98 protein-coding genes and 3 pseudogenes (2 of these 101 only partly in view) are annotated in these 115343 nt (G+C 66.8%); 43 read left to right on the top strand and 58 right to left on the bottom strand.

Going from position 1 to position 115343, the window contains the following annotated elements; translation table 11 throughout:
• From LQF09_RS07260 to LQF09_RS07225, 8 genes are all read left to right on the top strand, one after another.
• Positions 1-241, top strand: partial view of an HAD family hydrolase gene (locus tag LQF09_RS07260; protein ID WP_270069575.1) — the end only. The gene continues 422 nt to the left of window position 1, outside the view; the window shows 241 of its 663 coding nt (coding positions 423-663); its start codon lies off the left edge, out of view; the stop codon is at positions 239-241.
• Positions 242-324: 83 nt separating this feature from the next.
• Positions 325-1683 (top strand): polynucleotide adenylyltransferase PcnB, encoded by a 1359-nt coding sequence (gene pcnB, locus LQF09_RS07255; RefSeq protein ID WP_002935853.1) that lies wholly within the window; start codon positions 325-327, stop codon positions 1681-1683.
• A gap of 7 nt (positions 1684-1690) precedes the next feature.
• A complete protein-coding gene (gene folK, locus LQF09_RS07250) occupies positions 1691-2176 on the top strand; it encodes a 2-amino-4-hydroxy-6-hydroxymethyldihydropteridine diphosphokinase (protein ID WP_270069574.1) in 486 nt (161 codons plus the stop codon).
• Positions 2177-2256: 80 nt separating this feature from the next.
• The gene (locus tag LQF09_RS07245; RefSeq protein ID WP_037983894.1) at positions 2257-2640 is read left to right on the top strand and encodes a DMT family protein; all 384 of its coding nucleotides are present in this window, start codon (positions 2257-2259) and stop codon (positions 2638-2640) included.
• A 14-nt stretch (positions 2641-2654) separates the two neighbouring features.
• Entirely contained in the window at positions 2655-3293 is a 639-nt protein-coding gene (locus tag LQF09_RS07240) for a deoxynucleoside kinase (protein WP_002923651.1), read from the top strand.
• Positions 3294-3402: 109 nt separating this feature from the next.
• Positions 3403-4218 carry a 3-methyl-2-oxobutanoate hydroxymethyltransferase gene (panB, locus tag LQF09_RS07235; protein WP_002923649.1) on the top strand — a complete coding sequence of 272 codons (816 nt, stop codon included), beginning with the start codon at positions 3403-3405 and terminating at the stop codon, positions 4216-4218.
• A gap of 60 nt (positions 4219-4278) precedes the next feature.
• Positions 4279-5106 (top strand): pantoate--beta-alanine ligase, encoded by an 828-nt coding sequence (gene panC, locus LQF09_RS07230; RefSeq protein WP_002923645.1) that lies wholly within the window; start codon positions 4279-4281, stop codon positions 5104-5106.
• Between the two features lie 114 nt (positions 5107-5220).
• A complete protein-coding gene (locus LQF09_RS07225) occupies positions 5221-5667 on the top strand; it encodes a CBS domain-containing protein (RefSeq protein ID WP_002923644.1) in 447 nt (148 codons plus the stop codon).
• Between the two features lie 97 nt (positions 5668-5764).
• Here the strand turns inward: LQF09_RS07225 and pepN are convergent, their stop codons facing one another.
• Both pepN and LQF09_RS07215 read right to left on the bottom strand, forming a co-directional pair.
• On the bottom strand, positions 5765-8440 hold the full coding sequence (gene pepN / locus LQF09_RS07220) for an aminopeptidase N (protein WP_270069573.1): 2676 nt from the start codon (positions 8438-8440) through the stop codon (positions 5765-5767).
• 135 nt (positions 8441-8575) lie between these two features.
• The gene (locus LQF09_RS07215; protein ID WP_232433184.1) at positions 8576-9097 is read right to left on the bottom strand and encodes an RDD family protein; all 522 of its coding nucleotides are present in this window, start codon (positions 9095-9097) and stop codon (positions 8576-8578) included.
• 248 nt (positions 9098-9345) lie between these two features.
• On the opposite strand from LQF09_RS07215, the gene LQF09_RS07210 reads away from it, so the two are divergent.
• The 5 genes from LQF09_RS07210 to LQF09_RS07190 all read left to right on the top strand — a co-directional run bounded on the left by LQF09_RS07210 (position 9346) and on the right by LQF09_RS07190 (position 15221).
• Positions 9346-11058 carry an acetolactate synthase 3 catalytic subunit gene (locus LQF09_RS07210; protein WP_270069572.1) on the top strand — a complete coding sequence of 571 codons (1713 nt, stop codon included), beginning with the start codon at positions 9346-9348 and terminating at the stop codon, positions 11056-11058.
• Positions 11059-11092: 34 nt separating this feature from the next.
• Entirely contained in the window at positions 11093-11584 is a 492-nt protein-coding gene (gene ilvN, locus LQF09_RS07205; RefSeq protein WP_002923638.1) for an acetolactate synthase small subunit, read from the top strand.
• A 74-nt stretch (positions 11585-11658) separates the two neighbouring features.
• The gene (gene ilvC, locus LQF09_RS07200; protein WP_002923637.1) at positions 11659-12675 is read left to right on the top strand and encodes a ketol-acid reductoisomerase; all 1017 of its coding nucleotides are present in this window, start codon (positions 11659-11661) and stop codon (positions 12673-12675) included.
• A 189-nt stretch (positions 12676-12864) separates the two neighbouring features.
• The gene (gene pssA, locus LQF09_RS07195) at positions 12865-13683 is read left to right on the top strand and encodes a CDP-diacylglycerol--serine O-phosphatidyltransferase (RefSeq protein WP_002923634.1); all 819 of its coding nucleotides are present in this window, start codon (positions 12865-12867) and stop codon (positions 13681-13683) included.
• Positions 13680-15221 carry a 2-isopropylmalate synthase gene (locus LQF09_RS07190; protein WP_002923631.1) on the top strand — a complete coding sequence of 514 codons (1542 nt, stop codon included), beginning with the start codon at positions 13680-13682 and terminating at the stop codon, positions 15219-15221. The genes pssA and LQF09_RS07190 overlap by 4 nt, the downstream gene beginning before the upstream one ends.
• 114 nt (positions 15222-15335) lie before the next feature.
• Here the strand turns inward: LQF09_RS07190 and LQF09_RS07185 are convergent, their stop codons facing one another.
• The 3 genes from LQF09_RS07185 to LQF09_RS07175 form a co-directional block, all read right to left on the bottom strand.
• Positions 15336-15713 (bottom strand): DUF2069 domain-containing protein, encoded by a 378-nt coding sequence (locus LQF09_RS07185; RefSeq protein WP_270069571.1) that lies wholly within the window; start codon positions 15711-15713, stop codon positions 15336-15338.
• Entirely contained in the window at positions 15710-16309 is a 600-nt protein-coding gene (gene wrbA, locus LQF09_RS07180) for an NAD(P)H:quinone oxidoreductase (RefSeq protein WP_002923628.1), read from the bottom strand. Before wrbA ends, LQF09_RS07185 begins: the two co-directional genes overlap by 4 nt.
• Before the next feature lie 81 nt (positions 16310-16390).
• Positions 16391-17905, bottom strand: a complete 1515-nt coding sequence (locus tag LQF09_RS07175; protein WP_270069570.1) for a hypothetical protein — start codon at positions 17903-17905, stop codon at positions 16391-16393.
• A 191-nt stretch (positions 17906-18096) separates the two neighbouring features.
• Between LQF09_RS07175 and rpsP the strand changes: the two genes are divergently transcribed.
• The 4 genes from rpsP (at position 18097) to rplS (ending at position 20231) form a co-directional block, all read left to right on the top strand.
• Positions 18097-18348 carry a 30S ribosomal protein S16 gene (gene rpsP, locus LQF09_RS07170; RefSeq protein ID WP_270069569.1) on the top strand — a complete coding sequence of 84 codons (252 nt, stop codon included), beginning with the start codon at positions 18097-18099 and terminating at the stop codon, positions 18346-18348.
• 31 nt (positions 18349-18379) lie between these two features.
• Entirely contained in the window at positions 18380-18898 is a 519-nt protein-coding gene (rimM, locus tag LQF09_RS07165; RefSeq protein ID WP_270069568.1) for a ribosome maturation factor RimM, read from the top strand.
• 83 nt (positions 18899-18981) lie between these two features.
• Positions 18982-19731 carry a tRNA (guanosine(37)-N1)-methyltransferase TrmD gene (gene trmD, locus LQF09_RS07160; protein ID WP_232433196.1) on the top strand — a complete coding sequence of 250 codons (750 nt, stop codon included), beginning with the start codon at positions 18982-18984 and terminating at the stop codon, positions 19729-19731.
• Positions 19732-19829: 98 nt separating this feature from the next.
• Positions 19830-20231: a 50S ribosomal protein L19 gene (gene rplS / locus LQF09_RS07155; protein ID WP_002923618.1), complete on the top strand. Its 402-nt coding sequence runs from the start codon at positions 19830-19832 to the stop codon at positions 20229-20231.
• A 124-nt stretch (positions 20232-20355) separates the two neighbouring features.
• Here rplS and lptG read toward each other — a convergent pair whose 3' ends face one another.
• Complete coding sequence (gene lptG / locus LQF09_RS07150) at positions 20356-21432, bottom strand: LPS export ABC transporter permease LptG (protein ID WP_002923616.1); 1077 nt, start codon at positions 21430-21432, stop codon at positions 20356-20358.
• A complete protein-coding gene (lptF, locus tag LQF09_RS07145) occupies positions 21429-22511 on the bottom strand; it encodes an LPS export ABC transporter permease LptF (protein WP_002923610.1) in 1083 nt (360 codons plus the stop codon). The genes lptG and lptF overlap by 4 nt, the downstream gene beginning before the upstream one ends.
• A 182-nt stretch (positions 22512-22693) precedes the next feature.
• On the opposite strand from lptF, the gene LQF09_RS07140 reads away from it, so the two are divergent.
• From LQF09_RS07140 to LQF09_RS07125, 4 genes are all read left to right on the top strand, one after another.
• The gene (locus LQF09_RS07140) at positions 22694-24199 is read left to right on the top strand and encodes a leucyl aminopeptidase (protein WP_270069567.1); all 1506 of its coding nucleotides are present in this window, start codon (positions 22694-22696) and stop codon (positions 24197-24199) included.
• Positions 24200-24222: 23 nt separating this feature from the next.
• Positions 24223-24663 (top strand): DNA polymerase III subunit chi, encoded by a 441-nt coding sequence (locus LQF09_RS07135; RefSeq protein ID WP_002935891.1) that lies wholly within the window; start codon positions 24223-24225, stop codon positions 24661-24663.
• Positions 24660-25244: a hypothetical protein gene (locus LQF09_RS07130; protein ID WP_270069566.1), complete on the top strand. Its 585-nt coding sequence runs from the start codon at positions 24660-24662 to the stop codon at positions 25242-25244. The genes LQF09_RS07135 and LQF09_RS07130 overlap by 4 nt, the downstream gene beginning before the upstream one ends.
• Before the next feature lie 121 nt (positions 25245-25365).
• The gene (locus tag LQF09_RS07125) at positions 25366-28350 is read left to right on the top strand and encodes a valine--tRNA ligase (protein WP_270069565.1); all 2985 of its coding nucleotides are present in this window, start codon (positions 25366-25368) and stop codon (positions 28348-28350) included.
• A gap of 97 nt (positions 28351-28447) precedes the next feature.
• Here the strand turns inward: LQF09_RS07125 and LQF09_RS07120 are convergent, their stop codons facing one another.
• Both LQF09_RS07120 and LQF09_RS07115 read right to left on the bottom strand, forming a co-directional pair.
• On the bottom strand, positions 28448-28678 hold the full coding sequence (locus tag LQF09_RS07120; RefSeq protein ID WP_002923597.1) for a sulfurtransferase TusA family protein: 231 nt from the start codon (positions 28676-28678) through the stop codon (positions 28448-28450).
• Between the two features lie 93 nt (positions 28679-28771).
• Positions 28772-30211 carry a M48 family metalloprotease gene (locus LQF09_RS07115; protein WP_270069564.1) on the bottom strand — a complete coding sequence of 480 codons (1440 nt, stop codon included), beginning with the start codon at positions 30209-30211 and terminating at the stop codon, positions 28772-28774.
• A 167-nt stretch (positions 30212-30378) separates the two neighbouring features.
• Here LQF09_RS07115 and moaC point away from each other — a divergent pair, with 167 nt between their 5' ends.
• A complete protein-coding gene (gene moaC, locus LQF09_RS07110) occupies positions 30379-30876 on the top strand; it encodes a cyclic pyranopterin monophosphate synthase MoaC (RefSeq protein WP_002923592.1) in 498 nt (165 codons plus the stop codon).
• An 18-nt stretch (positions 30877-30894) separates the two neighbouring features.
• On the opposite strand, the gene LQF09_RS07105 is transcribed toward moaC, so the two are convergent.
• From LQF09_RS07105 to LQF09_RS07030, 16 genes are all read right to left on the bottom strand, one after another.
• Positions 30895-31431, bottom strand: a complete 537-nt coding sequence (locus LQF09_RS07105; protein WP_002923590.1) for a response regulator — start codon at positions 31429-31431, stop codon at positions 30895-30897.
• A complete protein-coding gene (locus tag LQF09_RS07100; protein WP_270069563.1) occupies positions 31428-32750 on the bottom strand; it encodes an HD domain-containing phosphohydrolase in 1323 nt (440 codons plus the stop codon). The genes LQF09_RS07105 and LQF09_RS07100 overlap by 4 nt, the downstream gene beginning before the upstream one ends.
• Complete coding sequence (locus tag LQF09_RS07095) at positions 32747-34480, bottom strand: ATP-binding protein (protein ID WP_270069562.1); 1734 nt, start codon at positions 34478-34480, stop codon at positions 32747-32749. Before LQF09_RS07095 ends, LQF09_RS07100 begins: the two co-directional genes overlap by 4 nt.
• A 14-nt stretch (positions 34481-34494) precedes the next feature.
• Positions 34495-35346 (bottom strand): HDOD domain-containing protein, encoded by an 852-nt coding sequence (locus LQF09_RS07090; RefSeq protein ID WP_270069561.1) that lies wholly within the window; start codon positions 35344-35346, stop codon positions 34495-34497.
• Positions 35336-35662, bottom strand: a complete 327-nt coding sequence (locus tag LQF09_RS07085; RefSeq protein ID WP_002935913.1) for a hypothetical protein — start codon at positions 35660-35662, stop codon at positions 35336-35338. Before LQF09_RS07085 ends, LQF09_RS07090 begins: the two co-directional genes overlap by 11 nt.
• Positions 35649-36470, bottom strand: a complete 822-nt coding sequence (locus tag LQF09_RS07080; protein WP_232431433.1) for a response regulator — start codon at positions 36468-36470, stop codon at positions 35649-35651. Before LQF09_RS07080 ends, LQF09_RS07085 begins: the two co-directional genes overlap by 14 nt.
• Positions 36471-36624: 154 nt before the next feature.
• A complete protein-coding gene (locus LQF09_RS07075; protein WP_270069560.1) occupies positions 36625-36861 on the bottom strand; it encodes a hypothetical protein in 237 nt (78 codons plus the stop codon).
• Positions 36858-37031 carry a hypothetical protein gene (locus tag LQF09_RS07070; protein WP_270069559.1) on the bottom strand — a complete coding sequence of 58 codons (174 nt, stop codon included), beginning with the start codon at positions 37029-37031 and terminating at the stop codon, positions 36858-36860. Before LQF09_RS07070 ends, LQF09_RS07075 begins: the two co-directional genes overlap by 4 nt.
• Positions 37028-37762 (bottom strand): ABC transporter ATP-binding protein, encoded by a 735-nt coding sequence (locus LQF09_RS07065; protein WP_002923569.1) that lies wholly within the window; start codon positions 37760-37762, stop codon positions 37028-37030. Before LQF09_RS07065 ends, LQF09_RS07070 begins: the two co-directional genes overlap by 4 nt.
• Before the next feature lie 8 nt (positions 37763-37770).
• A complete protein-coding gene (locus tag LQF09_RS07060; protein WP_270069558.1) occupies positions 37771-38475 on the bottom strand; it encodes an ABC transporter permease in 705 nt (234 codons plus the stop codon).
• Between the two features lie 69 nt (positions 38476-38544).
• Positions 38545-38853 (bottom strand): hypothetical protein, encoded by a 309-nt coding sequence (locus tag LQF09_RS07055; protein ID WP_002923565.1) that lies wholly within the window; start codon positions 38851-38853, stop codon positions 38545-38547.
• A gap of 3 nt (positions 38854-38856) precedes the next feature.
• Positions 38857-39126, bottom strand: coding sequence for a sulfur carrier protein ThiS (thiS, locus tag LQF09_RS07050; RefSeq protein WP_270069557.1), 270 nt, complete (start codon positions 39124-39126; stop codon positions 38857-38859).
• Positions 39127-39136: 10 nt separating this feature from the next.
• Positions 39137-40429, bottom strand: coding sequence for an NAD(P)/FAD-dependent oxidoreductase (locus LQF09_RS07045; protein WP_270069556.1), 1293 nt, complete (start codon positions 40427-40429; stop codon positions 39137-39139).
• 59 nt (positions 40430-40488) lie between these two features.
• Complete coding sequence (locus tag LQF09_RS07040; protein WP_002935928.1) at positions 40489-42336, bottom strand: aldehyde ferredoxin oxidoreductase family protein; 1848 nt, start codon at positions 42334-42336, stop codon at positions 40489-40491.
• A gap of 12 nt (positions 42337-42348) precedes the next feature.
• Positions 42349-42828, bottom strand: coding sequence for a 4Fe-4S dicluster domain-containing protein (locus tag LQF09_RS07035; protein WP_002935931.1), 480 nt, complete (start codon positions 42826-42828; stop codon positions 42349-42351).
• Positions 42829-42961: 133 nt separating this feature from the next.
• Positions 42962-45034, bottom strand: a complete 2073-nt coding sequence (locus LQF09_RS07030; RefSeq protein ID WP_270069555.1) for a sigma-54-dependent Fis family transcriptional regulator — start codon at positions 45032-45034, stop codon at positions 42962-42964.
• A gap of 293 nt (positions 45035-45327) precedes the next feature.
• Here LQF09_RS07030 and pedF point away from each other — a divergent pair, with 293 nt between their 5' ends.
• Positions 45328-45777 (top strand): cytochrome c-550 PedF, encoded by a 450-nt coding sequence (gene pedF / locus LQF09_RS07025; protein WP_002923553.1) that lies wholly within the window; start codon positions 45328-45330, stop codon positions 45775-45777.
• The gene (locus tag LQF09_RS07020) at positions 45764-46615 is read left to right on the top strand and encodes a substrate-binding periplasmic protein (protein ID WP_270069554.1); all 852 of its coding nucleotides are present in this window, start codon (positions 45764-45766) and stop codon (positions 46613-46615) included. The genes pedF and LQF09_RS07020 overlap by 14 nt, the downstream gene beginning before the upstream one ends.
• A gap of 74 nt (positions 46616-46689) precedes the next feature.
• Here LQF09_RS07020 and LQF09_RS07015 read toward each other — a convergent pair whose 3' ends face one another.
• The 3 genes from LQF09_RS07015 to LQF09_RS07005 form a co-directional block, all read right to left on the bottom strand.
• Complete coding sequence (locus LQF09_RS07015; protein ID WP_002935937.1) at positions 46690-47520, bottom strand: cache domain-containing protein; 831 nt, start codon at positions 47518-47520, stop codon at positions 46690-46692.
• A gap of 189 nt (positions 47521-47709) precedes the next feature.
• Positions 47710-48357 (bottom strand): response regulator, encoded by a 648-nt coding sequence (locus tag LQF09_RS07010; RefSeq protein ID WP_232431436.1) that lies wholly within the window; start codon positions 48355-48357, stop codon positions 47710-47712.
• On the bottom strand, positions 48332-49663 hold the full coding sequence (locus tag LQF09_RS07005) for a sensor histidine kinase (protein ID WP_270069552.1): 1332 nt from the start codon (positions 49661-49663) through the stop codon (positions 48332-48334). The genes LQF09_RS07010 and LQF09_RS07005 overlap by 26 nt, the downstream gene beginning before the upstream one ends.
• A gap of 182 nt (positions 49664-49845) precedes the next feature.
• On the opposite strand from LQF09_RS07005, the gene LQF09_RS07000 reads away from it, so the two are divergent.
• From LQF09_RS07000 to LQF09_RS06990, 3 genes are all read left to right on the top strand, one after another.
• Entirely contained in the window at positions 49846-51741 is a 1896-nt protein-coding gene (locus LQF09_RS07000; protein ID WP_270069551.1) for a methanol/ethanol family PQQ-dependent dehydrogenase, read from the top strand.
• A 72-nt stretch (positions 51742-51813) separates the two neighbouring features.
• Entirely contained in the window at positions 51814-52419 is a 606-nt protein-coding gene (locus tag LQF09_RS06995; RefSeq protein WP_002923542.1) for a pentapeptide repeat-containing protein, read from the top strand.
• Positions 52401-52856, top strand: coding sequence for a c-type cytochrome (locus LQF09_RS06990; RefSeq protein ID WP_270069550.1), 456 nt, complete (start codon positions 52401-52403; stop codon positions 52854-52856). The genes LQF09_RS06995 and LQF09_RS06990 overlap by 19 nt, the downstream gene beginning before the upstream one ends.
• Before the next feature lie 122 nt (positions 52857-52978).
• On the opposite strand, the gene LQF09_RS06985 is transcribed toward LQF09_RS06990, so the two are convergent.
• On the bottom strand, positions 52979-54772 hold the full coding sequence (locus LQF09_RS06985; protein WP_443081775.1) for a methanol/ethanol family PQQ-dependent dehydrogenase: 1794 nt from the start codon (positions 54770-54772) through the stop codon (positions 52979-52981).
• 373 nt (positions 54773-55145) lie between these two features.
• Between LQF09_RS06985 and LQF09_RS06980 the strand changes: the two genes are divergently transcribed.
• Positions 55146-55943 carry a quinoprotein dehydrogenase-associated SoxYZ-like carrier gene (locus LQF09_RS06980; protein WP_002935951.1) on the top strand — a complete coding sequence of 266 codons (798 nt, stop codon included), beginning with the start codon at positions 55146-55148 and terminating at the stop codon, positions 55941-55943.
• Positions 55940-56893, top strand: a complete 954-nt coding sequence (locus LQF09_RS06975) for a quinoprotein relay system zinc metallohydrolase 1 (RefSeq protein ID WP_270069548.1) — start codon at positions 55940-55942, stop codon at positions 56891-56893. Before LQF09_RS06980 ends, LQF09_RS06975 begins: the two co-directional genes overlap by 4 nt.
• Positions 56894-56903: 10 nt before the next feature.
• On the opposite strand, the gene LQF09_RS06970 is transcribed toward LQF09_RS06975, so the two are convergent.
• Positions 56904-57362, bottom strand: coding sequence for a tetratricopeptide repeat protein (locus LQF09_RS06970; protein WP_002923529.1), 459 nt, complete (start codon positions 57360-57362; stop codon positions 56904-56906).
• Between the two features lie 66 nt (positions 57363-57428).
• On the opposite strand from LQF09_RS06970, the gene LQF09_RS06965 reads away from it, so the two are divergent.
• Both LQF09_RS06965 and LQF09_RS06960 read left to right on the top strand, forming a co-directional pair.
• A complete protein-coding gene (locus LQF09_RS06965; RefSeq protein WP_270069547.1) occupies positions 57429-57956 on the top strand; it encodes a DUF302 domain-containing protein in 528 nt (175 codons plus the stop codon).
• A 58-nt stretch (positions 57957-58014) separates the two neighbouring features.
• Entirely contained in the window at positions 58015-58584 is a 570-nt protein-coding gene (locus LQF09_RS06960; RefSeq protein WP_270069546.1) for a cytochrome b/b6 domain-containing protein, read from the top strand.
• Positions 58585-58617: 33 nt separating this feature from the next.
• On the opposite strand, the gene LQF09_RS06955 is transcribed toward LQF09_RS06960, so the two are convergent.
• On the bottom strand, positions 58618-60666 hold the full coding sequence (locus LQF09_RS06955) for a sigma-54-dependent Fis family transcriptional regulator (protein WP_270069545.1): 2049 nt from the start codon (positions 60664-60666) through the stop codon (positions 58618-58620).
• A 284-nt stretch (positions 60667-60950) separates the two neighbouring features.
• On the opposite strand from LQF09_RS06955, the gene LQF09_RS06950 reads away from it, so the two are divergent.
• The 5 genes from LQF09_RS06950 (at position 60951) to LQF09_RS06930 (ending at position 83888) form a co-directional block, all read left to right on the top strand.
• Positions 60951-61283, top strand: coding sequence for a hypothetical protein (locus LQF09_RS06950; protein ID WP_270069544.1), 333 nt, complete (start codon positions 60951-60953; stop codon positions 61281-61283).
• Between the two features lie 40 nt (positions 61284-61323).
• A complete protein-coding gene (locus tag LQF09_RS06945) occupies positions 61324-63081 on the top strand; it encodes an NADH-ubiquinone oxidoreductase-F iron-sulfur binding region domain-containing protein (RefSeq protein WP_270069543.1) in 1758 nt (585 codons plus the stop codon).
• Positions 63078-65927, top strand: a complete 2850-nt coding sequence (gene fdhF / locus LQF09_RS06940) for a formate dehydrogenase subunit alpha (RefSeq protein WP_270069542.1) — start codon at positions 63078-63080, stop codon at positions 65925-65927. Before LQF09_RS06945 ends, fdhF begins: the two co-directional genes overlap by 4 nt.
• 217 nt (positions 65928-66144) lie before the next feature.
• Entirely contained in the window at positions 66145-82191 is a 16047-nt protein-coding gene (locus tag LQF09_RS06935) for a leukotoxin LktA family filamentous adhesin (protein WP_270069541.1), read from the top strand.
• A gap of 41 nt (positions 82192-82232) precedes the next feature.
• Complete coding sequence (locus tag LQF09_RS06930; RefSeq protein WP_270069540.1) at positions 82233-83888, top strand: ShlB/FhaC/HecB family hemolysin secretion/activation protein; 1656 nt, start codon at positions 82233-82235, stop codon at positions 83886-83888.
• Positions 83889-83897: 9 nt separating this feature from the next.
• Here the strand turns inward: LQF09_RS06930 and LQF09_RS06925 are convergent, their stop codons facing one another.
• The 9 genes and pseudogenes from LQF09_RS06925 to LQF09_RS06885 all read right to left on the bottom strand — a co-directional run.
• On the bottom strand, positions 83898-84644 hold the full coding sequence (locus tag LQF09_RS06925) for an HAD family hydrolase (protein ID WP_232433181.1): 747 nt from the start codon (positions 84642-84644) through the stop codon (positions 83898-83900).
• Complete coding sequence (gene pabB / locus LQF09_RS06920; RefSeq protein WP_270069539.1) at positions 84637-86604, bottom strand: aminodeoxychorismate synthase component I; 1968 nt, start codon at positions 86602-86604, stop codon at positions 84637-84639. The genes LQF09_RS06925 and pabB overlap by 8 nt, the downstream gene beginning before the upstream one ends.
• A 10-nt stretch (positions 86605-86614) precedes the next feature.
• Entirely contained in the window at positions 86615-87148 is a 534-nt protein-coding gene (gene fae / locus LQF09_RS06915; RefSeq protein ID WP_002923488.1) for a formaldehyde-activating enzyme, read from the bottom strand.
• Positions 87149-87193: 45 nt separating this feature from the next.
• Positions 87194-88057: a formylmethanofuran dehydrogenase subunit C gene (locus tag LQF09_RS06910; RefSeq protein WP_270069538.1), complete on the bottom strand. Its 864-nt coding sequence runs from the start codon at positions 88055-88057 to the stop codon at positions 87194-87196.
• On the bottom strand, positions 88054-89031 hold the full coding sequence (gene fhcD / locus LQF09_RS06905; RefSeq protein ID WP_270069537.1) for a formylmethanofuran--tetrahydromethanopterin N-formyltransferase: 978 nt from the start codon (positions 89029-89031) through the stop codon (positions 88054-88056). The genes LQF09_RS06910 and fhcD overlap by 4 nt, the downstream gene beginning before the upstream one ends.
• Positions 89028-90704: a formylmethanofuran dehydrogenase subunit A gene (locus LQF09_RS06900; RefSeq protein WP_270069536.1), complete on the bottom strand. Its 1677-nt coding sequence runs from the start codon at positions 90702-90704 to the stop codon at positions 89028-89030. Before LQF09_RS06900 ends, fhcD begins: the two co-directional genes overlap by 4 nt.
• A complete protein-coding gene (locus LQF09_RS06895) occupies positions 90701-92011 on the bottom strand; it encodes a formylmethanofuran dehydrogenase (protein WP_270069535.1) in 1311 nt (436 codons plus the stop codon). Before LQF09_RS06895 ends, LQF09_RS06900 begins: the two co-directional genes overlap by 4 nt.
• Positions 92012-92159: 148 nt before the next feature.
• Complete coding sequence (locus LQF09_RS06890; protein WP_270069534.1) at positions 92160-92678, bottom strand: CIA30 family protein; 519 nt, start codon at positions 92676-92678, stop codon at positions 92160-92162.
• 637 nt (positions 92679-93315) lie between these two features.
• Positions 93316-93942: pseudogene (locus LQF09_RS06885) on the bottom strand (IS5 family transposase); the annotation flags it as partial.
• A gap of 120 nt (positions 93943-94062) precedes the next feature.
• On the opposite strand from LQF09_RS06885, the gene LQF09_RS06880 reads away from it, so the two are divergent.
• The gene (locus LQF09_RS06880; protein WP_270068686.1) at positions 94063-95193 is read left to right on the top strand and encodes an ISAs1 family transposase; all 1131 of its coding nucleotides are present in this window, start codon (positions 94063-94065) and stop codon (positions 95191-95193) included.
• On the opposite strand, the pseudogene LQF09_RS06875 reads toward LQF09_RS06880, so the two are convergent.
• The 6 genes and pseudogenes from LQF09_RS06875 to LQF09_RS06850 all read right to left on the bottom strand — a co-directional run.
• Positions 95157-95630: pseudogene (locus LQF09_RS06875) on the bottom strand (transposase); the annotation flags it as partial. The gene LQF09_RS06880 and the pseudogene LQF09_RS06875 overlap by 37 nt on opposite strands.
• Positions 95631-95674: 44 nt before the next feature.
• Positions 95675-96019: a class I SAM-dependent methyltransferase gene (locus LQF09_RS06870; protein ID WP_270069533.1), complete on the bottom strand. Its 345-nt coding sequence runs from the start codon at positions 96017-96019 to the stop codon at positions 95675-95677.
• A gap of 588 nt (positions 96020-96607) precedes the next feature.
• A complete protein-coding gene (locus tag LQF09_RS06865; protein WP_270067868.1) occupies positions 96608-97645 on the bottom strand; it encodes an IS5 family transposase in 1038 nt (345 codons plus the stop codon).
• Between the two features lie 37 nt (positions 97646-97682).
• Positions 97683-97985, bottom strand: coding sequence for a hypothetical protein (locus tag LQF09_RS06860; RefSeq protein ID WP_270069532.1), 303 nt, complete (start codon positions 97983-97985; stop codon positions 97683-97685).
• Positions 97986-98154: 169 nt separating this feature from the next.
• Positions 98155-99192 carry an IS5 family transposase gene (locus LQF09_RS06855; RefSeq protein WP_270067868.1) on the bottom strand — a complete coding sequence of 346 codons (1038 nt, stop codon included), beginning with the start codon at positions 99190-99192 and terminating at the stop codon, positions 98155-98157.
• A gap of 44 nt (positions 99193-99236) precedes the next feature.
• Positions 99237-99716, bottom strand: coding sequence for a hypothetical protein (locus LQF09_RS06850; RefSeq protein WP_270069531.1), 480 nt, complete (start codon positions 99714-99716; stop codon positions 99237-99239).
• Between the two features lie 388 nt (positions 99717-100104).
• Here LQF09_RS06850 and LQF09_RS06845 point away from each other — a divergent pair, with 388 nt between their 5' ends.
• Positions 100105-101235 carry an ISAs1 family transposase gene (locus LQF09_RS06845; protein ID WP_270068686.1) on the top strand — a complete coding sequence of 377 codons (1131 nt, stop codon included), beginning with the start codon at positions 100105-100107 and terminating at the stop codon, positions 101233-101235.
• A gap of 231 nt (positions 101236-101466) precedes the next feature.
• On the opposite strand, the gene LQF09_RS06840 is transcribed toward LQF09_RS06845, so the two are convergent.
• Positions 101467-102069: a hypothetical protein gene (locus LQF09_RS06840; RefSeq protein ID WP_270069530.1), complete on the bottom strand. Its 603-nt coding sequence runs from the start codon at positions 102067-102069 to the stop codon at positions 101467-101469.
• Positions 102070-102169: 100 nt separating this feature from the next.
• Positions 102170-102727, bottom strand: coding sequence for a hypothetical protein (locus tag LQF09_RS06835; RefSeq protein WP_270069529.1), 558 nt, complete (start codon positions 102725-102727; stop codon positions 102170-102172).
• On the opposite strand from LQF09_RS06835, the gene LQF09_RS06830 reads away from it, so the two are divergent.
• Positions 102708-103745 (top strand): IS5 family transposase, encoded by a 1038-nt coding sequence (locus LQF09_RS06830; RefSeq protein ID WP_270068863.1) that lies wholly within the window; start codon positions 102708-102710, stop codon positions 103743-103745. The genes LQF09_RS06835 and LQF09_RS06830 overlap by 20 nt on opposite strands.
• Before the next feature lie 323 nt (positions 103746-104068).
• Here the strand turns inward: LQF09_RS06830 and LQF09_RS06825 are convergent.
• Positions 104069-104236: pseudogene (locus tag LQF09_RS06825) on the bottom strand (IS91 family transposase); the annotation flags it as partial.
• Positions 104237-104250: 14 nt separating this feature from the next.
• Positions 104251-104961 carry a HisA/HisF-related TIM barrel protein gene (locus tag LQF09_RS06820; protein WP_270069528.1) on the bottom strand — a complete coding sequence of 237 codons (711 nt, stop codon included), beginning with the start codon at positions 104959-104961 and terminating at the stop codon, positions 104251-104253.
• On the opposite strand from LQF09_RS06820, the gene LQF09_RS06815 reads away from it, so the two are divergent.
• The 3 genes from LQF09_RS06815 to LQF09_RS06805 are packed head-to-tail and all read left to right on the top strand — an operon-like array spanning position 104960 to position 107785.
• Positions 104960-106066: an ATP-grasp domain-containing protein gene (locus LQF09_RS06815; RefSeq protein ID WP_270069527.1), complete on the top strand. Its 1107-nt coding sequence runs from the start codon at positions 104960-104962 to the stop codon at positions 106064-106066. The genes LQF09_RS06820 and LQF09_RS06815 overlap by 2 nt on opposite strands.
• Positions 106044-107228, top strand: a complete 1185-nt coding sequence (locus LQF09_RS06810) for a hydantoinase/oxoprolinase family protein (RefSeq protein ID WP_270069526.1) — start codon at positions 106044-106046, stop codon at positions 107226-107228. The genes LQF09_RS06815 and LQF09_RS06810 overlap by 23 nt, the downstream gene beginning before the upstream one ends.
• A complete protein-coding gene (locus LQF09_RS06805) occupies positions 107216-107785 on the top strand; it encodes an amino acid kinase family protein (RefSeq protein ID WP_270069525.1) in 570 nt (189 codons plus the stop codon). Before LQF09_RS06810 ends, LQF09_RS06805 begins: the two co-directional genes overlap by 13 nt.
• Before the next feature lie 41 nt (positions 107786-107826).
• On the opposite strand, the gene LQF09_RS06800 is transcribed toward LQF09_RS06805, so the two are convergent.
• The 5 genes from LQF09_RS06800 to LQF09_RS06780 are packed head-to-tail and all read right to left on the bottom strand — an operon-like array spanning position 107827 to position 112104.
• Positions 107827-108702 carry a trypsin-like serine peptidase gene (locus LQF09_RS06800; RefSeq protein ID WP_270069524.1) on the bottom strand — a complete coding sequence of 292 codons (876 nt, stop codon included), beginning with the start codon at positions 108700-108702 and terminating at the stop codon, positions 107827-107829.
• 7 nt (positions 108703-108709) lie between these two features.
• Positions 108710-109462, bottom strand: coding sequence for a (5-formylfuran-3-yl)methyl phosphate synthase (locus LQF09_RS06795; RefSeq protein ID WP_270069523.1), 753 nt, complete (start codon positions 109460-109462; stop codon positions 108710-108712).
• 1 nt (position 109463) lies between these two features.
• Positions 109464-110045, bottom strand: a complete 582-nt coding sequence (locus LQF09_RS06790) for a DUF447 domain-containing protein (protein WP_002923432.1) — start codon at positions 110043-110045, stop codon at positions 109464-109466.
• A complete protein-coding gene (locus LQF09_RS06785; protein ID WP_270069522.1) occupies positions 110042-111469 on the bottom strand; it encodes a DUF6513 domain-containing protein in 1428 nt (475 codons plus the stop codon). The genes LQF09_RS06790 and LQF09_RS06785 overlap by 4 nt, the downstream gene beginning before the upstream one ends.
• Positions 111448-112104, bottom strand: a complete 657-nt coding sequence (locus LQF09_RS06780) for a flavoprotein (protein WP_002923430.1) — start codon at positions 112102-112104, stop codon at positions 111448-111450. The genes LQF09_RS06785 and LQF09_RS06780 overlap by 22 nt, the downstream gene beginning before the upstream one ends.
• Before the next feature lie 267 nt (positions 112105-112371).
• Here LQF09_RS06780 and LQF09_RS06775 point away from each other — a divergent pair, with 267 nt between their 5' ends.
• A complete protein-coding gene (locus LQF09_RS06775) occupies positions 112372-112893 on the top strand; it encodes a dihydroneopterin aldolase (protein WP_270069521.1) in 522 nt (173 codons plus the stop codon).
• Positions 112894-112981: 88 nt separating this feature from the next.
• Here the strand turns inward: LQF09_RS06775 and fae (LQF09_RS06770) are convergent, their stop codons facing one another.
• The 3 genes from fae (LQF09_RS06770) to mch form a co-directional block, all read right to left on the bottom strand.
• Positions 112982-113491 carry a formaldehyde-activating enzyme gene (fae, locus tag LQF09_RS06770; protein ID WP_002923426.1) on the bottom strand — a complete coding sequence of 170 codons (510 nt, stop codon included), beginning with the start codon at positions 113489-113491 and terminating at the stop codon, positions 112982-112984.
• 197 nt (positions 113492-113688) lie between these two features.
• Positions 113689-114648, bottom strand: a complete 960-nt coding sequence (locus LQF09_RS06765) for an ATP-grasp domain-containing protein (protein ID WP_270069520.1) — start codon at positions 114646-114648, stop codon at positions 113689-113691.
• Between the two features lies 1 nt (position 114649).
• A protein-coding gene (mch, locus tag LQF09_RS06760; RefSeq protein ID WP_270069519.1) for a methenyltetrahydromethanopterin cyclohydrolase crosses the window boundary here: on the bottom strand, positions 114650-115343 show its 3' portion. Its footprint extends 311 nt past the window's final position; only the last 694 of its 1005 coding nucleotides appear in the window; its start codon lies off the right edge, out of view; the stop codon is at positions 114650-114652.

Here is a 115343-nt window from a genome sequence, read left to right as displayed (position 1 = left end):
CTTCACCGGCAGGCCCCGCGGCACGCCGGCCTTCAAGGCCGGCAAGATCGAACGTGTCGAAGCCTGGCTGGAATCGCTCGGCCTGCACATGGGCAGCTTCGAGCACAGCTGGTTCTACAGCGACTCGCACAACGACCTGCCGCTGATGGGCCGCGTGTCCAACCCGGTCGCGGTCGATCCGGATGACACCTTGCGCGCCCATGCCACCGCGCAGGGCTGGCCAGTGATCTCGCTGCGCTGAATGCGCGGGCGGGGGAAGGCGCACCGCCGCAACGGGGCGATCGGTTATCATTGCCGGCTTATGCAAGTACGACGCCTTCCCCAATGATCCGCAAGCTGCTGCGCAAGGTCTTCAAGCGCCCGGCGCCCACCGTCCGCCACCAACCCGCCCGCATCCCGCTCGAACGCCACGGCATCCGGCGCGAGCAGCTGTCGCCTGCCGCGCGCAAGGTGTGCATGACGCTGCAGGAGCAAGGCTACACGGCCTTCGTCGTCGGCGGCGCGGTACGCGACCTGCTCATCGGCCAACCGCCGAAGGATTTCGATGTCGCCACCAGCGCCACCCCCGAACAGGTGCGCGCGGCTTTCCGGCGTTCGCGCATCATCGGCCGCCGCTTCAAGATCGTGCATGTGATGAGTGGGCCGGAGACCATCGAGGTCTCCACCTTTCGCGCCAGCCAGGACGCCGAATCGGCCGAAACCGACGAACACGGCCGCGTGCTGCGCGACAACGTCTTCGGCAACCAGGAAGAAGACGCCACCCGCCGCGACTTCACGGTCAACGCCCTGTACTACGACCCGGGCACCGAGACCATCATCGACTACCACCACGGCGTTGCCGACATCGAACAGCGCACCCTGCGCATGATCGGCGACCCGCGCACACGCTACCGCGAAGACCCGGTTCGCATGCTGCGCGCCGTGCGCCTGGCCGCCAAGCTCGGTCTGACGATCGACCCTGCCGCGCGCCACCCCATCCGCGAGATGGGTGTGCTGCTCGAGAACGTCCCGGCGGCGCGGCTCTTCGACGAAATGCTCAAGCTGCTGTTCTCGGGCCACGCCGTCAAATGCCTCCAGCAGTTGCGCGAAGAAGGCCTGCACCACGGCCTGCTGCCCCTGCTCGACGTCATCCTCGAGCAGCCTATGGGCGAACGCTTCGTTTGGCTGTCGCTGCAGAACACCGACGAGCGCGTCCGCCAGGACAAGTCGGTGTCGCCCGGCTTCCTGTTCGCCACCCTGCTCTGGCATGAGGTCCTCGCCGCCTGGGAGCGCAGGAAGGTGGCAGGCGAGGCCGGCCAACCTGCACTGTTCGAGGCCATGGACGAAGTCCTCGACGCTCAAGCCGGCAAGCTGGCGATCACGCGCCGCATCGCGGGCGACATCAAGGACATCTGGGCGCTGCAGCCGCGCTTCGACAAGCGCAGCGGCAAGACGCCCTACCGCCTCATCGAGCAGCCGCGCTACCGCGCCGGATGGGACTTCCTGCGCCTGCGCGCGCAGGCGGGTGAGATCCCGATGGAGATCGTCGACTGGTGGAACGACTTCGCCCATGCCGGTCATGACGAGCGTGAGGCATTGCTGCGCCAGGCGCCTGCCGAAACCAGTCCGGCGAAGAAGAAGCGCCGCCGTCGGCGCAAGCCCGCAGGGGGCGGCGAGGCCGGCACGGCGCCGGAAGGCGCCTGAACGCCTCATGAGCCCCCCGGTACGCGCGTTCGTCGCCTTCGGCGCAAACCTCGGCGACCCTGTCGCCGCTTTTGCACTTGCCCTACAGCGCCTGGACGCGTTGCCATCAACGCGGGTCCTGGCCCGCTCCGCGCTGTACCGCAGCGCACCGGTCGGGGTGGTAGGCCAGCCCGACTACATCAACGCGGTCATCGAACTGTCCACCAGCCTCGACGCACGCGTCCTGCTCGAGGCCTTGCTGATGATCGAGCGCGAGGGCGGACGCACGCGCGATTTTCACATGGCACCGCGAACGATGGATCTCGACCTGCTGCTGCATGGCGAGGCAATCATCGACGAACCCGACCTGCAAGTCCCGCATCCGCGCATGCATCTGCGCGCGTTCACGCTCGTGCCGCTCGCCGAGATTGCGCCGGGCTTGCACATTCCGCGCCGCGGCGCCGTCAGCGACCTGCTCGCGGGCGTTGCCGACCAGGCCATCAGTCGCCACTGAACAGCCGCCGCCACCGCAGCAGCACGCCCCCCACCCCGCCCAAGAAATACCGACGCACCACTGCGCCTTCCGAGGTTCCCATGCCTGTCTGGCTCCAGTCCGCTACATCGGCCGCAACCGCTAGCCCGGTATGGTTGCAGACCGCCCTGCTGCTCACCGCCTCCAACGTGTTCATGACCTTCGCCTGGTACGGACACCTCAAGAACATGCAGAGCAAGGCGTGGTACGTGGCCGCTCTCGTGAGCTGGGGCATCGCACTGTTCGAGTACCTGCTGCAGGTGCCGGCAAACAGGATCGGTGCAACCACCTTGAGCCTCGCGCAGCTCAAGATCATGCAGGAGGTGATCACGCTGCTCGTGTTCATCCCCTTCGTCGTGCTGTACATGAAACAGCCGCTCAAGCTTGACTATCTATGGGCGGCGCTGTGTATGCTCGGTGCCGTCTATTTCATCTTTCGCAGCTGACGAAGGCGCCCCGCATGCTCGACAAAGCCCGCTACATCGTCGTCGAAGGCCCTATCGGCGCCGGCAAGACCTCTCTCGCCCGTCGTCTGGCCGAACGCCTTCAGGCCGAGACCCTGCTCGAGCAGGCCGAACACAACCCCTTCCTCGGGCGCTTCTACCAGAACGCGGAGCGCTGGGCACTGGCGACGCAGGTGTCCTTCCTGTTCCAGCGCCTGGACCAGCTCGCCGCACTCGGCCCGGTCGACGGCGACCGCCGCGTGGTGTCGGACTTCCTGCTCGACAAGGACCGCCTGTTTGCAGAGCAGAACCTGGGGGCGGACGAACTCGCGCTCTACCAGCGCGTGCACGACAGCGTGCAGCGGGTCGAACCGCCCCGGCCCGACCTCGTGATCTATCTGCAGGCGCGCCCGGACACCCTGATGGAGCGCGTCCGCAAGCGCGGACTGGACGCCGAGCGTCGCATCACCGAGCTCTACCTTGAGCAGGTCGCCAACCGCTACACGCGCTACTTCTACCAGTACGACGCAGCACCGCTGTTCATCGTCGACGCTGGCGTCCTCAACCCGGTCGACAAGGATGAGGATTTCGAGCTCCTGCTCGAACGCCTGCGCGAGATGCGGGGCTATCGCGAGTTCTTCGGCTACGCGGGCTGAGCCCCTTGCCCGGGCCCGGATTCGCCACCGGACACCCAGCCGGCGCAGCGTCACACTTGTGCAATGCACCACTTTGGTGAAAACTCCGGGCTCCCTTCAGGAGTGACCCATGAGCTACCTCCAGGACCAGAAACCCGTCAGTCTGTTCGAACTTGGCAAGATGCGCGCCGAAGGCCGCAAGATCGCCATGCTCACCTGTTATGACGCAAGCTTTGCCGCTCTGCTCGGCCGCGCCGGCGTCGACAGCATCCTCATCGGCGACTCGCTCGGCAACGTGCTGCAAGGCCAGAAATCCACGCTGCCGGTCACACTCGAGCAGATGGCCTACCACACCGAGTGCGTGGCGCGTGCCAATGCCCGCCCGTTCATCGTCACAGACATGCCCTTCGGCAGCTATCACGAGAACCGCGAGCAGGCCATGCGCAACGCCGCACGCCTGATGGCGGCCGGTGCCCAGATGGTGAAACTCGAGGGTGGCGAGTTCATGGCCGACACGATCCGCTTCCTGGTCGAGCGCGGCGTACCCGTCTGCGCCCACATCGGCCTCACCCCGCAGGCAGTACATCAGCTTGGCGGCTATCGCGTACAGGGTCGCAGCGAGGAAGGAGCGGCGCGGCTCAAGGCCGACGCCCTCGCCCTCGAGCAGGCCGGCGCGGCGCTGATGGTGATGGAGATGGTGCCCGCCGAGCTTGCCAGCACGATCACGCGCAGTCTGAGCAGTATGGCCACCATCGGCATCGGCGCGGGGGCAGGCTGCGATGGCCAGGTGCTGGTGCTGCACGACATGCTCGGCGTATTCCACGGCAAGACCGCACGCTTTGTGCGCAACTTCATGGACGGCGCGACCAGCATCGAGGACGCCGTGGCGCGCTACGCCGCCGCCGTCAAGGACGGCAGCTTCCCGGCCGCCGAACACTGCTACTGAACGGCCCGTTCGCCGACCTCGCCCCCCTTTCCAGCACACCCTACGCAAGACCAGGACGCAATGCAGATCCACCACACCATCGAGAGCCTGCGCAGCGCGCGCGCGCAGGCAGGCCGAGTGGCCTTCGTGCCGACCATGGGCAACCTGCACGAGGGCCATATTGCGCTGATGCGACAGGCCCGCGCGCACGCCGACTGTGTGATTGCGAGCATCTTCGTCAACCGCCTGCAGTTCGGCGCCGGCGAGGACTTCGACCACTACCCGCGCACCTTTGCCGCCGACTGCGAGAAGCTCGAAGCGGCCGGCGTGGCGCACCTGTTTGCGCCCGACGAGCAGGTCATGTACCCGCAGCCGCAGCGCTACCATGTGGAACCCGCGCCGGCACAGGTCTCCATCCTGGAGGGCGAATTCCGCCCGGGCCATTTCCGTGGCGTGGCGACCGTGGTGATGAAGCTGCTCAACATCGTGCAGCCCGACGTCGCCCTGTTCGGCAAGAAGGACTACCAGCAACTGATGGTGTTGAGCAACATGGTGCGCGAGATGGCGATGCCGGTCGAGGTGTTGCCGGGAGACACGGTGCGCGCCGACGACGGCCTTGCGCTGTCCTCGCGCAATGGCTACCTGAGCGCCGAAGAACGCCGCCGCGCGCCCCTGCTCCACCGCCTGCTGTGCCGCATCCGCGACGCGGTGCGCAGCGGCGACCATGACCTGCTCAAGCTCGAGACCGAGGCCATGGCAGAACTCGAGGCCGCTGGCTGGCAACCGGACTACATCGCGGTGCGCCGGCGTGCCGACCTGCAACCGCCGGTGCACCTGGACGATGCACTCGTCGTCCTCGCAGCCGCGCGCCTGGGCAAGACACGGCTGATCGACAACCTGGAGATCTGACGCCCGTCAGGGTTCCTCCGGCCTTGCGTCCATGCCCAGTTATGGTTAAAAACGGGGTACAAGAACACCGCGTATCTGCGGCCTGCACATAAACAAGGATGGGGGATTGAAAAGATGGCGACGAGCGTAAGACAGATCCTGGAACAAAAGGGCGCAACCTTTCATGCGGTGCGGCCCACCGATTCGGTCTTCGATGCCCTCTCCCTGATGGCGCAATTCGACGTTGGCTCGGTGCTGGTCATCGACAACGATCGCCTGGTCGGAATCTTCACCGAGCGTGACTACGCCCGCAAGGTCGTGCTCAAGGGCCTGATGTCGCGCGACGTGAAGGTGGGCGACCTGATGACGGCAAACCCGCACACCGTCTCGCTCAGTCACCAGGTGGACGAGGTGATGTCGATCATGACCGAACGCCGCTTCCGTCACCTCCCCGTGGTCGAGGAAGGCAAGGTGCTCGGCATCGTGACGATCGGCGACATGGTCAAGTCCATCGTCAGTCACCAGAAAGAGACGATCAAGCATCTCGAGAGCTACATCGCCGGCGACCTCGCCGCCGAGTGAGAGCGCTCGAGCGGGTTTGATACCCCGCTGAACGCAACCAGCAAGACGCCGGACACCGTCCGGCGTCTTGCTTTGCACCCTGGTGTTGCAAGCAGGCCTATTGCTGCAGCGCCTTGCCGACGATCTCCGCCACGTCAGGCGACAGCCCCGGGCTTGCAAGCACACGCTCGAGCTGAGGCCGGATACGCGCCTGCAGCGCAGGCACATAATGGCGCCAGTTCTCGAGCGCACGCGCCATTCGCGCGGCGACCTGCGGATTGCGCGCATCGAGCGCGATCACCTGGTCGGCCCAGAAGGCATAACCGCTACCGTCGGCGAGGTGGAATTCACCTGGGTTTGCACGGAAATAGGTGCCGAGCAGGGCATAGACCTTGTTCGGATTGGCGAGACTGAACGCAGGATCGCTCAGCAGTACCCTGACCCGGTCCAGCGCCGGCTCCCCGCCCTCTTCCCAACGCCATGCGCCGGCCTGCAGTGCGAACCACTTGTCGAGCACCAGCGCGTCATTGCGATAGCGCGCATGGAAGGCAAGCAGCGCTGCGCCGCGTGCCGGGTTGCTGCTCTGCACCAGCGCCGCGAGCGCGCCAAAGCGCTCGGTCATGTTGGTCGCCGCCGCGAAGCGCGCCTCGGCGAGCGCCAGGCCACTCGCCTGCCCACCCGCGCACAGGTAGCGCAAGGCCAGGTTGACCAGCGCACGCTTGCCAGCGTCACCGGGGTGGTAACGATAAGGGCCGCTCACCTGCATGCCATCGACCACTCTCAGCCAGTCGCCGGCGAGCTCGCGGCCAAGTGCTCCCATCACGGCGATCAGCGCCGTGCGCAGCGCCCCCGGATCAGCCGGGGACATGCGCTCGAGCAGATAGGGCTCGGCCGGCAGGGCGAGCGCCTGGGCGCGGAAGGCCGGATCGAGGCGCGTATCGGCAAGCAGCGCCCGGAAGGCATTGACGAAGGCCTGCGGCAGGCCGGCACGGGCGCCGCCTGCCATCGCCAGGACGACGCGCTCGGCATAACGCTGGGCGGCATCCCAGCGGTTGAAGGGGTCGGCATCGTGCGCCATGCGGAAGGCCAGGCGGGCGTCGTCCTCATCGAGCTCGAGGATGACCGGCGCCGAGAAGCCGCGCAACAGCGAGGGTACCGGCTCGGCGGCGAGGCCGATGAAGCGGAACACTTGCACTTCCTCGGTCAGCTTGAGCACCCGCGTCGTGGCGCCCGCCTGGGTCTCGCCTTCGAGTCGCAGCGGCAGGTCACGGCCGTCCGGACCGATCAACCCGACCGCGACCGGGATCACCAGCGGCAGCTTGTCAGGCTGGCCAGGCGTCGCCGGGGTGTGCTGCGACAGAGTCAGGGCGTAGCAGCCATCGGCCGCGTTCCATGTCCCGCTTGCCTTCACCCGCGGTGTGCCGGCCTGGCTGTACCAGCGCATGAACTGATCGAGATCGAAGCCGTTGTTGGCCTCGGACATCACCTCCACGAAGTCGTCGCAGGTCACCGCCTGGCCGTCGAAATAGCTGAAGTAGAGATCCATGCCATTGCGAAAACCTTCCTGCCCGAGCAGGGTGTGCAGCATGCGGATGACCTCGGCACCCTTTTCGTACACGGTGGCGGTGTAGAAGTTGTTGATCTCCTGGTAGCTGTCGGGGCGGATCGGATGCGCCATCGGGCCTCCGTCCTCGGGGAACTGCGCCGCGCGCAGCACACGCACGTCGTCGATGCGCTTGACCGCGCGCGCCGAGGCCGCGCCCTCCGGCCCGGCAGCGCGCGCCAGCATGTCGGCAGAAAACTGCTGGTCGCGGAAGACGGTGAGACCTTCCTTGAGGGTGAGCTGGAACCAGTCGCGGCAGGTGACGCGGTTGCCCGTCCAGTTGTGGAAGTACTCGTGCGCAACGACGCTCTCGACGTTCTCGTAATCGACGTCGGTGGCGGTGTCCGGTTTGGCGAGGACGAACTTGGTATTGAAGATGTTCAGCCCCTTGTTCTCCATCGCCCCCATGTTGAAGTCGGCCACGGCCACGATCATGAAGCGGTCGAGATCGAGTTCCAGGCCGAAGGTCTCCTCGTCCCAGCGCATCGAGTTCACCAGCGCCTCCATCGCATGCTCGCAACGGTCGAGGTTGCCCTCCTCCACCCACACCTGCAGCAGCACCTCACGGCCGGACAGCGTGCGCACCTTGCGCTCGAGCGCGACCAGCCTGGCCGCCACCAGCGCAAACAGGTAGGACGGCTTTGGAAAGGGGTCTTCCCACTTTGCGTAGTGACGCCCGTTGGGCAGCTCGCCCTGCCCCACCAGGTTGCCGTTCGACAGCAGCACCGGGCAGGCCTCGCGGTCGGCCTCCAGCGTCACCGTGTAGCGCGCCATCACATCCGGCCGGTCCGGGAACCAGGTGATGCGGCGAAAGCCCTCGGCCTCGCACTGGGTGAAGAAGCCGCCTGACGACAGATACAGGCCGGACAGCGTTGTATTGGCGCGCGGATCGACTCGCGTGCGCACTTCGACCATGACGGACTCGCCGGCGGCATCGATCTCGAGCAGCGCCCCCGTCTCGCGCAACGCCACCGGCTGCGCGCCATCGACGGTCAGCTCGAGGCGCTCCATGGCCTCGCCCCAGAGGCGGATCGGCCCCGGCGCGGCATCAGGATTGCGAACGCAGCGCATGCGGTTGGTCACCACTGTCGCACCGGCATCGAGGGCGAAATGGAGGTCAACGGTGTCTACCGTCCACGAAAGCGGCTGGTAGTCGGCTCGCTGGATGGTCTGGGGCTGCTCGTTCTGCATATTGTTCTCCGTGCAGCCAGGACTGCGGTCCGCAGGCTGGCGTTGGGGTCGGTTCCGGGGCGCTTGCCTGGCGCCGGACACCAGCGTCGAGCGGACCGACTGGTTGCGCCAGGGGAGGCCCCGAAGATCACTGCATCAGGTTTTGGGCGAAGACGGCAGGAGCACGATACAAGTCCCGGCCAGGCGGTCATGCAGGAACTGACGGTCACGATCGATCAGCGCCCACACCAGGCCACCACCGAACAGCATCAGCGACGGCCACGCAAGCGCATAGCGCAGCCAGGCCTGCCCACGGCCCACCGCACGGCCATCGTCGGCGCGCACGAGCTTGAGCCGCCACGTCTGCATCGACAGGGTCTGGCCGTTACGGCGCCAGTACCAGACGAAATAGGCGCCGAGTACGGCGAAGATGTGTACCCAGGCAAACCAGCCCGGTGGCGCGAACTCGAACACCACGCCAAGAACCAGATAGGGGATCAGGAAAGTCAGCGCAAGCACGCCGAGCAGCAGCAAGGACTCATAAAGCATTGCCGCCAGCCGTCGGCGCAACCCGGCAAGCTCGACCACCGGCCTTCCGGCCCGTGCCGAGCCCTCTGCCACCCCACCCTGGACGGGTTCAGGGCGGACAACGGCAGCCTTGCTCTTCCTACGTGTCATGAGGTCATCCGCAAAGCGCGCCCGGCCGATGGCACGGCAAGGCTGAAACAGAAAGGTGGAGCTCAGGACGGACCCGAGGCGGCCCGCCGACAGCGTGCCGGCCGCCCTGAGACGAGGTCGGACGCGCCCCGCCCATCGGAAAACCCGGATTTACAGGCACACGCACCAGGGACGCAGCCTTGACCAAACCGCGGACGGCCGGTAACGTTCTGCGTTTATTCAAACCCCAACAAACAAGCGAGCTTTCGATGGTGCTGTCCGGAGCCGAAATTGTAATCAGGTGCCTGCAGGAAGAAAAGGTCGAGTATGTCTTCGGCTATCCGGGCGGTGCGGTGCTGTTCCTTTACGACGCGCTGTTCCAGCAGGATCAGGTGCGCCACGTGCTGGTGCGCCACGAGCAGGCCGCGGTGCACGCTGCCGACGGCTTCGCGCGCAGCACCGAAAAGGTCGGCGTCGCACTGGTGACCTCCGGCCCTGGCGCCACCAACGCAGTCACCGGCATCGCCACTGCCTACTGTGATTCGATCCCGATGGTGATCATCTCCGGCCAGGTGCCCACGGCGGCGATCGGCCAGGACGCCTTCCAGGAAGTCGACACCGTCGGCATCACCCGTCCCTGCGTGAAACACAACTTCCTCGTCAAGGACGTGCGCGACATCGCGGCAACGATGAAGAAGGCCTTCTACCTGGCGCGCACCGGGCGCCCCGGGCCCGTGCTGGTCGACATTCCCAAGGACGTGTCGATGCACAAGTGCGAGTTCGAGTATCCGCGCGAGATCTCGATGCGCTCGTACAACCCGGTGGTCAAGGGCCACTCCGGCCAGATCAAGAAGGCCGTGCAGCTGCTGCTCGAAGCCAAGCGCCCGATGATCTACACCGGCGGCGGCGTGGTGCTGTCCAACGCCGCCGAACAGATCACCCGCCTCACCCGCCTGCTCGGCTACCCGATCACCAACACCCTGATGGGCCTGGGCGGCTACCCCGCCAGCGATCGTCAGTACCTGGGCATGCCGGGCATGCACGGCACTTTCGAAGCCAACATGGCGATGCACTACTCCGACGTGCTGCTCGCCGTCGGCGCCCGCTTCGACGACCGCGTCATTGGCAACCCGGCGCACTTTGCCGAAGAGCCGCGCAAGATCATCCACGTCGACATCGACCCCTCCTCCATCTCCAAGCGCGTCAAGGTTGACGTCCCCATCGTCGGCGACGTCAAGGAATTGCTCGAGGAGATGATCCGCCAGCTCGAGGCAGGCGAGGCCCGCCCCAACCCCGATGCGCTCGCCGCATGGTGGAAGCAGGTCGACGAGTGGCGCAGCCGCAAGTGCATGGTGTACAAGAACTCGGACGAGATCATCAAGCCGCAGTTCGTCATCCAGAAGCTCTGGGAAGTAACCGGCGGCGAGGCCATCGTCACCTCCGACGTCGGCCAGCACCAGATGTGGGCCGCGCAGTACTACGCCTTCGACAAGCCGCGGCGCTGGCTCAACTCTGGCGGCCTCGGCACCATGGGCGTGGGCATGCCCTACGCCATGGGCGCCAAGCTCGCCAACCCGGACCGCCAGGTGGCCTGCGTGACCGGCGAGGCCTCGATCCAGATGAACATCCAGGAACTGTCGACCTGCAAGCAGTTCCGCCTGCCGATCAAGATCTGCAACCTCAACAACCGCTACCTGGGCATGGTGCGCCAGTGGCAGGAACTGTTCCACGGCGGGCGCTACTCCGAGTCCTACATGGATTCGCTGCCCGACTTCGCCAAGCTGGCCGAGTCCTACGGCCACGTCGGCATCCGCGTGGACCGCCCGGCCGACGTCGAAGGCGCGCTGCGCGAGGCCTTCACCACGCACAAGGACGAACTCGTCTTCCTCGACTTCCAGGTCGACCAGACCGAGAACGTGTACCCGATGGTGCAAGGCGGCAAGGGTCTCACCGAGATGATCCTGTCGGCCGAAGACCTCTGAACGCCCTCCCGCTGAACCCGGACCCGAACACACCATGCGTCACGTCATCTCCCTCCTGATCGAAAACGAAGCCGGTGCGCTGTCGCGCGTGTCCGGCCTGTTCTCGGCGCGCGGCTACAACATCGAATCGCTCACGGTGGCCCCCACCGAGGACGCCTCGATGTCCCGCATGTCGATCGTCACCACCGGCTCGGACGACATCATCGAGCAGATCACCAAGCAGCTGAACAAGCTGATCGAGGTGGTCAAGGTGGTCGACATCTCCGAAGCGGCCCACATCGAGCGCGAGCTGATGCTCATCAAGGTGCGCGCCACCGGCAAGGACCGCGAGGAGATCAAGCGCACCACCGACATCTTCCGCGCCCGCATCATCGACGTCACCGACACGTCCTACGTCGTCGAACTGACTGGCAACCAGGGCAAGCTCGACGCCTTCATCGGCGCGATCGACCCCTCGCTGATCCTCGAGACGGTGCGCTCGGGCGTGTGCGGCATCGGCCGCGGCGACCGCGTACTCAAGCTCTGAGGCTGCGCGCGCTCGCATCCACACTCGCAGAACCCCGCACCACCTCCAGACCCGCTAAGCAAGAAAGGAAAGACATGAAGGTTTATTACGACAAGGACGCCGACCTCTCCCTCATCAAGGGCAAGAAGGTCACCATCGTCGGCTACGGCTCGCAGGGCCATGCCCACGCCCAGAACCTGTCCGACTCCGGCGTCAAGGTCACCGTCGGCCTGCGCAAGGACGGCTCGTCGTGGGACAAGGCCAAGGCTGCCGGCCTCAAGGTCGAAGAGATCGCCAAGGCCGTCAAGGGCGCCGACGTCGTCATGATCCTGCTGCCGGACGAGAACATCCCGCAGGTCTACAAGGACGAAGTCGAACCGAACATCAAGAAGGGCGGCGTGCTCGCCTTCGCCCACGGTTTCAACGTGCACTACAACCAGGTCGTGCCGCGCGAGGACCTGGACGTGATCATGGTCGCCCCGAAGGGCCCCGGCCACACCGTGCGTTCCGAGTACCTGCGCGGGGGCGGCGTGCCGTCGCTGATCGCCGTGTACCAGGACAAGTCCGGCAAGGCGCGTGACATCGCCCTTTCCTACGCCGCAGCCAACGGCGGCACCAAGGGCGGCGTGATCGAGACCAACTTCCGCGAAGAGACCGAGACCGACCTCTTCGGCGAGCAGGCCGTGCTGTGCGGCGGCGCCGTCGAGCTGGTGAAGATGGGTTTCGAGACCCTGACCGAAGCCGGCTACGCGCCCGAGATGGCCTACTTCGAGTGCCTGCACGAACTCAAGCTGATCGTCGACCTGATGTACGAAGGCGGCATCGCGACGATGAACTACTCGATCTCGAACAACGCCGAGTACGGCGAGTACGTGACCGGCCCCGAGGTCATCAACGAGCAGTCGCGCGAAGCCATGCGCAACGCGCTCAAGCGCATCCAGACCGGCGAGTACGCCAAGATGTTCATCCTCGAGGGCCGCACCAACTACCCGAGCATGACCGCCCGACGCCGCCTGAACGCCGCCCACCCGATCGAGCAGGTCGGCGCCCAGCTGCGCGAGATGATGCCCTGGATCAAGGCCAAGGCCCTGGTCGACAAGTCGAAGAACTGATCTTCGCCTTCGGCTGACAGAGGCCGGTGCCGCGCAAGCGGCACCGGCCTTTTTCATTGCATCGGACCGTGGCCCCACACAGAAGCAGCGGACGCGCCCGGCCCCTTGTCCGCATGCGCTAGAATCCAGGCTTCGGAACTCCACGAAGCGACGCCGAACGTGTCCTACCCAGATCAAGAGCCGCTGCCGATGCTAGACAAGCGCCGCCGCGGCATCTACATCCTGCCCAACCTGTTTACAACCGCAGCGCTGTTCGCCGGCTTCTATGCGATCGTGCAGGCCATGAACGACCGCTTCGAGTATGCCGCGGTGGCGATCTTCGTCGCCATGGTGCTCGACGGACTGGACGGCCGCATCGCCCGCCTCACCAACACCCAGAGCGAGTTCGGCGCCGAGTACGACTCGCTGTCGGACATGGTGTCCTTCGGTGCCGCACCGGCCCTGGTCATGTACGAATGGGCCCTGCAGGACCTGGGCAAGCTGGGCTGGATCGCCGCCTTCATCTATTGCGCCGGCGCCGCGCTGCGCCTGGCGCGCTTCAACACCAACATCGACGTCGTCGACAAGCGCTTCTTCCAGGGTCTGCCCAGCCCGGCTGCCGCAGCGCTGATCGCAGGTATGGTCTGGGTCGGCCTGGACAACGGCTTCGCCGGCCCCGAACTGCAGTGGTACGCCTGCGGTCTCACCATCTTCGCGGGCGTTTCCATGGTCAGCAACGTGCTGTTCTGGAGCGGCAAGGACATCAACCTGCGCAAGAGCGTGCCCTTCATCGTGTTGATCGCGCTGGTGCTCGCCTTCGCGCTCATCTCCAGCTATCCGCCAGGCATCCTGTTCGCACTCTTCCTCGCCTACGCAGCGTCCGGCTACGTCTTCGCACTGGTGCGCTGGCGCCGACGCCGTCAGAATCGGCTGGAGGCGACGACGACAAGCACCACGCAGGCGGTCGAGACCGCCACGCCTGCAGCGCCCGAGCAGGGCGATTCCTCCGACCCCGGGAGCAAATCATGAAAGACAAGCTGATCATCTTCGACACCACCTTGCGCGACGGCGAGCAAAGCCCGGGCGCGTCGATGACGCGCGACGAGAAGCTGCGCATCGCCCGCCAACTCGAGCGCATGCGGGTCGACGTCATCGAGGCCGGCTTCGCCGCCGCCTCGAATGGCGACTTCGAGTCGGTGCGCGCGATCGCCGAAGCGATCAAGGAGTCCACCGTCTGTTCGCTGGCGCGCGCCAGCGAAGCCGATATCCGGCGCTCGGGTGAAGCGATCGCCCCCGCAGCACGCGGCCGCATCCACACCTTCATCGCCACCAGCCCGATCCATATGGAGAAAAAGCTGCGCATGACGCCCGACCAGGTGGTCGAGCAGGCAGTCAAGGCGATCGGCTGGGCGCGCCAGTTCACCGACGACGTCGAATTCTCGGCCGAGGACGCCGGACGCTCGGAACTCGACTTCCTCGCGCGCATCTTCGAAGCCGTGATCGCGGCCGGCGCCAGGACCATCAACGTGCCGGATACGGTCGGCTACAACGTACCCGACCAGTTCGCCGCGACCCTTCGCAGCCTGATCGAACGCGTACCCAATGCGGACAAGGTCGTATGGTCGGTGCACTGTCACAACGACCTCGGCCTCGCGGTGGCGAACTCGCTCGCCGCCGTGCGCGTCGGCGCACGCCAGGTCGAATGCACGATCAACGGGCTCGGCGAACGCGCCGGCAATGCCTCGCTCGAGGAAATCGTCATGGCGGTACGCACGCGCGCCGACATCTTCCCGGTCGAAACCGGGATCGACACCACCCAGATCGTACCCGCCTCCAAGCTGGTGTCTCAGATCACCGGCTACCCAGTGCAGCCCAACAAGGCCATCGTCGGCGCCAACGCCTTCGCTCACGAGTCGGGCATCCACCAGGACGGCGTGCTCAAACATCGCGAAACCTACGAGATCATGCGTGCCGAGGACGTCGGCTGGGGTGCCAACAAGCTGGTGCTCGGCAAGCTGTCCGGGCGCAACGCCTTCCGCGCCCGCCTGATCGAGCTCGGCATCGAGATCGAGAGCGAGGAGCACCTCAACCACGCCTTCGCGCGCTTCAAAGAACTCGCCGACAAGAAGCACGAGATCTTCGACGAGGACCTGACCGCGCTGATGCGCGACGAAGCCGTCACCCCAGAACTCGAGCACTACCGCCTGCTGTCGAGCCGTTTCCACTCCGAAACCGGAGAGACCCCGCTGGCGGCAATCACGCTGGCCGTCGGCGGCGCCGAGAAGCACGCCGAAGCCGAAGGCTCGGGACCGGTGGACGCGGCTTTCAAGGCCATCGAGTCGGTGGTGTCGAGCGGCAGCGAGCTGCTGCTCTACTCGGTCAATGCCATCACCACCGGCACCGACGCCCAGGGCGAAGTCACCGTACGCCTGTCAAGGAGCGGACGCGTCATGGACGGCCAGGGCGCCGACACCGACATCATCGTCGCCTCGGCCAAGGCCTACCTGAACGCGCTCAACAAGCTGCACGCCGGCACTGCACGCCTGAACCCCCAGGTCGGCCCCTGAACACCGCCCTCCCCTGGTCGACGGACCTGCCAAGATGAACAAGGCCCGCAGCAAGTGCGGGCCTTGTTCATTCAAGCGCGGCGGAAGTTGCCACCCGCTGCGAGCGAGGCGCCCTCAGTCCGGCCTGGCCGAGTCCGCCTCCTGCGCCCGCAGACGGGACGGCGCGGTATAGCGCGCATGGAAGGTCGTGCTGACGAACAGCGCTGTGGCCAGCGTAGCCTCGATGATCGCGAACACCCCCATCAGGCCTGGATCAGTGGCGCGCAACACACCCTCGGTGAAGTACAGCAGCGACAACATCGACACCCACTGCGAGGTGTAGCGCTTGCCGCGCAGGATACCGAACACCGCGGGCAGCAAGGGCACCGCCTTGAGAATCATCCACGAGCCGCCGGGGCGCAGCGGCGCAAGCCAGCCCTCCCACACCACGCTCAGCACGATCAGGCCGAGCAGTGCGAAGCTGGAAACACGTACGAAGATCTGTGGGTTCATGCGTTCCTCCCCAGCCGAAGCGCCACTTCAGCGAGCCGGCGCCCCTGGGCCCTGGCCAGCGTGATCTCCTCAGTGCTCAGCAGCGGCGCGCCATCGATGCCGGCCACGTGGGTCGCCCCATAGGGCGTCCCGCCACTTCGCGTATGCGCGAGCGCGGGCTCGGTGTACGGCAGGCCCATGAGCAACATGCCGTGGTGCAGCAGGGGCACCATCATCGTCAGCAAGGTACTCTCCTGTCCACCATGCAGCCCGCCGCTCGAAGTGAACACACAGGCCGGCTTGCCTGCGAGGACGCCGCCGACCCAGGCGCCGGCAAGGCCGTCGAGGAAGTACTTCATCGGTGCAGCCATGTTGCCGAAACGGGTCGGACTGCCCAACGCCAGGCCAGCGCACTGCTCGAGGTCAGCCGCTTCGACGTAGGGCGGACCGTCGGCCGGGATGTCGTCCTCGACCGCCTCGCATACCGTAGACACCCGTGGCACCGTCCTGACCCTGGCGCCAGCGCCGGGAACCTGATGGATACCGAGCGCGATCTGCTCGGCGAGCGCACGCACGGAGCCACGATGGCTGTAATAAAGAACAAGGATCTCTTGCATCGGCATCTGCATTCCAGGGCGGGGGGCCGAATTATACCCCTCACGCGCGTGCGCCTCCGGCGTTCCAGACCGCTCGTCGGTTCAGATCGGATAGGGGTCGATCTCGTACTGGAACAGTTCGACGCTGGGCGTCTGCATGTCCAGGCCCAGCGCGCGCGCCTGTGCCACATAGACATGCCCCAGATCGCGTACGAACACAAAGCGCCGCGATGCGTAGGTACCAGCCAGCGCCAGCATCGCCGGATGCCGCCGCACCGGCTCCATGACCGGCAGAGAAAGCGCTGGTGAAGGATGGAGCGCCGCCGTGCCGCGGAAACCAACCTTCACGGACTGGAATGAAGGGCCGATGAGTTGCAGACCGAGTTCAAGCTGTCCGGGATGCTCGCTGCGCACCCAACGCACGACGCATACCGACCACGGCTGCCCGTGCTCGCGCCGCAGCGCCACCGCACTGCCCGCCTCGACCTCGCAATCGACACCCGCAGCGCTCATGATCGCGTAACCACCGGGGCTCTCGTTCAGCACCACCCACTCGTGCACCCGCCCCTGCTCGCGCAACCCACATCCGAGCTCCCACACGGTCTTGAGGCCAACGCTGACCTGGATGACGTACTGCTGCGCCCGCCGCGGCTGCTCGCGCACCGGTGTTGCCATCCAGTGCATGCGCAGGCGACGCAGCAAGGCAAGCATCTCCAGCGGCGCAAGCCCGGCAGGAAATCCCCCCTCCTCCGCTGCGAGCGGCTCGATATCGCAACTGCTGCCTGCCAACTCAGCCGCAGTCATGTGTGCTGTTACCCAGTCGATGCACTCGCTGAGCTTCTGTGCCATCGCCCTCGGGTTGAACGCCCACGCCCGCCCTTCGGCCAGCAGTTCCGCGGGTACTGCGCGACGGGCAAGCGCCACCGGCGGCGCGTCGGCGCCGGGATCGATCCACCACACGGCACCGCCTTCGGTCGCTGCATCGGGCGCCAGCAAGGCGACCGCGAGGACGCGCTCATCGAGAAAATCGAACAACCAGGCAAGCTCGCGCGCAGTAAGCCCCTCGGGCTGCGAAACCGCGACCGCAAGAAGGCGGAGATAGGCAGTGCGTGCTGCGCTGGCCTCGCCTGCCGCAAGATCGACCGCGCTCGCCAGTCGGTGCGCCAGACGCCAGCAACCTGCGGGCGTCTGCATGGCTGCGAGTCCCGACAGCACACAGGCCTCGGTGACGAGCCCGAGCGCACTGGCAGCCAGCGTCTGGCGCGCAGCGCTGGCCCTCAGCAGCGAGCGCCGGCCGGCATCGACCAGCTCTGCGTAGGCCCCCGCAACATCGAGCAGGGCGACACAGACCTGCTCGGTAAGCTCGAACACCGTGGCGGCGAGCGGCAGGTGGGCCGCAAGCAACTGCGGACGCAAGCGCTCTGCCAGGTCCATCACTCGCTCGGACACCTCATCGACCAGCACCTGCTTGCGCTCGGCCGCGATGCCCGGCGCAGCCAGGATCGGCATATGGCGCTTGAGCGCAACGAGATCCGCCGCAGGATCGTCAGCCGGCTCGCCACCCAGCCAGTCGCTCAGCGCCTGCAAGGCATCGGAAAGTGCTCGAGGGTCGTCCATCATCCTGCTCAATCAACGGGCTCGACCTGCATTCTAGCCGCTTGTGGGATGGCCGCGCGCACGCTGAGCACGACCATCGAGCATGCGGCCAGACCATGAACGGCAGAAGGAAAGACGCGCAAGTCCTTGCTCTTGCGGGAACGTTCCCATATAATCCGACGTTTTTCGCATCTACCGATCAGGAAAATCAGATGGTCGTCATTCGCCTTGCCCGTGGTGGCGCCAAAAAGCGCCCGTTCTTCAACATGGTTGTTGCCGATTCGCGCAACCGCCGCGACGGTCGCTTCATCGAGCGCGTTGGCTACTACAACCCGATCGCCTCGGGCGCCGAAAAGGGCCTCGTGGTCAACAGCGAGCGCCTGGCCTACTGGGAGCAGAACGGCGCCCAGCTGTCGCCGACGGTCGCCCGTCTGGTCAAGCAGGCCGCCAAGGCCGCAGCCTGATCAGCGCCAGTCTGCTACGGCGGAATACGGCATGATCGTACTGGGGCGCATCGTCGCCCCTTTTGGCGTTCAGGGCTGGATCAAGATCCATCCCTTCGGCGACGACCCCGCTGCCTGGCGCAAGATGTCGCACTGGTGGCTGAGTCGTGACGACAATGCGCCTGCAGCGCAGTGGAAGCAATACACGCTGAGCGCCTGCCGCACGCACGGCAAGGGACTGGTTGCCACGCTGGCCGAAGTCCCCGACCGTAATGCGGCCGAGGCGATCAACGGCTTCTACATCGCCGCTCCACGCGAAGCCCTGCCCGCAACCGAAGACGGCGAGTACTACTGGGGCGACCTTGTCGGGCTCACCGTCGATAACGAGGCAGGCGAGGCCCTTGGCGTCGTCGGTGGACTGTTGTCGACCGGTGCCCACGACGTGTTGCAGGTGCGCGAAGGCGCGGGCGAAGATGCCGTCGAACGGCTGATTCCCTTCGTCGCCGCCTACGTGCTCGACGTTGACCTCGCTGCCCGGCATATCCGGGTGAGCTGGGAGAAAGATTGGTAGACGTCAGCCAGGAGGATGCGGGGCGGTCTGCCGGCATAGAAAGTGGCCAGCGTCGCTACGACGTGATCACGCTCTTCCCCGAGATGTTCTCTGCCCTCACGGCAAGCGGCATCACGCGGCGAGCGAAGGACAAGGGGCTGTACGAACTCGGGTTCCACAACCCGCGCGACTACACCCACGACCCGCACCGCACGGTCGATGACCGCCCCTACGGTGGCGGGCCGGGCATGGTGATGCTTGCCGAGCCGCTGGCACAGTCGATCGCCGCTGCGCGCGCGGCACAGCACGCAGCCACGGGCAAGCAGGCCCGGGTGATCTACCTGTCGCCTCAGGGGCGCAGGCTGGATCAGGCGGTAGTGATGGAGTTGGCGGCAGAGGCGGGCCTGGTGCTGCTGTGCGGCCGCTACGAAGGCGTTGACCAGCGCCTGATCGATCGCGAGGTCGACGAAGAACTCTCGCTCGGCGACTTCGTGCTGTCGGGTGGGGAACTGCCGGCGATGGTGCTGCTCGATGCAATCGTGCGCCAGTTGCCCGGCGCACTGAATACCGCCGGATCGGCACAGGAGGACTCCTTCGCCGACGGCCTGCTGGACTGTCCGCATTACACGCGGCCAGAGCTGTACGAGAACGAACGCGTGCCCGACGTGCTGCTGTCGGGCAACCATGCGGCGATCCGCCGCTGGCGGCTGAAGCAGTCCCTGGGCCGCACCTGGCTGCGCCGGCCCGAATTGCTGGCTGCGCGGCCACTGAGCAAGACCGAATTGAAACTGCTTGACGAGTTCAGGCAGGAGCAAGCCGGGGCAAAAGGCGACCTGCATGCGCAGGGTGTCTGAAAGCCCGATCACAAACGGCAGGCATCAGGTTTCGACCTGCTCTGCTGCCAGGCCGATGCAACAAGGCAGAGGCCGATAACATAGATGGAGTTAGTCCAATGAACCTGCTTCAGCAACTCGAACAAGAAGAGATCGCCCGCGTTTCCGAAGGCAAGACCATCCCCGAGTTCGGTCCCGGCGACACCGTGATCGTCCAGGTGAAGGTCAAGGAAGGCAACCGCGAGCGTCTGCAGGCCTATGAAGGCGTCGTCATCGCCAAGCGCAACCGTGGCCTGAACTCGTCCTTCATCGTCCGCAAGATCTCCTCGGGCGAAGGCGTCGAGCGTACGTTCCAGACCTACTCGCCGCTGGTCGCCGGCGTTGAAGTGAAGCGCCGCGGCGACGTCCGCCGCGCCAAGCTCTACTACCTGCGCCAGCGTTCGGGCAAGTCGGCTCGTATCAAGGAAAAGCTGGACTACAAGGCGGTCGCTGCACGGCGCGCTGCCCAGCAGCAAGGCTGATTGCCGGTTATCCGGCAAGACGACAAAAAACGGGCTTCGGCCCGTTTTTTGTTTTTGCGCATCCCGTTTTCGCGCGCCATCATCTCCAGCAGCCCGGCGCCCGGTCCGCGACGCAAACCCTCGCTCAGCGCCGCTCGACGCGATGCAGCATGTAGCCTGCCGCAGCCAGGAAGATCAGGCTGGGCGTAAGCGCCGCAAGCAGGGGCGGCCAAGCGTTGATCATGCCAAGATTCGAGAACAGGCCGTTGAGCAGATGGAAGGCAACGCCGAGCATCACGCCGACGAAGATGCGCGCACTCGCGCCGCCCATGCGATCGTGAATGAAGCCGAAGGGCATCGCCAGTGCCATCATCACCAGCACCGCGAACGGATACACCACCTTCTTCCACAGCGCGATCTCGAAACGATCGGCACTCTGGTTGTTGTCACGCAGGTGGCTGATGTAGGCCCACAGCTTGTCGAAGGGCATGTGCTCCGGCGACACCATCAGTACGCCGAGCACCTCCGGCGTCAGATCCGATCGCCAGCCGATCTCGGGCAGCACCTCGACCTCGGTACGATCGCCCAGGAAGCGGGTGCGTGACACCTCGAGCAGCTTCCATTCGCCTGAACCGTCATACACGCCGCGCTTGGCCTCGGCAATCGATACCAGCTCGTAGTTGTCGTTGAAGGTGTAGACCCGGGCATTGCGCATGCTGCGATCGGGCATCAGCGTGCGCACGTTGATCACCAGGCGCCCATCCTTGACCCACAGCCCGGAGCGCAACTGCTGCGACACGGTGGCATTGGTTGCGTTGAGCTTCCACTCCTGCGCCGCGGTCGCAGCGGGCGGCGCGAGATACTCGCCGACGAGGAAGGTGAACGCCACGAACACCCCGCCAATCAGGCCCAGCGTACGCATCAGCACCAGATTGGACATGCCCGAGGCACGCATCACCGTGATCTCGGAGTGCCGCGCCAGGGTTGCGAGCGCATACAGGCTACCGATCAGCACCGCGATCGGCATCAACTCGTAGACCAGCGCGGGCAGGCTCAGCAGCACATAGACAAAGGCCTGGTAGAGCGTGTAGCCCCCCTTGCCCACATCCTCGAGCTCGTTGATGAAGTCGAAGAAGGCGAACAGGCCGACGAAGGCGAGCAGGACAAGTGCCGTTGCCGACAGGATCTCGCGCGCCAGGTAGCGCAGCAGCACGCCGCTCATGACCGCCTCCGCCAGAACGGTGAGATTGCCAGCCGCTTGTAGAACAACAGCCCGAGCACACCGGCCACAACCAGGTGCGGCAGCACGAGTCCGAGCGTAAAGCCGATTCGACCCTGCGCGACCCAGGACTGGAATACGGAGATGGCGTTGCTGTAGAGAAGGTACACGAGCAGGGCCACCAGCATGTTGTTGGCACGACCGGCCCGCGGATTGACGAAGGACAGCGGAATCGCCATCAAGGCAAGCAGCAGCGCGGTGAGCGGCGCGCTGAAACGCGCCAGCAACTCACCCAGGGCGCTCGAGCTGTCCAGGGCAAGCAGCACTGCCGTTGGCAAGGCGCGCGTACGCGACGGCTGCCCCGCCATCTGGCGTTGTTCGACCAGGACCTCGTAGCGCTCGAACTCCATCACCCTGTACTGGGGTGTGCCGGGCCGACCGTCGTAGCGCCTGCCCTTCTCGAGCACGACATAGCGACGCCCCTCCTCGTCGCTGCGCAGGAAACCCTCGGCCGATACGATGACGACAAGCCCGCCATCGCGCGCCTGCTCGCTGACGAACACATTGCGCACGCGACCATCCTCGCCTGCCCCCACCTCGACGAAGAACACGCGCTGAGCGCTCGACGACTCGCGAAACACGCCGGGAGCGACCCGGTGGGTATCGTCGCGACTCTCCAGCAACTGGCGATACTCGGCGCTCTTGAGCTGCGACCAGGGCGTCAGGTACAGCGCCCCCGCCCCGATCACGATCACCATCGGCAGCGCGAACATCAGCACCGGCCGGATCCAGGCCGTGAGCGGCACGCCGGCCGCGAACCAGACCACCATCTCGGAATCGCGGTAGCTGCGCGACAACGACACCAGGATGGCGATGAACAAGGTCAGCGTCAGCACCGTCGGCAACTGTGCGAGCGCACCGAAGCCGATCAATGCCATGACCGCGTCGGCCGGAACACGGCCGCCTGCCGCCTGCCCGAGCAAGCGGATGAGGACGGTGGAGATCAGGATCGCGAACAGCGCCACGAACACCGCGGCTGCCGTTTGGGCGAATTCCCGTTGCAGGGCGCGCCGGAAGATCATCGGGCGAAGGTCAGGAACCGAGTTGCAAGACAGCGTTGTGGTCTGGATCTCGCCAGCGTTGACGGAACCGCCGCTGGGGCGGCCACGACGGCGGTGGCGGGGAGGCGGTTTTGACGCCCTGCTCGGGTACGGGCCATAATCGGCGACGATCCGAAGCAAGCGTTCATCAAAGGAAAAAGCGGATGGAATTTACCATAAAGACCGGCAGCCCGGCGAAGCTCAAGACCGGCCTCCTGGTGCTGGGCGCCTTCGCTGGCGGCAAGCTGAGCGTACTCACGGCGGCCGTGGATGGCGCGACCGAAGGCCGCATCGCGGCGCTGATCAAGCGTGGCGATCTCGACGACAAGGCCGGCTCGACCCTGCTCATCCCCGACCTCGCGGGCACCCAAGCCGAGCGCGTGCTGCTGGTCAGCCTCGGCAAGGCCGAGGACTTCGGCGACAAGGCCTACCGCGACGCCCTCGGCGCAGCGGCCAAGGTCATCAGCAGCAGCGCAGCCAAGGATGCTGTGCTGGCGCTGGCCGACATCGAGCTCGAGGGCCGCAGCCTGTCGTGGCGGTTGCAGCAGGCGGCCCGCATCGTCGCCGACGGCGCCTACGGCTTCGATGCGCTCAAATCCGACCAGGGCAAGAAGACGCGCAAGGAGCGCGGTGCGCGCAAGCTTACCCTGCTCGTCAGCAGCGAGCTTTCGGCCGAACTCGACACTGCCGTACTGCAAGGGCACGCAATCGCCACCGGCATGGCGCTGGCCAAGGACCTCGGCAACCTCCCCGGCAACATCTGCACCCCCACCCACCTCGCCGAGACGGCCCAGGCACTGGGCAAGCAGTACAAGTTCGGCGTCGAGGTGCTCGAACGGGCCGACATGGAGAAGCTCGGCATGGGCTCCTTCCTGTCGGTGGCCCGCGGCTCGCACCAGCCGCCCAAGTTCATCGTCATGGAATACAAGGGCGGCAAGGCGAAGGCCAAGCCGATCGTACTGGTCGGCAAGGGCATCACCTTCGACACCGGCGGTATCTCGCTCAAGCCCGCAGCCGAGATGGACGAGATGAAGTACGACATGTGCGGCGCGGCCAGCGTGCTCGGCACCTTCAAGGCGGTTGCACAGATGGGTCTGCCGATCAATCTCGTCGGCCTCATCCCCACCACCGAAAACATGCCCGGCGGCGGAGCGACCAAGCCTGGCGACGTCGTCACCTCGATGTCGGGCCAGACCATCGAGGTACTCAACACCGACGCCGAGGGGCGCCTCATCCTGTGCGACGCGCTGACCTACGCCGAGCGCTTCAAGCCCGAGTGCGTGATCGACATCGCCACCCTCACCGGCGCCTGCGTGGTCGCGCTGGGCAAGATCCCCAGCGGCCTGCTGGCCAACGACGACGACCTTGCCGCTGAGCTCCTCAAGCGCGGCACGGAGTCTGGCGATCGTGCCTGGCAGCTGCCACTGTGGGACGAGTACCAGGAGCTGCTCAAGAGCAACTTTGCGGACATGGGCAACATCGGCGGCCGCTACGCCGGCACCATTACCGCAGCCTGCTTCCTCGCGCGCTTCACCAAGGCGTACAAGTGGGCGCATCTGGACATCGCCGGCACCGCCTGGGTGTCGGGCGAGGCCAAGGGTGCAACCGGCCGCCCGGTACCGCTGCTGTCCGGCTTCCTGATCGGCCGCGCTCAGGCAGCAGCGCGCTGAGCAGCCGCCAGGCCACAGCCGGCATGGGCACGCGCATCCACTTCTACCACAACACCCCCGACCGCCTCGCCCTCGTAGGCGAGCTGGTCGGGAGGGCGCTCGAGCGCGGGCGCAAGGCAGCGGTGCGTTTTCCCGATGGCACGATGCTCAAGCGCTTCGACCAGTTGCTGTGGACCCGGGAACCTCAGTCCTTCACGCCCCATGTCGCGGTCGACTCGCCACTCGCTGGCGAAACCCCCATCGTGCTGGCGGAGGCTGGTACCGCTACCCCCTGGCCGCACACCGACATGCTGCTCAACCTGGCCGACGACATCCCCCCCGGCTTCGAGCACTTCCGCCTGCTGATCGAAATCGTCGGCCAGACGGAGGCCGACAAGGCACCTGCGCGCGCGCGCTGGGGCCACTACCGGCAGCGCGGCCTGGAGTTGAAGGCTTTCGACTCGGTAATGAGGGCGCCCTTGTGAACCAGGATTGGCAGGGACTTTCCCCTGAAGACGAGCTCGAGCGTGCCGACGATCTGCTCAACCAGGCCGACGCCCTGCTCAAGCGCCACCAGGCAAAGGACGACGCCGGCGGCATGGACTGGTATCCAACCCCTGAGCTGGACGAGGACGACCTGCCCATCCTCACCGAGGTCGTCGAGGATTTTGCGCTGCCGCCAGACTGGCCCGCGACGTCGGCACCCCATGCAACCGGCTTCGAGCGCCCGCCGACACCCCCTCCGAAGGCCCACGCTTCCTCGGTGCAGGCGCCCCCCAGTGCCGGCGCCGACCACAGTGCAGCGCTGCAGGCGGCGCTGTCATCCCGGCTGGCGGAAAAGCTGGTCGAACTCGACACCGAGATCGCGCGCGAGATCGGCCTCTGGGTTTCCACCGAGATGCCTCAGATCCTCTCCCGCGAGCTCGATGGCCTGGCCAGCCGCCTGCAGGCCGAGATGCAGGCGCACCTGCGCGCCACGCTTCTGCCCGAGCTCTCCGCCCGCGTCGGCCGCCTGCTCGACGACGCCGGCGCGCCCCAGGCCGTCCAACCGCCCTCACGCACCTGAGGCGCTGCCGACGCAACGATAGCGGCGCAGGCACGCGCCCCGGCCGCGTCACGCCAACAGGCCGGGCGGCAGCCGCGCATCCGCTATAATCCGCGCTTTGCCTTCAAGCGCGTAGAACACCATGGAACTGGCCAAGAGCTTCGAGCCCGCCGACATCGAACGTCGCTGGTACCCGGAATGGGAATCCCGCGGCTATTTCGACGCCGGACTCGACAAGTCGAACCCCAACGCCTTCTGCATCCTGCTGCCGCCGCCCAACGTCACCGGCACGCTGCACATGGGGCACGGCTTCAACCAGACCATCATGGACGCGCTGACGCGCTACCACCGCATGCGCGGCGACAACACGCTCTGGCAGCCGGGCACCGACCATGCCGGCATCGCCACCCAGATCGTCGTCGAACGCCAGCTCGACGCCCAGGGCATCTCGCGCCACGACCTTGGCCGCGAGAAATTCCTGGAAAAGGTGTGGGAGTGGAAGGAGTACTCCGGCGGCACCATCACGCGCCAGATGCGCCGCCTCGGCACCAGCCCGGACTGGAAGCGCGAACGCTTCACCATGGACGAAGGCCTGTCGAAGACGGTCACCGAGACCTTCGTGCGCCTCTACAACGAGGGCCTGATCTACCGCGGCAAGCGCCTGGTGAACTGGGACCCCAAGCTCGGCACTGCGGTGTCCGACCTCGAAGTGGTGTCCGAGGAAGAGGACGGCAAGCTCTATCACATCCTCTACCCCTTCACCGATGGCCCGATCGGTGAATTGCGCGGCCTGACCGTCGCCACCACCCGCCCCGAAACCCTGCTCGGCGACGTCGCGGTGATGGTGCATCCCGAGGATGAGCGCTATGCCCACCTCATCGGCAAGACGGTCGCGCTGCCGCTCACCGGCCGCCAAATCCCGATCATCGCCGACGACTACGTCGACCGCGAGTTCGGCACCGGCTGCGTCAAGGTCACCCCGGCGCACGACTTCAACGACTACGCGGTCGGCCAGCGCCACAAGCTCGACATGATCGTCGTGCTCAAGCTCGACGGCAGCGTGCCCGCAGTCGCCGAACGCTACACCAGCGACGGCATCACTCTGGACGGCGTGGCCATGCCGGCCACGGTCGCCGGCCTGGATCGCGTGCCGGCGCGCGATGCGGTGGTCACAGAACTGGAACAGCTCGGCCTGCTGATCGAGGTCAAGGCGCACAAGATGCAGGTGCCGCGCGGCGACCGCACCAGCGTCGTCATCGAACCCATGCTCACCGACCAGTGGTTCGTGGCCATGTCCAAGCCGGGCGCGGATGGCAAGTCGATCACACAGAAGGCGCTCGACGTCGTCGCCTCCGGCGAGATCAAGTTCTACCCCGAGAACTGGGTCAACACCTACAACCAGTGGCTCAACAACATCCAGGACTGGTGCATCTCGCGCCAGCTGTGGTGGGGTCACCGCATCCCGGCGTGGTACGACGAGGAAGGCAAGATCTACGTCGCCAGCTGCGAAGAAGAGGCCATCCACGCCTGGAAGGCCGACCTGCAGGCCGAGATCGACGCGCTCACCGCCGAGGTTCAGGCGCGCCAGAGCCAGGGCCAGACTGCCGCCGACTACCCGGCCATCGCCGAACGCCTGGCCGTGCTGCATGCCCGCCACGACGCCGGCCACCTGCGCCAGGAAGACGACGTGCTCGACACCTGGTACTCGTCCGCACTGTGGCCGTTCTCGACGCTGGACTGGACCCCGGAGTGGCCGGGCAAGAGCAACGACGCGCTCGACCTCTACCTGCCCTCGACCGTGCTCGTCACCGGCTTCGACATCATCTTCTTCTGGGTGGCGCGCATGGTCATGATGACCAAGCACATCACCGGCAAGATCCCGTTCAGGCACGTCTACGTGCACGGCCTCATCCGCGACGCGGAAGGCCAGAAGATGAGCAAGTCCAAGGGCAACGTGCTCGACCCGATCGACCTCATCGACGGCATTGCCCTCGACGAACTGGTCGGCAAGCGCACCTACGGCCTGATGAACCCCAAGCAGGCGCAGAGCATCGAGAAGAAGACACGCAAGGAATTCCCCGAGGGCATCCCCGCCTTCGGCACCGACGCGCTGCGCTTCACCTTCGCCAGCCTGGCCAGCCCGGGCCGCGACATCAAGTTCGACCTCGCGCGCTGCGAGGGCTACCGCAACTTCTGCAACAAGCTGTGGAACGCCACCCGCTTCGTGCTGATGAACTGCGAGGGCCAGGACTGCGGCATCGGCGACAACGTCGCCTGCTCCACCGAGGTGCTCGACTTCTCCTTCGCCGACCGCTGGGTCGTGTCGCGCCTGCAGCGCACCGAGGCCGAAGTCGCAACCCAGTTCGAGGCCTACCGCTTCGACCTCGTCGCGCGTGCGGTCTATGAGTTCGTGTGGGACGAGTACTGCGACTGGTACCTGGAACTCGCCAAGGTGCAGATCCAGACCGGCACCCCGGCCCAGCAGCGCGCCACCCGGCGTACCTTGCTGCGCGTGCTCGAGACGGTGCTGCGCCTGGCCCACCCGCTGATTCCCTTCATCACCGAGGAGCTGTGGCAGACGGTCGCCCCGCTCGCCGGGCGCAAGGATGGCGACAGCATCATGCGCGTACGCTACCCGCAGGCCGACATGAGTCGGATCGACGAGGCCTGCGAGGCCAAGGTCGCCGAGTTGAAGGCGATGGTCTATGCATGCCGCAACCTGCGCGGTGAGATGAACATCTCGCCCGCCCAGCGCCTGCCGCTGGTCGCCGCCGGCGACAAGGCGGCGCTGGCCGTGTATGCCCCCTATCTCGCCGGCCTGGCAAAGCTCTCGGACGTACAGATCGTCGACGAGATCGGCGCCGACGAACTCGCCCCGGTCGCAGTGGCCGGCGCGACCCGCTTGATGCTCAAGGTGGAGATCGACATCGCTGCCGAGCGCGAACGCCTGGGCAAGGAGATCGCCCGCCTCGAGGGCGAGATCGCGAAGGCCGAAGGCAAGCTCGGCAACGCCAGCTTCGTCGATCGCGCCCCGGCCGCGGTGGTGCAGCAGGAACGCGACCGCCTCGCTGGCTTCAAGGTCACGGTGGACAAGCTCAAGCCGCAGCTCGCCAAGCTCGGCGGCTGAGCCGAACAGGGCCGGGCACGGCCGGCCTGAACGGCAAGAAGGGGCTGCCCGGCAACACGGGCAGCCCCTTCCGTTTCCAGCGCCGTACTGGGAAGACTTACTTGCGCTTGAGGAAGAACTCGAAGGCCTTGTCCGCCGTCTCGCCCTGGCCAACCAGCTCATTGCCCGTCTGCCGTGCAAAAGCCTGGAAGTCCTTCACCGCGCCCGGATCGGTGGCAAGCACGCGCACCACCTGCCCGGACTGCATCTCGGCCAACATCTTCTTGGCGCGCAGGATCGGCAACGGGCAGTTCAGTCCACGGGCATCCACTTCCTTGTCGAAATCCATCCCTCGTCCTCTGTCATGGCTAATTGCTTGAATCCAATATTCTAATGGATCGAGGCAGGCGCAGGAAGGCGGACACCGCCGCACACCTTGGTATCAGCGCTCGCGCCGCTCCTCCAGCAGACGCTGCTGCAGCTCGCGCAGGCGCGCATCCACTGCCGACAGCGTGTAGAAATCGCCATCGCCCGCACGGCGCGCAATCTCGAGCTGCTCGATGGCCGCAGGCAGGCTGCCGCGCAACACATAGACCTCGGCCTGCGCCCTGTGCTGCTCGGTGCGCTGGCCAAGCTCGGCTTGCGCACGCGAGAGCAGCTGCCACAGGCGCGGATCGGCACTTCGGGTATCGATCATCCGGCGCACGCCTGCAACGGCCTGCGCAGCCTGGCCGCCACGGATCTGTGCGTCGGCCAGCGCGTAGGCCAGGCTGCGACTCGCCGGAAAACGCTGCTGAGCGGTCTCGAGCGTGCGGATCGCGCTGCTCGGATCTCGCCGTGCAAGGCTGATCTCGGCCGCAAGGGTCTCAATCCAGGGCGACGGCGCTGCACGCGCGCGCAAGCTGCCAAGCCTGTCCGCAGCGTCTGCCGTGCGCCCTGCCCGTAGCAAGGCACGCGCAAGACCGTAAAGCGCTGCATCGTCGCGCCCATCGCGGGCAACACGATCCTCCAGATCGCGCACCGCATCGGCCGGCTGGCCCACACTGGCGCGCAGCTTGGCGCGCGCATAGCGGAAGTCGTCCGAATCGAGCACCTGGCGGAATGGCATCGAGGCCACCCGGTTTTCCATGTCGGCAATCCGCTCGGTGGTGAGCGGGTGGGTGCGCAGGTAGGCCGGCGCGTTGTTCTCGTACATCCGTGTCGAACGCTGCAAGCGCTCGAAGAAGCTCGGCATGCCGCGCACGTCCAGCCCGGCACGATCCAGGGTATCGAGACCGACGCGATCGGCCTCGCGCTCGAAGGCACGCGTGTAGCCGAGCTGCGACTGGATCGCCCCCGCCTGCCCGGCCGCAATCGCCGCCTGGCTGACATCGGAATTGCTGCGCGCAGCCAGCACTGCGACCAGCAGCGACGCCATCATCAGCATCGCCGACTGGCTCTGCTTGCCGACGATCTGGGCGATATGGCGCTGGGTGACGTGCGCGATCTCGTGCCCGAGCACCGAGGCGAACTCCGACTCGGTTTCGGCTGCAAGCAGCAATCCCGTATGCACACCGATATAGCCGCCAGGAAGCGCAAAGGCGTTCAGCGAGGGGTCGCGCACGACAAAGAAGTCGAAATCGAGCGACGCGTTGTTGCCAACCGCAGCCAGGCGATGGCCGAGCCGGTTGACGTACTCCTCGACCTCGGGGTCGTCCAGGTAGGCGGCATCACGCCAGCGGATCTCACGAATGATCTGCTCGCCGATCCGCCTTTCAGCGGCAGGCGAGAGTTCGGAAGCCGCCACATCGCCCAGGTCGGGCAGATCGAAGGCGAGCACGGGAAGCGGCGCGGGCAGGGCCAGCGCCAGGCTGAGCAGGAGGGCAAGGGGTCGGCGCATCATCGGGTGCTATGATACGCGCGACCTTGCGCGCGTTCCCGTCCGAGTGCATCGATCTGTTGCCACTCGTCATCCGTGCCCGCGCAGCCCCGTCACCGTGCGCACTCGAGCGCGCACCGGCGGGCGCTCTAGATCCGCTCTACACCCTTACCCACTGCTCTGCGACTGCCATGACCACGACGTCCTCCGCCAGCCCGACCCCGCTCACCCATTTCGATGCCGACGGCCAGGCTCACATGGTCGACGTCGGCGCCAAGGCGGAAACCCGTCGTGTCGCCGTCGCCACGGGCTGCATCCACATGCAGCCCGAAACTTTCGCGATGGTGAAGGCGGGCAGCGCGAAGAAAGGAGACGTCATCGGCATTGCGCGCATCGCTGCTATCCAGGCCTCGAAGCGCACCAGCGAACTGATCCCGCTCTGCCACCCGATCCCGCTCACCCGCGTCGCAGTCGATTTCGAACTCATCGAGCACGACGCCGCCATCCGCTGCACGGTCACGGCAGAGACGGTAGGCCGCACCGGGGTCGAGATGGAGGCACTGACCGCGGTGAATGTGGGCCTGCTGACGATCTACGACATGTGCAAGGCGGTGGACCGCGGCATGCGCATGGAAGGCATCCAGCTCATGGAAAAGCTGGGGGGCAAGTCGGGGCACTGGAAGGCGTGAGCGCGGGGCCCGGACGGCTCAGTCATCGTCCAGCAGCAACTCGCCTCCCGGGCCCCACTTCACCTTGGTGATGCCGGGGCTCTCCGCCTCCAGCCTCCTGCGCTCCTTGTCCTCGGACGTGATGCTGCCGCGCTCGGCGCGCTTCTCGTCGGCAAGCAGTCGATCCTCGAGCAGACGGTCATAGCGCTCCAGCGCTTCGCGTACGGTGTCGACCAGTTCGTCACGGCTCCACGGCTTGACGAGGTAGCGATGGACCTCGGCCTGATTGACCGCAGCCATCGCCGCATCGAAATCCGTGGTTGCCGACAGCATCAGGCGGATGCTGTCGGGCTGCAGTGCGCGTATGGCCTTGAGCAGCGTCACACCATCCATACCCGGCATCCGATAGTCCGAAATGACCACCTCGTAGCGGATGTACTGGCAACGGCCGAGCGCGGCCAATGGAGAGGCGTGCGACTCGACACTGACATCCTGCCCGCTGAAAGCGCGCTCGAGCACGCGCTGCAGCGCAAACAACACGTTGGGCTCGTCGTCGATGAGCATGATGCGCTTCATACCATCCTCCCCTCGTCGCGCACGTGAATCACCAGCCCCTCCAGGCCCTCCTGGCTCGCATACTCCTGGATCTGGCGGATGATCCCTGCGGTCAGGACAAAGTCGGTCGCCAGGAGCAGGTAGCCCTGTCGAGTGACCAGGTCGCGTGACAGTATCATCCCGGGCATCAGGCGCGCGACGCTCAGCCCGACCTCCTTCAGATCGTCTCGCTCCGACTCGGCGACGACCTCCAGGAACAGATCGAGGACACCCGGATCGTAACTCCGGCCACGGCCGGCTTCGAGCAACTCCAGCGCCTCCCTGGCGGTGCGCTTGCGCGCTGCAAGGGTGCCGATCTGCAGCCCGTCATAGTCGTTCGCAACCGCCACGATACGCGCACCGAGCGGAATCTGCTCGCCCGCCAGGCCATCGGGATAGCCTTTACCATCAAAGCGCTCGTGGTGGCTTCGCACCAGGCGTGCCGCCTGCGCGAGTTCGGAAAGCGCCATCAGGGCGTGCTCGCCGGCCTGCGGGTGCTTGCGGTAGCGCAGCAACTCCGGCCCCGACATCTCCGCGACTGCACGCGACAACAAGGTATCGGGCAGGCCAATCTTGCCGATATCGTGCAGCAGCCCGGCGAGAAACACGTCCTGCACCGCAGCGGCATCCATGCCTGCGCGCTTGGCCAGCTTGCGTGCCAGCTCCGCCACCCGGCGCGAATGGCCTGCAATCGCGCCCTCGCGCAACTCGATGAGGTTGGCAAACACCTTGATCGAGGTGATGAAGCTCGCCTTGATGTGCTCATTGGCCTTGCGCAGCTCGACCGTACGCTCCATCACCTTCAGTTCCAGGCTGGCATTGACGTCCTTGAGCTCTTCGTTCTGCTGCGCAGTCAGCGCCTCGAGCCTCGCCTTGTCGCGCTCGAGCTGCTTGCGTTCGAGCGCATGGCGGACGATGAGCAGGAGTGCCTTGTCATCCCAGGGCTTGCTGACGTAATGAAAGATGCGCCCCTTGTTGACGGCATCGATGGTCGAGTCGATGTCGGCGTAGCCGGTGAGCAGTAACCGCATGGTGTCCGGCCAGCGCATGCTCACTTCTTCAAGGAACTGGGCGCCGGACATCCCGGGCATGCGCATGTCCGAGATGACGAGATCGAACGGCCCCTGTTCGAGTATGGCCAGCCCTTCCTCGCCGCTGGCCGCCACCGTCACCGCGTAGCCGCAAGGCCTGAACAGGCGGCGCAGCGCCGACAGGATGTTGGCTTCGTCATCGACACAGAGCACCCGCCAGGCCGGCACCTCGTCCGCGCCAAGCGATGCGGCCTGGGTGGCATCGCTCATGCTTCGCTCCGCGTCTCGACATGATGCACGGGCAGGACGACGCGGAACAGCGTCCCCGCCCCCGGGGTGCTTTCGAGCTCGATGCGACCGTTGTGATTCTTGACGATGCCATAGGACAAGGACAGCCCGAGCCCGGTCCCCTTGCCCACGGGCTTGGTGGTAAAGAAAGGATCGAAGATCTTCATCTGCAGCTCGGGCGCAATGCCGCAACCGTTGTCGGCAACCTCGACGCACACCTGCCCTGCATCCAGCACCCGGGTGGCCACACGGATGCGGCCGCGTGCCTCGCCGATTGCATGTGCTGCGTTCACCAGCAGGTTCATGAACACCTGGTTGAGCTGCGACGGCAGGCACTCGATCTCGGGCAGCCCGGCGAACTCGCAGACAACGTCAGCCTTGTACTTGATCTCGTTGCTCACGATATTGAGGGTCGACTCCAGGCCTGCCTCGATGTTCGCCCACTGCCACTCCTGCTTCACGTCGACATGCGAGAAGTCCTTCAGGTCCTGGACGATCTTGCGTACGCGGGTGATGCCCTCCTTGGACTCCTGCACGAGCTTGGGAATGTCCTCCCTCAGGAATTCGACGTCGAGCTTCGCCCCCAGTGCCTGCAAGGCTTCGCGCTTGTCCTCGGCCAGGCCGGAAGACATCGCCTTCTCATAGGCGTCGAGCATCTCGAACAAGTCGCCCATGTAGCCTTCCAGCGCGCCGATGTTGGAATGGACGTAGCCGATGGGGTTGTTGATCTCATGCGCGACACCTGCCGCCAACTGCCCGATCGAGGCCATCTTCTCGGACTGCACGAGCTGCGCGCTGGCCGACTCGAGCTGTGCGGTACGCTCCGCCACCAGGCGCTCGAGGCCAGCCTGCTGTTGACGCAGCGCCTCCTCTGCCGTGCGCCGTGCCGTCATGTCCTGCAAGGTCTCGATCGCCCCCACCACCTGGCCCCGGGCGTTGCGCAGCGGCGCCGCCGTGAAGTAGAGCCAGCGCCCCGAGTCGCCAAAATGCGGGAAGAAGGCTTCCGCCTCGTAGGCGCCGTCGATGAGTTCAGAGCGGCGCAGCTTGCCGCGGTACAACTCTTCGAAACCACGCTCGAGATCGCCGCTCAGCACCAGGTCGGCCAGGGTCGGTCGCTCGGTACGATAAAAGGGATACCACTGCCGCGTCGTGCCCACGATCTCGGCCGCTGGGGTGCCCGTAATGGCCGCGCAGGCCTTGTTCCAGTGCGTAACCTGATGCTGGGCATTGAGCACGAAGGTGGGTACGGGGTCGGCATCGATGATCTGCGCGAAGAGACGGAACAGGGACCGCTCACGCGCCTCTCTCCGTTTGTACTCCGAGAGGTCGTAAATGAAACAGACGAGCAGCGGATCGTCATCGATGTCGATTCGGCTCGGCGCGATCTCGACCGTGCGTTGCTCTCCACCACCGGACCGCAAGCTCAACTTGAGCTTTTCCGGTGCGGCCTCGCCAGCAAGGACGGCCGCGGCGAGCGCCTGCCAGCGTTGCCGATCGCCGTCGATCAAGAGCGCATCGAAGGGCATCCCGAGCAAGCTCGCCTGGTCGCGCTGCAGCAGTTGCTGGCAGGCCTCGTTGGCGTAGAGCACCGGCCCATCCCGGTAGGCCAGCATCGGCGCGCCCACCGTATCGAGGAGATTGAGCGCCAGCCGGCTGTCAACCCCGCAGCCGCGCTCGCGTGCGCAAGAGTGAAGGACGATCCGCTTGCCCATTCCGTACTCCTTGCTCAAGGCGCCTGCAACAACCCGGCGGCAGACTCGATCTGCTCGTCGATGTCGTGCAGGAGGTGCAGCAAAACCTCCGGCGATGCGACGAAACGCCGCCACGCCCCCTCATCGATGCACGGCACCATCGCATCGCGCTCGGGCACGACATCGAGCGCGATCACCACGGCATCCGCAACATGTACCAGCGCTGCATATGGATCCTGGGCGATGCGCACAGGATCCTGATGGCCTCCTATTGCCGAAACGAGAGCGGCGGGGAATCGCCAGCGCTCGGCCAGCAGTTGCCCGACCTCCAGATGATCCAGCCCGAGCACGGCGCGCTCAGCCTCATGCTGCATGCAGTCGTGCTCGCGACGCCAATCCTCGACCACCGCACACTGCGCGGGGAATGCCCTCGCCAGCAACAGCCGCCCCAGACCATGCATGAGCCCGGCGGCAAAACACACATCCGGGTTCAGGTGCGCAGCACGGCCCAGTACCTGCGCGACCACACCTGCGGCAAGGCCCTGCCGCCAGAAGCCACCCGGTTGCCCGCCCTCGCCGGGCAAGGCACTCGACAAGCTCGCAGCAATGGCCAGCGAGCGCAGCCCGCGGTAGCCAATCAGCACCAGCGCATCGCGGATCGAATGGATGCGCCCCTGCATCCCGTAGAAGGACGAATTCGCGACCCGCAACAGGCGCGCGGTCAGAATCTGGTCGGTGGCAATCAGCCGCTCCAGCTGTTCGGAATCCGCATCCGCCCCATCCAGTGACTGCAGCAACTGCAACGCCACCTCAGGAAACGGCGGCAGGCGTGCCACAGCCTCCATGACGGCGTCGAGTTCGAGCGGGAAGATCGACTCAGCGCTCATCCGTCCCTCCTGTGCGCAAAGCCAGGACTACCGTCATCAGTTCGCGGGCCGCCTCCCCCGTACCTGCCACCCGGAACAGATGTTCCAGCCGTTCCTGCAGCGCAGCCTCGCGCGCGCCACGTGCTGCCGCAGACTCGGGCACCACCAGTTGCAGCCGCTCCACACCACGAACACGCAAGCGCTCAAGGATCGCCTCATCAAGGGTGCAGCCTGCCGGCAGAAGGATCATGCCACTCGCGTCGCAAAGCTGGACCGCCAGGACTGCGCCGGGCTGCACCTCATCCAGGGCAAGGGTTTCGGTCTCAACGCGCTGCATGGCTCGTCTCCGGCAACAGAACGAGCAGGCGACCGATCGAGCGCGAATCGCGCCCCATCTCGCTTGCCCTGGCAACAAAGCCCTGACCACCGATCCGCACACTGCGGACCTGCGTCCCACCGACACCCAGGAGCGATTGCAACTCCGAGCTCAGGACTTCGTCATACGCCATCCCGAGCAATGGCCCCCCTGCTCCAAGCACACGCTCCGCCTCGGCGTTCGCGAACACGATCAGACGATCCATATCGACCCCGACGACAGGCAGCGGCAGTGCCTCAACCACCTCGCGCGCCACCTCGAGGGCTGCGCCATCGATGAGCAACTCGCGCTCGGTAACGGCCAGGTGCGCCTTGAGACTCTCGTTGGCGCACGCGAGCTGTTCGTTCGACAACGCCAGTTCGTGCGCGAGACGGCGATTCTCATCAGCCAGCGCCTTGTGACGGAAGGCCTCGGCAATGTTCGCCCGCAGGTGGTCGTCGTCCCATGGCTTGGTGAGGAACTTGTAGATGGCGCCCTCATTGATGGCATCGGTAACCGACTTCAACTCGGTGTATCCCGACAGCACCATGCGCACGGTATGCGGATAGGCCTTCTTGACGCTGCGCAGGAAATCAGTGCCGCTCATGCCGGGCATGCGCTGATCCGAAACCACCACATCGACATGCCGCTCGGCAAGAATCCTCAAGCCTTCCGCACCACTGTTCGCGACCAGCACCGTGTAGGGCTCCCGCCTCAGCGTGCGGCGCAACGCAGCGAGAATGTTCTCCTCGTCGTCGACCACCAGGAGACTACCTGTCGTCTCGTCCACTCTCGGCACCTCGCACACCGGCCGCAAATCAATTAAGCCATTAATCGCATATTATTTGATTGTGTCACTTTTTCCCAGATAACGAAGATAGGCCGTGACACGCTGCACACTCAGGCAATACGCATGGAACACTGCCACCATCACGCGAGCAGACTCAGCGCGGCCTCTCGTCACGCGCGGCGAGTCGTGCAAGCACGAGCGGAAACGCGCCGGAACCCGCCAATGCGACTGCCGTAACCAGGAAAGCGAGGCCCGCCATCGGGTCTGACAGCGCAGGATGCAGTTGCGTGCCAAAGCCGGCGAAACACAACAGCGCAGGAATGAGCGCAACTGCAGCGAGCGCGAACAACACGACCGCGCTGACCGGCACCCGCGGCCCGATCGCCATCATCGGGTAACACGCCCCGGCAAAAAGCCTTCTTCCGCAGGCTCGGCGACGGGCGCCAGCGCCTGGCTCGAAACCGGCTGGACATTGGACGCCTCACGCACCACGAAACCACAGTTCGCACCGAAGCTCCCCAGCAGCACCACCGCAGCCGTGGCCAGCAGCGTGCTTCTCAAGCGCCTTGAAACCGCATTTTCCATGGCAACTCTCCCTGGATGAACAGCCGCGCCTCTTCGGAGCGCGGGCGGCTGAAGAACTCGCGGACTGCAGTATGTTCGCACACACGCCCACCGGACACAAAGACGATGTCATCGCCGAGGCGAGTCGCCTGGGCCAGGTTGTGGGTCACCATCAGGATGCGCGTACCATCGGTACGGATCTCACGAATGATGCGCTCGACCTCGGCGCTCGCCGACGGATCGAGACTGGCCGTCGGTTCGTCGAGCAGCAGCAGCCGGGGCTTGGTCAGCCACGCGCGTGCGAGCCCGAGTCGTTGCTGTTCGCCCCCTGACAGGTGACGGGCACTGTCGGCGGCACGATCGGCCAGGCCCACGCGCTCGAGCATCGCCAGTGCCCGCCGCCGCCGCTCATCGGCGCGCAGACCGAGCGGCTTGAGACCCAGCGCCACGTTGTACAGTACCGAAGCACGCAACATCATCGGGCGCTGGAACACCATCATCACCCCCTGCTCCGGCCGGCGTGCGCCCTCGTCGCCCCAGGCCATGCTGCCACCGCTGGCCTCGACCAGACCGCAGATCGCCCGCAGCAATACGCTCTTGCCCGCGCCGTTGGGGCCCAGCACCAGGGTAATGCCCTCGTCGCCGAGTTCCAGGTCGATGCCGGCAAGCACCTCCCTGCCGTTGGGTCGGAAGCGCAGTCCAGAGATTCGCAGCGGAAAGATCGCCATGAGTCCGCCTAGCCGAAGCGGCGCATCGCCCAGTGGCGCAAGGCGAACGCCAGCGCGTTGAGCACGAGAATGATGACGATCAACATCAGGCCAAGCGCGATCGCCAGCGGCAGATCGCCCTTGCTGGTCTCGAGCGCAATTGCAGTGGTCATGACGCGGGTAGCACGATCGATGTTGCCGCCCACGATCATCACTGCCCCAACCTCGCTCATTGCCCGTCCCAGCCCGGCCAGCACCGCCACGACCAACGAATGGCGACAGTCATACAGCAGCGTGGTGACACTGTCCCACCACGAAAAGCGCATCAGCGCCAGCTCCTCGGCGTAGCGCTGCCACACGTCCTCGACGACCTGGCGGGCGATCGCGGCCATGAGCGGGATCACGAGCAAGGTCTGCGCAATGATCATCGCCACCGGGGTGTATAGCAGGCCGAAGCTCCCGAACGGCCCGGAGCGAGACAAAAGCAGGTACACCACCACGCCCACCACCACCGAGGGCAAGCCCATCAGGCCATTGATCAGCACGGACAGCGTACTCTTGCCGGGGAAGCGCCCCACCGCGATACAGGCGCCGAGCGGCAGTCCGATCAGGGTGCCCAGCACGACCGCCCCGCCGCTCACCTGAAGCGAAAGCAGCACGATCTCGGTCACCGCATGGTCGAAGGTGGCCAGCAGTGCCAGGGCATCGGAGAAGGTGGTGGCAAAAACGGACATCGGCAGGGAGCATACCCGAAACGCGGCACAGGCCTGAACGCTGGCGCGGTCGGGCGCGCTGTGTCGCGATCAGCCGCCGCCTTTCTGCATCGCCCGATCAAGACGTTCGAGCAGGGCGCGGCGCGCGGGCTCGGTCCCGGCGCCGAAGCGATAACGCACGATCAGCTGCGGCAGCTCCAGCAGGCCGAGACGGCGCAGGCCAGCGGGCTCGATCTCGATCGCGAGATGCTGCGTCCCATCCTGCAGCCCGAAGGCCGAGGCGTCGGCGCCACCCTGCACCTGCGGCCAGGCCTGGCGCAGGTCGCGCTCGAATTCACGCGGCGTCGCGGTGACCCGGCGCTCGAAGGACTCGGGCACCGGGCCGTTGATGAAAGCCACCGTTCAGCCGCCGGCGATCGGCGGCCAGATCGCGAGTTCGTCACCTTCGGCCAGGCGCCGGCGGGCACGCTCGGCCGGCGGCACGAAGTGGCCGTTGACCAGCACCAGGTGGGCGCTGCGCTCGGGCACGCGGTAGCGGTGGATCATGTCAGCCACCGTTGTGCCCTCGTCCACCTCGAGCTCCAGCCGGTTGCCGCGGTGGCCGTCGGGCAGGTAGTCGGACAAGGACGCAAACAGCTTGAAGGCGATGCGAATCGTCACCCGGGTCTCCATTCGCCCCCCCTCAGCGCGCAAGCGCCATCGGCTGCTGGCTGCACGCCACGTAGGCGTCGACGAAGGCCAGCGGGCTGGCAAGCAGACGGTCCTTCCAGTCTCCGAGCTTCACCTGACCGTGGATCAAGCCACGCAGCGCGCCCACATGCTGGGTGAGACCGATCGAGGTGGCGCCGATCAGCACGTCGTCCTTGAACTGCAGGCTCAGGTAGCGGTAGCGCGCCTCATCGACCAACTCGACACCGCTGCCGCCGGCGTCCGACTTCTCGCCCCACCACTGCCCGAAGGACGAGGAAATCAGGCCCAGCGTGTCAAGCACGTTGATCGCCAGCACACCGTTGAGCTTTGTATCCCTGGCGGCGGCTGCGCGCGCCATGTTCATCGCCGCGATGCGCGCCTGGTCGGCGGCATTGGGCTGGATGGCGGCGACCAGGTGCGCACCGGTGAAGAGATCCGGCGCCTCGGCCACGTCCCCCGCGGCGAAGATGCCGGGCACGCTCGTCTCCATGCGCTCATCGACCAGCACGCCCTTGGCGACATGCACCGGAGTTTCCTCCAGGAAGCCGACATTGGGCGCAACTCCCGCGGCCACGATGACCAGGTCGCAGTCGAGGCGATAGCCCGTCGACAGCGTCACCACGAGCGGCGCATCGCTCGCCACGTCGCCCCCGCGATCGATACGCTGCACGCCCGCAGAGGTGACGACCCGGATGCCCTTCTCCTCGACCCAGCGCTTTATCATGCCGCCGGCCTTGGGTGTCATCATGCGCGGCACCATGCGGTCGCCCATCTCCACCACGGTGAGCTGCACGCCGCGCTTGGCCAGCGCCTCCATGATGATGCAGCCGATGAAGCCAGCGCCGAGCTGCAGCACGCGCGCGCCCGGTTTGGCCAGCGCGGCGATCGCACGGGCGTCGGCCAGCGTCCAGCAGGTCTGCACCTCGGGCAGGTCCACACCGGGGATGGGCGGCCGCACCGGGTGCGAGCCGGTGGCAATGAGCAGGCGGTCGTAGCTTTCGAAGTGGCCGTCGTCGAACAGCACGGTGCGCTTGTCAGTGTTGAGCGCCACCGCACGCCCGCGCAGCTGGCGGATGCGCAGGCGCTCGAAGTGATCCGCACCCTTGCGCAGATACGTGCCCGCCTCGTCGATGTTGCCTTCGAGCAAATAGGGGATGGCCATGCGCGAGTATGGCGGCGCGTCCTCGTGACCGACCATCAGGATGTCGTCGGTGGGCGCGGCCTTGCGCAGGGCTTCGGCGGCAACAACCCCCGCGGGACCATTACCGAGAATCAGGTGTTTCATTTGGGAACCCTCGAACGAAGCACGGGCGCCCTCGAGGGCGCCCGCGTACGCTTACACGATCACAAGCCCAGGCGTGCCCGCGTCTCGGCGGTCGGCTGGCCCTCGGGCGTCCACCCGCGCACCTGATAGTACTCGGGCAGCATCTTCGCCAAGCCGTTGACCAGGCCTTTTGCCGGACCGGTCTTGGCCGGTTCCTGCGTGAGGCGCGGCGGCAGGTTGTCGTCCTTGGCGGTGAAGCCGGCGGCATTGTTGAACATGCGCTCCATGTTCCAGATGCGCTCGCCCACCTCGTTCAGCTTCTCCATGCTCCAGTCGCCCTCGCAGGCGGCAGCGACCTGCGGCTGCACGTCGGCCAGGGTCCACGCGAAGCTGGTGAACACGCAGATGCCGGCCGAATCGAACACCGCCGTGGCGTCCTGGAAGGCCTTCACCAGCTCGGGCTTGCCGTCGGTCGTGAGCGGGTCGGTCTTGACCGGAATGCCGAGCACTTCGGAGGCAACCGTATAGCCGCGCAGGTGGCAGGCGCCACGGTTGGAGGTGGCGTAGGCCAGGCCCATGCCCTGGATGCCGCGCGAATCGTAGGCCGGGAATTCCTGCCCCTTCACGCTCATCGACAGCTCGGGGCGGCCGTACTTCTCGCACAGGCGCTTGCTGCCCAGGCCAAGCTCCTTGCCAAAGCCCTCGCCCACCGCCGTCATCTCCACCATCTTCGCCAGTGCTTCGGCCGAACCGAAGGGCGCCGAGATGCCGATCTTCTCGTCGTTGAGGATGCCCAGCTCGTAGAGCTCCATCGCCGCACCCACGGTGGCGCCGAAGGAGATCGGGTCCATGCCCTGCTCGTTGCAGATCAGGTTGGCATACTGCAGCGCCTCGAGGTCGCCAACGCCATTGGCCGCACCGAGCGCCCACGCGGCTTCGTACTCCAGGCCGCCGGAGGCACCCCAGTACTTCGGGCTGTTCTTGACCGTGAAGTGGCCCTTGTCGATCTCCGAGATGCGACCGCAGGCGATGGTGCAGCCAAAGCATGCAGCATTGGTGACGAGGTGGGTCTTGCCGTCCGATTCGCGCTTCTCGTGCATGGCCTCGGCGGAGATCTTCGAGGCATCCTCGAACTGCACATCGCGGTGGTTGCGGGTGGGCAGCGCACCGATCTCGTTGATGACGTTCATCAGCACCTGCGTGCCGTACTTGGGCAGGCCCTGGCCGGTGACCGCGTTGTCGGCAAGCACCTTCTTGGCGTCATTGGTGGCTTTCAGGAAAGCGCCGAAATCCTTGATCCCCGCCACCCCCTTGGTGCCGCGGATGGCCACCGCCTTGAGGTTCTTCGACCCCATCACCGCACCCACGCCTGAACGGCCGGCTGCGCGATGCAGGTCATTGACCACACAGGCGTAAAGCACCTGGTTCTCGCCCGCCTTGCCGATCGAGGAGATGCGCACCAGCGGATCCTGCAGCGCCTCCTTGATCTGCTCCTCGGTCTCCCAACAGCTCTTGCCCCACAGGCCCGAAGCATCGCGCAGTTCGGCCTTGTCGTTCTCGATGTAGAGCCACACCGGCTTGGCCGAGCGCCCTTCGAAGATCACCATGTCCCAGCCGGCGAACTTCATCTCGGCGCCGAAGAAGCCGCCCGAGTTCGAACAGGCAATGGCGCCCGTGAGCGGGCCCTTGGTGACGACGGTGTAGCGCCCTCCGGTCGAGGCCATGGTGCCGGTGAGCGGCCCGGTGGCCATGATCATCTTGTTGTCCGGCGACAGCGGATCGACCCTGGGATCGATCTCGGACACCAGGTACTTGGTGGCCAGGCCGCGCGAGCCGAGGTACTCGTCGGCCCACTGCATGTTCAGCGCTTCTTCGGTACAGGTCCCTGCGGTGAGGTTCACGCGCAGGACTTTGCGATTCCATCCCATGACGCATCCTCCTCAGGCTGCGGCCGAAGCCGGGGTGTTGGCCTTCGCGGCCCAGGCGCGCATCTTGTCGATACCGGTCCAGTCGGCATCGACATAGGTGATGGCGCCGGTCGGACAGGCGCTGGCACAGGCGGGGTTGCCCTCGCACAGGTCGCACTTCTGTACCTTGCCCGAGTCCTGGTTGTAATTGATGGTGCCGAACGGGCAGGCGATGGTGCATACCTTGCACCCCACACAGGTGTCCTCGAAGACCATCTTGGCGCCGGTTGCCAGGTCGATGCGGATCGCATCGACCGGACAGGCGTTCAGACACCAGGCTTCGGTGCACTGCGTACAGGTGTAGGGCACCTTGCGGCCCTCGTGTTCGAAGTTGAACACCTTGATGCGCGACTTGCTCGGATTGATGACCCCGGTGTGCTCGTACGAACAGGCCATCTCGCATTGCAGACAGCCGGTGCACTTGGCGGGATCAATGTGCAGTGCCTTCCACATCGATCGTCTCCTCATTCGTTGTTGGTCGTGGTCATCGGCCTGGAGGCTGCCGAGCCACCCACAAGCAACTCGGGAACCGAGTCGCCTATGCAACTACGAGCATATGTCGTGCCAGACGAAGGTCAACCCGGGATTACCCTCCTGCCGCCTGCCGCGCCCCCGCGCGTCCGAGCTTGCGGTAAAGGCGGTTGCGACTGACGCCCAAGGTGCGTGCTGCAGCCGACAGGTTCCCGCCCACCTCCCGCATCACTCGCTCGATGAGTTCGACCTCGAGCTGATCGAGCCTGCGCGCGCCGGGTTCGAGCGCGGCCAGGCCACCAGCCGTTGCCGCCACTGCCGGCGGCATGCCGGGGCCAGGCCCCTGCGGCGATGGCTTTGCGTCATCTACCGGGTCGGCCAGGAACAGGTCTTCGGGCAGATGGGAAGGCAGGATTTCGTCCTCGTCGGGGTCGAGCAGCGCAACCGCAACCCGGATCACGTTGTGCAGTTGCCGGACATTGCCCGGCCAGGCATAGCGTTCGATGAAGCGCATGACGTCATCGCCGATACTCAGCTCGCCACGCCCGGCCTCGGCAGCCTCCAGCCGCAGCAGACGGTCCACGATGCAGCGGATGTCGCTGCGCTCGCGCAGCGGCGGCAGCGCCACCGTCAGGCTGTTGACCCGGTAATAGAGATCCTCGCGGAACTCCCCGCGCGCCACGGCATCGCGCAGCACCCGGTGCGTCGCACAGACAAGCGAGATATCGACCGGGATCGACTTCAACGAGCCGACCGGCGTCACGCAGCGTTCCTGCAGCACGCGCAGCAGGCGCGCCTGCATGCCCAGGGGCATGTCGCCGATCTCATCGAGGAAGAGCGTACCGCCGTGGGCCTGCTGGATCTTGCCGATCGAGCCTTCCTTGCGCGCGCCGGTGAAGGCGCCGCCCACATAGCCGAAGAGCTCCGACTCGATCAGGGACTCGGGGACCGCCGCACAGTTGAGGGCGACAAAAGCCCCGCTGGCGCGCGGTCCGCTGTTGTGGAACGCAGTGGCGAACAACTCCTTGCCCACGCCCGACTCGCCCTGGATGAGCAGGGGAATGTCCTTGCCGAGGATGCGCCGCGCCCGGTCGACCGCACGCGCGATCCCGGCGTCGCCGGTGGCCAGCGTCTCGAGCACGATCCTGCCCTTGTCGGCAGGCGCCCGATTGCCCCCCGCCTCCGCAAGCGCAGCCGGGCGGCCCCCATCGGCCGCTGCCGGCGCGTCCATGGCCGACCTGACGTGCGCCCTCATCGAGCGCAGCTGGACATAGAGATCGGAGCCATCGCGCAGATTGAGCCTGACCAGGGCATCGCTCGAACTGCGGACGCGGTCGGCGATCTTGCCCAGCCCCTGGCGGAACAGTTCGGCAAAGGTACCACCGGTCCCGGTTTCCAGCCGCCGGTGGATCCACTCGCGTGCAATCGAGTTCGCACCCACGACCATGCCATCGGCGGTGACCGCGATGAGCCCCTCCTGCAGGCTGCCGACGTACTCCGGACGCTCGTGGAAGGCAACCAGGATCTCGTTGGCGAACTCGGTCTCGAACAGGCGCCGTTCGATCAGTTGCACCGACAGACGCACCAGCCCGAGCGAGTGGCGCTGGTGTGCCCGCTGGTCGCACGAGACATCGAGCACGCCCGCCAAGGTACCGCGCGGATCGAGAATGGGCGCAGCCGTGCACGACAGGAAGGCGTTGTGATCGAGGAAGTGCTCGCCACCGAGCACGACCGTGGGCGCACTGGCAGCAATGGTGGTACCGATCGCATTGGTGCCACGCGCGGCCTCGCTCCAGCATGCCCCGGGCTGCAGCGCGACGCGACTGGCCTTATCCACGAACTCGGCATCGCCCAGGCTATGCACGATCGTTCCGCGCGCATCGGACAGGATCACCAGGCTACCCGAGGCGCGGATCTGTTCGAATACATGCTCCATAACGCCGCTGGCGTGTTCTACCAGGCGGGCGCTGCGGTCGCGCGCCTCGGCGAGACGCAACCGGTCCGCATGGTCCCTCGCCTCACTGGACGCACGATCGAGACCCAAGTCGCGACAACGCACCCAGGAATCCACGATCTGCTCCGGGACACCGTCCTCGGGCAGAACCCCCTCTTCAAAGAACTGGCTGCGCGCCCGCTGCAGGCGATACTCGCGCGCCACCGGCTGCGCCAGCGCATGCTCTGTTGCCATCACGTCTCCTCCGGGCCGCCTTGCCGGAACAACCGACAGGCCGCCATCTTTTCTAGTGCTTCGGTTCGAAACGTAGCATTTGATTCGCTTCGAAACAAATCGACTGCTCCGTTTGCCCGAATGTAAGCACAAAGCCTGCCAGCACCTCGCAGCCGACCTCACTCCACAAGCCGTCCAGACTCCTGGCTCAGACCCCTTCGAGCATTGGGTGGCACGGCGATTGCAGTGCAAGGCTTGTCCGGAGGCACCGGAAACACACACCCAATCGAACCACGCACAAGAGGATACACAAGGTGAAGACACGTACCTTGAAGGAGACACTGATCAACCGTTTCGCACTTGGCGCGGCAAGCCTTGGCATCGTTGCCGCGGCAACGCTGGCACACGCACATGGCGACGTGGTGCCGCAAGCGGTCGATACCAGTTCATTGCCGCAACTGGGCGAACAATGGGTCGAGAAGAACCCCTACCGCGGCAACGCCGACGCGATCCGCATCGGCGACTCGGCCTTCAACCAGAACTGCGCGCGCTGTCACGGCCTGGGCGCGGTATCGGGCGGCATCGCGCCCGACCTGCGCTACCTCGAGCACGACGACTACATGGACGAGTTCTACATCGGCAAGGTCCGCAACGGCGTCACTCGCAACGGTGCGGTATACATGCCGCCGTTCGAAGGTATCCTGTCGCAGGAAGCCATGTGGGCCATCCGTGCCTGGCTGGAGACGGTCTATGAGCAGCAATGAGCGCCGACGCTTTCTGCGCGCCGCGGGGGCCCTGGCCCTCGCGGGCCTGATCCCGCCCGCCACCGCGGCAGCTGCCGAACTCGAACTGCAGCAGCCCGGCACCCTGAGGGTGGCGGTTTACGCAAACTTCCCGCCCTACTCGGCTGCAGGCAAGGGTGTCGACATCGCGCTTGGTCGTGCGCTTGCCGAGCACCTCGGCCTGCAGCCGCAGATCGTCGAGTTCCCGGCCGACGAGGACATGAAGGACGACCTGCGCAACATGGTGTGGCGCGGGCACTATCTCGGCACCAAGCCGGGCGACGTGATGCTGCACGTGCCAGTCGACAACCACTTCGCTGCCGGCAACCCGCAGGTACGCATCTTCGGCCCCTATCACCTCGAGACACTGGCGATGGCGCGCCTGCCCGAGCGCGTACCGCAGCCGTCGAATTCGGTCGCTGAGACTTTCGAAGTCTTCACTACGGAGAAGATCGGCGTCGAACTCGACACCCACTCGAGCGACTTCCTGCTCCACATCCTGGATGGCCGCCTGCAGCCCAACATCGTGCACTTCCCCAGCCTCGCCGCAGCAGTCGAGGCCATGCGCCGCGGCGAGATTGCGGCTGCAATGGGCACGCGCACCGAACTCGAGGGCGCCATCGGCGGCGGCGGCGACATCGCGCTCGACCCCCTCGGGATGCCCGAACTGCGCATCAGGCCATGGCCGCTGGGCATGGCCGTGAAGAAGGACAGCGGCCAGCTTGCCGACGCCCTGTCGAACGCACTGGCCGAACTGCAGCGCTCGGGAACGCTGGCCAGAATCTTCGCCGACCACGGCCTCACCCACCGCCTGCCCTGAACAGCGGGCCTATCGGCCCCTGCTCCATTGCTCCGCTGCGGAACAAATGCTCCGCAGCGGAGCATCTGTTCGACTTACTCGATGTAGTGCCCGACGCCGATCAGCGAACGGCCTTCACGGCGCACATACGAGCGCTTGTTTTCCACCGCATTGGTCACCGGATTGCGCCAGACGTAATCGACCGTCGCCTCTTCGGCATCCTTGAGCTTGGAGATCATCTCCGCCACCAAGGCATTGCCGGCTGCATCATGCAAGCCCAGTGCATCGGTGTCCGACAGGGCCGGATTCATGCCCATGGCCTCGAAGCGACCGCTGTCCATGTTGATCATGAACACGTAGAGATCGTTCTTCACGAACTCGCCACGCCGGTCGTTGAAGGCTGCTGCCGCACGCGCATGGCCTTGTTCCTTGGCCAGCTTGGCCGCACGCTCCAGCATCGCGCGCGCATCGTCTGCACCGGCGCGCGGTGCGGAGTAGCCAACGCCGACGACGTAGTTGCCCACCTTGCGCACGTAGCTCACCTTGGGCTCGACCTTGTTGGTCACCCTGTTCAGCCACATGTAGCGCACCGTCCCTTCCTGGTTCACCCGCGTGGTGTCGATCATCTCGCGGAACAGGGGGTTACCGGCCGCGTCGGTGGTGTTGAGCACGGTCAGCCCCACCAGCGCCTCGGGCGCAGCACCACTGGCGTGATAGACCCCCTTGTCGTCGATCACGAAGACATAGAGATCCTTGCGCACGAACTTGCCCGTGCGGTCATTGAAGGCCGCGAAGGCTGCCTCGGCGCCGTTCTGCTCCATGTAGCCGACCGCCTGCTCGAACATCGCCCGCGCCTCGCGCGGCGTCGCGCGTTCGCCTGCGTGGACGGCCGTTGTGACACCGGCGGCACACAATACCGCCACCATCAACCGAGAGATCCTTGGGTAATTCATCTTCATCATTCCATCCTTGCAAGGTGCGGATATTCAAGGGGCAACAATCCCGATTGCCAAATTGCAAGAAACAGGCCCGCGGGCAGACGCCTCAGCGAGGCTTCACACCGGGCATGTGGAGCATCCGGCATGGAGCATCTGTTGCGGTTCGGCACGTATCGGTCAGGCCCGCAACTGCTCTCCCAGACTCACCAGGCCATGCCTCACGGCAAGGTGGAGCAGCCTGAAGTCGTTCTCGGCGCCAAGTTTCTGGCGGACTGCCGACAGATGGTTGAGCACGGTCTTCTGGCTCAGGTGCATCGACTCGGCAATGCTTGCAACCGGGTCGCCACTGGCTACGAAGCGCAGCACCTCGAACTCCCGCGGCGTGAGGCGCTCGAGCATCACCTCCGAATCGAAGGCTGCGGTCATGGTCGAGTGCGCCAGCCCCTCGGCAAGGACGCGCCGCCCCGAATGCACCGCGCGCACGGCGGCCATCAGCTCATCGGGGGCGCAATTTTTGGTCAGGTAGCCGAGCGCACCGGCACGGATCGCCTGGCGCACGAAGCCGGGCTCGTCGTACATCGACAGCACCAGCACGCGAACACTGCGATCGCGCTGGAGGATGCGCGCAATCGCATCGATACCGCTCGCACCGCGCAGGCTCAGATCGACCAGCGCGACATCGATCTCGTGCGTCCGCAGGCAGGCGCAAGCCTCATCCGCCCCGGATACATCGCAGACCACCTTCATGTCGGGCTCGGCATCGAACATCCGCCGATACCCCGTGCGCACCAGCGCGTGGTCATCCAGCAACATCAATCGGATCATGTCTCCCCTCCTCCAATCCAGCGACAGGCAGCCGCAGACGCAACGCGAGCCCGCCTGCACGCCCCTTCTCGAATACCAGCTCGCCACCGGCGATGCGTGCGCGCTCTCTCATGCCAAGCACTCCACCCGATGACCTCGACAGCTGCTCCTCGGTGCAGCCGCGGCCATCGTCCTCGATGCGCAGCTCCACGAAGGCGCCGGCTACGGCGACGGCAAGCTCGACGTCCACATGCGTCGCTTCTCCATGCCGATGCGCATTGGTCAGCGCCTCCTGCACCGTGCGATAGATGGACAGCGCCGCCGCCTCGGGCAGGGCCGGCAGCGCTGTCGGCAACCGGGCGAAAATCGCCGCAGTACCCTGACGCCCCTGCCAGAAATCGAGCAGGTCGTTGAGCGCTTCCAGCAGGCCAAGCTCATCGAGGCCATGCGGCCGCAGGCGCTTGAGGATGCCCGACACTTGGCCTGAGACCGTCGCCACGCCCTCGCGGATCTCACGCCCGCAGTCGGCGATCGCCTCGCGCTCAGCCGTCCCCGCATGGCGCTCGATGTAGGCCGCTGCAAGACCAAGCGCCGCCAGGGTCTGGCCGATCTCGTCATGCAGCTCGCGCGCCAATGCCCGGCGCTCCGCCTCCTGGACCTGGATCAGCCGTCGCCCCATCTGCCGCTCGGCCTCGCGCGCCAGAGCCAGTTCGTGCGCGATCGACTCCATCGTTCGCGCGATACGGTCGAACTCGCGCAGCTCGAAGGCCGGCAGCGTGCGCGGGGTCTCATCGAGCAGGCCAACCAGCCCTCGCTCCAGTTCCACCCCCGGGCGCAGGGCCACACCGACGGTGCGCCAGGCGGCGAAACCGGCCACGAACACGAACAGCACGAAGAGCCCGAGCATGCGCGCAGACTCTGCAAGGATCTCGCTCGTCTCGCTCGCCGGATCGGGCTTGATGACCACCGTCGCACCGTCGATCCGGATGCGCTGTTCGGCAAGGTCGAACAGCGCGTGCGGAAGGACAGCTGCAAGCCAGCGCGGCACGCCTCCAGCCGCTGCCTCCTGCGCAACAGGCTCTCCGTCGCGCTCGAGCGTGACCGCCAGATGTCTCATACCGCCCTCGGCAATCAGGGACTCCACGCGCGCCAGGCGATGCTCGCCGGCATCGGACATGGCGAGCATCAGGTCGACGAGTCGGGACGAAGCGTCCACCTCCTCGAGGACGTCCTCACGCAATGCGAGCGCGATCAGCACGCAGGCCAGCACGATCAAGAGCACGAAGTACCCGACCAAGCCGCCAACCAGCCTCGCCCGCAGATCCATTCCGCCTTCTCCCATGCTCCTTAGCTGCCTCTGGCTACGCAAGTCACATGCCAGCTCGGGAAAAACTCCCGGCTTCATCGGGAAGACCGCCCGGGCCATCGACGCCCCCGGCCCGCAGACTTGGCTCCGCAATGGCGCAGGCGGTCTGCGCCACATAGCAATAAAACAGGAGACGCCAACAAATGACTCGCACGCATGTTCCAACCCCCGTCCTGCGCCCGCTGCGGATGGCCGCGCTCGCGGCCTCGCTCGCCGTCGCCTTTCCGGCGTCGAGCCTGGCAGCAAGCACCGTCACCTGGGACGACATCGTCCGCGACCACGAGACGACGAGCGACGTGCTCACCTACGGGCTCGGCCTGAAGGCCCAGCGCTATTCGCCGCTGACGCACGTCAACACCAAGAACGTCGCCGGCCTGGTACCGGCGTGGTCGTTCTCATTCGGCGGCGAAAAGCAGCGCGGCCAGGAAGCCCAGGCCCTGGTGCATGACGGCGTGCTCTACGTCACCGCCTCGTATTCCCGCCTGTTCGCGATCGATGCCCGCACCGGCAGGCAACTGTGGAGCTACGAGCACCGCCTGCCCGACGACATCCGCCCCTGCTGCGACGTCGTCAACCGGGGCGCAGTCATCTTCGGCGACAAGATCTTCTTCGGCACCCTCGATGCGGCGATCGTCGCGCTCGACAAGAAGACCGGCAAGGTCGCCTGGCGCAAGAAGTTCGGCGACCACAAGATCGGCTACACGATGACCGGCGCACCCACGATCGCGCGTGACAAGGAGTCCGGTCGCGTCATGCTGATCCACGGCGACTCGGGCGACGAGTTCGGCGTAATCGGCCACGTCTACGCCCGCGACCCGGACACTGGCGAGGAGATCTGGAAGCGCCCGATGGTCGAAGGCCACATGGGCACGCTGAACGGCAAGCCCAGCACGCCGACCGGCGACCCGAAGGCCCCATCCTGGCCCAACGACCCGACGCGCGAGACTGGCAAGGTCGAAGCCTGGAGCCATGGCGGCGGAGCCCCCTGGCAGAGCGCAAGCTTCGATGTCGACACCAACACCATCGTGATCGGCGCCGGCAACCCGGCACCCTGGAACACCTGGGCGCGCACCCCTCCGGGCGACGACCCGCGCAACTGGGACAGCCTGTTTACCTCCGGCCAGGCCTACGTCGATGCGGCCACCGGCGAACTCAAGGGCTTCTATCAGCACACTCCGAACGACGCCTGGGACTTCTCCGGCAACAACGAGATCATCCTTTTCGAATACAAGGACCCGAAGACCGGCAAGCAAGTCAAGGCCGGCGCGCATGCGGACCGCAACGGCTTCTTCTTCGTCACCGACCGCGAGAAACTCGCGGCCCGAGCCGACCACCCGAACAAGCCCACCGCCCTCATCAACGCCTGGCCGTTCGTCGACGGCATCACCTGGGCCTCGGGCTTCGACCTGAGCACCGGCAAGCCGATCGAGAAGGGCAATCGCCCGCCGCCGGTCGCAGAGGGCCAGGAAAAGGGCGAGACCGTATTCGTTTCGCCCCCCTTCCTCGGCGGCAAGAACTGGAACCCCATGGCCTACAGCCCCGACAGCGGCCTGTTCTACATCCCCGGCAACCACTGGGCGATGGACTACTGGACCGAGAAGGTGCACTACAAGGCCGGCTCGGCCTACCTTGGCCAAGGCTTCCGCATCAAGCGCCTGTTCGACGACCACGTCGGCATCCTGCGCGCCATCGACCCGCTGACCGGCAAGATCGCCTGGGAGCATAAGGAAACCTTCCCGCTCTGGGCCGGAACGCTCACCACCGGCGGCGGCCTCCTCTTCACCGGCACCTCCGACGGCTATGTGAAGGCCTTCGACAAGCGTAGCGGCAAGGAGCTGTGGAAGTTCCAGACCGGCTCGGGCATCGTCTCCAGCCCGATCACCTGGGAGATGGACGGCGAGCAGTACATCGCGATCCAGTCCGGCTACGGCGGCGCCGTTCCGCTCTGGGGCGGCGACATGGCCGAGCTCACCAAGCAGGTCACGCAGGGCGGCAGCGTCTGGGTGTTCAAGCTGCCCAAGCAGGTGGCAAGCCGCTGAGGCACTGAAGCGGCAAACCGGTCGCGGGCCAGCCTCCTCCCTGGCCCGCGACACCTCACGGATGAACACACCATGAACACGTTCCACACCTGCTATCGGCACGCCCTGCGCTTGCTTCTCGGCTGTGCGGTGCTGCCGGGCGCCCTCATGTCATCGAGCGCTCAGGCCGAACCGGAACCGGTCCATGAGATCAATGGCTGCGGCATCTGGCCCTACACCCGCTGCCCGGGTGCGGACCTGCGCCATGCCGACCTGGTCGGGCGCAATCTTGCCGGCGCAGACCTGCGCGGAGCCAATCTGGTCCGCGCCGATCTGCGCGGCGCCAACCTCGCGGGCGCGAACCTCGATGGCGCAGATCTCAGCGGCGCCCGCCTCAACAAGGTGAACGCCCCGGTCGCCTCCTTCGTCGGTGCGCGCTTCGTGGGCGCCGATCTCGAAGCGGCACGGCTGATGCGCTCCGACTTCACCAATGCCGACCTGAGCGCCGCGCGGCTCGAGATCGCGCGCGCCAACCACGCACGCTTCCGCGGCGCACGCCTGGTCGGCGCCGATCTTCAGGAGGCCAAGTTCCAGAGCGCCGAACTGGACGACGCCGACCTCGACGGCGCGTTGACACGCTTCACCAATTTCAACGAAACCTACATGAAGGGGTGCAACAAATGCCCGCACGACTGGTGAAGACAGGCGGCTGGGCGCACACGCTCCGATTGATCGCTACCCTCTCGGTCGCGGCCCTGATGGCCTGCGCGACGCCGCCGCAACAGCAGGCCGCGGACGAGCCCAAGGCCGAGCGCATCAACCCCGTGCGCGGTCAGGCAGAGGCAATCGCCAGCGGCGAGAAGCACTACGCTCGGCATTGCGCCAGCTGTCATGGCGAAGGCGCCACCAAGCCCGGGCCGGCCGCCGACCTGCGCAACATCGGCCGTACCTGCCGGCGCTTGACGGACCCCGGGCTCCAGCAGCGCTGCCATCTGGACGCAGACGTCTATTTCCTGAAGACGGTCGAGGAAGGCAAGCTCAGGCTCGGCATCCGTCACATGCCGGCCTGGAAGGACCTGATCTCCACCGAAGAGGCGTGGGCAATCCAGGCCTTCATCGAGACGCGCCCGCGATGACGCCCGCAACCCATTCGACGACTGGGCAACGCTCCCGAGTCCGTCCGCAGCAGCGTTCACGGCAAAAGCCCGGCGGCTTGCGCCGCCGGGCTTCTCACCGGCAATGGGAAACGGCCTGCAGCTCAGTTCTTGTGCAGCTTGAACACCCAGACCATGCCACCCTGTTCGAGGAAGTTCACACGCTTGGCAACGTCACCACCCCACAGCGGCACGGCGCCGCCCCAGCCCGACACCACGGCGACGTATTGCTCGCCGTTGTCGTCCCAGGTGACCGGAGGGGCGATCACGCCAGAGCCCGTCTGGAACTGCCAGACTTCCTCGCCGGTCTTGGCGTTGACCGCCTTCAGGTAGCCCTCGGGCGTGCCGTAGAACACCAGGTTGCCGCCGGTGGTCAGCACACCGCCCCACAGCGGCGCGTTGTTCTTCACTTCCCACACGATCTTGCCGTTCACCGGATCGACCGCGCGCATGGCACCAATGTAGTCCTCGTACAGCGGCTTGATGGTGAAGCCTGCGCCCAGGTAGGCAGCGCCGCGCTTGTAGCTCACCGGCTCGTTCCAGATGTCCATGCCCCACTCGTTGGAGGGCACATAGAACAGGCCGGTGTCCGGGCTGAACGCCATCGGCATCTGGTTCTTGCCACCCAGGAAGGACGGCGCGTTGAACACCACCTCGCCCTTGCCGGCATCCTTCACGCTATCCAGGAAGGGGTTGCCGGGGCGCTTCTCGTCGTTCCAGATCGGGCGACCGGTCTCCATGTCGATGCCCTTGGCCCAGTCGATCTGGGTCACGAAGGGGAAGGCATTGAGCAGCTTGCCGGTGGCGCGGTCATTGACGAAGAAGAAGCCGTTGCGGTCGGCCTTGCCGCCCGCCTTGACCAGCTTGCCAGTCTTCGGGTCGTTGTACTCGAACGAGATGAATTCGTTCACACCGTCATAGTCCCAGCCGTCGTGCGGGGTGCTCTGGTAATGCCAGACGATCTTGCCGGTATCGGGGTTGATGGCCACCGTCGCCGCAGAGTAGAGGTTGTCGCCCGGACGCAGCCACGAGTTCCACGGCGCCGGGTTACCGGTGCCCATGAAGATCAGGTTGACGTCAGGGTCGTAGTAGGCGGCCTGCCAGGTGGCGGCGCCACCGGTCTTCCACAGATCGCCCGGCCAGGTCGCGTTGACCGTGCCCGACACCCCGTTCTCGATCGCCTTGCCATCCTTGTCGTAGGTGTAGCCCATGTGGCCTTCGACCACCGGACGCATCCAGATCATCTTGCCGGTGAGCGGGTCACGGGCCTCGACGCGCCCCATCACGCCGAACTCGCCGCCCGACACGCCGGTGATCAGCTTGCCCTTGACGATCTGCGGCGCCGCGGTCATCGAGTAGCCGGCCTTGTAGTCGTCGATGCGCTCACGCCAGACCACGCGGCCAGTGTCCTTGTTGAGCGCCACGAGCTGGGCGTCGAGCGTGCCGAAGATCACGAGGTCGCCATAGATCGCCGCACCGCGGTTGATCACGTCGCAGCAGGGCATGATGCCTTCGGGCAGACGGTGCTCGTACTTCCACAGCTTCGCGCCGGTCTTGACGTCGAGCGCGTAGATCCGGCTGTACGACCCGGTGACGAACATCTTGCCGTCATGGATCAGCGGCTGCGACTGCTGGCCACGCTGCTTCTCGCCACCGAAGGAGAAAGCCCAGGCCGGCACCAGATCGCGCACCGTCTCGGGATTGATCTGCTTGAGCGGGCTGTAGCGCTGACCCTTGGTACCCAGGCCGTGCGTGACGATCTGGTGGGTCAACTCCGCATCCTTCAGGATGTCCTCGTCGGTCACGCCCTTGGCCTGTGCGCTACCGATGCCCGCCAGCGCCACGGTCAGCGCGGTCAGCATCACGGGTAGGGCACGCTGGCGCTTGATTTTGCTCATCATCGACTCCTCCTTGGTGTCTCTCGGACGTATGGTTTATTGATCCACTTCTTCTCCGGCACGGACCCGGACCGGACACATGGACAACTGCAATCGCCATGCCAGCATCGGGGAGGCTCCAAATCACGCGCTCCGGTGTTCCAGCGCCTGCCCAGGCAGCAACGCCGGATGTAACACTTGGGCACAATCGTTGCGCTTCGGAACAGCCCTGCACGCAGCCGGCTGGAGCAGCGCTGCGGCAAAACGCCAGATCAACCGCCCCCGACGACATGAGCGGAGCTTGGCATGACGTTTGCTGCCCGACAGGCACAGAACACGCAACGGGGCGGCCCGGACACCTTCCGGCGCCGCACCCATGCAACGAGGAGACCGCATGATCCGCCACACCCTTGTTCTTGCCGGCCTGTTGTGGGCAGGTACGTTCGCACTCGGCCTGCCATATGCTGTCGCCGCCCCCGCAGGCGAGCAGACGGCGAATGACCCGCTCAACTCACCACGCTGGGGAGACATGGCAAAGGCCTTCTTCGACGGACAGGAGGTCGTGTTCGACCCGCGCATCAGCGTCAGCGGCCCGCTGGTGGCAGAAGATTCGCTCAATGTGCCGATCACGGTCGACGCCAGCGCGCTGCCCGGCGTGGAAGAGATGATCGTCTTCGCCGACTTCAACCCGATTCTCAAGGCCTTGCGCTTCGAGCCCGGTGCGGCGCAGGCGCGGCTCGGCTTCCGCCTCAAGCTGCAGCAATCCTCCCCGGTGAGGGTCGCCGCACGCACGGTGGACGGCGTCTGGCGGGTGGGCGGCGCCTGGGTCACTGCAACCGGCGGCGGCTGCACCCTGCCCTCGGTCGGCTCCGGCTCGCCGGAATGGCAGGAACGCCTCAACGAGGTCAGCGGCCGGTTGTGGGCGCGCATCGATGGCGGCGAGCGCCTGCGCATGCGCGTCATCCACCCCATGGACACCGGGCTCGCGGCCGGCATTCCGGCCTTCCACATCGAGGACATCGTGATCAGCGACGAAAACGGCCGCATCCTCAGCCGCATACAGCCGCTCGAGCCGGTGTCCGAGAACCCCAGCTTCACCATCGACCTGGCCGAGGCGGCAAGCGGCGGAAGGCTCCACGTGAGCGGCCGCGACAACAACGGCAACCGCATCGATGCATGGGTGACACGATGAGGCGCCCTCTTTCGTTCGCCGGCCTGCTGCTGGCCCTGCTCATCGCGCTGCCGCTCGCTGCCCAGCAGCGCAGCAGCTTCGACTACGGCCTCGTCGCACAGGAGATCGCCCCCGGCGCCTACGTCATCGTCGGCCTGCGCGAGGACTTCTCCTTCGACAACGGCGGCAACATCGTCAACACCGGCTTCATCGTCGGTCGCAGCGGGGTCATCGTCATCGATACCGGCCCGTCGCGGCGCTATGGCGAACAGATGCTGGCTGCCATCCGCGCGGTGACACCGCTACCCGTCGTGCTCACGCTCAACACCCACCACCACCCGGACCACTTCCTCGGCAACCAGGCCTTCCCGCAGGACACGCTCGCTGCACTGCCCGAGACGATCGCCGGCATCCGCAGCGAGGGCGAAGGCTTCAACGACAACATGTATCGTCTCAATGGCGACTGGATGCGCGACACCGAAGTGGTCATCCCCGCCCGCGCCCTGAGCGCGGGCAGGCAAGACATCGGCGGGCGTGATGTCGAGTTCCTCGCCCTCGGCGGGCACACCGCGGCGGACCTCGTCGTGGTCGACCACGACAGCGGCACGGTGTACGCCGCCGACCTGCTGTTCAATGGCCGCGCCCCGACCACGCCACATGCCGACATTCCGCGCTGGATCGACGCGCTAGAGCAGCTTGCGCGCCTGCCAGCCCGCCTTTGGGTGCCCGGCCACGGCGATGTCAGCGCCAGCCTCGCCCCCGTGCACGAGACCCGCGACTACCTCGAATGGCTGGCCGGCACAATGCGCGATGCGGCCGAGGCCGGAATGGACATGACCGAAGTCTTCGCGCTCGACATCCCCGCCCGCTTTGCCCAGCTTGCCCTCGTCGACACCGAGTTCCGCCGCTCCGTGGTGCACCTGTTCCCGGCAGCGGAACAGGCCGCCCTGAGCGGCGGCCGGCGCGACTGAGGCGCCGGCGTCAACGCGCATGCCCGGCGTCGAGCGCTTCGAGCCTGCGCGCAGCCTCGGCGTCTCCCGCGCCTGCCGCAAGGGAAAGCCAATGCCGGGCCTGCTCGAGGTCGGCTGCAACAAGGCGGCCGTCGAGATGCAGCAACCCCAGGCGGTACTGCGCCTTCACCGAACCCGCCTCGGCACCACGCCGATAGCGCTCCAGCGCAAGCGCAGCATCCTTCGGTTCGCCCAGTCCGTCCTCGGCCAGGATACCGAGATTGAACCAGGCCTCGGCCACGCCGCGCTCGGCGAGCGCCTGCCAGATGCGGCGCGCACTGTCGTAGTCGGCCATCTTGAACTCGGCATAGGCCTTGTAGAGGCCGATGCTCGGACGCTCGACGAGTTCGGCAAGCTCTGCCTCCCCGACCGCATGTACGACAGAGGACTGGAGCAGCAGCGCCAGGGCAAGACTGGTTCTTGAACGCATTTACTTCGTCTCCGGGCGAAGAAGGCCACATCCGTCAGAAGCAACAAACGCACCTGGAGCAAGAACTTGCCCGACCTGCACAACTCGCCGCCTGCCAGCGCCACAGCAAGCCTGCTCCGGGTCGCACGCCTTGCCATGGCACTTGCCGTGCTCACCCCGGGCCTGGCCGCATGCGCAGACGGCAATGCGGAGGGTATCGTCACCCGCCATTTCGTTGCTGTCGAGTTCGCCGATGCACGAGAGGCACTCGCCGAAGCCATCGCCAACGAGGGCATTGCACGGCCGGTCGAGAGCCATTTCGCCCGCATGCTCGATCGCACCGCGGCCGACCTCGGCCACGCACACGGACTCTATGCAGAGGCCGAGATCCTCACCTTCTGCAGCGCGCCGGTCGCCGCTGCGCTGGTGACCGAGGCAAGGGAGCACATCGCACTCTGCCCACTGTCGATCGCCGTATACACCTTGCGAGAGGGCGAGGCGGCCGCCGTCCTTGCTTACCGTCCGCCTTCGCTGCACGGCGCAGGCGGAGACGCCGCGCGCGCGCTCATGCAGCGCATCGTCTCACGCACTGCTCGACTGCTAGGGCAGGAGTGAGCCTTCGCAAGCAGCGTCCTTGGCGCCGAACACGCACACCAGAGAGGATCGTCCCGGAATGAACACCATGAACAAGACCTATCCGAATCCCTTCGTGGCATCGCACTGGCTACTCGCCCTTCTCGTCATCGCCGCTGCGGCGCTGGGCTGGTACATGGTCGACATCCCGCAGAGGACACCCGAGCGCGCCTACTTCTTCAACCTTCACAAGTCGTTCGGCCTGCTTGCGCTCATCATGATCCTGTTGCTGACGATGCAGCGCAGGCGGTTCTCGCCACCGCCGCTGCCGGCAACGCTCCCGCCCTGGCAGCACCGCGCGGCTGCCTGGGGCCACCTTGCGATGTACCTGCTGTTGCTGGGCTCGGCGTTGAGCGGATATGTGGGAACGAACTTCTCACGCTGGGGAATAGACTTCTTCGGGCTCTTCTCGCTGCCCTCATGGGGTCCCGAAAATCGCGAAGCCTACCAATTCCTGAAGATCGTCCATATCTGGACCACGAACCTGCTTGCCGCCCTGGTCGCCCTTCATGTGGCAGCCGTCATCAAGCACGCCGTTCACTGCGAGGGTGTATTGAGGCGCATGTGGTTCCGGCATCCCGTCCCCGAGCGCTCGGCCGACGCGGAATGAGATGGCAAAAAGCCGGCTGGCCGACACCGAACTTCAGCTCATGCGCCCGAGCTTGCGATAAAGCGTGTTGCGGCTCACGCCCAGCCGGCGTGCAGCGGCCGAGACATTGCCCTTGACTTCCTGCATGACCTTGGCGATCGCTTCGAGCTCGAGTTCATCCAGGCTGCGCGCAACACCGGGCTCGCTCGGCGGCAACACGCCCTCGCTCGGCGCAGGTGACGCGCCGCCATGCTGGGTGGGAACGAACGGCTCGGGTCCGAACAGCTCCTCGGGCAGATGAACCGACTCGATCTCGTCCTCATCATCCTCCAGCAGCGCCGCCGAGACCCGGATCACGCTGTGCAGCTGCCTGATGTTGCCCGGCCAAGGGTAGGTCTCGAAGAAGCGCCGCACCTCGGCGCTGATCGAGATCGCCTCGCGCCCCGAGTCCTGCGCCTCGGCACGCAGCAAGCGGTCAACCAGCGTGCCGACATCGCTACGCTCGCGCAGCGGCGGCAAGGTCACCGTCAGGCCATTGACGCGGTAGTACAGATCCTCGCGAAACTCACCATTCGCCACCGCATCACGCAGCACGCGGTGAGTCGCGCAAACCAGCGAGATATCGACCGGAATCGCCTTCATGCCCCCGACCGGGGTGACGCTGCGTTCCTGCAGCACGCGCAGCAAACGCGTCTGCATGGCCAGCGGCATGTCACCGATCTCGTCCAGGAACAGCGTCCCCCCATGGGCCTGCTGCACCTTGCCAACCGCGCCCTCGCGCCGCGCGCCGGTGAACGCACCGCCAACGTAGCCGAACAGCTCGGACTCGATCAGGTGCTCGGGAATGGCCGCGCAGTTGAGCGGTACGAAGGGGCCGTCCGCTCTCGCGCTCGAGTTGTGGAAAGCGCGCGCAAACAACTCCTTGCCGACACCGGACTCACCCTGGATCAGCAGCGGAATGTCCTTGCCGCCAATCCGCCGGGCGCGGTCGATCGCCCGCTGCAGGCGCTCGTCGCCGGTCGCCAGCGACTCGAGCGTGGGCCCTGCCGCCTCGCTGCGCTCGGCCGCACGCGCCGCCGGCGCTGCCCCGGCCTGGGCGCGCAAGCGTTGCTCAGTCCTTGGCTGGCCACCATCGGCGGCCACGTCGCCCGCTCCCGCCAGCGCGAGCGGCCTGATGCTGCGCAACTGCACGTACAGCTCGCCGCCATTGCGTGTACCGAGGCGGACCAGGGCATTGCCGCTTGACTGCAAACGATCGATGATCGCACCGAAACCGAGCCGGAAAAGCTCATTGAAGCTGCTGCCCGCAGCATCATGTGACTGCGAGGCAAACCATTCCCGCGCCGCCGGATTGGCCCCCAGGATGGTGCCGTCCGGACTGAGCGCAACAAGGCCCTCCTGCAGGCTGCCCACGTACTCCGGCCGCGGATGGCAGGCAATCAGGATGTCCTTGCCGAACTCGGCCTCGAACAGGCGCTTTTCCAGCAGCTGGACCGACAGGCGGACGAGCCCGAGCGTATGGCGCTGCGGGTTGCGGTAGTCGCCCGAGATGTCGAACACACCGGCCATGCGGCCATGGGCGTCGAACACGGGCGACGCGCAACAGGCCAGGAAGATGTTGCGGTCGAGATAGTGTTCGGAGCCGAGAATCTCGACCGGCGCCTTTTCGAGCAGCGCCGTACCCATGCCGTTGGTACCGAGCCGCGCCTCGCTCCAGCACGCGCCGGGCTGCAAGGCGACGCGCTGCGCGCGATCGACGAAGGCCGCATCGCCCAGGCTGTGGATGATCATGCCATCCAGGTCGGCAAGGATGACCATGCTGCCCGAGGAGCGGATCTGCTCGAACACATGCTCCATGACGCCGCTCGCGAGTTCGAGCATGTGCGCACTCTGGTTGCGCGACTCCTCCAGCTGCGCCCGACCCGCCACTTCGATCGAACCGCCGTCGCGGTGGTCCAGGCCCACGTCGCGACAGCGTTCCCACGAGCGCAGGATCAGCGGCGACAGGTACTTGTCGGGCACCACGCCACGCTCGAAAAAATGCTCACGAGCGACAGCAGCCCGATCCTCGCGCGCCACTTTCGTCCGCGGCATAGCGCTCATCGTGTCTTCCTCCGGATGCCCCGTATCGTTGTTGATCGGGTGCAATGCATTGTTATGTTCAAAAAAGTAGCACCTGCCCAACATTGAAGCAAATGTAGATGAGCGGTCCGACGGATCAAGCGGGGCTATCCCGCATCGGCAGGCCGGGCGGCCGCATGCCAAGGCGATCGGGCGCCTGGCACAGGGCTTGCAAACCCTCGCCTGTGAAACACGTCAGCGCTGCTCGCCGCACGCAGGTTCGGCTCGGACGTGAATGCGACCACCCCACCAGGAGGTATCCGATCATGAGCGCTTGCCCCGCACCAACCGACTCGATCCTGCGCCGCCACCACGACCAGCTTGCCGCCATCGCGGGGCTCAGCACACCACCGCAGGACTCGGTGCAGAGGCGCCACTACCAGCAGTTGCTCGCCGCACGGCTCGCCGTGCGCAGCGCCGGCGGCCCAGCCCCCGCAAGCGGTCGCCCCGAACCTGTCCGCCGCCAGCCAAGTGCTGCAGAATCCACCACAGCGCAGGCGCCCCAGGGCCCAAGCGCCCCACCGCCAGCCCGGGCAAGCGCCAACGTCGAACCCAAGGGCTGGTTCGCCAGCGTGCTCGAGCGCATCCTTGGCCGCTGAACACACCCGGCCAGCGCCCTACCAGGACCGATCCACGACGATGACTCGCCCGCATCCTTCCGGCCCAGCCCCCACACCCTCCGCGGCACCAGGCAAGCGCACCCGCGGCACACAGCGTGGCCGCCAGCTCGCACCTGACGCACTGCACGACATCGAGGCCCTGCTGGGCGCAGGCGGCAGAAGCCGGGACATGCTCATCGAGCACCTGCACGCCATCCAGGACGCGTTCGGACATCTGTCGATGGCTCACCTGCGTGCGCTCAGCCACTGGATGGGGTTGCCGATGGCCGCGGTCTACGAGACCGCCTCGTTCTACGCCCACTTCGACATCGTCCGTGACGAGGCGCTTCCGCCCCCCGCCGTCACGATCCGCGTGTGCGATTCGCTGCCATGCCAGCTTGCCGGTGCGCAGGCGCTGCATGCCGCACTCGCGCGCGACCTCGACCCCACGCAGGTGCGCGTGCTGCGGGCCCCCTGCATGGGCCGCTGCGACAGCGCACCGGTCGTCGAGGTCGGCCATCGCCATCTAGGCAACACGACACCGGGCGCAGTGCTCGCCCAGCTCGCCGGGGGCGAACTTCACCCCGCGCCCATCGCATGGCAGGGGCTCGAGGCCTACCGCCGCGAGGGCGGATACGCACTGCTCGCCAAGGCCAGAGACGGGGCGGTGTCGGTCGATCAGCTCGGCGCCATGCTCGAGCACGCCGGCCTGCGCGGTCTCGGTGGCGCCGGCTTTCCCACCTTCAGGAAATGGGCCTTCGTGCGCGCCGAACCTGCGCCACGCTACATGGTGATCAACGCCGACGAGGGCGAGCCCGGCACCTTCAAGGACCGCCATTACCTGGAACAGGCGCCCCACCGTTTTCTGGAAGGCGCGCTCGTCAGCGCGTGGGCGGTCGATGCCGCTGCGCTCTACATCTACCTGCGCGACGAATACCCCGGCCTGCACGCGGTACTGCGCGCGGCGATCGCCGAGGCCGAGGCCGCCGGCTTCGCCGAACCGGGCTACATCGTGCTGCGCCGCGGCGCCGGCGCCTACATCTGCGGCGAGGAATCCGCACTCATCGAATCACTCGAGGGCAAGCCAGGCAAGCCGCGCCACCGCCCGCCCTTCGTCGCGCAAAAAGGCCTGTTCGACCGTCCGACGCTGGTGAACAACGTCGAGACCGTGTACTGGATCCCGCTGCTGTGGCAGCACGGCGCCGACTGGTTCGCCAGCCAGGGCCGCCACGGCCGCCACGGCCTGCGCAGCTTCTCGGTGTCGGGCCGGGTGATGAAGCCCGGCGTGCATCTGGCGCCGGCGGGAATCACGCTTCAGGAGCTCATCGACGAATACTGCGGCGGCATGCTCGCAGGCCACCGCCTGCTGGCCTACCTGCCCGGCGGGGCCTCCGGCGGCATCCTGCCGGCGAGCAAGGCCGACATCCCGCTCGACTTCGACACCCTGCAGCCACACGGCTGCTTCATCGGCTCGGCCGCCATCGTGGTGATTTCGGACCAGGACGACCTGCGTGCGGTGGCGAAGAACCTGATGGCCTTCTTCGCCGACGAGTCCTGTGGCCAATGCACGCCCTGTCGCGTGGGCACCGAGAAGATGCTCGGCCTGCTCGAACGCGACGATTGGGACACCGAGCAGCTCCAGCGCCTTGCCCAGGTCATGCAGGACGCCTCGATCTGCGGCCTCGGCCAGGCCGCGCCCAACCCGGTCACCAGCCTGCTGCGCTTCTTCCCGGCCGAACTGGCAGAACAGGGCATCCGCCTGCGGCCCGCGGCCGTCAATACGGAATCCGCTTCATGAGCACACTTGCCTCCTCGCCCTCCGGCGCTCCCGTTTCCTCCTTGACTGCCACGCTGGACGCCTTCGAGATCACCCTCGACGGCGTCCGCGTGCAGGCTTTTTCGGGCGAGACGCTGTGGCAGGTCGCCAAGCGCGCGGGCGAACGCGTCCCGCACCTGTGCTTCAAGGACGCACCCGGCTATCGCGCCGACGGCAACTGCCGCGCCTGCATGGTCGAGATCGAGGGCGAGCGCACCCTGGCCGCGAGCTGTATCCGCCAGGCCACGCCTGGCATGGTGGTACGAAGCGCAAGCTCGGAACGGGCACGCACTGCGCGCGAAGGCGTCATGGCGCTGCTGCTCGCCGACCAGCCGCCGCGCGCCGACAGCCCCGACCGCGCCAGCCACTTCTGGGAGATGGTCGACCTGATGGCGCTCGACATCGATGCGCCCGACACGCTGCACAGACAGCTGCCGCAGCGCCGCACGGCGCCCACGCCGCCCGACACCTCGCACACCGCGATGCACGTGAATCTTGACGCCTGCATCGCCTGCAACCTGTGCGTGCGCGCCTGCCGCGAGGTGCAGGTGAATGACGTCATCGGCCTCGCCCACCGTGGCGCAGCCTCGAAGGTCGTGTTCGACTTCGACGACCCGATGGGCGACAGCACCTGCGTGGCCTGTGGCGAATGCGTGCAGGCCTGCCCCACCGGTGCGCTGATGCCCGCCCGCATCGTCGACGCGAACGGCCGCGGCGACTCCGCCTGCGCCGACCGCAAGGTGGATTCGGTCTGCCCTTATTGCGGCGTCGGCTGCCAGCTCACCTACCACGTCAAGCAGGACAGGATCGTCTTCGTCGAAGGCCGCAACGGGCCGTCGAACGAGAACCGTCTGTGCGTAAAGGGCCGCTTCGGCTTCGACTACCCCAACCACCCCTCCCGCCTCACCGTGCCGCTGATCCGCCGCGAAGGCGTACCTAAGGGCCTCGACCCGGACTTCGACCCTGCCAAGCCATTCAGTCACTTCCGCGCCGCGAGCTGGGACGAGGCGCTGGACCTTGCCGCTGCCGGCCTGCGCCGCCTGCGCGACACCCACGGCCCCGACGCGCTCGCCGGCTTCGGTAGCGCCAAGTGCTCGAACGAGGAAGCCTGGCTGTTCCAGAAGCTGGTGCGCACCGGTTTCCGCTCCAATCATGTCGACCACTGCACGCGGCTATGCCACGCCAGCTCGGTCGCCGCGCTGATCGAATGCATCGGCTCTGGCGCGGTCACCGCCTCCTTCATGCAGGCACAGCAGGCCGACGTCGTCATCCTCACCGGCTGCAACCCGACGGTTAACCACCCGGTGGCCGCCACCTATTTCAAGCAGGCGGCCAAGCGCGGCACCAAGCTCATCGTGCTCGACCCGCGCGGCATCACCATGGGCGCCTACGCCCACCGCATGGTTCGCTTCACCCCGGGCAGCGACGTGTCGCTGTTCAACGCCATGCTCAACGTCATCGTCACCGAACAGCTCTACGACGAGGACTACATCGCCGCCCACACCGAAGGCTTCGAGGCGCTCAAGGCCCACGTCGCACCGATGACACCCGAGGCCATGTCGCCCGCCTGCGGCGTCGCTGCCGAAGAGATCCGCGACATCGCCCGCCTGTACGCCAAGGCTGAGCGCGCGATGATCTTCTGGGGCATGGGCATCTCGCAGCACACCCACGGCACCGACAACGCCCGCGGCCTGATCTCGCTCGCGCTTGCCACCGGCCACATCGGCCGCCCCGGCACCGGCCTGCACCCGCTGCGCGGCCAGAACAACGTGCAGGGGGCATCGGACGCCGGCCTCATCCCGATGGTCTTCCCCGACTACCAGCCCGTGGGCAATGCGCAGATCCGCGCCGCCTTCGAGGAGCTGTGGAACACGCCGCTGCATGACAAGCCCGGCCTCACCGTGGTCGAGATCATGCACGCCATCCATGCCGGCACCATCCGCGGCATGTACATCCAGGGCGAGAACCCGGCCATGTCCGACCCCGACCTCTCCCATGCGCGCGGCGCGCTGGCCATGCTCGAGCATCTGGTCGTGCAGGACCTCTTCGTCACCGAAACCGCACAGTTCGCCGACGTCATCCTGCCGGCCTCGGCCTGGGCCGAGAAGGACGGCACCGTCACCAACACCAACCGCCAGGTACAGATGGGCCGTGCCGCCGTGCCCCTGCCCGGAGACGCCCGCCCCGACTGGTGGATCATCCAGGAAATCGCCCGCCGCCTTGGCCTCGACTGGCACTACACCCACCCGCGCGACGTCTTCGCCGAGATGAAACGCGGCATGCACTCGCTCGACCACATCAGCTGGGAGCGGCTGGACGCGGAGCAATCCGTCACCTACCCCTGCCCCGCCGACGACGCCCCCGGCCTGGACGTGGTCTTCGGCGACCGCTTCCCCACCGCCAGCGGCCGCGCCCGCTTCCGCCCCACCGTGCCACTGCCGCCCGACGAGCCGATCGACGACGCCTGGCCCACCGTGCTCATCACCGGCCGCCAGCTCGAACACTGGCACACCGGCTCCATGACCCGACGCGCCGCCGTACTCGACGCACTCGAGCCGGCCGCCGTGGCAACGCTCGCCCCCGGCGAACTCGCCCGCCTCGGCCTCGAACCCGGCGAACCGCTCGCCATCGAGACCCGCCGCGGCAGCATCACGCTCACCGCGCGCACAGACCCGCTGATGCCCGAGGGCATGGTCTTCGTGCCCTTCTGCTACGTGGAAGCGGCGGCCAACATGCTGACCAACCCCGCGCTCGATCCCTACGGGAAAATTCCGGAGTTCAAGTACGCGGCGTGCAGGCTCTCTGCATGCAAGCCCGCACGGGTCTGAGCCGGCACAATGCAAGGGCCGATCGACAGCGGGCAGGCCCCTTCGATCGGCCTTTTCTTCTGGACTCCAGGCTGACAAATTTTGATGCAAATCGTGAAATCGTTCCTATGATTGAAGGGTAATCACGTCCCGCAGGCCTTCGGCCGCCACGCTGCACCTGCGTCGAGACGTGGTCCACCAACACCCGCAACGGAGCGGGGCTGAGGGAGTCACGACGATGCGCAACGGACAGCAGCACATGGGTGCCGCGGATTTGCCGCGCCCGAAGGAAATTGTCTTCCACGTCACCTGCGCACTCATCGTCGCCCATGGGCTATCGCCCTGCATGGCCTGGGCGCAGGCCATCGTCCCCGACGGCCGCACCCTCACCACCGTAACGCCCGACGCGGGCGCCGCAGTGGTCAACATCCACACCGGCACGGTGCTCGGCAACGGCAACGCACTCAACTCCTTCAGCCGGTTCAACGTTGGCGAAGGCCAGGTCGCCAACCTGCACGTGCCCGACACTGCGGCCGCGCTCATCAACCTCGTCCGCGACCAGACGACAACGATCGGCGGCATGCTCAACGCAATCAAGGACGGCAAGATCGGCGGCAAGGTCTACTTCGCCAACCCGCACGGCTTCATCGTCAGCAACACCGGCGTGGTCAATGTGGGCAGCCTGCACGTATCCACGCCCAGCCAGCAGTTCGTGGATGAGTTCTTCAGCGCCACAGGCGGCGCAGAGGCAAGCTCGGCCCAGCTCGTGGCCGGCACCGCGCCGCGCAACCGCGACGCACAGGTGCGCATCGACGGCACGATCAACGCCATCGAGCAGGTCGCCGTGAGCGCGGGCTCGGTGGTCGTGGGCGGCAAGGTGTTCACCGGCGCCCGCTTCAGCGGCACCGACCCCGACTTCAAGGACGTCGTCAATGTTCACGGCCTCGACGCTGCCAGCACCGTGGCCGTCCACGACGGTCGCATCCTGATCCTCGGCGACGACGACATCAGCGTCACCGGCACCCTGTCGACACGCCGGGTCGCCGACGGCAGCGACGCCACCCTGCGCAGCGGCGCCTCGGTGGGTGCGTCGAGCGACATCAGCCTGGAGGCCCGCTCGGTCACGCTCGGCAGCGGCGCCCGCGTGCTTGCCGCAGGCGGCGCCGGCCATGCCGGCGGCGACGTCAACGTGCAGGCCGCCGCCAGCGGCGGGCTGCTCGACGTGGTAAGCGAAACCCGGGCCCGGGTCGGCATCCAGGGTGCCACCGTCACCGGCCGCAACATCACGGCCACGGCGAAGGCCGAGCATGACAGCAGCCTCTCCCCCGTCGTCACCAAGACGGTCGCGGCCGAAGCCGAGCTCAACGACGCCACGCTCGAGGCGAGCGGCATGCTGGCCGTGCGCGCAGAAGCCGTCGCCACGGTGGCGACACCGGACTTCGTTCCCCTCGCGGTGGTCGACGTCGATGTTGCCGCCACCGTGAAGGTGGCCGGCAACAGCCGGCTCAGCGGCACCGCCGGCACCGAGCTGTCCGCCCGTGTCGACGCCGAACTGAGCGCACGGCCGGGCCTGCCCGACTTCGGCGAACTGCCGGGCGACGCAGGCGTCGCCGTGGTGACGAGCAACACCACCGCCACGGTCGATGTACTGGGCGACAGCGAGGTGGGCAGTGCGCTGGGCCGCAGCGATCTCAGCGCCACCAACAACACCCGGGTGGATGCCGCTGTCGACGCCTCCGCCAGCGGCGACACGGCGGTGGGCGGCGCCGTCGCGGTCACCGTCGTGCGCAGCACCACCCGCGCCCGTGCAGCCGACAATGCCAGGCTGTCCGGGAAAACCGGCGTCGGCGTGCGTGCGGCCTCAACCACCCTCGTCACCACCTCGGCCAAGGCCGCGGCAGGCGGCGCCACCGAGAAGGGCGCGGAAGAGAGCAAGACCGAGGAGACGCTGGAAACCTACAAGGACGATGCCGCCACCGCCGATGGCGGCGTCACCGTGGCTGCAGCGGTCGCGGTGAGCGACCTCGAGAGCCACACGCTGGCCGCCGTCGACGCCAGCCGTCCGCTGCAGAGCGACGGCGCACTGACGGTGGCGGGCACGGCGCTGACCCAGGCCGAGGTCGAGGCCGACGGCAGCAGCGCCGGTGGCAGTGTCGGCGTCGGTGTCGGCGTGGCGCTGAACCTCGCCCGCGTCTCCAACGAGGCGCGCGTCGCCCAGCAGGTGGAGGCCGCCGGGATCGAGGCCAGTGCGCGCACGCCGGCAGGCGACGACACCAACCTCTTCACCTCGACGGCCACCTCGGGCGCAGGTGCGAGCGACGTCGGCGTTGCCGGCGCATTGGCCATCAACGTCATCGACAACCTCACCAACGCAACGATCTCCGCGGCGGGCGACGTAGACGCGAAGAACGGCAACGTCGCCATTGACGCCGAAAACCGCAGCACCTCGAACGCCAGCGCCACCCCGGCCGAGGATGCCACCGCGAGCGGTGACACGGTGGGGGTCGGCGCTTCGGTCGCGGTCAACGTCGTCAGCAACGAAAGTCGCGCCCAGCTTGCAGACGGCGCCCGCCTGCGCAATGCCGCCGCCCTCGACGTCAAGGCTGAGGGTGACTACTCGGCCCGTACCGAGGCCGAGGCCGGCGCCGAGGGCGGCATTGCCGCCACCCCGGTCGCTGCGGTCACAGTCGCCGACAACAAGACGCTGGCCGGCATCGGCAGCGGCGAAGCGGTGCATACGAGTGGCGCGGTGAGCGTCGAGGCGCGCCACGCCAGCACCACCGAAACCGTCGCCAAGGGCTCGGCGACCGGCGAGAAGGCGGCGATCGGCATCGGTGTTGCCGTCAACGTGGTCGCGGAGACGGTCAGCGCCAGTGTCGGGCGCGACCTGCACGCGGGCAGCACGATCCGCGTCGCTGCCGAGAGCCGGCATTCGAGCTCGGCCGACGCCACCGCCAGCGCCAAGGGCGGCAAGGAAGAGAAGAAGGACGGCGGCGACGACGACACGCCCGAGGACGGCGTTGACCAGGAGATCGGCCGCCAGGCGGGCTTCGCGCAGGACAAGCAGAAGGACGGCAGCGACAGCAAGACCCAGGCGCCCGACTCGGCCGAGACCAGCGAAGGCAAGATCTCGGTGGCCGCCGCAGTGGCCGTCAATTCAGCGCGGGTCAGCACCTCCGCCACGATCGCTGACGGGGTCGATGTGAGCGCGGCCGGGGCCCTGGAAGTCGAAGCATCCGGCAACACCGACGCCAGCGCGAGCGCCGACGGCAGCGCCGCCGGCAGCACCACGACGGTGGGCATCGGCGCTGCGGTCGCGATCAACAGCGTCACCAGCCACACCGCGGCCTGGATCGGCAACGCCCAGGTCCGCGCAGAGGGCATCGCGGTACGCGCGCTGATGACCGCGGTCGACAGCGACACCGTGAACAGCTTCTCGAGTTCGGCCAAGGCCGGCGCCGGTGCCGGCAAGGTCGGCATTGCCGGCGCCCTCGCCCTCAACCTCATCGACACCCGCAGCACGGCCGAGATCCATGGCGGCGCCGAGCTCGACGCCGACGGCCACGACATCGAGCTGCGCGCCGAGAGCGCGTCCGAGACCAGCGCCACGGCGCTCCCCGACGAGCCCGCCTCGGGCGGCAAGCTCGGCGTCGGCGCCTCGGTCGCACTCAACCTGTTCCGCGAAGACCTGGTGCGCGCACGGGTGCGCAACGGCGCCCAGCTGATCGACCTCGACAAGCTGCAGGTCGTCGCCGACGCGCGCAGCGACAGCAAGGCCGAAGCCGAAGCAGGCGCCGAAGGCAGCGTGGCGCTGGACGCAGTCGTGGCGCTGTCCGACCTCAAGCTCAAGACCGAGGCCATCGTCGAAGCCGGCGCGCAGATCACCGCAACCGGGCCGGTCGAGATCCGCGCCAGCTCGGCAGGCGAGCACGAGGCCACCGCCACCGGTGACGTCAAATCCGACAAGGTCGGCGTCGGCGCCTCGGGCGCGATCATCCTCAGCACCACGCACACGCTCGCCAGCCTGGCGCGCGATCTCGTCACCACAACCAGCGGCGACGACGGCAAGGTGGACATCACCGCCACCAGCACACGCAGCTACGAGGCCATCGCCAAGGCCAGCGCCGCCGGTGGCAAGGCGGAAGACGAGACCACCGCGACCGAGCGCGACAAGGCCGCCACCACCAGCACGCTAAAGGACAACGAAAGCGCCCAGCAAGGCACCGAAACCACAGGCAGCGGCAGCAAGGTCGCCATCGCGGCTGCGGCCGGCGTGCTCGTGCTCGACGACGACGCGCGCGCGACCGTTGCCGCCGGTCGCCGTCTCGAGCTTGGCGGCGACCTCACACTGAGCGCGACCAGCAGCAGCGACTTCAGCGCCCGCGGGCTGGGCAACACGCTCGACGTGACCAAGCTCCAGGACAGCGCCAAGGTCGGCATCGGGGTGGGCGTCGGGCTGGCCATCGCCCGCAACGACACCCAGGCCACGATCGGCGCCGGCAGCCAGATCGTGCGCGCCGGCAACATCGCGGTCAGCGCAACGTCGGCACAGAACACCTCGCCCGGCTTCGCCTACAAGCTCGCCGCCGAGGGCGTGGCAGGCGCAGGCGCGGAGAAGGTCGGCATCGCCGGCGCGCTCGCGGTCGCCAACTCGGAATCGACCACCGAGGCATCGATCGGTGACGAGGTCCGCATCGGCGACATCGACGGCGGCACGCGAGTCGGCAACCTGCGGGTGAGTGCAGACAACACCAGCAAGCTGGCCGCCAAGGCCTGGAGCGCCGCGCTCGCCGGCAAGGTCGGCGTCGGCGCCTCGATCGCGGTCCTGGTGTCGGACAACACCTACCGCGCCTGGATCGGCCGCGAGGCCGAGGTTGCCGCGATGAGCCTGGAGGTGGCAGGACGCAATCACGCCATCACCGGCCCTGCCGCCTTCGACTGGTCGCTCGAGGGCCTCAAGGACCGCTTCACCGACGCCAACCTGCAGTTGCTGCTCGGGCAGAACAACTACTACACCGAAACCATCGCGGGCGCAGGCAGCAACCAGGTCGCCGTCACCGGCGCCTTCTCGGTCAACGTGTTCGAGGACACGACCGAGGCCGGCATCGACGCCGACGCACGCGTATCGACCACTGGCGCGGTCGACCTGATCGCCAGCAACGCCTCGACCGCGAAAGCCTTCGCCGGCGGCATCTCCGCCGCAGGCAAGGTGGGCGTCGGCGTGGCCAGCGCAGACATCGCCAACGAAGGCGTGACGCGCGCCGCACTGGGCGCCGCTGCGCGCATCGAGCAATCGTCGTCGATCGCCATCGACGCCTCCAGCACCATGGACCTCGCGGTCATCGCCGCCAGCGCGGGCGCTGCCGGCACCGCGGGGGTGAGCGGCGTACTCAGCCTGATCCTCTCCGACAACACGGTCGAGGCCACCGCGGGCAACGGCAGCTGGCTGCGCAGCAACGGCGACATCCGGATCGAGGCCGCCAACACTTTCGACGCACTCGGCGTGGCCGGGGTTGCCGGCATCGGCGGCACAGCCGGCGTGGGCGTATCTGCAGGCACCTTCCTCATCGACAATGTCACGCAGGCCTGGGCCGGACAGGACGCCAACCTCGCCGCTGCCGGTCTCATCACGGTGGCCGCAGGCGCCACTCAGGACGTGACTTCGGTGGTGGTCGGCGGCGCCGGCGGCGGCACGGCGGGTGTCGCCGGCTCGGCTGCAGTCAATGTGTACAACCCGGTGACGCAGGCCTGGATCGGCAAGGATGCGCGCATCAACGCAGGCCTGGACGGCGCTGCCCTGGGCACGCGCGCGCTTACGGTCGGCGCGAGCGCACACACCGAACTGCTGTCCATCGTCGGCACCGTCGGCATTGGTGGCACGGCAGGCGTCGGCGGTGCCGCCGACGTCGTGGTCATCGACAAGGAAACCGCAGCCTGGCTGGGTGAAGGCGTGATCGCACGTACCGGCGCCGCGCTCGACATCACCGCCGTCAGCACGGAGAAGATCCGCTCCATCGGCGTCGGCGTCAGCGCCGGCGGTACCGCCGGGGTGCAGGGCTCAGCCTCGGTGTTGGTGCTCGATGTCGCCACCCTGGCCTCGGCCGGAGCCGGCAGCGCGTTGCACTCCGAAGGCAACCTCGTCATCGCCGCCGAATCGGACAGCGACCTCGACCTGCTCGCCGGCGCCATCGGTGCAGCCGGCACCGCCGCAGTCGGTGCCGGGGCGGCGGTGGCCGTGGTGGACAAGACCACCCATGCCTGGATCGACGACGGCGCATCGGCCACCGCGCTCGGCAAGGCAGCCGCCACGCAGGTGGCGAGCGGCAACTTCGGTGTCTCATACGCCGCCACCAGCGCCGGCGCGGGCGAAGTCGCCGCGCCCGGGATCACACCCAGCAACGGCAAGGACAGCCTGGCGGGCGGCAGTGCTGCGCTCGGCAGCACCCGCAGCAGCGCCTCGCAGCTACGCGACCACCGCGGCCTGGCGGTCACCGCGGTCAACCGAGACGACATCAAGGGCTTCGCCGTCACTGGCGCCGCAGCAGGCACCGGGGCGGTGACGCTGTCGGGCGAGGTCTCGGTGCACAGTACCGACACCCGCGCCTCCATCGGCAGCATCGACGTCGCCGCGGGCACGCCCCGCAGCGGCGTCAGCATCAATGCGGACAACAGCGGCGCCGACAGCGCGCAATCGGTGCTGGTCGCCGCCGGCAACGACAGCTTCCACCTTGGCATTGCCGGCGCCCTGGCCGCCTCGGGCACGGTGGGTGTGGGGGTGGGTGCCGACGTGGCGGTGATGAAGCACGCCACCCACGCCACCATCACCGACCACAGTACCGTCAAGGCCGCGCGCGACGTCGAGGTCGCAGCCAACTCGGTGCAGGAGGTCGTCTCGGTGAGCGCCAGCCTGGGCGCATCGGGCACCGTCGGCGTTGCCGGCAGCGTGTCGGTGCTGAGCTTCGACAACCAGACCTGGGCCTCGATCGGCGATGATGCCGTCGTGGATGCTGGCGGCAACGTCGTGGTCAAGGCCGATGACGACACCGCGACCACCCTGGTCGCCGGCACCGTCGCGCTCGGCATCGGTGGCGGCGGCATCGGCGCCGGCGTCGGCATCACCCTGATCGACAAGGACACACGCGCCTGGATCGGCAACCGCGCTGTCGTCGATGGCCGCGGCCAGGGCAGCACAGCCCTCACCGCCTACTCGGGCGACGGGGTCGATCTCACCACCGCGATGCGCGGCGTACAGGTCCAGGCGCGCTCGCACGAGAACCTGTTCACCGTCTCCGCGGCAGGTGCAGGCGGGCTGTATTTGGGCTTCGCCGGCGCCGCCTCGGTGGCGACGGTCGATTCGGACACCCTGGCCTACATCGGCAACGGCGCACAGATCAACACCCAGGCTGGCGCAGCGCACGACGACCAGGACGTCAACGTCAGCGCGCGCAACGATCTGCGCCTCTTCAACGTGTCGGGCGCCCTCGGCGTCGGTGCGGTGGGGATCGCCGGCGCCGTGGATGTCGGCATCATCCGCAACGACACCACGGCCTTCATCGGCGACGATGCCACGGTCAAGGCCCGCCGCGACATCGACGTCAACGCGCTCGCAAAGACCGACATCGACACCTACGTGGTGAGCGCCGCCGGCGGGCTCGGCGCGCTCGCCGGGGCAGTCGGCGTGTATTCGGTGGGCAGCGGGCTGGACGAGGACGCCCAGCGCCGCCTGCAGACCGACGATGGCAACGCCGGCAGCTACGTCGACGGCCAGGCCACCAACGGCAGCATCAGCAGCGTGCTCAACGGCTACAGCGACAGCCGCATCCGCAACGCATCGACGCGGGTCGCCACCGAACGCGCCGACACGGCGGCCAGCGCAAGCTTCACCGCCACCGAGACCCGGCTGCTGCCCGCGGGCACCGCAGCCTTCGTCGGCAAGCGCAGCACGCTGGAGGCCGGCCGCAATATCGATGTCGATGCGCGCCAGCATGTGCGCTTCGACATGCTCAACGGCGGTCTGGCAATAGGCGCCATCGGCCTGGGCGCAGGGGTTGGCGTGACCAGCTTCCGCAGCCACACCACGGCCTTCGTCGACACCGGCACCACGCTCAATGCAGGGGATGCCGGCACGGTGTCGGTATCCGCCGCGCTCGACGAGGATCTGGATTCGCTCGCCTTTGCCGGCACCGGCGGCATCCTGGCAGTGGACGCTGCCGTCGCCGTGCTCAAGTCCGGTGCGCATGTCGAGGCCCGCTTCGAGCAAGGCGTGATCGTGGAGCAGGCTGGCAGCGTGCGCGTCGATGCCGACGATACGCGCAAGCTGAGCGCCGAGACCGCAGGTGCAAGCGTCGGCCTGATCGCGGCCGGCGCCTCGGTGACCACCGCCGAGATCACCGGCCGCACGCAAGCCAAGGTCGGCAACGAGGCCCGCGTCGGCCAGACCGCGGGGCGCAGCGTCGGCCGCCTGGAAGCCACTGCGGACGCCCACCACGAGGTGTCCGCCGAGGCCCTCGCGGCCAAGGGTGGGCTTGGACTGGCGGCGAGCGGCACGGTCGCCACCGCCACCATCGAGACGGCAGTGGGCGCCAGCACCGGCACCGACGCCCGCATCAAGGTGAGTGACGATGTGCTCATCGACGCGGACGCTGCCACCGCGGCCCATGCCAGCGCAACCGGGATCAACGTCAGCCTCGGTGGCGCCGTCGGCGCCTCGATCGCACGCGCACGCGTGTCGCCGCAGGTCGATGCCACGGTGGGTAGCGGCAGCCGCATCGAGTCCGCCAGCCTCAGCCTGATGGCGCGCCAGCGCCTGCCCGGCGGCATCGCGCGCTCGGCCTATTCCAGCGCCTCGGGTGCGGCGGGCGGCCTGCTGGTCGGCGCCAACGCCTCGCAGTCCTTCGCCAGCAACACCGGCCAGGTGCGCGCTGGCGTGGGCGACGACAGCCTGCTCACGGTGACCGGCATCGCCACCGTGCGGACGGACAACACCAGCGCCCAGCTGGCGCACGTCTCCGGTGTCTCGGTCGGCTTCGTCGCCATAGGGGCGAACAAGGCCACGGCCAGTTCCAGCACGCTCAGCCAGGCCACGCTCGGCGACCGCGTCGGCGTAAGCGCCGGCACGCTGCAGGTCCTGGCCAACGGCAACAGCACCAACCATGCCCACGGCGTGGCTGGCGCGGGCGGCCTGGTGTCGGTGCCCTTCTCCGCGTCCTACACTTCGACCGTCGGCACCACCATCGCCCGTATCGGCAGCCGCTACAGCGCCAGCCATCCGGCCGATGCACGCATGCTCGAAGTCGGTACGCTCAGGATCGACGCGACCCAGGCGCTGTCCTTCGACAGCTGGATGCGCAACCTCAACGCCTCGCTGATCGGCGTCAGCGGCGCCAACGCGGAGAACTTCGCCTTCGGCAGGACGCTCGCCGAAATCGGCGACAACGCCAGGGTCAAGGGCGACCGTGTCGAACTCAATGCGGCAACCACGCTCACCAAGGGCGCCCCTGCCGGCCTGTTGGCCGGGTCGGGCATCTCGCGCCCGGCCTGGAACGTCGAATCGAGCTCGGGCGGCCTGGCCGACTTCCCCGCAGCCGGTAGCCAGACGCGCCTGCTCGCCGACACCCGCGCCAGGGTAGGCGCCAGCGCGAACATCACGCCGCGCGATCCGGCGGCCCTGGTCGCGGGCGTCGCCATCGACGCCGCGAACCACATCAATGCTTCGGATCGGGTCACGATGACCTCGGGCGGTGCGGTCTCCGCGGCCAGCGGGGAATCCGAGATCATCACCGTGTGCCCGGCCGGGCGCATCGTGTGCGCCACGGGCCAGACCCCCCTGGCCGCAGTCGAGGTGGCCAACGGCGCCCACATCGAGAGCGCCTGGAACATCGCCCTCGGCAGCCGTACCGTGGCCAGCCTGTCCAGCCAGTCCGCGGTGGACGTCTATGGCCTCGTCGGCGTCGCGCCCGAAGGCAGCAGCGTGTCGAGCTACATCGGCAACAACCGCGTCACCATCGGCGACGCCACCCTGAAGTCGGGCAACGACATCAAGCTGTCCGCAGGCGCTGCCACCAACGGCGCGGGGAGCAGCGCATCGGCCAGGGCACGCACCGACGTCTATAACAACACGGCGATCCCGGTCAATCGCGACCCCGTCGCCGACGCCTTCGTCAACGCCGGCAGCCACCTCTCGGTCGCCGCTGGCGCCGAGATCCTGTCGGTACGCCACACTGCGCTGCATGCCGACCGCGGCTCGAACACCGCCTCGGGCGTGGGCATCGGCAAGGACATCTACCGCGAGACCCTGGCGGCGATCGCGAGCTGGTTCAGCAACCTCTTCGGCGGCGACGACGTCAGCTTCGAGACCCGCACCGGGCGCTCGGTGGTCAACCAGGACAGCAGCGTGCATGTCGACGGCCGCGTGGAGGTCGGCATCAATCGCGAACAGTGGCTGACCATTGCGCTCGACGGCAGCGAAACCCATACCGACGGGATCTCGGTGCTCGACCGCGACTTCATCGGCCTGGCAACCGACATCCTCGACCGCATCGCGATGCTCGAGGAGCTCATCCGCCAGTACTCGGTGGGCAACCCCAGCTCGGACGCGGCAATCGCCGCCGAAGCCTACCGCTCCGAAGTCCGCTTCCTCGAACGCAAGCTCGACGAGATGGGCTTCCCACGCGACCCCAGCCAGCCGGGTTTCAGCAGCGTGCCGCCGGAAAGCCCGCTCGCAGTCGCCCAGCAATCGCTCAGCGCGATGCAGGGCACACGCACCGAGCTGAACGCCCAGGTCGATCGACGCAGCGCCCTGAACACTGAGCTCGCGGCGATTCCGGCCGAGATCACCGCTCTCGAGGCTCAGATCACCAGCCTGAACACCGAGATCACCGGATTCAGGGCCGACCTGGTTGGCCTGGACCCCGACGACACCGACGACGCAGCCGAGATTACCCGGCTGAACGGCCTGATCACCGACCGCGAAGGCCAGATCGCCGTTCGCGAAGGGCTGATCACGACCAAGGAGACGCGGCGCGACGTCGACATCCCCGCGGAACTGGGCAGCATCGTCGCAGCCTACCCCAACCTGGATGCCAGGTTGACCGACCTCAACGCGCAGATCACGGATCTCGACCGCGACATCACCGCCGGGGCGTTCAGCAACGTACCCCTGGCTGGCCCGATCGCGCGCGTACTCAAGATCAGCGACAGCGTGGCCAAGCTCGGCAACATCGACGTGCGCGGCAACCGCCTGACCGGAACCGGCGTGCTCGACGCCCCGGGCGACGCCAGCATCACCATCACCAACTACGGGCCGAATGTCCTCATCCTCGGCAACATGACGATCGCACCGAATGAAGGCGGCAAGTTGTTCTTCAATGGCGTCGAGGTCAACGCCAACGCCGACATCGCTCGCATCAACCGCGGCGCGGGCACGGCCGCCTTCTCGTCGATCACGACCGCGGAGACGAGCGGCGCCGGCGAGCCGGTGATCCTGGTGAAGAGCCTGTTCTCGCCGCTCGACATCAGCGAAGCCGAGAAGGAGGCGATGCGCGACGACGGCATCCGCCCGCTCGCACCCGACATCATCCTGCGCGGCGACATCAGCAACCTGCGCGGCCTGGTCAAGATCGACAGCGCCGCCGGCAGCATCCGCCTCGAACAGAAGCGCAAGCCGGACGGCAGCCTGGTCACACCGGTCGAAACCGCGACCATCCGCGCCGACCGTGTCGAGGTCAAGACACGCAACGGCGACTTCGTGCAGAGCTACACCGACGGCGCCTGGCACGCCGCGGGCGAACCGCTGAAGGTCATCCCGGGCGTCCCAACCGACCCCTTCCCGGCCAACGTAGACAGCATCGAACGCCCAGCGACGGAGCCGGTGGGCGGCATCATCGCCAATGGCAGCGTGCTGATCGCGGCGCGCTACCTCAACATCAACGGCACCATCCAGAGCGGCATCGCCGAATGGGGCGTACGCATCCCCGAAGGCGCCACCGTGAGCCTGCCCGGCGGCGGCACCGGCAGCTTCGCCGACGCGCGCGACGACTACGCCTTGCAGGTTCTCGAGGGCCGGACCAGCACCGGCAGCGAGTACTACACGGTCAGCGGCGCCACGGTCGCCGGGCTCGGCAGCGCCGAGTGGGACGCCTGGGAGTCGATCACGGTGCGCTACAACGCGCTGCACGACAGGCTCGAGCTGTCGGGTGTGCAGGTGCAGGGCGGCTACATCGAGCTCTTCGGCCAGATCTTCAGCACCAGCCAGTCGGGCGGCGGCCGCCTGCGCGTGCTCGACGGCTACGGCCGCATCAAGATCGACAACGAGACCGGCAAGACCCTGCTGGTCAACACACTCGATGCCGGCCTCGGGGTGAAGGGGCGCATCAACATCACCGACATCCGCGGCATCGACCCGGCGACCGGGGCACCGATCCTGAGCGAGCCGGTTTCGCGCACCCGCGCGGACGGCGAGGCGCGCACCGGCACCCAGTGGTACGACCCGGTCAGCGGCCTGCGCTACGTGGTCACCACCGGCTACGACGAGGTACGCATCGACGAGTACCGTTACTCGCAGACCGGCTGGTTCGGCACCGCGATCCTCAGTTCGGTGGCGCTCGACGGCTATCGCCTGCGCTCGATCGAGCGCACCAAGGACCCGCTGCTCACCGACGCCTTCCTCGTCGTCGATCCGGCGGCCGACTACCACTACCTCCCCGGCGGCCCGCGCACGCAGGAAGAGACGGTCAGCAGCGTGCTCACGCCGGGCCGTAGCTGGCGCGAGTGCAACTGGTGGTCGCTGTGCATCTCGGCGCGCTACTACCAGGAGTTCAGCGTCACCACCGGCAAGAAGTACACCACCACCGACAGCGTGCGCGGCGACTACCGCATCGGCATCGAGTACATCGGCTTCGACGAGGGACGCGTCGACATCAGTTCGGTCGGCGACGTCGTGTTCAACGGCAGCGTCAACAACCGCGGTGGCAACACCATGGTCAGCAGCGCCGGCAGCCTGACCCAGAACGGGCCGTCCGCGGTATTGGGCGGACACAGTATCGACCTGTCGGCGGGCACCGGGATCGGCCGCCTGCACGCGGACGGCACACCCGACCAGGCCCTGCGCATCCGCCAGTCCGAGGGCGGCGTCGTCAATGCCGGCACCACGAGCGGGTCGATCTACCTCGAGCAGACGATCGGCGACCTCAGGGTCGGCACCATCGGCTCGGCAGCGACCGACAAGGTGGTCCTCGAGTCTGCGGGCGACATCGTCGGCCGCGACGCGAGCGCCCTCGTGCAGGCCCGCCGCATCGACCTCAGCAGCGCCAACGGCAGCATCGGCCGTCTCGACGCACTGGGCGGCGATCCGCTGCGCATCCGCAGCGGCTACACGACGAGCGAGGACGCCGCCGTGCTCGCCCGCCACGGCCTCTCGGCACAGGCGCGCGGCGACATCAACATCGCCAACCTGGCCGATCCGCTGGCCGCGCACATCTACACCGGCGACCTGCTGGTGGTGGGCGTGGAATCGCTCGGCGGTGACGTACGCATCACCACCACCGGCAGCGTGATCGACAACAACCCCTTCGCCACGGTCGACACCCGCACGGAGGACGAGCTCGCTGCGCTGTGGGACGAAATGCGCCTGCGCCAGCAGCCGAACGACCCCATCACCGGCGCTGCGCGCGGCTCCGACGCCAAGGCGCAGGAAGCGGTCGAAGCCTACGCCAACGGACGCAGCAACAACTACCGGCTGTACTGGCAGTTCCGCGTCCGCCAGGCCGATGGCGGAGCCAGCTACGACCCGACGTTCGAATACGCGCTGACCGCCACCGAGGAGCAGGCCTTGCGCGACACCGGCATGGACGCGGCCGACATCGCCGCCTTCGCCGACAAGCGCACCCAGCAATACCGCGCCCTGCACGAGGAGGTGGGCAGCTACACCAGCACCTTCGACGAGGACTTCGACTACCGCAGCCGCCTCAGCGCGGAGGAGATCACCGCGATCACCCGCGGCTCTGAATGGACCGACGCACAATTGCTGCTATCGGTCGGCGCCGGGCTGCTCAAGGAGATCACCGACACTGTCACCACCATCAAGGCACCCAATGTCGTCGGCCGCACGGTCACCCTGGTCGCCGGCGACGACATCGGCCGCTACGGCCCGGACCAGGTCATCGACACCATCGCGGGCATCGACACCCTGACCAAGGCGCAAAAGGCAGCACTCGCCGCAGTGGAACGCGGTGACGCGATCGTGGACGACGAGGACAACCCGCGCTTCGTCACCATCCGCCAGCCGCAACCGCTCAACGTCGCCAACCGCGACCCGGACGATCCCGCCACGCTCCACGCCACCGCCGCCGGCAAGGTCTTCATCGGCTCCGAGGGCAGCCTGCGCATCGGCCAGGTCAGCGCCGGCGACGAGGTCCGCATCAAGGTCGCCGGCGCATTGCATGGCATCGACTCCGGCGCCAGCGCAGTCCACATCAACAGTGGCGGACGCATCATTCTCGAGGCGGCCAGCGGAGGCATCGGCGGCACCCTCGACGGCGACAAGCTGTTCCTGACGCCGCTCGGCATCCAGCTCAGCGACGGTGCCGGACTGATCGCACGCGCCGGCTCCGACATCTGGCTGGCGGCATCGTCCGGCCTGTTCGTCGACACCGTGTTCTCGATCGGCGACGTGCGCCTGGACGCTTCAGGCTCGATCCTGGACTTCCAGCTCACCGAAAACCCGCTCGACCCCGATCTCAACATCCTGGCCCGCAACGTCAGTCTCAACGCCAGCGGCGGCGAGATCGGCAGCGCGGACAACCCGCTCGACGTCGCGCTCTCCGACGAAGATGGCCGCATCTCTGCAAGCACGGAGGGCTTCGGCAACGGCGTCCATCTCAACGGCACGCTCGGCAAGTTCTTCAACATCGGCGCCGTGCGCTCGGGCGACGCGGTCGCGCTGTCCTCGGCCACCTTCATGTTCATCGACGGCCGCGTCAGCGGCCCGGGCCCGATCAGCCTCGTCGCCGGCGCGCAGATGGTGCTGACCCCGTTCGCCGACGTGCATGCGACGACGCTGGGCGTGTTCCTGAAGGCACGCGACCTGCTCATGCAGGACGCTGGCGACGGCATCCACGCAGCGCAGATGCGCGTCGATGTCGGCACGATCGACCTGCGCACCGATGGCGACGCCGTCATCACCGGCATCTTCACCGGCAACCCCACCGAGAGCGCGATCCTGATCACCGCCGGCGGCAGCGTGTATGACGGCGGCGACACCCGTCTGGACATCATCGCCAACACCGCCCCCGGGGCGACGCTCACCATCCGTGCGGGTGGCCAGATCGGCGGCAACCCGCTCGACATCGACGTACTCAACTTCAACGCCAGTGCGGGCGGGCTCATCCACATCGACTCGCCGGGCTCCCTGATCATGGGCGACGTACACGCCGAGCGCGAAATCGACATCCGCGCCGCCGGCTCGATCAGCGCCCAGTCGGTCACGAGCCTGAGCGAAGACGTGAAGCTCGCTGCCGATGACGGCGACCTGCGCGTGGGCGCCATCAGCGGACGCGACGTCGAGCTCAGCGCCATGAATGGAGACGCCGATATCGGTTCGATCGACGCCCGCAGCCTCGATGTCGACGTCCCTTCAGGCAGTGTCGGCATCGGCGAACTGCGGGCGACGGAGGTCTCGATCGGCGCACGCGACAGCATCGATGTCGATCGCCTCGAAGTCGGTCGCGACCTGCGTCTGAGTGCAGACCGTATCGTCGCCCAGGTCTTCGCCAGCGGTAGCGCCCCCATCTTCGGCGCGATCGGCGGCTACGGCGGCGGGATGGCCTCGGCCATGGACCTGACGCTGAGCGGGCTGGGCGGCTTCCACTTCGACCGCATCGCCGCCCTCACGGGCAGGATCGACATACCGGTCGGCACGCTGCAGGTGGATCAGTTCCAGGTCGGCGACCGCGTCGTCGTCACCAATCCGCAGACCCGCCTGCTGATCGACCAGCACGACTTCCGCCTGCAGGGCTACGATGCGCAGCTCTACTCCGGCGGCCCGGCCTTCGCCCTCAAGCTTGACCGCAACCTGATCGCCACCGACAGCTTCGTGATCGACCGCCGTGCCTCGCACGAGGTGCTCGGCCCCGACGGTCCGCAGCTGAGCGTGGTCGAATACACCGAGCGCGTACTGGCCGAGTTCCATCTCGCGCCGCCCGCTGCAGGGGCACCGCGCGAGGATGAGGAAGAAAGCCTGGTCAGCGTCGACGCCAACGCGGTCGCGACTGACACGGAGACGCAATGAAGCTGCACCGACAAATGCCATCCTGTGGAGAACTCGCAGCCATGAAACCCGTGCTGATCCTGGCAGCAACGCTCTGGGTGTCGCCTGCCCTGGCGCAGATCCTGCCGCCTCAAGCGGACCCCGGCGCCCTGCAGCAGCGCCGCATCGACGAGGACGAGCGCAGGCGGCAGCTCGAGCAACTCCAGCGCCAGGAGGTCACCGACCCGGTGCGCGAGACCTTACCGCCCGAAGCCCCGCGCCCGGCTGCACCCCCGGTGCGCTTCGCCGTCGGTGAGATCCGCTTCACGCCCTCGGAGATCCTCACCGAGGCCGAACTGGCTGAACTGGCGGCCCCCTATGTCGGCCGCGAGATCGCTTTCGCCGACCTGCTCGAACTGGTCGACCGCATCAACGCGCACTACCGCGAACGCAGGATCGTCACCGCACGCGCCGTCATCCCGCCGCAGGACGTCTCCGACGGTGTGGTCGACATCCGCCTGGTCGAGGGTCGCGTCGGCGACATCGGCGTGGACGGCAACAGCAGCACCGATGCAGCCTTCATCACCCGCCGCATCGGCCTAACCCCGGGCGCGCTCGTCGACCTGCCCGTGCTGGAGCAGGACCTGCGCCGCTTCAACCGTACCCAGGACGCGCAGCTGCGCGCGGAGCTGGCCGCCGGCACGCGCTTCGGCACCTCGGACCTGCGCATCCTGGTCGAGGAGCCCCCGCGCCACCTGCTGCGCCTGACCCTCGACAATGGCGGCAGCGAAGGCTCGGGCCTGTGGCGCTCCGGTGTGCAATACACCAACCGCAGCCTGCTCGGTTTTCGCGATGAGCTCAGCCTGGGCTTCGTCCGGGCCAGCGGGCAGGAAAGCTACTCGCTCGGCTACGCCTTCCCGGTCAACGCCAGCGGCGGCAGGCTGAGCGTGGCGGCCTACAGCGACGAGGTCGAGATCAAGAAGGGGCCGCTGCGCGAACTCGACATCACCGGCCGCTCCGCCGGCTTCGTCGCCGCCTTGCGCCAGCCTGTTCATCTCGGCGAGCGCTCGCGCACCGACCTCGTCATCGGCACCAAGCACCGCGAGACCAAGAACTGGATCAGCGACGTCTTCCTGCAGAAGACGCGCACCCGCGACGGCAGCGTGGGGATCGAGCACCAGGCCGCCGACGACCACGGCTACTGGATCGCGACCTACCACCTGAGCGCCGGGCGCGCGCGCGGCTTCGAGCGCGAGCACTACACGCTCGGCCGCGCCTTCCTGCGCCGCATCCAGGCCATCACGCCCAACTGGTCCTTGCAGGGCAGCCTGAACTACCAGCACAGCAGCGACGGGCCGCTGCCTTCGGGCGAGCAGTTGCAGCTCGGCGGCGAATACAGCGTGCGCGGCTACAAGTCCGGCGCCTGGTCGGGCGACCGCGGCTTCATCGCCAACCTGGAGCTACATCACCCGCTCATCGCGCTCGCCGCCGAGGGCAATCGCCCTGCCCTGCGCGCCACCGGCTTCTTCTTTGCCGACCACGGCCGGGTGACGCCCTACCGGGCGCCCAGCTCCAGCGAGCCGCGCCACCGCCACCTCGGCAGCGCCGGCTGGGGCGTGCGCGCCGCACTTGGCGAGCGCGTCGACGCCCGCCTCACCTATGCGCGCGCCTTCAACCGCGTGCCTGGAGAGGATGGTCGCCACGAGCTGCACTTCATGCTCGTGGCGCAGTTCTTCTGAACCTGCGGCTCAGGCTGGCGCGTCGATGATGCGCCAGCCGCGCAGTTCGGCGTGGGCGCGCAGACGGGCATCGGGGCGGACCGCCACCGCCTCGTCCGCCCACTCCAGCAAGGGCAGGTCGCTGGCCGAGTCCGAATAGAAAATGCTGCGCCGCGGACGCGATACGCCCCCCTGCGCCGCACTGCCGCGCAACCAGTCTTCCACGCGCGCGACCTTGCCTGCGCCATGGCACAGCGCGCCGACGTAGGCCCCGCAGAAGCGACCGTCCTCGCATGCCGGCACACTCGCCAGCAGGTTGGGGATACCGAAGGCGCGGGCGTAGGGACGCGCCACGATCTCATTGGTCGTGGTGACGATGCAGCACAGCGCGCCGGCCTCGAGGTGCTGCGCCACCAGGTCGCGCGCCGCCGCCGGCAGTTCGGCGCGCACCGCCGCCTCGAAGCGTGCCTGCAGGCCGGGAATCGCATCCGCGTCCACGGCCAGCAGCGTGCGCGCGGCGAAGGCATGCAGTGTCTCGATGTCGATCCGGCCGGCGACGTAGCTTCGGCACACGTTCAGGTAGGCCTCGTCGCTGCCGCCCGGCAGCACGCCCTCCGCCACCATGAAGCGCGCCCAGCGCAAGCCGCTGTCCGACGGGATGAGGGTGAAGTCGAGATCGAACAGAGCGAGGTCGAACGCGCTGCGACCGGGCGCTCCGCGGTCGGCGGCCTCGTGGTCATGCTCCCCGCGTGCGCGCTGCGCGCGCCCTTCAGCCACGGTCCGCACGCGCGTGGTACTTGGCGCCATCCGCTGCCGCGGTCGTCTGCCGGGCTCGCCAGCGCTCGGCCTCGCCCGCCGCCAGGCACGCATCGAGCGTGCCGCGCAGCGCATTGGTGAGCACGATGCGCTCGGCACGCAGCAGGTCCTCCACGCGCAGCGGCTGTTCGCGCGCGGCCCACTCGGGGTCGTCGAGCACGGCGGCGCGCATGGTGCCCGGCAGCACGCCGCGCCCGGCGGGCGGGGTGAGCCATTCGCCATCGATGCGCAGGAAGACGTTGCTGCGTCCGCCCTCGGTCAAGCAGCCGTCGGCGTCGAAGAACAGCGTATCGAAGGCGCCACGGGCCTGCGCGGCGCGGATGCCCGCGTCGTAGCGCGCGCGCAGCGTCGTCTTGTGGGCGAGCAGGCCATGTACGTCCCCGATGGGTGCGGCTGCGATCAACACCTCGACCGGCCCAGGCGGCAGCGCCTCGAGCGGTGCCACCACGATCTCGAAGCGGCCGTCCTTGTGCAGTGCCAGCCGTATTCGGCTGGGCTGGCCGGGCGCAAGCCCCGCCACCTGCTGGCGCAGCGCAGCCACGATCGCCGCCCGCGGGCAGGCAAAGCCGAGCGCCGCCGCACTCGCAGCCAGGCGGGCAAGGTGGCGCTCGACATTGCGGATGCCATCCTCGCGCGTCGCGTACAGGGTCTCGAACAGGCCGACGCCCGGGTCCAGCCCGGTCAGGAAGCGCGCCTTGAGCGCGCACTCCTCGAACTCCTCCTCCGCCTGGCTATCGATGACGATGCCCGCGCCTACGCCCATGCGGCCGTCCCAGCCGGCGCCCTGGGCCGCGTCGGCGCGCCGCTGCAGCGTCAGCGTGCGAATCGCCACCGACAGGCAGAAATCGCCACAGGCCTGGTGCGGACGCGTCGGCGCGTCGATCCAGCCGATGCTGCCGGTGTACAGCCCGCGCGCGGTGTCCTCCAGCTCGGCGATGATCTGCATGGTGCGGTGCTTGGGCGCGCCGGTGATCGAACCGCAGGGGAAGAGCGCGCGCAGCAGCGCGGGGAAGCCGGTGTCGTCGGGGAGCTCGGCCTCGATGGTGGAGGTCATCTGGAACACGGTCGGGTAGGCCTCGACCGAAAACAGCGCCGGCACACGCACGCTGCCCGTGCGCGCGATGCGGCCGAGATCATTGCGCAGCAGATCGACGATCATCAGGTTCTCGGCGCGGTTCTTGGTGTCACCGGCGAGCATGCGGGCAATCTCGCTGTCGCCCTCGGCCTCGCGCGCACGCGGCGCGGTGCCCTTCATCGGCCGCGCCGACAGGCACCCGCCCCGGTTGCGCAGGAAGAGTTCGGGCGAGCACGACAGCACGTAGTCGGGCCCGGCCGTGCCCGGCGGCAGCGCGATGAAGGCGCCAAAGGCCACGGCCTGGCGGGCGCGCAGCCGGCGGTAAAGGCTCACCGGCGCACCGAAGGTGCGGAAGTCCAGCCTGTAGGTGTAATTGACCTGGTAGGTCTCGCCCTCGCCGATGGCAGCGTGGATGCGCGCGATCGCAGCGCAGAAGGCGTCGTGGTCGACCGAGGGACGGATATCGAGCACGCCCGCGGGCGCCGGCGCGCGGCCATCGTTGCCATGGCTGGCTCCGGTCTCGTCCTGCTCGCGCGCAAGCAGCCAGGCATCGACGGCGTCGACGCCGAGCAGCTGCAGCTCGGCGAACATCAGCACGCGCAGGCTGCCGCCGTCGGCGGGCGCGAGCCGTTCGTGGCCGGCCTGCAGCAGGCGCGCGCCCCACTCGTAGTCGGCCAGCACCACGGCATGCAGGCCGGCACGCAGGTCGCGGTCGGCCGCCGCCCACACCGCGTCCAGCGTGGCGGGGTCGTCGCAGCGGTGCTCGCGCACGAAGCCGGTGTACAGCCGGCTGGTGGGCGCGGTGGCGGTGGCGTGGCAGTCGTCGAGCAGGGCAAAGCAGGTCATGGCGGGCGCCTCAGCTCCAGTCGTCCATGTCGTGCTTGATGGTGTGGCGGTTGGCGATCAGCTCGTCGAGGCTCGGCTGCTCGTCGAGCGCACGCCGGATCGCCAGCTTGGTCGCCTCGTAGTTGGTGCGGTACATGTCCTTCTTGTCCAGGTTCGGGTCCTTGGCGCAGCGCGGGTCGATCCACACCAGGCTGATGATGCACAGCTCGTCGGCCACAGCGCGCGGGATGATGCCCTCGATCACGCAGTCGAGCACCGCATCGGCGGTGGCCGACTGCACCACGCCGCCGAAGAGCTCGATGTTGGCCGAGTCCTTGAGCGTGACCTTGGGCACCGTGATGGTAACCGGACGCACCATCTGGTTACAGGCGCGGATCGCGAACATGGCGGTGTGGCCCTTGCTCTGCGCCATCATGTTGGCGAAGGCCTGGCCGACCGGGCCATCGGTACGCCCGATCAGGATCTCGGGCATGGCGTCGGTGAACTGGCCTTCGGCAGCGAGCACCGTGGCTTCGCCGGCATGGAATACGTAGCGCTTGCTCATGGGGTCTCCGTACGGGGTTGTTGGGGACAATCGAAATACGGTGGATCAACCGCGGCCCGGCAGCAGCCATTCGCCCTTGCCGTCGACCGCCAGGTCGCCGACCAGGCGGCGCGGCGCAGGCGCCGGCAGGCTGGCGAAGAGGCCGCCATGATAGGCCAGACTGCGCCGCAGCAAGGCCCAGAACACGGCGATATCGTGCTGCGTCGCGACGAAGGTCGGCGGTGTCGGAGGCTGCGGGCCGGCAAACACCAGCGTCCCGCGCCGCATGCCATAGCCGCAGTGTGCGCCTACCCGGCCGGCGACCGCGATCGTGCCGGCGACCATGCGCGAGGCCAGGAAGTCGCCGGCGTCGCCATGCAGCACCACCGTGCCGCGCCGCATGCGATCGCCACAGCGTGCGCCCACGTTGCCGTGCACGATGAGCGTGCCGCCACGCATGCCGTCCATGCTGCCGGGCCGCGCAGCGGCGGCGAGGTCGCCGACATCGCCCGCCACCTCGATCCGCCCGCCTGCCATCTCGCAGCCGGCGAGCTCGCCAGCCCTGCCGCGCACGCGGATCTCGCCGCCACGCATGGCCAGCCCCAGGCGGTCGCCGACGTCACCGTCGACGCGCAGCATGCCCCCCTCCAGGCCCTGGCCAATGGCGTCGACGCGCGACAGGTCACCCTCTAGGCGCAGCTGCGGCCCCGGCTCGGCCTGCCCGCCCGGCACTGCAGCGGCTGCGCCTTCGACCGGCATGATGTCGAACAGCGCCCCCATGGCCCGCATGTCGTTGCCGTGGCGCAGCGGCAGGCGCGCAATCTCGTCGGCCGTCATCGCCGCCAGCCGCAGCGGCAGCACACCACCGAAGTCGACGCGGAATTCGGGCTGCACCTTGAGGCGCAGGCACCAGCCTGGTGTCGCGCTCATGCCGCGCCCTCCCCGATCAGCGTGTGCAGATGGAAGTGGAAGGGCCCGAGCTTGCCGCCGTAGTTGCCGGCGGAAATTCGCGTCACCCCGGCCGCCGCGCCGCGCGCGACGATGGCCGCGATGCCCGCACGCATGGCGGCGGAGACATCGGCCTCGGTCAAGCCATCGATGACGATCTCCATCACGCAGCGCGTGTCGGCGTCGAGCTCGCTGCGCCTGGCGAGCGGGGTCAGCGCGGGACAGAAAGCGTCGTTGGTCGAGGCCATCAGCGTGGCGTACTTGCTGCCCACCTTGGAGCCGGAACGCACCACGCCGCCGGGGAAGGGCATGATCGCGCCGCGCACCGCGCGCATCGCCTCCACCGCAGCCTCGGCGCCGGCGAGCGCGGCATCGGTGTCGCGCGCCAGCAGCAGCAGGTTGCCGCCGCCCACCGCCTTCACCATGGCCGTGGTCTCCTCGGCGACGAACTCGCCATCCATCACCGGCACCCGCCAGTAGCGCCTGCCGTCGATCATCTTGGAGATCTGCCAGCCGTCGCCGAAGAAGCGCAGATTCCTGCCAAGCGCGATCGCTTCGCCTTGATCCTGGCCAAGCTCCAGTCCGGCGTAGATCGCCGTGGTCGGGCAAGTCAGCACGCACTGGCCGACGCGACGCTCGAGCTGCTTGGCGAGCTCCTTGCCCGACATCGAGAACAGCAGCACCGACGCGCCTGGCCGGCCGTCCGGCGTCTCGTCCGCGCCCAGCATGCGCTCGATGCCGGCCTCGCAGCCGCAGGCGATCACCGAGGTGGCGAAGCCGGTCATGGCGACTGCCGCATGGCGCGCCCAGGTCTCGTTGTGGGCGGTGATCAGCACCCTTGTGGCCTTCATCGGGAAGGCCTCGGCGAAGGTGTCGTCTATCGTCACGCCGTTGCGCGTCACGCTGTTGGGCGCCATCTTCATCGCGCTTGTCGTCTCCTGCGGCAGGCTGCTCACAGTGGCCTCCCGCGTCCGTGCACCTTGCACGCCAGCAGCGCGCCGCCGTTGCTGCACGAGCACAGCTCGTCGGTGCCGATCTTCATGTGGCGGTAGCTGATGCTGGCGTGGCGATCGGCCCAGGCTTCGACCGTCTTCTCGATCGCCGGGTCGTAGTCGGCCTCGACGAAGTGGGTGCCGCCCACCGGCACCGCCTCGATGCGGCCCTTGCGCGCGACGAGCAGCCCGTCCTTGAAGACGTATTCGGGGGTGACGAACATCGCCTCGCGGTCGGCCTCCTCGCGATACACCGCAATGTCGGCCGCAGCGCCGATGCCGAGCTGGCCACGGTCGGTCAGTCCCAGCAGCCGCGCGGGCGCGGCACGGGTCATGATCGCAATCTCGTACAGCGAGAGCTCGCGGCGGATCTCGCGCAGGTCCGCCATCGCCGCCACGTCGGGGTGCAGGCGGGCGAGCTGTTCGTCGCGGAAGCGCTTGTCCATCAGCAGCTTGATCAGGTGCGGGTAGCTGGTGAAGGGGCCGCCGTTGGGGTGGTCGGTGGTCAGCACCACCCGCCAGGGGTCGTCCATGAGCAGGAAAATCTCCAGCCCGATCGCCCACTGCAGCGCGTTCACATAGCTCTGTTCGCGGTAGCGGAAAGGCACCACGCCGCAGCCGGCATCGCACTCGATGTCACCGCCGACGTACTTGCGCGGGTTGCCGAGCTCGGCGTTGGCGAACTGGCGCATGGTGTCGCCCGAGGCGGTAACGGTCTGGCCGAAGATGATCTGGCCGACGTCGATGCTGACGTTGGGCGCGGCGTTGACGCGCTCGACGAGTTGGCGCGCCGCCGAGGAAAACTTCTTCGGCCCTTCCCGGCCGTAGCTGTGGAACTGGATGTGGGTCAGGTGGCCGGGCAGGCCTTCGAGCGCGTCGATGGTGGCAAGCGTCGATTCGATGTTGCCCGCCACGCCGAGGTTGCTGGCGTGGATGTGCAGCGGATGCGGCACGCCCAGCTCGGACAGCGCGCGCGCCAGGCTGTGCACCACCTGGCGCGGCGTCACCTGCCAATGCACATGGTCCTCGTCGACGTCGAGCTTGCGTTGGTTGAACTTGAAGGCCGAGATGCCGCCCGGGTTCACCACCTTGACGCCCATGGCCTTGCTGGCGCCGATCGCCCAGCCGACGTAGTCGCGGATGCGCTGCGGGTCCTCGCCGCGCGCCAGCATCTCGAGGAAGAGCTCCTCGTTGCCCAGCATCACGTAGGCGCCGTGGTCCAGGATCGGCGTGTCGCCCATCTCCATGTGGGCCTGGCGCGCGTTGCTGGCCAGCATCGCCGGCTCGAAGGCCGCGGTGTAGCCCATCTGCGCATAGCGGTAGCCGGTCTCGAGCGTGCCCGGCGTGCAGCAACCGTTGGAGGCGAGCTCCAGCAGCGAGTCGCGCGGCCGGTTCAGACGGTGGTCTTCGGGCAGCATCATGCGCGCGAGGTTGACCTTGCCGCCGCCGATGTGGGTATGGAGGTCGATGCCCCCGGCCATCACGACGCAGCCGGTCAGGTTGTACTCCGCATCCACCTTGTCCTGCGCATGCAGCGCAACAATGCGGCCGTCGCGGATGCCGATGTCGCGCACCTCGCCATCGACGCCGTTGGCGGGGTCGTAGACGCGACCGCCCTTGAGCCTGATCGTCGTCATCGCGCGCCCTCCTTCGCCGCCGCGCCGCTCGCAAGGCGCGCGACCAGCGCCTGCGCCACCTCGGCCACGGTCGCCAGGCCGTCGTCGCGCACGCCATGCAGTGGCAGCGACACCACGCTGTCGGCGCGCAGCAGATGGCCGTCGGCGTTGATGCCCGGCGTCGCCACCGGGATGAACACCGTGCCCGGCTGCGCGCAGCCGGCGGCGAGCGCCGGATGGCCGAGCACGATGCGCGGCAGCGCAGCCGGCGGCGGCGGAAGATCCGGCGTGAAGCTCGCCACCCATAGCAACAGGTCGACCGCGCGCTCGTCGAGCAGGCGGGCAGTGGCGTACTGCAAGGGATCGTGATCGACGCCCTGCGGCCCCACGCGCGAGCGCAGCGGCAGGCCGGACAGCCAGCTCATCGCCGCATTCGCGGTCTGCGCACCGTCGTTGCCGCCGAGCGTGAAGGCCCCGGCGCGGGTCTTGCGGTTGAGGTTCATCAGCAGGCGCAGCAGGGCTTCGCCCACCAGCGCGCCATGCTGCGCCAGGCGGGCCGGCTCCCACACCAGCACGCAGTAGCGCGCGGCGCGCATGGCGTCGGCAAGTTCAGCGAGCGCAGCGGGTACGGCCGCAAGGCGGCGGCTGTCGACCAGCGCCGCCAGGGTCGCCACGGTGTCGAAGATGTCGCCCTCGGCGCACAGCGCATCGACCGCGCTCGCCCACGGGATCTCCGCAGCCCCAGGCGTGCCCCCGCCTGCGCCCAGGAACACCACCCGGCCGCCGGCCTCGCGCCCCGCGGCCGGCGCGCAGCGGCGGAAGAACTCGGGATGGCTCGACCGCGCATCGGTGCCGACGCACACGATCAGATCGGCGCGGTTGCGGATCTCGGCCAGCGTGGTGAACATCTGCCCACGGTCCTGCAACATGCGCAGCGCGGGCATCATGGCCTCGCCGTGGGCATGGTCGAGGATGGCGCCGCGCACGTTGGCCAGGCGATACAGCGCGCGCATGCCCTGCACATCGGTGGCCAGGCCGCCGAACAGCGGCAAGCGCGCCGCCGCAAGCCGCGCCGCCGCCGCGTCGAGCGCCGCATCCAGCCCCCGCGGCACGCCATCGACGCAGGACGCCGCGGCCGCCGGATGATCGAAAGCCGCCAGCCCCGCCCGCGCACGCGCACAATCCCCGCCGCGAAGCTGCAGCACGGGCCCGGGCGCGAGCGCCAAGCCATCGCACAGCAGGCTGCAGAACGGGCAAGTCCAGTCCCGGGGCTGCACGCCGGCCGCGGACATGACTGCGAATGGAATCGTTTCGGTCGTCGTACTCATGCGCACGCATCATGCAAGCGATATGCCAGCCCGCTCGGGCAGGCGCAGACCGCCGCCAAGGCAAGCTCGCGCCCCAGGCCCCAGCCCAATGCCACGCAGCAGCGTTCAACTCTGGCACACCCCCACCGCGGCGCGGCGGCCGACTGTGTCACAACTGAGCACCCCCCCGGCCGGCCGCCCAGATCCCCTGGATGGCCAGCTCGAAGCCCCCGAACTGGCCATCGGCGATCATCAGCCCCACCTGCTCGATACTCGCACTGCGCAGCGCCGGCGCGTCGGCCACCGCGCGCCCGCGCCAGGTGGGCCGGAAGTCAGCCAGGGGCAATGCGAGCCGGGTCCAGATACCGGCCGGCGTCACCCAGCCGGCTTGGTAATTGACACCGTCGAAGCCGCGATCGATGCGCAGGTTGAGCTTGTAGCGGCGGCCATCCCCGCGCACGACGAATTCAATGGCGTCGATGCCCCCTGCCGGCAGCGGCGTGACCGACGCGCGCACCGAGGCGAAACCGCCATTGTTGTCGGGCGCAACCTGCCCGCTGAACACGGCATGGCCGGCCGGATCGAAACGAAGGGCGCTGCGCGACACACCCCCCATCACACGATCGTCGATCGCGGACCAGGCGGAGACCGCTTCTGAGCGATCGAAGACGAAGAGCGTTTTGAGCATGGTGGGATTATCGCGCCGATGATCGGTGTCGCAGCGTAGGGCGAAGCCGCGTCGCGTGTCGGGCTGAAGATGTCCAGCTGCAAATAGCACGACTGCGACTCGGCTACTGATAACCCCAACTTTTTTTGTGACGACCCATAGTCCGTCCCCGTGAGCGAAGCGGACTTTTTTGGAAAGGCTGTCAGGTCTTTTCCACGATCAGATATGTGTGTAACTCAGGATACTGATCGAACTCCAGGTGTCTTATTATGCATCCTAAATTCATGAATATCTTCAGGAAGCCATTTACACCAAGAGACGAGTAGTAAACCTCCGGCCCCATGTGCGTACTCTGTTGATCACCTGGCTCTTGAGTACCGCCAAAATAGAATATAAAAACGCCACCAACGTTAAGACCACCAACTATTTTAGTAATAACATTCACCTGCTCGGCGAGCGGAATGTGCCAAATGCTATCCCATGCCGTAATGAAGGGCACCTCGAATAACGCGAGGTTTTCGTTGAATCCCGCCGCCAAACAATGACAGCGACCGAACTCGGTTCAATTTCTCCGGCAAATCACCGCTTTTCTCTGCGGTGTCGCTCCGTTTTCTCTTCGAATCGCCCGGGAAATCGGCGATTCGGCCCATTTCGGGCGTCAGAAAGCCTCGATTCCGGCCTTCTGGAAGTACACCAGCCGCTTCAGGTTGTAGCAGGCGGCCATCATCGTCATCGCAAAGTTCGCTCGCGCCTGGCCGATCGTGCGGATCAGCTTGCCACCCATCTGATCGATGGCCGCGAACACGTGCTCGACACGGGCGCGCGTCTTGGCGATGCGATGGTTACGCCCTTGCTGACACTCAGACAGCGGCTTGTTGCGCGTACCCTTTCTCTGAATCTGGTTCCGGTAACCCTTGTCCTTCAACCAGTCTTCACGCCCCTTGGACGTGTAGCCCCGGTCCGCATAGACGTCTCGGCTCGTGTTCAGGGTGTAGAACACGCTCTCGAAGTGCTGGCTGTCGTGGATGCTGGCCGTACCCGTCTCGATCTTGCGGATGACCTTGTACTTCTTGTCGACGTTGATCGAGAGCTTGTAGCCGAAGTGACTCTTGCCGTGCTTCTTGGTCCAGGTGGCATCGGTGTCTTTCTGGCGCCGTTTGGCCGGTTTCCAGTCGGCCGGCATCGCCCCTTCCTTGACGAGCTTGTTCTCTTCACGGCTGTTGCGTTGCTTGGGCGCGGGCACCAGCGTGGCGTCGATGATCTGACCACCGCGGGCGATGAAACCCAGGGCAATCGCACCGACTTCGCATAGCCCCAATCAATAACTCTTTAACTTTCATGACCTTGCGAGACCTCTGTTCACATTGTCATAAAGTGTGTAGTTTCCTACCTTTTTGGGCATCCCATGAAGGCAGGAAACATCATGCCGCTGACGCAGGTGTTCGTCTCGATTTCCGACCCGCGCAGCGCGCGGCATGCGCGCCACGACCTGGCCGAGTTGCTGACGGTGGCGGTGTGCGCGGTGCTCTCGGGTGTCGACGACTTCGTCGACATCGAGTTGTGGGCCGAGGCCAAGATCGACTGGTTGCGAGGCTTCATGAAGCTTGAGCATGGCATCCCGTCTCACGACACGATCGGACGCGTGTTCGGCCTGATCGCGCCCGACGAGTTCGAGTCCGCGTTCCGGCGCTGGGTGGGCATGGTGGTGCCGGCGCTGGCCGGGGATACGGTCGTGGCGATCGACGGCAAGACGAGCCGGCGCTCGGGCGGCAAGGGCAGGACCGACGCCAGCCCGTTGCACCTGGTGAGCGCGTTTGCGGCGGGCATGGGCGTCGTGCTGGGCCAGACGGCGACCGCCGAGAAGTCGAACGAGATCACCGCGATTCCCGAACTGCTTGCCAAGTTGGCGATCGAGGGCTGCGTGGTGACGATCGACGCGATGGGCACCCAGACGAAGATCGCCCGCACGATCCGCGAGCGCGGCGCGCATTACGTGCTGTGCGTGAAGGAGAACCATCCGAACCTGCACGACTCGATCTTGTTCGCCGACATCGATCCGCGAGGGCCGCTGACGCCGAGTTCGACCCACGAGACCATGATCAAGGACCACGGCCGCATCGAAATCCGCCGATGCCGCGCCTACGCCGCGATCGACCGCCTCTACAAGTCCGAGGACTGGCTGGATATGGCCAGTTTCGCGGTGGTCGAGCGCATTCGCACCGTGGGCGATCACACCAGCACCGAGCGCGTCTTCTACATCAGCAGCCTGCCCGCCGACGCCGAGCGCATCGCTCGGGCCGTGCGCAGTCACTGGGAGGTGGAGAATCGGCTTCACTGGTGTCTGGATGTGCAGTTTAACGAGGATCAATCACGGGTGCGCAGCGGCTACGCCGCCAACAATTTCGCCATCGTTCGTCACATCGCGATGAACCTGCTGCGGCTCAACACGACGCGCAAGGCGAGCATCAAGTCCAAGCGCATGCTGGCGGCGACGATTGACGAATTTCGCGCCGAGCTGCTTGGGGTTATGACATGAAGGTGCGATTGCCCTGCGATGAAACCGCGCTTGAGCAGTTGGGCCGACACGCCGTCGAACAGGACCTTCGCGCCGGCTTCACCGATGCGATTCTCGAACGTCCACATCGTCGTTCGATCCGGAATATTGATCGCGCTGGCCAACCCGCAGAAGCGCTTGTAGCTCATCCGGTCAAGCAACTGATACTCCATCTGTTCATCCGACAGGTTGTACAGCCGCTTCAACACCAGAATGCGTACCATCGTCTCGGTCGGATACGGCGGACGACCGCCTTGCGGACTCACCGGACGCGGCGCCACCCGATCCACTTCCGCCGCCAACGCCCCGAAGTCGATGTACGACTCGATTTCGGCCAGTGGATCTCCGAGCGTGTCGATCTTCTTGCGGTGATGCTCGTCGGCGAACAGGTCGGTCTTGATGGCGGTGCGTTTCTTCATGGCTGGTGGCAGAGAACGAAATCAGGACAATCCAATTTTACCAATCACAGAGGTGCCGAGGTTTTTCGAGGCGCCCTGAAGTCATACTTGTCTGGAAGTTCACAGCTACAGATGTCCTCATGACGGAGGTCAATGAGCGGATGGCGACGCTTTGCCAGCCGGATCATCTCGCTAGAGACATCAATGCCAGCAGGCTGAAAGCCATTGCTCAGCAGTAAATCTATGAACCTGCCTGTGCAGCCACAGCCAATATCAAGCGCCTTACCTTTGCTCTTAGCAAATTTGATTGCCCTCTCATGCTGCGCAATTCCATTGCTCATATTAAAGCCATCACTCTGCCAGACGTGAGTGATCTGATTGTAAGCCTGCCCAATATCTGATGGATTCATAGATCTCGTTCAAAAATACAACAAATTCCGCAATCGGAAACGCACGGCGGGGCATCGGTCTAAACTCGCCGAATAGCGGCCTTGTTCGTCAGTATTGTCGACTATGAACGAAAAGGTAACACGCCATCGGTGTACTGGGTGGCGATCGCTCGATCAATCTGAAATGCCGATACCAGCTCAGGCGAAGCTAGAACATTTCTGTTGACCAACCATTTCTTTGGAGATGGTGCGTTCAATCGCCAAAGAAGTTTGGGGGCACCGAGATGGCTAGCGGCAACACCCGTGACGCTTAAAGCTGCACCCGCAACCATTCCTAGAGGACCTGCAATCATTCCGCCCGCCGCCGCAGAGACACCAACGAATGTCAGGTCAAAAACAACATTGACCCCAACAGGGTTACCGAAATGCTTCGATAAGGCTAAAGGGCACCTCGAATAACGCGAGGTTTTCGTTGAATCCCGCCGCCAAACAATGACAGCGACCGAACTCGGTTCAATTTCTCCGGCAAATCACCGCTTTTCTCTGCGGTGTCGCTCCGTTTTCTCTTCGAATCGCCCGGGAAATCGGCGATTCGGCCCATTTCGGGCGTCAGAAAGCCTCGATTCCGGCCTTCTGGAAGTACACCAGCCGCTTCAGGTTGTAGCAGGCGGCCATCATCGTCATCGCAAAGTTCGCTCGCGCCTGGCCGATCGTGCGGATCAGCTTGCCACCCATCTGATCGATGGCCGCGAACACGTGCTCGACACGGGCGCGCGTCTTGGCGATGCGATGGTTACGCCCTTGCTGACACTCAGACAGCGGCTTGTTGCGCGTACCCTTTCTCTGAATCTGGTTCCGGTAACCCTTGTCCTTCAACCAGTCTTCACGCCCCTTGGACGTGTAGCCCCGGTCCGCATAGACGTCTCGGCTCGTGTTCAGGGTGTAGAACACGCTCTCGAAGTGCTGGCTGTCGTGGATGCTGGCCGTACCCGTCTCGATCTTGCGGATGACCTTGTACTTCTTGTCGACGTTGATCGAGAGCTTGTAGCCGAAGTGACTCTTGCCGTGCTTCTTGGTCCAGGTGGCATCGGTGTCTTTCTGGCGCCGTTTGGCCGGTTTCCAGTCGGCCGGCATCGCCCCTTCCTTGACGAGCTTGTTCTCTTCACGGCTGTTGCGTTGCTTGGGCGCGGGCACCAGCGTGGCGTCGATGATCTGACCACCGCGGGCGATGAAACCGCGCTTGAGCAGTTGGGCCGACACGCCGTCGAACAGGACCTTCGCGCCGGCTTCACCGATGCGATTCTCGAACGTCCACATCGTCGTTCGATCCGGAATATTGATCGCGCTGGCCAACCCGCAGAAGCGCTTGTAGCTCATCCGGTCAAGCAACTGATACTCCATCTGTTCATCCGACAGGTTGTACAGCCGCTTCAACACCAGAATGCGTACCATCGTCTCGGTCGGATACGGCGGACGACCGCCTTGCGGACTCACCGGACGCGGCGCCACCCGATCCACTTCCGCCGCCAACGCCCCGAAGTCGATGTACGACTCGATTTCGGCCAGTGGATCTCCGAGCGTGTCGATCTTCTTGCGGTGATGCTCGTCGGCGAACAGGTCGGTCTTGATGGCGGTGCGTTTCTTCATGGCTGGTGGCAGAGAACGAAATCAGGACAATCCAATTTTACCAATCACAGAGGTGCCGAGGTTTTTCGAGGCGCCCTAAAGTATATTCTTGTCCACAGAGCTTGACTTGTTGATCATCGATATCCGAGCTTTGATAGTACGCGCGAAGTGCATCGAGGAATCGGTGTTTCAATACATTCAATTCTTTCCCTGTTGTAACGACATCAGCCAATCGCGCCCATTTACCATCAACAGACTTGAAAGCGAATGCAACATCGGGAATGGCAATCTTTATCGGCTTCCTCGGAGCATCCGGAACAGTAAGCTCAGACAATTCGAATCTTGCAAGATGCTGTGGCATTCGAGGGCACCTCGAATAACGCGAGGTTTTCGTTGAATCCCGCCGCCAAACAATGACAGCGACCGAACTCGGTTCAATTTCTCCGGCAAATCACCGCTTTTCTCTGCGGTGTCGCTCCGTTTTCTCTTCGAATCGCCCGGGAAATCGGCGATTCGGCCCATTTCGGGCGTCAGAAAGCCTCGATTCCGGCCTTCTGGAAGTACACCAGCCGCTTCAGGTTGTAGCAGGCGGCCATCATCGTCATCGCAAAGTTCGCTCGCGCCTGGCCGATCGTGCGGATCAGCTTGCCACCCATCTGATCGATGGCCGCGAACACGTGCTCGACACGGGCGCGCGTCTTGGCGATGCGATGGTTACGCCCTTGCTGACACTCAGACAGCGGCTTGTTGCGCGTACCCTTTCTCTGAATCTGGTTCCGGTAACCCTTGTCCTTCAACCAGTCTTCACGCCCCTTGGACGTGTAGCCCCGGTCCGCATAGACGTCTCGGCTCGTGTTCAGGGTGTAGAACACGCTCTCGAAGTGCTGGCTGTCGTGGATGCTGGCCGTACCCGTCTCGATCTTGCGGATGACCTTGTACTTCTTGTCGACGTTGATCGAGAGCTTGTAGCCGAAGTGACTCTTGCCGTGCTTCTTGGTCCAGGTGGCATCGGTGTCTTTCTGGCGCCGTTTGGCCGGTTTCCAGTCGGCCGGCATCGCCCCTTCCTTGACGAGCTTGTTCTCTTCACGGCTGTTGCGTTGCTTGGGCGCGGGCACCAGCGTGGCGTCGATGATCTGACCACCGCGGGCGATGAAACCGCGCTTGAGCAGTTGGGCCGACACGCCGTCGAACAGGACCTTCGCGCCGGCTTCACCGATGCGATTCTCGAACGTCCACATCGTCGTTCGATCCGGAATATTGATCGCGCTGGCCAACCCGCAGAAGCGCTTGTAGCTCATCCGGTCAAGCAACTGATACTCCATCTGTTCATCCGACAGGTTGTACAGCCGCTTCAACACCAGAATGCGTACCATCGTCTCGGTCGGATACGGCGGACGACCGCCTTGCGGACTCACCGGACGCGGCGCCACCCGATCCACTTCCGCCGCCAACGCCCCGAAGTCGATGTACGACTCGATTTCGGCCAGTGGATCTCCGAGCGTGTCGATCTTCTTGCGGTGATGCTCGTCGGCGAACAGGTCGGTCTTGATGGCGGTGCGTTTCTTCATGGCTGGTGGCAGAGAACGAAATCAGGACAATCCAATTTTACCAATCACAGAGGTGCCGAGGTTTTTCGAGGCGCCCTTAGGTTTTCAGGACCTTCCGGGAAATTGGAGAACCAATTTTTCAGAAATCTTGTGATATTTCCTATGTTGTGTCGTACCCGCGAGGGAAGTGTGACGGCATTCAATGGGTGATTGCGGACTGGCCAACCTTTAAGTCTTTTAACCTTAAGAGTGAAGCCGCGAACAACAATTGGATCTGTTGTCGGATTATTGACCCCCGCCTCGATAATAAATACAACTCTGGCATTATGGTCGTTACCGTCTACGACTCCAAGTTCTTGCCAGATGCAGCGACTGGTAAAAGACTCAACCTCAAGCTTTGGTCTTTTAAATTTTGTTCTTATAAAGCGAAATGCACCGAGCCCCCATGCAAGCAAGCCGACAATTATCCACTTTAATACGTCGATGGTTGTGGCATGAGCCTCGATCCATTCAACTAGGTCGCTTAAAGTTAATGAGATTTCCATAGCATGCCTAACTTAGAGGTGAGGGGCGCGAGCCGTATTGCGGCGAAGCGTCCCAGCGGCGAAACCGCGCCTCGACCGCCGGGTTGGGCACGGACAGTAGCGAGGAAGCGACGTTTTTTGGCGCCTTGAATAGTCGGCGCTGGCGAGAGGGCAAACTAGGAATGCTGGAACGCACAGGAACCCTCTGCGGTTACGAATAGATAACGGTAATGAGAACTGCTGCGCCGAGGATGACACCGATCACAATATATTCGCCAATACGCTGAGCCAGGGCAATCGCACCGACTTCGCATAGCCCCAATCAATAACTCTTTAACTTTCATGACCTTGCGAGACCTCTGTTCACATTGTCATAAAGTGTGTAGTTTCCTACCTTTTTGGGCATCCCATGAAGGCAGGAAACATCATGCCGCTGACGCAGGTGTTCGTCTCGATTTCCGACCCGCGCAGCGCGCGGCATGCGCGCCACGACCTGGCCGAGTTGCTGACGGTGGCGGTGTGCGCGGTGCTCTCGGGTGTCGACGACTTCGTCGACATCGAGTTGTGGGCCGAGGCCAAGATCGACTGGTTGCGAGGCTTCATGAAGCTTGAGCATGGCATCCCGTCTCACGACACGATCGGACGCGTGTTCGGCCTGATCGCGCCCGACGAGTTCGAGTCCGCGTTCCGGCGCTGGGTGGGCATGGTGGTGCCGGCGCTGGCCGGGGATACGGTCGTGGCGATCGACGGCAAGACGAGCCGGCGCTCGGGCGGCAAGGGCAGGACCGACGCCAGCCCGTTGCACCTGGTGAGCGCGTTTGCGGCGGGCATGGGCGTCGTGCTGGGCCAGACGGCGACCGCCGAGAAGTCGAACGAGATCACCGCGATTCCCGAACTGCTTGCCAAGTTGGCGATCGAGGGCTGCGTGGTGACGATCGACGCGATGGGCACCCAGACGAAGATCGCCCGCACGATCCGCGAGCGCGGCGCGCATTACGTGCTGTGCGTGAAGGAGAACCATCCGAACCTGCACGACTCGATCTTGTTCGCCGACATCGATCCGCGAGGGCCGCTGACGCCGAGTTCGACCCACGAGACCATGATCAAGGACCACGGCCGCATCGAAATCCGCCGATGCCGCGCCTACGCCGCGATCGACCGCCTCTACAAGTCCGAGGACTGGCTGGATATGGCCAGTTTCGCGGTGGTCGAGCGCATTCGCACCGTGGGCGATCACACCAGCACCGAGCGCGTCTTCTACATCAGCAGCCTGCCCGCCGACGCCGAGCGCATCGCTCGGGCCGTGCGCAGTCACTGGGAGGTGGAGAATCGGCTTCACTGGTGTCTGGATGTGCAGTTTAACGAGGATCAATCACGGGTGCGCAGCGGCTACGCCGCCAACAATTTCGCCATCGTTCGTCACATCGCGATGAACCTGCTGCGGCTCAACACGACGCGCAAGGCGAGCATCAAGTCCAAGCGCATGCTGGCGGCGACGATTGACGAATTTCGCGCCGAGCTGCTTGGGGTTATGACATGAAGGTGCGATTGCCCTGTACGCTGAGCCCTCTTTGGTTCGAGATGGAAGGTGCGCCCGGCGATTCGACCAACTACGTAAGCAGCGGCCTCGCCAATTGCGTAGGCAGTAGCGTCGAGAATGCTCATGGTGCCCAACGTCTGAATTCACCGGACCTGCGCGGCTTTTCGCGCAGGTCCGGTGGAATGATTGGTTGGGCCGCGCCTGCGGAACTGCGACATAGCAATTTCCTGATCAGGCAACATACCATCGTACTCCTGGCTCGGTTGGCTTTATCGTCGTTAGGCGATGACTTACATCAGGTTCCTTCGCTGCCTTTTTATTGATGAGTCTACCCAAGAATATTTGAAGCTCCATGCAACACGTCGAAAGCGTACCCAGCACTTTTTCTCTGTTACCGCCTTTAATCTCTTGATGATCAACGGTGTAGCCGCTCAGCTGACCGATAAGGGCTTGAATGTCGTTGCGAGAGAGAGAAACGCCTTCCCAGTTATGGGCGAATTGGTTCCGAACTTTGCGAAGAATCTCCATGTCTTTGTATTGCGCTTCGGTCACAAGACCGAAGGAGTAAGCGGCCTTTGTACGAGAGCCGAATGTGCCTAGGGGAGCACTGAAACCTTCAACGAGCTCCTTGGTGGCTTTGCAGTCTCTGAAATACGCTATCAGTAACCGACCGAGCGTATCTTCGATAAATGTCGCTAACGAGAGCACCATTGCGCGATCATCCTGTGTGCCAACTAACGACAGGAAACGATTCAGATTCTCGAGGGTGTGCTTTTCATCAGCATCACCTCTCAGCACAAGCCCCTTCTCTTTTACCTCAGCGACCTCTGTCATTTAGCCCCCCAACGCCGCAAATTACCGGCGGAGAAAAGCAGAGCGAGGAACGAGCGGAGCTTTTTGGCGTCCGAGTACATTTGCCTTTTTGGGCTGTGCTTCATTGATGTGCCGGAAGTAATTGTGCCACGGCATCAGGTATGCGCTCCCAAATAACTACGGAGCCGTTGTTAAGGGCAATCTCCCTCCCAGACATGATTCCCTCAGCAAATTGCTCAATTCGCTCTTCGCTGATTCGACGGCCTGCAACCTTCTCGGCATTTACTGGCTGATACCAGATTCCACCTGCGGACCGCCACACTCGAGAATCTATGTTATCGGTATAGAATGCGCCCAAAGGATATGCGCCATCACTTTCTCGAATGCCGTACACCCGAGCTATTGCGGCTGTCAGAGGAAGAACAACTCCATTAATATTTCTTCGAAAATCGGGATTTGGTCGGAATGGCATAACGATTCTCCTTGATACAATGCTGCGCGTTCTGTTGTAGCCCAGCGAATAGGGTTTATCCCTCGCGCCGCAAGCGCCGTTCAGTGCGCGGGCGCCTGCCGCGAGGGATAAGGGCGCCTCGAAAAACCTCGGCACCTCTGTGATTGGTAAAATTGGATTGTCCTGATTTCGTTCTCTGCCGCCAGCCATGAAGAAACGCACCGCCATCAAGACCGACCTGTTCGCCGACGAGCATCACCGCAAGAAGATCGACACGCTCGGAGATCCACTGGCCGAAATCGAGTCGTACATCGACTTCGGGGCGTTGGCGGCGGAAGTGGATCGGGTGGCGCCGCGTCCGGTGAGTCCGCAAGGCGGTCGTCCGCCGTATCCGACCGAGACGATGGTACGCATTCTGGTGTTGAAGCGGCTGTACAACCTGTCGGATGAACAGATGGAGTATCAGTTGCTTGACCGGATGAGCTACAAGCGCTTCTGCGGGTTGGCCAGCGCGATCAATATTCCGGATCGAACGACGATGTGGACGTTCGAGAATCGCATCGGTGAAGCCGGCGCGAAGGTCCTGTTCGACGGCGTGTCGGCCCAACTGCTCAAGCGCGGTTTCATCGCCCGCGGTGGTCAGATCATCGACGCCACGCTGGTGCCCGCGCCCAAGCAACGCAACAGCCGTGAAGAGAACAAGCTCGTCAAGGAAGGGGCGATGCCGGCCGACTGGAAACCGGCCAAACGGCGCCAGAAAGACACCGATGCCACCTGGACCAAGAAGCACGGCAAGAGTCACTTCGGCTACAAGCTCTCGATCAACGTCGACAAGAAGTACAAGGTCATCCGCAAGATCGAGACGGGTACGGCCAGCATCCACGACAGCCAGCACTTCGAGAGCGTGTTCTACACCCTGAACACGAGCCGAGACGTCTATGCGGACCGGGGCTACACGTCCAAGGGGCGTGAAGACTGGTTGAAGGACAAGGGTTACCGGAACCAGATTCAGAGAAAGGGTACGCGCAACAAGCCGCTGTCTGAGTGTCAGCAAGGGCGTAACCATCGCATCGCCAAGACGCGCGCCCGTGTCGAGCACGTGTTCGCGGCCATCGATCAGATGGGCGGCAAGCTGATCCGCACGATCGGCCAGGCGCGGGCGAACTTTGCGATGACGATGATGGCCACCTGCTACAACCTGAAGCGGCTGGTGTACTTCCAGAAGGCCGGAATCGAGGCTTTTTGACGCCCGAAATGGGCCGAATCGCCGGTTTCCAGGGCGATTCGAAGAGAAAACGGGGCGACACCGCAGAGAAAAGCGGTGATTTGCCGGAGAAATTGAACCGAGTTCGGTCGCTGTCATTGTTTGGCGGCGGGATTCAACGAAAACCCCGCGTTATTCGAGGTGCCCATAAGCCTTGTTGAACTGAACCGCCGCTCAGGCGGTGACACTGGGGATTCTACGCGCGGCTCATCCACATTAGATAGAGCGCGACAGGACCCTGGCATCAGCGAGGATCGAGATGGGGGCGCGTGAGTGTTCATGGTGGCCCATCCCGACAGCGCGGCGCCGGGCGGCGGCTTGGCGTAGACCACCCAGTCGTGCGCGAGCAGCACACGGCGCCGGGCTTGCCATGCACCCGGCGCAGCGCTCGGATCGTCGGCCAGCTCGCCGCTGCGGTGGGCCGCGTCGAGCCGCCCGAGAAACTTGCCGCGAAACGCTATCGAGGCAGCCTGGCACGATTCCTGTTTCAGTCTGCGGTGCAGTCCACACCGATACGCCCGTCGTGCAGCGCCGAGGCGACCAGCCAGGCGCGCGCGCCCGACGCCGCGGCGCGCTGCAGGTCGGCGTTCTGGCGGATGCCGCCGGCGCCGATCAACTGCACGTCCGGCCGCAGGGCCTGCACGCTGTGCAAGGTGTCGAGGTCGGGCCCTGTGTCTGCGCCGACGCGGTCGAGCGTCATCACGATGACCCGGTCGGGCCACCATTCGGGGTGGGCATGGCAGCCGCCGGCATCGAGCAGGCTGCCGTCGCGGCGGTCGAGTGACAGAATGCAGTGCGTACGGTGCGTGTCGAGGCAGCGGCGGGCGTGGTCTGCGTCGGCAAGGGATTCGCTGGCGACGATGGGGACGACGCGGGCGGCATGCGGGCCGAGGCGCTGGCGGAAGGCTTCGACCGACTCGGCGTTGCGAAAGCCGCCATCGACCCAGAATTGGGTTGCGGGCAGATGTTCCAGCAGCGCGGCCAGGATGTCGAACTGCAGGGCGCCGCCCATCAGCGCGTCGAGGTCGGCAATATAGAGCGTGTCGCTCGCCGCACGCGCCAGCAGACGGGGGGCGAGATCGAGCGCGGCGCTCGATTCGCTCAGGGACGACCGGATCGGCCGGTAGGCGCTGCGCTCGCCGCGCACGCCGCGGACGACCTGGCCGGCCTTCAGGTCGATGACGGGAATGAGCTGCATGACAAGGACTCGACGGATTCTGGTGCTCGAATTTATCAGCGCGGGGGGGCTGGGAGAAGCCGCAGCCGCCGAGCCTGCAGGCGCCCTGGGCGAGTCCCTGCTCGCCCAGGGCGTGCGCATGCGCGACGCGCTGCTCGGCGAGCTGAGCGCCCTGCCCGGCCTGGAGATCGGCGTCGCCGACGCGGGCCTGGCGCCGCTGCCCGCGCCCATGCGCACACCTGGCACTGCCATGCGCCGCCTGCCTACCGCCGGGGGCGACGATCTGGCTGCCTGGCTGCACGCGCAGCAGTCGGCTTTCGACCTCGTGTGGGTGATTGCCCCCGAGACGGGCGACTGCCTGCTCAGCCTGTGCCAGGCGGTCGCGCCGGTGCGCTGGATTGGCTGCAGCGCCGGGGCGATCCGGGTGGCGACCAGCAAGACACGCACCCGCGAACGCCTCGCCGCGCAGGACGTTCCGACACCGCGGGCGTGGGCACCTGGCCTGCCCCTGCCCGCGCAGCCGGGGCGCTGGGTGCTCAAGCCCGACGACGGCGCCGGCAGCGAGCACACCCGGGTGTTCGCCGATTTTGCCGCTGCGCATGCGGCGCTGGGTGCAACAGGCGCGGTGGTCGGCTCGGTTGAGGTGCAAGCTGCCGCCGGCATGCCCACCCGATGGACGCTCGAAGCCTGGGTCGAAGGCGATGCGCTCAGTCTGTCGCTGCTGTGCGCCGGCGGGCGCGTCGAGGTGCTGAGCGTCAACCGCCAGCGCCTGACGGTAGCGGCCGACGGCCGGCTCGGCTATGCCGGTGTCGACGCCGGCGTGGCGCCGGCAACGCCTGCGTTGCACGACCTGGCCGTGCGCTGCGCCGCGGCTGTCCCCGGGCTGGCCGGCTTCGTGGGCATCGACTTCGTCCGCCAGGCCGACGGCCAGCTGTGTGTCATCGAGATCAACCCGCGCCTGACCTGCGCCTATGCCGGGCTCGCCGCACCACCGCCGGCTATCGGCCCAGCGCGCGACGGCGCACGCCCGCCGCGCCGGCTCGCCGCCGACATCATTGCCGGCCACGACGCCGCACTTGCCAACCCTGCCACCGAGTCGGCCCATGCCCCCACCGAACCTGCCTGATACGCTCGGCCCCGACGCCGCGCTCGTGGTGCCTCCAGGCAAGGGCGCGGCCGGCACGTCGGCGCCGCTGATCGGCTGGGACATCGGCGGCGCCCACGTCAAGGCCAGCCTGCTCGAGGCCGGCACCGTCACCGCCATCGGCCAGTGGGCTACGCCGCTGTGGAAGGGGCTGGCGCATCTGGACGCGGCGCTGCACGCCGCGCGCGCGCGCTGGCCGGCATTCGCCCACGCCCGCCATGCGGTGACGATGACTGCCGAGATGACCGACCTCTTCGCCGACCGCGAGGCCGGCGTGCGCGCACTGTGCGCCCACCTCGCCGATCGCCTCGGCGCAGCGACCCGCTTCTACGCCGGCGACGCCGGCTGGCTGGACGCAAGCGCAGCCGCCGCGCACTGGCCCGCGGTCGCCTCCGCCAACTGGCTCGCCACCGCCAGCCTGGTCGCACACGCCCTGCCCGACGCCGTGCTGGTCGACATCGGCAGCACCACCACCGACCTGATCGGGATCCGCGCCGGCCGCCCGGCCCCCTGCGGCCACAGCGACGCGGCGCGGCTGGCAAGCGGCGAGCTGGTCTATCTGGGCGTGGTGCGCAGCCCCCTGTGCGCACTCGCACGCCGCATCCGCTTTCGCGGCCAGGCCTGCAACGTGATGAACGAATTCTTCGCCACCACGGCAGACGTGTTCCGCCTCACCGGCGAGCTCGACCCCGCGCACGACCACTACCCAGCCGCCGACAACGGCGCGCGCGACGCAGCCGGCAGCCGGCTGCGGCTGGCGCGCATGATCGGCCACGACGCACGCGACGCCGGCACCGACGACTGGGACGATTTCGCCCGGCGCTGGCGTGCGCTGATGCTGGCGGAGATCCGGCGCAACCTCGAGCGCGTGATCCGCGCCGCAGCCCTGCCCGCCGGCATGCCCTTGGTCGGTGCCGGCTGCGGCGCCTTCCTGGTGGGTGAGCTCGGCGAGGCGCTCGGCCACCCCACGGTCGGCTTCGACGCCCTCGCCCGCGTCGCGCCTGCATACCGCGACTGGGCACGGGTGTGCGCGCCGAGCGTGGCCGTCGCCCAGCTTGCGGGCGACGCAGACCTGGCCACGGCGCCTGGCGCCTCTCCCCGCACCGCAACAGCACCCGCAGCGGAGCCCCCATGCGCGTCGTGAAGCTCGGCGGCAGCCTGCTGCGCGACCCGCTGCTGCCGGCCTGGCTGGACCGCATCGCCCGCGCCGGAGGCGCCGCCGTCGTGCCCGGCGGCGGCGCCTTTGCCGATGCCGCGCGCGCCGCGCAGGCACACTGGCAGGTGGATGACGTGGCCGCGCACAACATGGCGGTACTCGGCATGGCACAGTGCGCTCATCTGCTGCATGGCATCGAGCCGCGACTGGCGCTCGCCGAGTCGGTGGCCGGCATGCGCGCCCCCCTGGCCGCAGGCCGTGCCGCGATCTGGCTGGCGCTGGACCTGCAGCGCGACGCAGCCGATGCGCTCACCAGCTGGGACGTGACCAGCGACAGCCTGGCGGCCTGGCTGGCGCTGCGCCTGGGCGCCAGCGAACTCGTGCTGGTGAAGGCTTGCGCGCTGCCGGCAGGCGCCACGCCGGCCGAACTCGCCGCCGCCGGCATCGTCGACCGCGCCTTTCCCGCCTACGCCGAACAGTGCGCGCGCGCAGGCATCGACTGCCGGGTGCTGAACCGCACCGAGTTCGACCGCGCCCTCGGCTGAGCAGCCGCCGCGCGCAAGCGCGCGCCTTGCGCGCGTGAGCCTTAGTGTGGCCGCCCGGCGCGCTGCGCGAGCACGCGCTCCAGCGCCCGGAAGAAGGCCACGGCATGCACCATCTGGTTGCGGTGGCGGTACTCGAAGGCAGGCAGCACGCGCTTCACCGGGCTGAAACGCAGCTGCATGATGCCCACCACCCGCCATTGGCCATCACCTTGCTTCTCGAGCACCGGTCCGCCCGACATACCGGCCTCGAAAGCGCAGTCGACCGCGATCAGGCCAATCACCGGGCCGCTGTCGCGTGCCCGGCAGCCCTCCTCGACCGCTACACCCACCCGCTTTCCGCCCGAATACGGGAAGCTGATCGTCATCAACGGGCCCTGCGGCAGATAGTCGGCAGAGGTCGGCCGCAGGGTGGGCAGGAAGCCATATTCGCGGCCGAGGCAGTCGTCGAGCTGGAGGATGGCCCAGTCGCCGGTCATGCCGCGCGGGGCGGCCGGATGGTAGTTGCCGAAGTCGACCACGCGCGCCACGCTGCGGTGGCGGAACACGCCCGGCCGCTCGGGATCGGGGTCGATGTGGAAGGCGAGCGCATGTCCGCGATGCGGAACGTCATCGGGCACGCCGATGGGCTCCTCGCTGGAGGCCGCCTGCGCGTCACGGAAGAAGGCCGAGTGGAAGGTCGTCACCGCGTGGCATTCGCCGACCAGGAAGGCGCTGCCGACCTGGCGGCCGGCATTGACCACGATGCCTACCGAGCGCAGCAGCGGCTGGTCGGCGGGGCGGTAAGCGCGGCGGTCGGCAACGAAGACGTTGGCAGCCGCCGCGCCTGCGAAAAGCATCATGCACAGCAGCACGACCGGCAGGCCGAGCACACGCCAGGCGTACACGGGCGCGCACTCGGAGCCAGGTCGCGCGCTCATTGCAGGCTCACACGGCGGGCGCTTCCGCGGCCGTACGCGCAGGCTCTGCGGCCACCTGCGTGGCCAGGCCGTCGATCGCCGCGCGCAGCGCGCGCAGGCGCCGCGGATCGAGCCGGCCCTCACGGCGCCCCTCGCACACTGCGCCGCGAAAGCCGGCGAAGTCCGGCCCCAGCCGCGCCAGTGGCGCAAGGTCGGCGGCGCCCAGGGCGCCGGCCAAGCCCACCATCCGCCCCGCGCCATGGGCGCGCTCGATGAAGGCGCCAAGGGCTTCGGCGCCGAGCAGGTCGAGCAGGCTGCCGGCGTGCTTCGCCTGGGTGTCGGCCATCACCGCGGCAAAAGGCGGCACACAGGCGGCGTCGATCACCGCCGCGTCCAGCCCGTCGTCGGCGATCAGCACCGGCACGATCGCCAGCGGCAGTGTGGCCAGCGCTGCCAGCAGCCCACACGCCGCTTCGCCACGGCAGGGCACGCCGACCTTGACCAGATCGACCCCGCACGCACCGACTGCGCGCGCGCGCGCCAGGATGTCCGCGCGGGCAGCGACCGGCAGGTCGCCGATGGTGGCGCTGATCAGCGGCCGCGCGCGTGCATCAAGGCCACCTTCGCCCGCCCGCAGCGCAGCCACAAGCTCGCGGATCAGCGGCAAGGCCAGGCCACCGAGCGCGCCCGCGGACGGCTCCTTCAAGTCGATGAAATCGACCCCGGCCTGCAGCGCCTCGCGCGCCTCGGCGACGTCGCGCACGCTCACCAGCATGCGCATGTCACACGGCCTCCGGGTTCTCGGCGTAGTAGCGCTCGACCGCGGCATAGAGCCAGTCCCAGGCCGTCTGCTCGCGCGGCCCGGCGGTCTTGTCGATGGCGATCTGCAGGTACTCCATTTCGGTCTCGACCTTGCTGCGCGGCAGCATGCCGAGCCGGCTGACCAGCACCGCGCCCTCGATCACCGCCGCCTGGGCCCGGTTGAAGCCGGGAAAACTGGCGTGCAGCACCTCGCGGCCGCGCCGCATGCGCAGCGTGGGGCGCAGGGCGTCGTCCTGGTCGCCGCGCAGTTCGAGCTCGACGTGGGCGAGCGCGCCCTCCAGGCGACGGCCGGCGAAGCCCTCGAGCGCCACCGTGGGCCATTCGCGGCGGCCGGTGACGCAGCCGGCGAACACACGCACATCGGTCGTCAGATTGAGCACCGCGCAGCGGGTGGCGAGGATGTTGTCGAGCGTGCGCGAGGGCTTGAACGGCATCAGCGCCACCACCGCCTCCTCGCCCTCCCCCTCGTAACGCACGCCCATCGGCGCCAGATGCACCTCGCCCTCGGGCGACAGGGTACTGACCACGGTTTCGAAGATCATGTTTGCGGCTTGTCCTCAACGCTTTCCGGCCGCTGCGCAGGCGCGCGCCGGGTCTTGGTGGATGCGGGGGCACACCAGGCGAGCAGGTCTTCGGCGGCGCGCTCGACCGCGCAGCCCCAGGCCAGCGGCTGGTCCTGGGTGTAGCGCTTGCCGAGCGACCAGGCGATCTCCGCACGCGCCAGCTCCACCCCCATGTAAAAGGCGTGGCCACCGTCGTCCTCCAGCCCCAGCTTCGGCCACAGCGCGAAAGGGTCGGCGGCGACGTGGTGGCCGTCGCGGTTGTAGACGTGCAGGCCTTGCGCCGAGACCTGCACGCGGAAGTTCGGGTCGCGCACCGCTGCGGCCGTCTCGGCAATCTCGTCCGGGCTGTCGGGAAAGGGGCGCTTGTCATGCACCGTCATCAGCGCGTCGGACAAGCCCTTGGGCAGGCTGCGGGTCTCGCGTGCGGCATGCATGACGCGGCGCGCGACGTCGGCCTCGCGCACGGCGCGCCGCGCATGGCCGCTCACCTCGGTGGTGAGCACGGCCGCTACGCCGAGCTCGGCGGCGATGCCGAACAGAACCGCGTTGATGCCGCTGGTGTCGGCCTCGGTAAGCTCGGTGACATTGCCCACGCCCATCATGATCGCCAGCTCGGGATAGCGCTCGCGCAGGCGCTGGTAGCGGCACAGCGAGGCGAGCAGGCCGAAGGGGATGGGATCGAGAATGGCATCGGCGAGAAAGGGCCGCCCGCGCCGCAGCATGGTCTCCACCGCGGCATGCAGCGAGGCCTCGTCGGACGGCTCGCGCGGGATGATGACCGGGGTCGAGGCGACCTCGTCGGCAATCCACAGGCTGTCGAGCGACAGGCTCAGCAGGTAGTCGGCGCCGGCACGCCCGCCGCGCAGCAGTTCCTGCGGGTTGAGCGAGTCGACCGACACCGCGAAGCCCTCGGCCTTGAGGGCGGCGACGCAGTCCTCAAGGTGCGGAAAAGGCGTCTCGGGCAGGCAGCCGAGGTCGATCACGTCGGCGCCGCAGGCGCGCAGCTGGCGCGCCCGCGCCAGCACCCCGTCCACGCCGAGCTGGGGAGCCTCGACGATCTCGGCGAAGATGCGCGTGTCGTAGCGCGACAGGTCGACCGCGCGCGCCGCGCGGTTGAAGTGGCGCGGCAAGTCCTTGAGCTCCTCCGGCCCGCGCTCGACCGGCACGCCGAGGTGGGCACCGAGCGCAACGAGGTCGCCGCGGCAGCGCCCGGGCACCAGCACGCGGTCGAAGCCGGCGACGTCGTGCAGGCGGCGCTGGATCATGTCGGCCGTCATCAGCCCGGCGACCTGCAGGCCGAGTTCGCGCACCTCCCATTCGAAGGGCGCGGGGGCCATGCCGGCGAGCACCTTCTCCAGGCTGTGGTGGGCGAGCCGGCCGGTCAGGAAGAGGATGCGTTCCATGTCAGTGCCAGCTCGTCGAGGCGGCGCTGCAGGCGCTGCTCGAGTTCATCGGGGGATTCGACCACTTCGCAGAAGTCGATGCGGCGCAGGCGCTCGACGTTCTCCAGTTCGATGTTGCGCGGCTTGAGCTCGACCCATTCGCGCGGGGCCTTGGTGACGACCACCGGCTTCATGTCGCAGGCCAGCACGATGCCGGGGATCTCCAGCTTGCCGGCCTGGGCGAAGATGTTGGTGGGCAGCGTGTCGGATATGCCGAAGGCGCACTTGGCGACCGTGTTGCTGGTCGCCGGGGCGACGATCACGGTGTGATAGACGTCGTCGTAGAGCATGCCGACCGGCACCGAGCTGGCCGTCTTGTCGCGGAACACGCGGCAGCGCTCGCGCAGCTCGGCGATACGGAAGTCGTAGAGCGGCAGTACTTCCTCGGCCGCCGCCGACAGGAAGAGATCGACCGCCGGCAGGCGCAGGGCGAGCGCGATGCATTCCTGCAGGTAGTGGCCGGAGCCGGTGAGCGCCCAGGCGAAGCGGCTGCGGCGTGCCATGTCGCCTGCGGTGCCGCCCGTCGGCAGCCTGTAATCCTGCTCGTCGAGATCGCCAGGCAGCGGATGCGCGGTATGGGTTTCGGCGTGGGACATCGAAGGGTCCGGTTGGGGCGCGCGCGGCAGGACTCAGGCCGCGTGTCTCGAATGTTCTTGTGATGGATGCTCTTCAGCAACTAGCATGCCCGCCTCGCCACGCACGGCGCGCTGCATGGCCTGATCGATTATAGCCACGGCAAGGACGGGCAAGGCAGCAGGACTGCCCCCACCGATGGCGCGCTTTTCGCTTGAGTGGTGGTCGAACCGCCCTGGCGGCCTCGTCACGCCCCGCACTGCTCGCGCCCTCGCATGGAGACCCCGGCCTTGACCCCACAGCCCAACCCCAGCCCGATGTCCGACACCCTCAACCTGCACACCCACTCGATGCACGACCCGGTCGCCGCAAGCCTCGACATCATCTTCATCGACGGCTTCCTGGGCCAGACGGTGATCGGCATCCACCACGACGAGCTGCACGACACCCAGCCCGTGCGCATCGACCTCGCCGCCGGCCTGCCGCGCAGCCTGGCCTGCGACACCGACCACATCGGCGACACCATCGACTACAGCGAGGTGCGCAGCGCGCTGTGCGAGATGATGGCGAACCACCGCTACCGCCTGCTCGAAGCCTTCGCCGAGGCCGTGGCCAGCCTGCTGCTCGGCCGTTTCGGCGCCCACTGGGTGCGCGTCCGCGTCACCAAGCCGCGCAAGTTCGAGGACGTGGACAGCGTGGGGGTGATGATCGAACGCCGCCGCCGGCAGCCACCGTCCGCGACGGAGCGCCGCGGCCCGGCCGAAGTGCTGAGCCTGCTCGGCGCCGGCATGGTGCCGGGCGAGCGCGGCTGAAGCCCGGGCGCGAAGCAGCAAAAAGGCCGAAGCGAGCGCTTCGGCCTTTTTTCCTGCCGGCAGCAGCCTGCTGACGCAGATGCCTGGCTCAGTTGGCGGCGAAGGGGTGGGCAGAGCTGCCCTTCTTTGCCAGCATCTCGGCGGCTGACGGCTCGCCGTTCACCGCGCGCTTGATGGCTTCGCGCGTGGCCTGGTAGTTGTAGTCCTGGATCTTCTTGTCGTCCTCGGCCAGCCAGTGGATGAAGACGCCGACGCAGACGAACAGGTTGTCGGCCTCGTCCGCCGGGATGGTGCCGTCCTCGACACTGTCGGCGACCGCCATGGCCACGGCACGCTGGGCGGGGCCGAACATCTGCACCGCCTGCTTGGCGCCCTTGATGGTGACCTTGTTGAACATCACCGTCGCCGGCTTGCACAGCAGGTTGGGCGCGACGACGGCGAGCAGCGACGTGAAGCCATCCTTGTTGTTCGTCAGCGCAGTGGCGAAAGCCGTTTCGGCCGCGCTTCCCCGCGGTCCGAGGATGAGGTCGATGTGCGCGACCTCGTTCCCGTCACCGACCAGGGACTCCCCCACGAGCATGCGATCGATCTTTGCCATTCTTGTGTCTCCATTCGATGTGGTGGTCTGGCAATCCCGGGGGGGACGCCATCTGTCCGGGAGCGGGTGCGGACCCGGGCATCGCCCCTTTCAATACAGATTCCGTGCCAGCTCGCATGCACATCGCAAACCGGCACCGGCGCGGCGAGGATGCGGTGCCGTGTGTTCAGGCGCCTGCGAAAGCGCGATACACCTGATCAAAAATGACACACCTGTGCCACGCCCTGATCAAGCCCCACACCGAGCCGGCGAGCGAGCAGATCGTCCACCAGCGCCTGCGCGATGTCGAACGCCGTCACCCGCTGCAGGCCACGCCATGCGGCCACGCCATTGACCTCGATGACCTGCGCCCCGGACGCGGCAGCGGCATCGGGCACGAGATCCACGCCGGCGTAGTCCATGCCCAACGCGGCAGCGGCAGCCTCGGCCAGCGCTGCCAGGCCGGGCTCGAGCGCGCAGGCTTGGCAGCGCGCGCCGCGCGCCACGTTGCGCACCCAATGGGCGCTGACGCGCTTCATCGCCGCGCGCGCCTGCCCGCCGATCACCAGCACGCGCCAGTCGAAACCGGGCGCCTGCGGCGACTCGGCCTGCGGCACGAAGCGTTGCAGGTAGGCAAGCCCGGCCAGTTCGCCCAGCGGCGGCAGGGCCACGAAACCACCGTCGACCGCTCCCACGCGCAGCACGCCCTTGCCCTGCGAGCCGAACATCGGCTTCACCACCAGGCCGTGGCCGGCTGCCGCCTCGCGCACCAGGATGCGCCTTGCCTGGGCCTCGTCCTCCACTGCCCAGGCCTGCGGGGTCGCGACCCCGGCGCGATGGAGCAGGAAGCTGGTCATCGCCTTGTCGACGCTGCGCTCGATGGCGCGTGCCTCGTTGTACACCGGCACACCCAGCTCGCGCAGCGCATGCAGGATGCCCAGGCGCTTGGTGATCTGTTCCAGGCTGCCGCCGGCGATGCCACGCACGATCGCGGCGCATGGCAAGGCCTTGCCGAAGCCGGGGATGAGCACGCCGTGGGGCGAGGCTGCGGTGTCGAAGCGGCACGCCGCGAGATCGACGCAGCGCCCCTCGAAACCCCGCCGCACCAGCGCCTGGCGCAGCCGGCGCGTGTGCCAGCCGGTCTCGTCGGTGAAGATGGCGACGCGGCGCTCGGTCATGTCAGGGCTCCAGCCACAGGCTGCGCAGCAAGGCCATGTCCACCCCGCCGGCGTGCCAGCTGCGGCCGCTGTCGAGGTTGCTCACCCACACCTCGGCAGGCGCGAACAGCGCCGGGTCGATCTTGTAGAAGTCGTACTCGTAGTCGCGAAAGATGTCGGCGAACGAGCGCCCGTAATCACGCGAGTTGGACGACGGCAGACGCTGCGCGAGCGCCTGCGCGGCCTCGTCGCTGCCCCTGACCTTGAGGTGCACGCGCCCGCCATAGAGGATGGCGTCGTTGGTGCGCCCCATCGCCACACCGGCGTCGGGGCTGGGCACCGGCAGCGGCGCGCTGGCATGGCCGTCCACCACGTCGGCGAGTGCAAAGCCGAGCTCGTGCGCCTTGTGCATCGCCACCTCCAGCACGCGCGCGACCACCTGGGTGGTGCCGGCCAGGCTGGTGGTGGGCGTCAGCACCACCGTCAGCGCGGCGGGCGGGAGTGCGCAGTCGCGCAGGATCTTGTCGATCACCACCGCGGGCGGCGGGCGGTCGACCTCCAGCACCAGCACGCCTGCCTCGGCGTGGTCGCGATAGCCGAGCTCGGCAAACAGCGCTTCACGGCAGGCCAGCGCTCGCGCCGGACCCGAGCCGAGCGCGAAGAACTTGCGCCCGCCCGCCTCCTCCTTGCTCGCCGCCAGGCTCCAGCCCGCGTAC

Origin of the sequence: Thauera sp. WB-2 (assembly GCF_027594845.1) — a bacterium.
GTDB classification, from domain to species: Bacteria; Pseudomonadota; Gammaproteobacteria; order Burkholderiales; family Rhodocyclaceae; genus Thauera; species Thauera mechernichensis.
Note: the sequence above shows the minus strand (reverse complement) of the source record. Positions and strands in the feature narration are given on the sequence as shown.

Excerpts from the sequence above, each read along its gene's own strand:
- pcnB (WP_002935853.1), top strand. The coding sequence starts at position 325 with ATGATCCGCAAGCTGCTGCGCAAGGTCTTCAAGCGCCCGGCGCCCACC.
- folK (WP_270069574.1), top strand. The coding sequence starts at position 1,691 with ATGAGCCCCCCGGTACGCGCGTTCGTCGCCTTCGGCGCAAACCTCGGC.
- LQF09_RS07245 (WP_037983894.1), top strand. The coding sequence starts at position 2,257 with ATGCCTGTCTGGCTCCAGTCCGCTACATCGGCCGCAACCGCTAGCCCG.
- LQF09_RS07240 (WP_002923651.1), top strand. The coding sequence starts at position 2,655 with ATGCTCGACAAAGCCCGCTACATCGTCGTCGAAGGCCCTATCGGCGCC.
- panB (WP_002923649.1), top strand. The coding sequence starts at position 3,403 with ATGAGCTACCTCCAGGACCAGAAACCCGTCAGTCTGTTCGAACTTGGC.
- panC (WP_002923645.1), top strand. The coding sequence starts at position 4,279 with ATGCAGATCCACCACACCATCGAGAGCCTGCGCAGCGCGCGCGCGCAG.
- LQF09_RS07225 (WP_002923644.1), top strand. The coding sequence starts at position 5,221 with ATGGCGACGAGCGTAAGACAGATCCTGGAACAAAAGGGCGCAACCTTT.
- pepN (WP_270069573.1), bottom strand. The coding sequence starts at position 8,440 with ATGCAGAACGAGCAGCCCCAGACCATCCAGCGAGCCGACTACCAGCCG.
- LQF09_RS07215 (WP_232433184.1), bottom strand. The coding sequence starts at position 9,097 with ATGACACGTAGGAAGAGCAAGGCTGCCGTTGTCCGCCCTGAACCCGTC.
- LQF09_RS07210 (WP_270069572.1), top strand. The coding sequence starts at position 9,346 with ATGGTGCTGTCCGGAGCCGAAATTGTAATCAGGTGCCTGCAGGAAGAA.
- ilvN (WP_002923638.1), top strand. The coding sequence starts at position 11,093 with ATGCGTCACGTCATCTCCCTCCTGATCGAAAACGAAGCCGGTGCGCTG.
- ilvC (WP_002923637.1), top strand. The coding sequence starts at position 11,659 with ATGAAGGTTTATTACGACAAGGACGCCGACCTCTCCCTCATCAAGGGC.
- pssA (WP_002923634.1), top strand. The coding sequence starts at position 12,865 with ATGCTAGACAAGCGCCGCCGCGGCATCTACATCCTGCCCAACCTGTTT.
- LQF09_RS07190 (WP_002923631.1), top strand. The coding sequence starts at position 13,680 with ATGAAAGACAAGCTGATCATCTTCGACACCACCTTGCGCGACGGCGAG.
- LQF09_RS07185 (WP_270069571.1), bottom strand. The coding sequence starts at position 15,713 with ATGAACCCACAGATCTTCGTACGTGTTTCCAGCTTCGCACTGCTCGGC.
- wrbA (WP_002923628.1), bottom strand. The coding sequence starts at position 16,309 with ATGCAAGAGATCCTTGTTCTTTATTACAGCCATCGTGGCTCCGTGCGT.
- LQF09_RS07175 (WP_270069570.1), bottom strand. The coding sequence starts at position 17,905 with ATGGACGACCCTCGAGCACTTTCCGATGCCTTGCAGGCGCTGAGCGAC.
- rpsP (WP_270069569.1), top strand. The coding sequence starts at position 18,097 with ATGGTCGTCATTCGCCTTGCCCGTGGTGGCGCCAAAAAGCGCCCGTTC.
- rimM (WP_270069568.1), top strand. The coding sequence starts at position 18,380 with ATGATCGTACTGGGGCGCATCGTCGCCCCTTTTGGCGTTCAGGGCTGG.
- trmD (WP_232433196.1), top strand. The coding sequence starts at position 18,982 with ATGTTCTCTGCCCTCACGGCAAGCGGCATCACGCGGCGAGCGAAGGAC.
- rplS (WP_002923618.1), top strand. The coding sequence starts at position 19,830 with ATGAACCTGCTTCAGCAACTCGAACAAGAAGAGATCGCCCGCGTTTCC.
- lptG (WP_002923616.1), bottom strand. The coding sequence starts at position 21,432 with ATGAGCGGCGTGCTGCTGCGCTACCTGGCGCGCGAGATCCTGTCGGCA.
- lptF (WP_002923610.1), bottom strand. The coding sequence starts at position 22,511 with ATGATCTTCCGGCGCGCCCTGCAACGGGAATTCGCCCAAACGGCAGCC.
- LQF09_RS07140 (WP_270069567.1), top strand. The coding sequence starts at position 22,694 with ATGGAATTTACCATAAAGACCGGCAGCCCGGCGAAGCTCAAGACCGGC.
- LQF09_RS07135 (WP_002935891.1), top strand. The coding sequence starts at position 24,223 with ATGGGCACGCGCATCCACTTCTACCACAACACCCCCGACCGCCTCGCC.
- LQF09_RS07125 (WP_270069565.1), top strand. The coding sequence starts at position 25,366 with ATGGAACTGGCCAAGAGCTTCGAGCCCGCCGACATCGAACGTCGCTGG.
- LQF09_RS07120 (WP_002923597.1), bottom strand. The coding sequence starts at position 28,678 with ATGGATTTCGACAAGGAAGTGGATGCCCGTGGACTGAACTGCCCGTTG.
- LQF09_RS07115 (WP_270069564.1), bottom strand. The coding sequence starts at position 30,211 with ATGATGCGCCGACCCCTTGCCCTCCTGCTCAGCCTGGCGCTGGCCCTG.
- moaC (WP_002923592.1), top strand. The coding sequence starts at position 30,379 with ATGACCACGACGTCCTCCGCCAGCCCGACCCCGCTCACCCATTTCGAT.
- LQF09_RS07105 (WP_002923590.1), bottom strand. The coding sequence starts at position 31,431 with ATGAAGCGCATCATGCTCATCGACGACGAGCCCAACGTGTTGTTTGCG.
- LQF09_RS07100 (WP_270069563.1), bottom strand. The coding sequence starts at position 32,750 with ATGAGCGATGCCACCCAGGCCGCATCGCTTGGCGCGGACGAGGTGCCG.
- LQF09_RS07095 (WP_270069562.1), bottom strand. The coding sequence starts at position 34,480 with ATGGGCAAGCGGATCGTCCTTCACTCTTGCGCACGCGAGCGCGGCTGC.
- LQF09_RS07090 (WP_270069561.1), bottom strand. The coding sequence starts at position 35,346 with ATGAGCGCTGAGTCGATCTTCCCGCTCGAACTCGACGCCGTCATGGAG.
- LQF09_RS07085 (WP_002935913.1), bottom strand. The coding sequence starts at position 35,662 with ATGCAGCGCGTTGAGACCGAAACCCTTGCCCTGGATGAGGTGCAGCCC.
- LQF09_RS07075 (WP_270069560.1), bottom strand. The coding sequence starts at position 36,861 with ATGATGGCGATCGGGCCGCGGGTGCCGGTCAGCGCGGTCGTGTTGTTC.
- LQF09_RS07065 (WP_002923569.1), bottom strand. The coding sequence starts at position 37,762 with ATGGCGATCTTTCCGCTGCGAATCTCTGGACTGCGCTTCCGACCCAAC.
- LQF09_RS07060 (WP_270069558.1), bottom strand. The coding sequence starts at position 38,475 with ATGTCCGTTTTTGCCACCACCTTCTCCGATGCCCTGGCACTGCTGGCC.
- thiS (WP_270069557.1), bottom strand. The coding sequence starts at position 39,126 with ATGGAGACCCGGGTGACGATTCGCATCGCCTTCAAGCTGTTTGCGTCC.
- LQF09_RS07045 (WP_270069556.1), bottom strand. The coding sequence starts at position 40,429 with ATGAAACACCTGATTCTCGGTAATGGTCCCGCGGGGGTTGTTGCCGCC.
- LQF09_RS07040 (WP_002935928.1), bottom strand. The coding sequence starts at position 42,336 with ATGGGATGGAATCGCAAAGTCCTGCGCGTGAACCTCACCGCAGGGACC.
- LQF09_RS07035 (WP_002935931.1), bottom strand. The coding sequence starts at position 42,828 with ATGTGGAAGGCACTGCACATTGATCCCGCCAAGTGCACCGGCTGTCTG.
- LQF09_RS07030 (WP_270069555.1), bottom strand. The coding sequence starts at position 45,034 with ATGGCAACAGAGCATGCGCTGGCGCAGCCGGTGGCGCGCGAGTATCGC.
- LQF09_RS07020 (WP_270069554.1), top strand. The coding sequence starts at position 45,764 with ATGAGCAGCAATGAGCGCCGACGCTTTCTGCGCGCCGCGGGGGCCCTG.
- LQF09_RS07015 (WP_002935937.1), bottom strand. The coding sequence starts at position 47,520 with ATGGTGGCGGTATTGTGTGCCGCCGGTGTCACAACGGCCGTCCACGCA.
- LQF09_RS07010 (WP_232431436.1), bottom strand. The coding sequence starts at position 48,357 with ATGATCCGATTGATGTTGCTGGATGACCACGCGCTGGTGCGCACGGGG.
- LQF09_RS07005 (WP_270069552.1), bottom strand. The coding sequence starts at position 49,663 with ATGGATCTGCGGGCGAGGCTGGTTGGCGGCTTGGTCGGGTACTTCGTG.
- LQF09_RS07000 (WP_270069551.1), top strand. The coding sequence starts at position 49,846 with ATGACTCGCACGCATGTTCCAACCCCCGTCCTGCGCCCGCTGCGGATG.
- LQF09_RS06995 (WP_002923542.1), top strand. The coding sequence starts at position 51,814 with ATGAACACGTTCCACACCTGCTATCGGCACGCCCTGCGCTTGCTTCTC.
- LQF09_RS06990 (WP_270069550.1), top strand. The coding sequence starts at position 52,401 with ATGCCCGCACGACTGGTGAAGACAGGCGGCTGGGCGCACACGCTCCGA.
- LQF09_RS06985 (WP_443081775.1), bottom strand. The coding sequence starts at position 54,772 with ATGAGCAAAATCAAGCGCCAGCGTGCCCTACCCGTGATGCTGACCGCG.
- LQF09_RS06980 (WP_002935951.1), top strand. The coding sequence starts at position 55,146 with ATGATCCGCCACACCCTTGTTCTTGCCGGCCTGTTGTGGGCAGGTACG.
- LQF09_RS06975 (WP_270069548.1), top strand. The coding sequence starts at position 55,940 with ATGAGGCGCCCTCTTTCGTTCGCCGGCCTGCTGCTGGCCCTGCTCATC.
- LQF09_RS06970 (WP_002923529.1), bottom strand. The coding sequence starts at position 57,362 with ATGCGTTCAAGAACCAGTCTTGCCCTGGCGCTGCTGCTCCAGTCCTCT.
- LQF09_RS06960 (WP_270069546.1), top strand. The coding sequence starts at position 58,015 with ATGAACACCATGAACAAGACCTATCCGAATCCCTTCGTGGCATCGCAC.
- LQF09_RS06955 (WP_270069545.1), bottom strand. The coding sequence starts at position 60,666 with ATGAGCGCTATGCCGCGGACGAAAGTGGCGCGCGAGGATCGGGCTGCT.
- LQF09_RS06950 (WP_270069544.1), top strand. The coding sequence starts at position 60,951 with ATGAGCGCTTGCCCCGCACCAACCGACTCGATCCTGCGCCGCCACCAC.
- LQF09_RS06945 (WP_270069543.1), top strand. The coding sequence starts at position 61,324 with ATGACTCGCCCGCATCCTTCCGGCCCAGCCCCCACACCCTCCGCGGCA.
- fdhF (WP_270069542.1), top strand. The coding sequence starts at position 63,078 with ATGAGCACACTTGCCTCCTCGCCCTCCGGCGCTCCCGTTTCCTCCTTG.
- LQF09_RS06935 (WP_270069541.1), top strand. The coding sequence starts at position 66,145 with ATGCGCAACGGACAGCAGCACATGGGTGCCGCGGATTTGCCGCGCCCG.
- LQF09_RS06930 (WP_270069540.1), top strand. The coding sequence starts at position 82,233 with ATGAAACCCGTGCTGATCCTGGCAGCAACGCTCTGGGTGTCGCCTGCC.
- pabB (WP_270069539.1), bottom strand. The coding sequence starts at position 86,604 with ATGACCTGCTTTGCCCTGCTCGACGACTGCCACGCCACCGCCACCGCG.
- fae (WP_002923488.1), bottom strand. The coding sequence starts at position 87,148 with ATGAGCAAGCGCTACGTATTCCATGCCGGCGAAGCCACGGTGCTCGCT.
- LQF09_RS06910 (WP_270069538.1), bottom strand. The coding sequence starts at position 88,057 with ATGAGCGCGACACCAGGCTGGTGCCTGCGCCTCAAGGTGCAGCCCGAA.
- LQF09_RS06900 (WP_270069536.1), bottom strand. The coding sequence starts at position 90,704 with ATGACGACGATCAGGCTCAAGGGCGGTCGCGTCTACGACCCCGCCAAC.
- LQF09_RS06895 (WP_270069535.1), bottom strand. The coding sequence starts at position 92,011 with ATGAGTACGACGACCGAAACGATTCCATTCGCAGTCATGTCCGCGGCC.
- LQF09_RS06890 (WP_270069534.1), bottom strand. The coding sequence starts at position 92,678 with ATGCTCAAAACGCTCTTCGTCTTCGATCGCTCAGAAGCGGTCTCCGCC.
- LQF09_RS06880 (WP_270068686.1), top strand. The coding sequence starts at position 94,063 with ATGAAGGCAGGAAACATCATGCCGCTGACGCAGGTGTTCGTCTCGATT.
- LQF09_RS06870 (WP_270069533.1), bottom strand. The coding sequence starts at position 96,019 with ATGAATCCATCAGATATTGGGCAGGCTTACAATCAGATCACTCACGTC.
- LQF09_RS06865 (WP_270067868.1), bottom strand. The coding sequence starts at position 97,645 with ATGAAGAAACGCACCGCCATCAAGACCGACCTGTTCGCCGACGAGCAT.
- LQF09_RS06860 (WP_270069532.1), bottom strand. The coding sequence starts at position 97,985 with ATGCCACAGCATCTTGCAAGATTCGAATTGTCTGAGCTTACTGTTCCG.
- LQF09_RS06855 (WP_270067868.1), bottom strand. The coding sequence starts at position 99,192 with ATGAAGAAACGCACCGCCATCAAGACCGACCTGTTCGCCGACGAGCAT.
- LQF09_RS06850 (WP_270069531.1), bottom strand. The coding sequence starts at position 99,716 with ATGGAAATCTCATTAACTTTAAGCGACCTAGTTGAATGGATCGAGGCT.
- LQF09_RS06845 (WP_270068686.1), top strand. The coding sequence starts at position 100,105 with ATGAAGGCAGGAAACATCATGCCGCTGACGCAGGTGTTCGTCTCGATT.
- LQF09_RS06840 (WP_270069530.1), bottom strand. The coding sequence starts at position 102,069 with ATGACAGAGGTCGCTGAGGTAAAAGAGAAGGGGCTTGTGCTGAGAGGT.
- LQF09_RS06830 (WP_270068863.1), top strand. The coding sequence starts at position 102,708 with ATGAAGAAACGCACCGCCATCAAGACCGACCTGTTCGCCGACGAGCAT.
- LQF09_RS06835 (WP_270069529.1), bottom strand. The coding sequence starts at position 102,727 with ATGGCGGTGCGTTTCTTCATGGCTGGCGGCAGAGAACGAAATCAGGAC.
- LQF09_RS06815 (WP_270069527.1), top strand. The coding sequence starts at position 104,960 with ATGACAAGGACTCGACGGATTCTGGTGCTCGAATTTATCAGCGCGGGG.
- LQF09_RS06820 (WP_270069528.1), bottom strand. The coding sequence starts at position 104,961 with ATGCAGCTCATTCCCGTCATCGACCTGAAGGCCGGCCAGGTCGTCCGC.
- LQF09_RS06810 (WP_270069526.1), top strand. The coding sequence starts at position 106,044 with ATGCCCCCACCGAACCTGCCTGATACGCTCGGCCCCGACGCCGCGCTC.
- LQF09_RS06805 (WP_270069525.1), top strand. The coding sequence starts at position 107,216 with ATGCGCGTCGTGAAGCTCGGCGGCAGCCTGCTGCGCGACCCGCTGCTG.
- LQF09_RS06800 (WP_270069524.1), bottom strand. The coding sequence starts at position 108,702 with ATGAGCGCGCGACCTGGCTCCGAGTGCGCGCCCGTGTACGCCTGGCGT.
- LQF09_RS06795 (WP_270069523.1), bottom strand. The coding sequence starts at position 109,462 with ATGCGCATGCTGGTGAGCGTGCGCGACGTCGCCGAGGCGCGCGAGGCG.
- LQF09_RS06790 (WP_002923432.1), bottom strand. The coding sequence starts at position 110,045 with ATGATCTTCGAAACCGTGGTCAGTACCCTGTCGCCCGAGGGCGAGGTG.
- LQF09_RS06785 (WP_270069522.1), bottom strand. The coding sequence starts at position 111,469 with ATGGAACGCATCCTCTTCCTGACCGGCCGGCTCGCCCACCACAGCCTG.
- LQF09_RS06780 (WP_002923430.1), bottom strand. The coding sequence starts at position 112,104 with ATGTCCCACGCCGAAACCCATACCGCGCATCCGCTGCCTGGCGATCTC.
- fae (WP_002923426.1), bottom strand. The coding sequence starts at position 113,491 with ATGGCAAAGATCGATCGCATGCTCGTGGGGGAGTCCCTGGTCGGTGAC.
- LQF09_RS06765 (WP_270069520.1), bottom strand. The coding sequence starts at position 114,648 with ATGACCGAGCGCCGCGTCGCCATCTTCACCGACGAGACCGGCTGGCAC.